70 protein-coding genes, 1 pseudogene and 1 riboswitch are annotated in these 83,746 nt (G+C 75.1%); of the genes and pseudogenes, 48 read left to right on the top strand and 23 right to left on the bottom strand.

Annotated features, from left to right (window positions below; all coding sequences use genetic code 11):
• A partial coding sequence (locus ACIBAI_RS26330; RefSeq protein ID WP_399038008.1) for a methionine adenosyltransferase domain-containing protein occupies positions 1-165 on the top strand: 165 nt, incomplete at its 5' end.
• Between the two features lie 142 nt (positions 166-307).
• A complete protein-coding gene (locus tag ACIBAI_RS26325) occupies positions 308-2,458 on the top strand; it encodes a primosomal protein N' (RefSeq protein WP_399038001.1) in 2,151 nt (716 codons plus the stop codon).
• An 89-nt stretch (positions 2,459-2,547) separates the two neighbouring features.
• On the opposite strand, the gene ACIBAI_RS26320 is transcribed toward ACIBAI_RS26325, so the two are convergent.
• Entirely contained in the window at positions 2,548-3,090 is a 543-nt protein-coding gene (locus ACIBAI_RS26320; RefSeq protein WP_399037998.1) for a hypothetical protein, read from the bottom strand.
• Between the two features lie 314 nt (positions 3,091-3,404).
• Here ACIBAI_RS26320 and fmt point away from each other — a divergent pair, with 314 nt between their 5' ends.
• The 10 genes from fmt to ACIBAI_RS26270 all read left to right on the top strand — a co-directional run bounded on the left by fmt (position 3,405) and on the right by ACIBAI_RS26270 (position 16,038).
• A complete protein-coding gene (fmt, locus tag ACIBAI_RS26315; RefSeq protein WP_399037996.1) occupies positions 3,405-4,337 on the top strand; it encodes a methionyl-tRNA formyltransferase in 933 nt (310 codons plus the stop codon).
• 69 nt (positions 4,338-4,406) lie between these two features.
• A complete protein-coding gene (locus ACIBAI_RS26310) occupies positions 4,407-5,825 on the top strand; it encodes an RsmB/NOP family class I SAM-dependent RNA methyltransferase (RefSeq protein WP_399037993.1) in 1,419 nt (472 codons plus the stop codon).
• Between the two features lie 159 nt (positions 5,826-5,984).
• Entirely contained in the window at positions 5,985-6,671 is a 687-nt protein-coding gene (rpe, locus tag ACIBAI_RS26305; protein WP_399037991.1) for a ribulose-phosphate 3-epimerase, read from the top strand.
• 78 nt (positions 6,672-6,749) lie between these two features.
• Entirely contained in the window at positions 6,750-7,793 is a 1,044-nt protein-coding gene (locus tag ACIBAI_RS26300; protein ID WP_344609839.1) for a sugar-binding domain-containing protein, read from the top strand.
• A gap of 248 nt (positions 7,794-8,041) precedes the next feature.
• Positions 8,042-9,484, top strand: a complete 1,443-nt coding sequence (locus ACIBAI_RS26295; protein ID WP_399038007.1) for a GuaB1 family IMP dehydrogenase-related protein — start codon at positions 8,042-8,044, stop codon at positions 9,482-9,484.
• Positions 9,485-9,837: 353 nt separating this feature from the next.
• Positions 9,838-11,304, top strand: coding sequence for an amino acid permease (locus tag ACIBAI_RS26290; RefSeq protein WP_399037989.1), 1,467 nt, complete (start codon positions 9,838-9,840; stop codon positions 11,302-11,304).
• A 10-nt stretch (positions 11,305-11,314) separates the two neighbouring features.
• Positions 11,315-11,767, top strand: coding sequence for an Lrp/AsnC family transcriptional regulator (locus tag ACIBAI_RS26285; RefSeq protein ID WP_399037987.1), 453 nt, complete (start codon positions 11,315-11,317; stop codon positions 11,765-11,767).
• Between the two features lie 135 nt (positions 11,768-11,902).
• Positions 11,903-13,099, top strand: a complete 1,197-nt coding sequence (locus tag ACIBAI_RS26280; RefSeq protein ID WP_399037985.1) for an MFS transporter — start codon at positions 11,903-11,905, stop codon at positions 13,097-13,099.
• Positions 13,100-13,467: 368 nt separating this feature from the next.
• Positions 13,468-14,256 (top strand): carbon-nitrogen hydrolase family protein, encoded by a 789-nt coding sequence (locus ACIBAI_RS26275; protein WP_399037983.1) that lies wholly within the window; start codon positions 13,468-13,470, stop codon positions 14,254-14,256.
• Between the two features lie 69 nt (positions 14,257-14,325).
• Positions 14,326-16,038: a flavin monoamine oxidase family protein gene (locus ACIBAI_RS26270; protein ID WP_399037982.1), complete on the top strand. Its 1,713-nt coding sequence runs from the start codon at positions 14,326-14,328 to the stop codon at positions 16,036-16,038.
• Here ACIBAI_RS26270 and ACIBAI_RS26265 read toward each other — a convergent pair.
• Positions 16,035-16,754 carry a DUF5995 family protein gene (locus ACIBAI_RS26265; protein WP_399037980.1) on the bottom strand — a complete coding sequence of 240 codons (720 nt, stop codon included), beginning with the start codon at positions 16,752-16,754 and terminating at the stop codon, positions 16,035-16,037. The genes ACIBAI_RS26270 and ACIBAI_RS26265 overlap by 4 nt on opposite strands.
• Here ACIBAI_RS26265 and ACIBAI_RS26260 point away from each other — a divergent pair.
• Positions 16,702-17,028: pseudogene (locus ACIBAI_RS26260) on the top strand (hypothetical protein); the annotation flags it as partial. The gene ACIBAI_RS26265 and the pseudogene ACIBAI_RS26260 overlap by 53 nt on opposite strands.
• Positions 17,029-17,136: 108 nt before the next feature.
• Here ACIBAI_RS26260 and ACIBAI_RS26255 read toward each other — a convergent pair.
• A complete protein-coding gene (locus ACIBAI_RS26255; protein WP_399037978.1) occupies positions 17,137-18,528 on the bottom strand; it encodes a uracil-xanthine permease family protein in 1,392 nt (463 codons plus the stop codon).
• A 266-nt stretch (positions 18,529-18,794) separates the two neighbouring features.
• Entirely contained in the window at positions 18,795-20,006 is a 1,212-nt protein-coding gene (locus ACIBAI_RS26250; protein ID WP_399037976.1) for an MFS transporter, read from the bottom strand.
• Positions 20,007-20,227: 221 nt separating this feature from the next.
• Between ACIBAI_RS26250 and ACIBAI_RS26245 the strand changes: the two genes are divergently transcribed.
• Positions 20,228-21,421, top strand: a complete 1,194-nt coding sequence (locus ACIBAI_RS26245) for an ROK family transcriptional regulator (protein ID WP_399037974.1) — start codon at positions 20,228-20,230, stop codon at positions 21,419-21,421.
• Between the two features lie 70 nt (positions 21,422-21,491).
• Here the strand turns inward: ACIBAI_RS26245 and ACIBAI_RS26240 are convergent, their stop codons facing one another.
• Positions 21,492-22,232, bottom strand: coding sequence for an SDR family oxidoreductase (locus tag ACIBAI_RS26240; protein WP_399037972.1), 741 nt, complete (start codon positions 22,230-22,232; stop codon positions 21,492-21,494).
• Positions 22,233-22,719: 487 nt separating this feature from the next.
• Positions 22,720-22,850: riboswitch (FMN riboswitch) on the top strand.
• Between the two features lie 146 nt (positions 22,851-22,996).
• Here ACIBAI_RS26240 and ACIBAI_RS26235 point away from each other — a divergent pair.
• The 9 genes from ACIBAI_RS26235 (at position 22,997) to ACIBAI_RS26195 (ending at position 30,434) form a co-directional block, all read left to right on the top strand.
• Positions 22,997-23,602: a riboflavin synthase gene (locus tag ACIBAI_RS26235; protein ID WP_399037971.1), complete on the top strand. Its 606-nt coding sequence runs from the start codon at positions 22,997-22,999 to the stop codon at positions 23,600-23,602.
• Entirely contained in the window at positions 23,599-24,240 is a 642-nt protein-coding gene (locus ACIBAI_RS26230) for a nicotinamide riboside transporter PnuC (RefSeq protein ID WP_399037969.1), read from the top strand. The genes ACIBAI_RS26235 and ACIBAI_RS26230 overlap by 4 nt, the downstream gene beginning before the upstream one ends.
• A complete protein-coding gene (locus ACIBAI_RS26225; RefSeq protein WP_399037967.1) occupies positions 24,237-25,526 on the top strand; it encodes a bifunctional 3,4-dihydroxy-2-butanone-4-phosphate synthase/GTP cyclohydrolase II in 1,290 nt (429 codons plus the stop codon). Before ACIBAI_RS26230 ends, ACIBAI_RS26225 begins: the two co-directional genes overlap by 4 nt.
• Positions 25,527-25,546: 20 nt before the next feature.
• Positions 25,547-26,032 (top strand): 6,7-dimethyl-8-ribityllumazine synthase, encoded by a 486-nt coding sequence (ribH, locus tag ACIBAI_RS26220; protein WP_344607275.1) that lies wholly within the window; start codon positions 25,547-25,549, stop codon positions 26,030-26,032.
• A 33-nt stretch (positions 26,033-26,065) separates the two neighbouring features.
• Positions 26,066-26,338: a phosphoribosyl-ATP diphosphatase gene (locus ACIBAI_RS26215; protein ID WP_190059787.1), complete on the top strand. Its 273-nt coding sequence runs from the start codon at positions 26,066-26,068 to the stop codon at positions 26,336-26,338.
• 47 nt (positions 26,339-26,385) lie between these two features.
• Positions 26,386-27,243 (top strand): ATP phosphoribosyltransferase, encoded by an 858-nt coding sequence (gene hisG / locus ACIBAI_RS26210; RefSeq protein ID WP_399037965.1) that lies wholly within the window; start codon positions 26,386-26,388, stop codon positions 27,241-27,243.
• A gap of 33 nt (positions 27,244-27,276) precedes the next feature.
• Complete coding sequence (locus tag ACIBAI_RS26205; protein ID WP_399037963.1) at positions 27,277-27,732, top strand: PH domain-containing protein; 456 nt, start codon at positions 27,277-27,279, stop codon at positions 27,730-27,732.
• Positions 27,733-27,999: 267 nt separating this feature from the next.
• The gene (locus tag ACIBAI_RS26200; RefSeq protein ID WP_399037961.1) at positions 28,000-29,352 is read left to right on the top strand and encodes a hemolysin family protein; all 1,353 of its coding nucleotides are present in this window, start codon (positions 28,000-28,002) and stop codon (positions 29,350-29,352) included.
• Positions 29,349-30,434 (top strand): hemolysin family protein, encoded by a 1,086-nt coding sequence (locus ACIBAI_RS26195; protein WP_344607266.1) that lies wholly within the window; start codon positions 29,349-29,351, stop codon positions 30,432-30,434. Before ACIBAI_RS26200 ends, ACIBAI_RS26195 begins: the two co-directional genes overlap by 4 nt.
• Before the next feature lie 24 nt (positions 30,435-30,458).
• On the opposite strand, the gene ACIBAI_RS26190 is transcribed toward ACIBAI_RS26195, so the two are convergent.
• Both ACIBAI_RS26190 and ACIBAI_RS26185 read right to left on the bottom strand, forming a co-directional pair.
• Positions 30,459-32,321 (bottom strand): AAA family ATPase, encoded by a 1,863-nt coding sequence (locus tag ACIBAI_RS26190; RefSeq protein WP_399037959.1) that lies wholly within the window; start codon positions 32,319-32,321, stop codon positions 30,459-30,461.
• 428 nt (positions 32,322-32,749) lie between these two features.
• Positions 32,750-33,412 carry a uridine kinase gene (locus ACIBAI_RS26185; RefSeq protein ID WP_399037957.1) on the bottom strand — a complete coding sequence of 221 codons (663 nt, stop codon included), beginning with the start codon at positions 33,410-33,412 and terminating at the stop codon, positions 32,750-32,752.
• 202 nt (positions 33,413-33,614) lie between these two features.
• Here ACIBAI_RS26185 and ACIBAI_RS26180 point away from each other — a divergent pair, with 202 nt between their 5' ends.
• The 3 genes from ACIBAI_RS26180 (at position 33,615) to ACIBAI_RS26170 (ending at position 36,998) form a co-directional block, all read left to right on the top strand.
• Positions 33,615-34,961, top strand: a complete 1,347-nt coding sequence (locus tag ACIBAI_RS26180; protein ID WP_399037955.1) for a peptidase C39 family protein — start codon at positions 33,615-33,617, stop codon at positions 34,959-34,961.
• A 136-nt stretch (positions 34,962-35,097) separates the two neighbouring features.
• A complete protein-coding gene (locus ACIBAI_RS26175) occupies positions 35,098-35,238 on the top strand; it encodes an SCO1431 family membrane protein (protein WP_399037953.1) in 141 nt (46 codons plus the stop codon).
• 587 nt (positions 35,239-35,825) lie between these two features.
• Complete coding sequence (locus ACIBAI_RS26170; protein WP_399037952.1) at positions 35,826-36,998, top strand: acyl-CoA dehydrogenase family protein; 1,173 nt, start codon at positions 35,826-35,828, stop codon at positions 36,996-36,998.
• 202 nt (positions 36,999-37,200) lie between these two features.
• On the opposite strand, the gene ACIBAI_RS26165 is transcribed toward ACIBAI_RS26170, so the two are convergent.
• Positions 37,201-37,647 carry a hypothetical protein gene (locus ACIBAI_RS26165; protein WP_399037950.1) on the bottom strand — a complete coding sequence of 149 codons (447 nt, stop codon included), beginning with the start codon at positions 37,645-37,647 and terminating at the stop codon, positions 37,201-37,203.
• Between the two features lie 270 nt (positions 37,648-37,917).
• Here ACIBAI_RS26165 and ACIBAI_RS26160 point away from each other — a divergent pair, with 270 nt between their 5' ends.
• The 4 genes from ACIBAI_RS26160 to fxsA all read left to right on the top strand — a co-directional run bounded on the left by ACIBAI_RS26160 (position 37,918) and on the right by fxsA (position 41,660).
• The gene (locus ACIBAI_RS26160) at positions 37,918-38,358 is read left to right on the top strand and encodes an Lrp/AsnC family transcriptional regulator (protein WP_076092236.1); all 441 of its coding nucleotides are present in this window, start codon (positions 37,918-37,920) and stop codon (positions 38,356-38,358) included.
• A gap of 90 nt (positions 38,359-38,448) precedes the next feature.
• Complete coding sequence (locus ACIBAI_RS26155) at positions 38,449-40,053, top strand: amidohydrolase (protein ID WP_399037947.1); 1,605 nt, start codon at positions 38,449-38,451, stop codon at positions 40,051-40,053.
• A 162-nt stretch (positions 40,054-40,215) separates the two neighbouring features.
• Positions 40,216-41,019: a polyprenol monophosphomannose synthase gene (locus tag ACIBAI_RS26150; RefSeq protein WP_344607250.1), complete on the top strand. Its 804-nt coding sequence runs from the start codon at positions 40,216-40,218 to the stop codon at positions 41,017-41,019.
• Between the two features lie 68 nt (positions 41,020-41,087).
• Positions 41,088-41,660: an FxsA family membrane protein gene (gene fxsA / locus ACIBAI_RS26145; RefSeq protein WP_399037942.1), complete on the top strand. Its 573-nt coding sequence runs from the start codon at positions 41,088-41,090 to the stop codon at positions 41,658-41,660.
• 234 nt (positions 41,661-41,894) lie between these two features.
• Here the strand turns inward: fxsA and ACIBAI_RS26140 are convergent, their stop codons facing one another.
• The 4 genes from ACIBAI_RS26140 to ACIBAI_RS26125 all read right to left on the bottom strand — a co-directional run bounded on the left by ACIBAI_RS26140 (position 41,895) and on the right by ACIBAI_RS26125 (position 45,372).
• The gene (locus tag ACIBAI_RS26140) at positions 41,895-42,269 is read right to left on the bottom strand and encodes an RNA polymerase-binding protein RbpA (protein WP_307134522.1); all 375 of its coding nucleotides are present in this window, start codon (positions 42,267-42,269) and stop codon (positions 41,895-41,897) included.
• 278 nt (positions 42,270-42,547) lie between these two features.
• Positions 42,548-43,894, bottom strand: coding sequence for an MFS transporter (locus ACIBAI_RS26135; protein ID WP_399037940.1), 1,347 nt, complete (start codon positions 43,892-43,894; stop codon positions 42,548-42,550).
• A gap of 60 nt (positions 43,895-43,954) precedes the next feature.
• Positions 43,955-44,722: a glycerophosphodiester phosphodiesterase gene (locus ACIBAI_RS26130; RefSeq protein ID WP_399037938.1), complete on the bottom strand. Its 768-nt coding sequence runs from the start codon at positions 44,720-44,722 to the stop codon at positions 43,955-43,957.
• Entirely contained in the window at positions 44,719-45,372 is a 654-nt protein-coding gene (locus ACIBAI_RS26125) for a YitT family protein (protein ID WP_399037937.1), read from the bottom strand. Before ACIBAI_RS26125 ends, ACIBAI_RS26130 begins: the two co-directional genes overlap by 4 nt.
• Positions 45,373-45,473: 101 nt before the next feature.
• On the opposite strand from ACIBAI_RS26125, the gene ACIBAI_RS26120 reads away from it, so the two are divergent.
• A complete protein-coding gene (locus tag ACIBAI_RS26120) occupies positions 45,474-46,979 on the top strand; it encodes a PLP-dependent aminotransferase family protein (protein ID WP_399037935.1) in 1,506 nt (501 codons plus the stop codon).
• Between the two features lie 60 nt (positions 46,980-47,039).
• Here the strand turns inward: ACIBAI_RS26120 and ACIBAI_RS26115 are convergent, their stop codons facing one another.
• Positions 47,040-48,704, bottom strand: a complete 1,665-nt coding sequence (locus ACIBAI_RS26115) for a hypothetical protein (protein WP_399037933.1) — start codon at positions 48,702-48,704, stop codon at positions 47,040-47,042.
• Between the two features lie 42 nt (positions 48,705-48,746).
• Positions 48,747-48,941 (bottom strand): hypothetical protein, encoded by a 195-nt coding sequence (locus tag ACIBAI_RS26110; RefSeq protein WP_344607233.1) that lies wholly within the window; start codon positions 48,939-48,941, stop codon positions 48,747-48,749.
• Positions 48,942-49,247: 306 nt separating this feature from the next.
• Here ACIBAI_RS26110 and ACIBAI_RS26105 point away from each other — a divergent pair, with 306 nt between their 5' ends.
• The 5 genes from ACIBAI_RS26105 to ACIBAI_RS26085 all read left to right on the top strand — a co-directional run bounded on the left by ACIBAI_RS26105 (position 49,248) and on the right by ACIBAI_RS26085 (position 54,695).
• Positions 49,248-49,640 (top strand): ankyrin repeat domain-containing protein, encoded by a 393-nt coding sequence (locus ACIBAI_RS26105; RefSeq protein WP_399037931.1) that lies wholly within the window; start codon positions 49,248-49,250, stop codon positions 49,638-49,640.
• Positions 49,641-49,949: 309 nt separating this feature from the next.
• Positions 49,950-51,368, top strand: coding sequence for a HEAT repeat domain-containing protein (locus ACIBAI_RS26100; RefSeq protein WP_399037929.1), 1,419 nt, complete (start codon positions 49,950-49,952; stop codon positions 51,366-51,368).
• 188 nt (positions 51,369-51,556) lie between these two features.
• Positions 51,557-52,684 (top strand): glycosyltransferase family 4 protein, encoded by a 1,128-nt coding sequence (locus ACIBAI_RS26095; protein WP_399037927.1) that lies wholly within the window; start codon positions 51,557-51,559, stop codon positions 52,682-52,684.
• Positions 52,681-53,841, top strand: a complete 1,161-nt coding sequence (locus tag ACIBAI_RS26090; protein WP_399037925.1) for a glycosyltransferase — start codon at positions 52,681-52,683, stop codon at positions 53,839-53,841. The genes ACIBAI_RS26095 and ACIBAI_RS26090 overlap by 4 nt, the downstream gene beginning before the upstream one ends.
• A complete protein-coding gene (locus tag ACIBAI_RS26085; protein ID WP_399037923.1) occupies positions 53,838-54,695 on the top strand; it encodes an SGNH/GDSL hydrolase family protein in 858 nt (285 codons plus the stop codon). The genes ACIBAI_RS26090 and ACIBAI_RS26085 overlap by 4 nt, the downstream gene beginning before the upstream one ends.
• 70 nt (positions 54,696-54,765) lie before the next feature.
• On the opposite strand, the gene ACIBAI_RS26080 is transcribed toward ACIBAI_RS26085, so the two are convergent.
• Genes ACIBAI_RS26080 through ACIBAI_RS26060 form a run of 5 tightly spaced genes read right to left on the bottom strand, consistent with a single transcriptional unit; the run spans position 54,766 to position 59,222 of the window.
• The gene (locus tag ACIBAI_RS26080) at positions 54,766-55,635 is read right to left on the bottom strand and encodes a biotin-dependent carboxyltransferase family protein (RefSeq protein ID WP_399037921.1); all 870 of its coding nucleotides are present in this window, start codon (positions 55,633-55,635) and stop codon (positions 54,766-54,768) included.
• Positions 55,632-56,321, bottom strand: coding sequence for an allophanate hydrolase subunit 1 (locus tag ACIBAI_RS26075; RefSeq protein ID WP_399037919.1), 690 nt, complete (start codon positions 56,319-56,321; stop codon positions 55,632-55,634). The genes ACIBAI_RS26080 and ACIBAI_RS26075 overlap by 4 nt, the downstream gene beginning before the upstream one ends.
• Entirely contained in the window at positions 56,318-57,076 is a 759-nt protein-coding gene (locus ACIBAI_RS26070; RefSeq protein ID WP_399037917.1) for a LamB/YcsF family protein, read from the bottom strand. The genes ACIBAI_RS26075 and ACIBAI_RS26070 overlap by 4 nt, the downstream gene beginning before the upstream one ends.
• A gap of 20 nt (positions 57,077-57,096) precedes the next feature.
• A complete protein-coding gene (locus ACIBAI_RS26065; RefSeq protein WP_399037915.1) occupies positions 57,097-57,924 on the bottom strand; it encodes a putative hydro-lyase in 828 nt (275 codons plus the stop codon).
• Complete coding sequence (locus tag ACIBAI_RS26060) at positions 57,921-59,222, bottom strand: MFS transporter (RefSeq protein ID WP_399037914.1); 1,302 nt, start codon at positions 59,220-59,222, stop codon at positions 57,921-57,923. The genes ACIBAI_RS26065 and ACIBAI_RS26060 overlap by 4 nt, the downstream gene beginning before the upstream one ends.
• A gap of 172 nt (positions 59,223-59,394) precedes the next feature.
• Between ACIBAI_RS26060 and ACIBAI_RS26055 the strand changes: the two genes are divergently transcribed.
• The 4 genes from ACIBAI_RS26055 (at position 59,395) to ACIBAI_RS26040 (ending at position 67,454) form a co-directional block, all read left to right on the top strand.
• Complete coding sequence (locus ACIBAI_RS26055) at positions 59,395-60,090, top strand: GntR family transcriptional regulator (RefSeq protein ID WP_399037912.1); 696 nt, start codon at positions 59,395-59,397, stop codon at positions 60,088-60,090.
• A 209-nt stretch (positions 60,091-60,299) separates the two neighbouring features.
• Positions 60,300-61,826: a hypothetical protein gene (locus tag ACIBAI_RS26050; RefSeq protein ID WP_399037911.1), complete on the top strand. Its 1,527-nt coding sequence runs from the start codon at positions 60,300-60,302 to the stop codon at positions 61,824-61,826.
• 46 nt (positions 61,827-61,872) lie between these two features.
• On the top strand, positions 61,873-62,754 hold the full coding sequence (locus tag ACIBAI_RS26045; protein ID WP_399037909.1) for a hypothetical protein: 882 nt from the start codon (positions 61,873-61,875) through the stop codon (positions 62,752-62,754).
• A gap of 50 nt (positions 62,755-62,804) precedes the next feature.
• On the top strand, positions 62,805-67,454 hold the full coding sequence (locus ACIBAI_RS26040) for a hypothetical protein (protein WP_399037907.1): 4,650 nt from the start codon (positions 62,805-62,807) through the stop codon (positions 67,452-67,454).
• Positions 67,455-67,683: 229 nt separating this feature from the next.
• Here the strand turns inward: ACIBAI_RS26040 and ACIBAI_RS26035 are convergent, their stop codons facing one another.
• Complete coding sequence (locus ACIBAI_RS26035; RefSeq protein ID WP_399038005.1) at positions 67,684-68,265, bottom strand: hypothetical protein; 582 nt, start codon at positions 68,263-68,265, stop codon at positions 67,684-67,686.
• A gap of 416 nt (positions 68,266-68,681) precedes the next feature.
• Here ACIBAI_RS26035 and ACIBAI_RS26030 point away from each other — a divergent pair, with 416 nt between their 5' ends.
• From ACIBAI_RS26030 to ACIBAI_RS26005, 6 genes are all read left to right on the top strand, one after another.
• Positions 68,682-71,573, top strand: coding sequence for a nitrate- and nitrite sensing domain-containing protein (locus ACIBAI_RS26030; protein ID WP_399038003.1), 2,892 nt, complete (start codon positions 68,682-68,684; stop codon positions 71,571-71,573).
• Positions 71,570-72,004 carry a roadblock/LC7 domain-containing protein gene (locus tag ACIBAI_RS26025; protein WP_399037904.1) on the top strand — a complete coding sequence of 145 codons (435 nt, stop codon included), beginning with the start codon at positions 71,570-71,572 and terminating at the stop codon, positions 72,002-72,004. Before ACIBAI_RS26030 ends, ACIBAI_RS26025 begins: the two co-directional genes overlap by 4 nt.
• Before the next feature lie 9 nt (positions 72,005-72,013).
• Entirely contained in the window at positions 72,014-72,409 is a 396-nt protein-coding gene (locus ACIBAI_RS26020; RefSeq protein WP_344607197.1) for a DUF742 domain-containing protein, read from the top strand.
• Between the two features lie 604 nt (positions 72,410-73,013).
• The gene (locus ACIBAI_RS26015; RefSeq protein WP_399037902.1) at positions 73,014-73,619 is read left to right on the top strand and encodes a GTP-binding protein; all 606 of its coding nucleotides are present in this window, start codon (positions 73,014-73,016) and stop codon (positions 73,617-73,619) included.
• Between the two features lie 278 nt (positions 73,620-73,897).
• Complete coding sequence (locus ACIBAI_RS26010) at positions 73,898-74,707, top strand: M15 family metallopeptidase (protein ID WP_399037900.1); 810 nt, start codon at positions 73,898-73,900, stop codon at positions 74,705-74,707.
• Positions 74,708-74,754: 47 nt separating this feature from the next.
• On the top strand, positions 74,755-75,291 hold the full coding sequence (locus tag ACIBAI_RS26005; RefSeq protein WP_399037898.1) for an NUDIX domain-containing protein: 537 nt from the start codon (positions 74,755-74,757) through the stop codon (positions 75,289-75,291).
• Positions 75,292-75,344: 53 nt separating this feature from the next.
• Here ACIBAI_RS26005 and ACIBAI_RS26000 read toward each other — a convergent pair whose 3' ends face one another.
• Positions 75,345-77,708: a glycoside hydrolase family 31 protein gene (locus ACIBAI_RS26000; protein ID WP_399037896.1), complete on the bottom strand. Its 2,364-nt coding sequence runs from the start codon at positions 77,706-77,708 to the stop codon at positions 75,345-75,347.
• A gap of 213 nt (positions 77,709-77,921) precedes the next feature.
• Between ACIBAI_RS26000 and ACIBAI_RS25995 the strand changes: the two genes are divergently transcribed.
• The gene (locus tag ACIBAI_RS25995) at positions 77,922-79,898 is read left to right on the top strand and encodes an acetoacetate--CoA ligase (RefSeq protein ID WP_399037893.1); all 1,977 of its coding nucleotides are present in this window, start codon (positions 77,922-77,924) and stop codon (positions 79,896-79,898) included.
• A 255-nt stretch (positions 79,899-80,153) separates the two neighbouring features.
• A complete protein-coding gene (locus ACIBAI_RS25990; RefSeq protein WP_399037892.1) occupies positions 80,154-81,047 on the top strand; it encodes a hypothetical protein in 894 nt (297 codons plus the stop codon).
• 91 nt (positions 81,048-81,138) lie between these two features.
• Here the strand turns inward: ACIBAI_RS25990 and ptsP are convergent, their stop codons facing one another.
• Positions 81,139-82,809, bottom strand: coding sequence for a phosphoenolpyruvate--protein phosphotransferase (gene ptsP / locus ACIBAI_RS25985; RefSeq protein ID WP_399037890.1), 1,671 nt, complete (start codon positions 82,807-82,809; stop codon positions 81,139-81,141).
• Between the two features lie 76 nt (positions 82,810-82,885).
• Positions 82,886-83,335, bottom strand: coding sequence for a PTS glucose transporter subunit IIA (locus ACIBAI_RS25980; RefSeq protein ID WP_399037888.1), 450 nt, complete (start codon positions 83,333-83,335; stop codon positions 82,886-82,888).
• Between the last annotated feature and the right edge of the window lie 411 nt (positions 83,336-83,746).

Below are 83,746 nucleotides of genomic sequence, written 5' to 3'. Positions count from 1 at the left end.
GAGGTCTTCGACCTCCGCCCGGCCGCCATCATCCGCGACCTGGACCTGCTCCGCCCGATCTACGCCCAGACCGCCGCCTACGGCCACTTCGGCCGTGAACTGCCCGACTTCACCTGGGAGCGCACCGACCGCGTGGACGCCCTGCGCGCCGCGGCGGGGCTGTAGGCCGCACACCCACCACACGGGACGCGCCGGGCCCGGTGTCCTCCGGGACGCCGGGCCCGGCGCGTCGTGGTCCCGGGGACCGGCCCCGGGCGGGGGACTCGGGCGCCGCCGACTGTCGGTGGCGTTTGGTAAGAATGCTGACGTGAACAGCGAGAACGAGCAGGCGGGCGGCGGCGCGGACAGCGCGCCGCCCGAGCAGCTCGCGCTGATCCGGGAGAGCGTGCGGAAGGCCAGGGCGCCGCGGGCCAAACCGCGGACCTGGCGGGGGGCCGCGCTCGCCAAGGAACTGCCCGTCGCCCGCGTGCTCGTCGACAAGGGTGTGCTCCACCTCGACCGGTACTTCGACTACGCCGTTCCCGAGGAGCTGGACGCCGACGCGCAGCCGGGCGTGCGCGTGCGCGTGCGGTTCGGGGCCGGGCGGCACCGGGTGCGGGAAGGCCGGCGCGAGGGCGGCGGGCTGATCGACGGATTCCTCGTCGAGCGGCGCGCCGAGTCCGACTACGCCGGGCCCCTTGCCGCGCTGGCCCAGGTGGTGTCACCGGAGCGGGTGCTCAGCGAGGAACTGCTGGGACTCGCACGGGCCGTCGCCGACCGCTACGCGGGCAGCCTCGCCGACGTGCTGCAGCTCGCCGTGCCGCCGCGCAGCGCCCGCGCCGAGCAGCGGCCCTCGCCCGCCCCGCTCCCCCCGCCGGCGGCCCCGGACGCCGGATCCTGGGAGCGGTACGAGCACGGGGCCGCCCTCCTCGAGGCGCTCGCCGCGGGAGGCGCCCCGCGGGCCGTGTGGAACGCGCTGCCCGGACCGCGGTGGAGCGAGGAACTGGCACGCGCGGTGGCGGCGACGCTGGCCTCCGGGCGCGGCGCTCTGGTGGTGGTGCCGGACGGGCGCGCGGTCGCCCGGGTCGACGCCGCGCTGACCGCGCTGCTGGGGCGGGGACGGCACGCGGTGCTCACCGCCGACGCCGGACCGGAGAAGCGGTACGCGCAGTGGCTGGCGGTGCGGCGGGGGTCCGTACGGGCCGTCGTCGGCACCCGGGCCGCCATGTTCGCCCCGGTGCGGGACCTCGGGCTGGTCGCCCTCTGGGACGACGGCGACGACAGCCACAGCGAGCAGCACGCCCCGCAGCCCCACGCGCGCGAGGTGCTGCTGCTGCGCGCCGCGCTGGACAAGTGCGCCTTCCTGCTGGGCGGCTGGAGCTGCACCGTGGAGGCCGCGCAGCTGGTGGAGAGCGGCTGGGCGCGGCCGCTGGTCGCCGGCAGGGACCGGGTGCGGGCCGCCGCGCCGCTGGTCCGGACCGTCGGGGACGGGGATCTCGCGCGGGACGAGGCCGCGCGCGCCGCGCGCCTGCCGACCCTGGCCTGGCAGGTCGCCAGGGAGGGGCTGCGGCACGGACCGGTGCTCGTGCAGGTGCCCCGGCGGGGATACGTGCCGCGGCTGGCGTGCGCCGTCTGCCGGACGCCCGCGCGCTGCCGGCTCTGCTCCGGGCCGTTGGAGGGGCAGGAGTCCGGCTTCACGCTGCGCTGCGGGTGGTGCGGGCATGAGGAGAGCGGCCGGCACTGCCCGGAGTGCGGTTCGTCCCGGCTGCGGGCCCAGGTCGTGGGCGCGCGGCGGACCGCCGAGGAGCTGGGACGCGCCTTCCCCGCCGTGCCGGTGCGGACCTCGGGGCGCGAGCAGGTGCTCGACACGGTGCCGGGAACGCCCGCGCTGGTCGTGAGCACCCCCGGGGCCGAGCCCGTCGCCGAGGGCGGGTACGCGGCGGCGCTGCTCCTGGACGGCTGGGCCATGCTGGGGCGGCCCGACCTGCGTGCCGGGGAGGACGCGCTGCGGCGCTGGATCGCCGCCGGTGCGCTGGTGCGGCCGCAGAGCGCGGGTGGCACGGTCGTCGTGGTCGCCGAGCCGACCCTGCGGCCCGTGCAGGCGCTGGTGCGCTGGGACCCCGTCGGCCACGCGGTGCGGGAACTCGCCGAGCGGGCCGAGCTGGGTTTTCCGCCGGTGTCGCGGATGGCGGAGGTGTCGGGACCGGCGGAGGCGGTCGCCGGTTTTCTCCGCACGGTCGCACTGCCGCCGGAGGCGGAGGTGCTGGGGCCCGTGCCGCTGCCGGTCACGGCGGCGGGGCGTCCGCGGCGGCCGGGGGCGCCGCCTGCCGGGGAGCACTGGGAGCGGGCGCTGGTCCGGGTGCCGCCGGGCAGCGGCGCCGCGCTGGCCGCCGCGCTGAAGGCCGCGCAGGCGGCACGGACGGCGCGGGGGACCGGGGATCCCGTACGGGTGCGGATCGATCCGCCCGACATCGGGTGAGACGCGCCGGCCCCGCCCGAGCCGCCGTGCGCGTCCCGGGCAGGGGTCTGCCCTCCCGGAGCGTGTCCGGAAGGGCAGGAGCGGAGGGGTCAGCCGTTGCGGGGGCCGGGGAACGCCGTGGGCCTGGCCTCGTCGCGGAGGGCCGGGCTGCCCGCCGTCGGCTGGGTCGGCATGGAGCGGGTCGTGGGGACCGCCGGCATCGCGGGGATGCCGGCGCCCACGTTGACCGTACGGGTGCCCGGGGGCTCCGTCGTCCGCTCGGCCGCGGCCGCCGCCTGGGCCGCGGCGCGGCGGGCGCCGTAACGGCGGTGCACCGCCTGCTTGGTGACACCCAGTGCGGAGCCCACCGCGTCCCACGAGAAGCCGAGTGAACGGTCGAAGTCCACGGCGGCCGTGACGAGGGTCTCGACGCTGTCCCGCAGTTCCTGGGCGAGACGGACCGTCGGGGCGGGAGCGCGTCCGTAGACGACGAAGCCCGTGGCGGGGCCGGAGCGGCGCGGACGGTAGACGTTGCCCAACTGGGCGGTGAGCGTGCGCAGTGCGTCCACCTGCCGGCGGACCCGCTCGATGTCCCGCACCAGCAAGTGCAGGCTGGCCCGGGCCTGGGCGTCGTGGGTTGCGTGGTCGGCCATGAACAAGCCTCTCGAACCGGCGTTGAAAGGAACCGGGCCGCGCGGGCGGCCCGTGTGGTCAACTCTTTCTTGACCAACGCGGATCGGCTCCGCGGGTCACGGTGCGGGGGCGTATGGGCATATGCGTACGCCCCTGGCCGGGGGTGCGCGCCATGGTCCGGGGCGGGGACACCGCCCCGGGGCGCGGCTGTCCCCCGCGGCCGGCGGGGGACAGCCTCCGGCCCGCCCCGCCCGGGAGTCCTCCGCGGGACGCGCGCCCATAGACTGGGACGTCGCCCGTGACCGTCCCCGCCCCGAGAGGCCCGCACCCACCCATGAAGCTCGTCTTCGCCGGTACCCCCGAGGTCGCCGTACCCGCCCTGGACGCCCTGATCTCCTCCGGGCGGCACGAGGTGGCCGCCGTCGTCACCCGGCCCGACGCGCCGGCCGGGCGCGGACGCAGGCTGGTCGCCTCCCCCGTGGCCGAGCGGGCCGAGGAGGCCGGGATCGAGGTGCTGAAACCGGCGAAGCCCGGGGACCCGGAGTTCCTGGAGCGGCTCAGGCGGATCGCCCCCGACTGCTGCCCCGTCGTCGCCTACGGGGCCCTGCTGCCGAAGGCGGCCCTGGACGTCCCCGCCCACGGCTGGGTCAACCTGCACTTCTCGCTGCTGCCCGCCTGGCGCGGGGCCGCGCCCGTGCAGCACGCCGTCATGGCCGGCGACGAGATCACCGGAGCGTCCACCTTCCTCATCGAGGAGGGGCTCGACTCCGGGCCCGTCTACGGGACGGTCACGGAGCGGATCCGGCCCACCGACACCAGCGGCGACCTGCTGACCCGGCTGGCCCTCGCCGGCGCCGGGCTGCTGGCCGCGACCATGGACGGCATCGAGGACGGCACCCTGGAGGCCGTACCGCAGCCCGCCGAGGGCGTCAGCCTGGCCCCCAAGATCACCGTGGAGGACGCCCGGGTCGACTGGTCCGCGCCCGCGCTGCGCGTCGACCGCGTCGTGCGCGGCTGCACGCCCGCGCCCGGCGCGTGGACCACCTTCCGCGGTGAGCGGCTGAAGCTCGTCCAGGTCGCGCCCGTGCCCGGGCGGACGGACCTGGCACCGGGGCAGCTCGCCGCGGGCAGGAACGACGTCCACGTCGGCACCGGTTCGTACGCGGTGGAGCTGCTGTGGGTGCAGGCCCAGGGCAAGAAGCCGATGCGGGCGGCGGACTGGGCGCGCGGCGTGCGCATCGCCGAGGGGGAGACCCTCGGGTCCTGACGCCGGCCGGCCGTCCCCGGCGACGTAGGCTGGACAGCGCATTTCACCCCAGATCCGGAGCACCTTTTCGTGAGCGACCAGCCCCGTCGGCCCCGCAGACCCGGCAAGCCCTACCGCCGACCCCGGAAGGACCCCGTCCGCATCCTCGCCTTCGAGGCGCTGCGGGCCGTGGACGAACGCGACGCCTACGCCAACCTCGTCCTGCCGCCGCTGCTCAGGAAGGCGCGGGAGAAGGGCGACCTCGACGCGCGGGACGCCGCGCTGGCCACCGAGCTGGTCTACGGGACACTGCGCCGGCAGGGCACGTACGACGCGATCGTCGCCGCCTGCGTGGACCGCCCGCTGCGCGAGGTCGACCCGCCGGTGCTCGACGTGCTGAACCTCGGGGCGCACCAGCTGCTCGGGACGCGGATCCCGTCCCACGCCGCCGTGTCGGCCACCGTCGAACTCGCCCGCGTGGTGCTCGGCGACGGGCGGGCCAAATTCGTCAACGCCGTGCTGCGGAAGGTGGCCCGGGACGACTTCGACGGCTGGCTCGCCAAGGTCGCGCCGCCCTACGACGACGATCCCGAGGACCACCTCGCCGTCGTGCACGCGCACCCGCGCTGGGTCGTCTCCGCGCTGTGGGACTCGCTCGGCGGCGGGCGCGCGGGGATCGAGGAACTGCTGCGGGCCGACAACGAGCGGCCCGAGGTGACGCTGGTCGCCCGGCCCGGGCGGGCCACCACCGAGGAACTGCTCGGCGTCCGGGCCGCCGTACCGGGGCGCTGGTCGCCGTACGCGGTGCGGCTGGCCGAGGGCGGCGAGCCGGGCGCCGTCCCGGCCGTGCAGGAGGGCCGTGCGGGCGTGCAGGACGAGGGCAGCCAGCTGGTCGCGCTCGCCCTCGCCCGCGCGCCCCTGGACGGGCCCGACCGGTTCTGGCTGGACGGGTGCGCCGGGCCCGGCGGCAAGGCCGCGCTGCTCGGGGCGCTGGCCGCCGAGCGGGGCGCGGTGCTGCTCGCCTCCGAGAAGCAGCCGCACCGGGCCGGTCTGGTCGCCCAGGCGCTGGCCGGCAACCCCGGGCCCTACCAGGTCGTCGCCGCCGACGGGACGCGGCCGGCGTGGCGGCCCGGCAGCTTCGACCGGGTGCTGGTGGACGTGCCGTGCACCGGCCTCGGCGCCCTGCGCCGGCGCCCCGAGGCGCGCTGGCGGCGCCGCCCGGAGGACCTGGACTCCTTCGCCCCGTTGCAGCGCGGCCTGCTGCGCACCGCGCTGGAGTCGGTGCGCGTCGGCGGTGTGGTCGGCTACGCGACCTGCTCGCCGCACCTCGCCGAGACCCGGGCCGTGGTCGCCGACGTGCTCAAGCAGCACCCGGAGGCCGACCTCCTCGACGCCCGCCCCCTGCTGCCGGGCGTACCGGATCTGGGCGAGGGCCCGGACGTCCAGCTGTGGCCGCATCTGCACGGGACGGACGCGATGTACCTGGCGCTCATCCGCCGGACCGGCTGACCGCGGCCCCGTCCGGGTCCGCGGGGCCGCCCCGCGGACCTTCGCCGCCCGGACGCCGTGGCCGCGCGGCCCGCTCCGGCCGGGCCGGGTCCCCGGGGCGGGCCGCCGCAGCCCGGAACCGATGCCCGCGACCCCCACGGGGCATGGCAGGCTTGGGGCATGGCCGTGCAGATCAACCCCAGCATCCTGTCCGCCGACTTCGCCCGGCTCGCCGACGAGGCGAAGGCGGTCGAGGGGGCCGACTGGCTCCACGTCGACGTCATGGACAACCATTTCGTCCCCAACCTCACGCTCGGCGTGCCGGTGGTGGAGTCCCTGGCCCGGGCGACGGACACCCCGCTGGACTGTCATCTGATGATCGAGGCTCCCGATCGGTGGGCCCCGCAGTACGTGGAGGCCGGGGCCGGCTCCGTCACCTTCCACGCCGAGGCGGCCGCCGCACCGGTCCGGCTCGCCCGGGAGATCCGGGCCAAGGGCGCCCGCGCCGCCATGGCGCTCAAGCCCGCGACGCCCGTCGAGCCGTACGAGGACCTGCTCCCCGAACTCGACATGCTGCTGATCATGACGGTCGAGCCGGGCTTCGGCGGGCAGGCGTTCCTCGACATCATGCTGCCGAAGATCCGCCGCACCCGCGAGCTGATCCGCAAGCACGGCCTGGAGCTCTGGCTCCAGGTCGACGGCGGAGTCTCGGACTCCACCATCGAGCGGTGCGCCGAGGCCGGCGCCGACGTCTTCGTGGCCGGATCGGCGGTCTACGGAGCCTCCGACCCGGCCGAAGCGGTACGTGCACTGCGCACCCGGGCCGAGGCGGCGACCGCCGGGGCGTCCTGGGCGTGCGACCACTGAGCCACCAGAACGTGAACGGCTCCCATCAGGGCTGATCGACCGCGCCGGATCTGCAAGGATGAACGGCGAATCCAGAGTGTGAACAGCAGTGAGGAGATCGCCGTGTCGGGTATGTCGGCGGGCCGGTCAGCCATGCGGATGGGACCCGCTGAGCTGGTGCAGGCGGCGGCCATGGCCCGCCGCTTCTACCTCGAGGGGAAGTCCAAGATCCAGATCGCCGAGGAGTTCGGCGTCAGCCGCTTCAAGGTGGCCCGGGTCCTGGAGACCGCCCTCGAACGGGACCTCGTACGAATCGAGATCCGGGTGCCCGCGGAGCTGGACGCCGAGCGCTCGGACGCGCTGCGCGCCCGCTACGGCCTGAGGCACGCCGTCGTGGTGGAGTCCCCGGCCGAGGCGGAGGAGACGCCCGACCCCGAGAACCTGGGGGAGGTCGCCGCCGACCTGCTCGGGGAGCTGGTGGACGAGGGCGACGTCCTCGGTCTGGCCTGGGGCCGGTCCACCATCCACATGGCGGCGGCGCTGGACCGGCTGCCGCCGTGCACGGTGGTGCAGCTGACGGGCGTGTACGACGCCGGGACCGCCGAGCGCGGCTCGGTGGAGGCCGTGCGCCGCGCCGCCCAGGTGTCCGGCGGTGACGCCCACCCCATCTACGCGCCGATGCTGCTGCCGGACGCGGCCACCGCGGCGGCGCTGCGCCACCAGACCGGGATCGCCCGGGCCTTCGAGTACTTCGACAAGGTCACGGTCGCCTGCGTCTCCATCGGCTCCTGGGAGCCGGGCATCTCGACCGTGCACGACATGCTCACCGACGAGGAGCGGGCGCACTACGCCTCCCTCGGTGTCGCCGCCGAGATGTCCGCGCACCTCTTCGACGCCGAGGGCCGCCGGGTCGGGCGGGACCTGGGGGAGCGGTGCATCACGGTCAAGGCCGACCAGCTGCGCCGGGTGCCCGAGGTCGTGGCGATCGCGGGCGGGCAGCGGAAGGCGGCCGCGATCGACGCGGTGCTGCGCTCCGGGCTCGTCACCAGCCTGGTGACGGACACCTCGGCCGCGGACTACCTGATGACGGCCGGGCCGGCGCCCAGGCCCGCCCTCGACCGGGCGGACCCGGACGGTCCCTGACGGCGGGCCGGGAGGGGACGGCCGCGGCCGTCCCCTCCCGGCCCGCGGCCGTCCCTCACGACTGCGCGGGCGGAGCCGGGACCGCGGATCGCGCCTGCTCTCGGAGATTTCTCCGAACAGGGCTCCGGCCGGCCTGGACGATCCGCCCGGGCATCGCGTTCCGGCCGGCATGGGACAATGAAGTACGTGCTCTTCCCCCTGGCTGACCGGTCCGGGGGCCACCTCTGATCGACTGGGATGTGCAGCACGTGCGTTTCCTCAACGACATCCAGCCCGCGTACGACCTGACCTACGACGACGTGTTCATGGTGCCGAACCGCAGCGCGGTCGGCTCGCGGCAGGACGTGGACCTCAGCTCCCCGGACGGCACGGGCACCACCATTCCGATCGTCGTCGCCAACATGACGGCCGTCGCCGGCCGCCGGATGGCCGAGACCGTGGCCCGGCGCGGCGGGCTCGTGGTCATTCCGCAGGACATCCCGATCGACGTGGTCACCGATGTCGTCTCCTGGGTGAAGAGCCGTCACCTCGTCCTCGACACCCCGATCGTGCTGTCCCCGCACCAGACCGTCGCCGACGCCCTCTCCCTGCTGCCGAAGCGCGCGCACAACGCCGGCGTGGTCGTGGACGAGGAGTTCCGGCCGGTCGGCGTGGTCACCGACGCCGACCTGTCCGGCGTGGACCGCTTCACCCAGCTCGAAGTGGTCATGTCCAAGGACCTGCTGCTGATCGACGCGGACATGGACCCGCGCGAGGCGTTCAACGCCCTCGACGCGGCCAACCGCCGGTACGCGCCCGCCGTCGGCCGGGACGGCAGGCTCGCCGGCATCCTCACCCGCAAGGGCGCCCTGCGCGCCACGCTGTACACGCCGGCCACCGACGCGCGGGGCCGGCTGCGCATCGCCGCCGCCGTCGGCATCAACGGCGATGTCGCGGGCAAGGCCCAGCAGTTGCTGGAGGCCGGCGTCGACACGCTCGTCATCGACACCGCGCACGGCCACCAGGAGTCGATGATCGGCGCCCTGAAGCTGGTGCGCGACCTCGACCCGCAGGTGCCCCTCGTCGCGGGCAACGTCGTCGCCGCCGCGGGCGTGCGCGACCTGATCGAGGCCGGCGCGGACATCGTCAAGGTCGGTGTCGGGCCCGGTGCGATGTGCACCACCCGCATGATGACCGGCGTCGGCCGGCCGCAGTTCTCCGCGGTCCTGGAGTGCGCGGCCGAGGCGCGGAAGCACGGCAAGCACATCTGGGCCGACGGCGGGGTCCGCCACCCCCGCGACGTGGCGATGGCGCTCGCGGCCGGCGCGTCCAACGTGATGATCGGCTCCTGGTTCGCGGGCACCCACGAGTCCCCGGGCGACCTCCAGCACGACGCGCAGGGACGCCCGTACAAGGAGTCCTTCGGCATGGCGTCCGCGCGCGCGGTGCGCAACCGGACGGCGGAGGAGTCGGCGTACGACCGTGCCCGCAAGGCGCTGTTCGAGGAGGGCATCTCCACCTCCCGCATGTTCCTCGACCCGGCCCGCCCCGGCGTCGAGGACCTGATCGACTCGATCATCGCGGGTGTCCGCTCCTCCTGCACCTACGCCGGTGCCGCGACCCTGGAGGAGTTCGCCGAGAAGGCCGTCGTCGGCGTCCAGAGCGCCGCCGGTTACGCCGAGGGCAAGCCGCTGCACGCCAGCTGGACCTGAACTCCGTGACGCCCGGACCCGTCGGCCAGGTCCCGGGCGGACCGGGAGCCGCCGCCGGGCCAGCGGGCCCGGCGGCCGTGCGCGGGCGTGTTCCCCCTCCCCGGCCCTCCCCGCCGGGGGCCGGGCCGTGCGCAACGGCCGCAAGCCCGCGCGCAACGAACGCGCGTCCCGCCCGGAGGAACGCAACGATCTTGCGGAGACGCGCAAGGTTGCTGCATTACGAGGGCAACTCCCCGCTCAATAGGGTTCTGCGCTGTACGTGGCGTGGCGGGGACTCCGCTCGACGGGTCCCCTGCGGGAAGGGGCACCGCCGGCCCCCGCCGCCCTGATCCGCAGCGACAAAGGAGCCGCGCGTGCTCGACCAAGGCGCACCCCCGCACAGCAGCAGTCGGACCGCATCGCCGTCCCCGGGCCCCGGTGCGCGCCTGATGCGCCGCAAGCCCGTGGAACGCCTGGTGGCGGAGGGCGGACAGGGCGAGGGCGGGTCCCTGCGGCGCTCCCTCGGGCTGTGGCAGCTCACCATGATCAGCATCGGTGCCACGCTCGGCACCGGCATCTTCGTGGTGCTCGGCGAGGCCGTCCCCAAGGCCGGTCCGGCGGTCACCCTCTCCTTCGTCGTCGCCGGCCTGACGGCGCTGTTCTCGGCGCTGTCCTACGCCGAGCTGGCGGGCACCATCCCGGTCTCCGGGTCCTCGTACTCGTACGCGTACGCAACGATGGGCGAACTGATCGCCTGGGTGTGCGGCTGGTGCCTGATCCTGGAGTACGGCGTGTCGGTGGCCGCCGTCGCCGTCGGCTGGGGCGAGTACCTCAACGAGCTGCTCGACGGGACGATCGGCGTCACCATCCCGGCCGCCCTGTCGGCCCCGCCCGGCGACGGCGGCGTCTTCAACCTGCCCGCGCTGATCGTGGTCCTGCTGGCCATGGCGTTCCTGCTGGGCGGCGCCCGCGAGTCCGCCCGCGCCAACACCGTCATGGTCGCCGTGAAGATCGGCGCGCTGGTGCTGTTCTGCGCCATCGGCGCGCAGGGCCTGCGCTCGGGCAACTACGAGAACTTCATGCCGCTGGGCATGGCGGGGGTGAGCGCGGCGGGGGCGACGCTGTTCTTCTCCTACATCGGCTTCGACGCCGCCTCCACCGCGGGCGAGGAGGCGAGGGACGCGCAGCGCGACCTGCCCCGCGCGATCATGCTCTCCCTCGTCGTCGTCACGGCGCTGTACGTCCTCGTCGCGGCCGTCGCCGTCGGCGCCAGGCCCTGGAGGGACTTCACCGGCTCCGAGGCCGCGCTCGCCCAGATCATGCGCGAGGTCACCGGGCAGACCTTCTGGGGCACCCTGCTCGCGTTCTGCGCCGTCGTCGCCATCGCCAGCGTCGTGCTGACCGTGCTCTACGGCCAGACCCGCATCCTGTTCGCGATGTCCCGCGACGGGCTCGTGCCCAAGGTGTTCGCCCGGGTCCATCCCAGGACCGGCACGCCCCGCGCCAACACCGTGATCGTCTCCCTGTTCTGCGGCGTCCTCGCCGCGGCGATCCCGCTCGGCCGGCTCGCCGACGCCACCAGCATCGGCACCCTGTTCGCCTTCGCGCTGGTCAACGTGGCCGTCGTGGTGCTGCGCCGGACCCGCCCGGAGATGCCCCGCACCTTCCGGGTGCCGCTGTCGCCCGTGCTGCCCGCGCTGGGCCTCGCCTTCTGCCTGTGGATGATGGGCAGCCTCTCGGCCGTCACCTGGGCGGTCTTCGGTGTCTGGATGGCCGTCGGGCTCGTGTTCTACTTCGTGTACGGCTACCGCCGTTCCCGACTCGCACCATCCGAGAAGTGATCAACTCACCGTGCTGAACGATCTCGACGAACGCATCGTGCACGCCCTCGCCGAGGACGCCCGACGCTCCTACGCGGACATCGGCCAGCTCGTCGGCCTGTCCGCGCCCGCCGTGAAACGCCGCGTGGACCGGCTGCGGGCCACCGGGGCCATCACCGGTTTCACGGTCCGGGTGGACCCGGCGGCCCTCGGCTGGGCCACCGAGGGGTTCGTCGAGATCTACTGCCGCAGCAACACCTCGCCGGAGACCATCCAGCGGGGCCTGGAGCGCTACCAGGAGGTCGTGGCCGCGTCCACCGTCACCGGGGACGCGGACGCGATCGCCCAGGTCTTCGCCTCCGACATGCGCCACTTCGAGCGGGTCCTGGAGCGGATCGCGGGGGAGCCGTTCGTGGAGCGCACCAAGTCCGTGCTGGTGCTGTCGCCGCTGCTGCGCCGGTACTCGTCGGGACCGCCCGCATAATCGGCGGACGGTTCCGCCCGGTCCGCCTACCATCGGTGTCATGACCTGGCGACATTGATCCACCGGCCGTGCCTCCCGAGGGCCGCCCCGGACGCCGTACCCCCGGCGTCCGGATCGTCCCTGCGGGAAGGCCTCATGACACTCTCATCCTCGCGTGTGCCCGCCGCCGGCGTGCGGCGGCTCACGGTCACGCTGTACGGCTACGCGTTCCTCCACGACCTGATCCCGCTCTACCCGGTGTACGCGCTGCTGTTCGGCGACGCCGGTCTGTCCCTGTGGCAGATCTCCTCCCTGTTCGCGGTGTGGTCGGTCACGAGCCTGGTGCTGGAGGTCCCCTCCGGCGCCTGGGCCGACGCCGGCTCCCGCCGGCGGCTGCTGTGGCTGGGCCCGTTGCTCACCGCCGCCGGCTTCGCCCTGTGGGTGCTCGTCCCGTCGTACCCGGCCTTCGCGCTCGGCTTCGTGCTGTGGGGCGCCGGGGAGGCGCTCGGCTCGGGCGCGCTGGAGGCGCTGGTCCACGACGAACTGGACCGGCTCGGCGCGGCCGGCCGGTACGCCCGCGTCATGGGCCGGGCCCGGGCGGCGGGCCTGCTGGCCGTGATGGCGGCGATGGGGCTCGCCGGGCCGGTGTTCGCGCTCGGCGGCCACCCGGCCGTGGCGGCGGCGAGCGTGCTGGCCTGCCTGCTGGCGGCGGCGACGGCGACCCGTCTCCCCGAGCACCGCGGGACCGGGACCGCCGGCGGGAGCCGGGCCGCGGTCCTGCGGACCGCGCTCGCCGAGGCCCGCGCCGACCGGTCCGTGCGCCGGGCTCTGCTGCTGGTCCCGGCCGTGACCGCGGTGTGGAGCGCGCTCGACGAGTTCTCACCGCTGCTGGTGCGGGACACCGGCGTGGCGGACACCACGGTTCCGTATCTGCTGCTGCTGATCTGGGCGGCGGCCACCGCCGGCGGCCTGATGGCCGGGCCGGGCGAGCGCCTGGGCACGGCCGGGCTCGCGGCCCTGCTCGCGGGCGCGGCCCTCGCCCTGGCCGCCGGCGCCGCGACGGGCGTCCCGGCCGGCGTCGTCCTCGTCGCCCTCGCCTTCGGCGGGTTCCAGCTGGCGAGCGTGCTGGCCGACGCCCGGCTCCAGCAGCGCATCGACACCGCCGGGCGGGCCACGCTGACCTCGGCCGCGGGCCTGGGCACCGGGCTGGCGACCGTCGCCGTGTACGGCGCGTACGCGGCGGTCGGCTCGGTGACCGCGCACCGCACCGTGTTCGCGTGGAGCGCGGTGCCGTACCTGGTGACGGCGCTGCTGCTGGCGGTCATGGCGCGGGCCGCCGCGAAGCGACCGTGACGCCGCCCGCGCCGCCCGCGCCGTGCGGGCGGCGCGGGGCACAGCGGTCCCGGTACGGCGGCCCGGGACGGTCCCCTCCGCGGGTACGGCGGGCGGACGGGCCGGCGCCCCCGGCCCGGCGGTCCGCCCGCGTCCGGCGCGCCGGGGCCGGTGTCCCCCGCCCCGCCCGGCGGGAGCACCGTCCCGGCCCGCGCCCCCGGCAGGACCGGCGGGACGGCCGGAGGGCGCGCAACGAATCGCCGCCGAACCCGCGGCGGACGCAATGATCCGCTCACGGACGCGCAACGGCTCCTCCTTGTCCGGCCGGGACGGCCGACCGTACCGTCTACCTGGCCCCCGAAACCCCCGCGTACCGGTGAGGAACACGCATGCGCACCGCCCTGCTCCAGAGCTCCGGCCGACCCGGCTCGACCGTCGAGAACCTCAAGGTCCTCGACGAGGCCGCGGGCCGGGCCGCCGCCGCGGGCGCCGCGCTGCTGGCCGCGCCGGAGATGTTCCTGACCGGGTACGCGATCGGCGACGACATCGCCCGGCTGGCCGAGCCGGCCGACGGCGACTGCGCCGACGCGATCGCCGAGATCGCCTCCCGGCACGGCCTCGCCGTCGCCTACGGCTATCCGGAGCGCGCCGGCGAGGCGGTGTACAACGCGGCGCAGCTGATCTCCGCGGACGGCGCCCGCCTCGCCAACTACCGCAAGACCCACCTCTTCGGCTGCTTCGAGCGCGACCACTTCACCCCGGGCGGGCAGCCGGTCGTCCAGGCCGAGCTGGACGGCCTGACCGTCGGCCTGATGATCTGCTACGACGTGGAGTTCCCGGAGAACGTCCGGGCCCACGCCCTGGCCGGCACCGACCTGCTGGTGGTGCCGACGGCGCAGATGCACCCGTTCCAGTTCGTCGCCGAGTCGCTCGTGCCGGTGCGGGCCTTCGAGAACCAGATGTACGTCGCGTACGTCAACCGGGTCGGACGGGAAGGCGAGTTCGAGTTCGTCGGGCTGTCCGCCCTCGCCGGGCCCGACGGCGTCGCCCGCACCCGCGCCGGCCGGGCCGAGGAACTCGTCCTCGCCGACGTCGACCCGGCGTTCCTCGCCGCCTCCCGCGAGGCCAACCCGTACCTGACGGACCGGCGTCCCGGCCTCTACGGGTCCCTCGTCTGAACCTCCCGGGCCCCTCGCCCGGATCCCCAGCTCTTCCCGCAGACGTTTCGCGCAAGGAGTCCGCACCCCATGACGTCCACGGTGCCCAACGCCGTCGAGCACGCAGACGAGCAGCAGCCGCCGATCACCATGTTCGGCCCGGACTTCCCGTACGCGTACGACGACTTCCTGGCCCACCCGGCGGGTCTGGGGCAGATACCCGCGACCGAGCACGGCACCGAGGTCGCGGTCATCGGCGGCGGCCTGTCCGGCATCGTCGCCGCGTACGAGCTGATGAAGATGGGCCTCAGGCCCGTCGTGTACGAGGCCGACCGGATCGGCGGCCGGCTGCGCACGGTCGGCTTCGAGGGCTGCGACCCGTCGCTGACCGCCGAGATGGGCGCGATGCGCTTCCCGCCGTCCTCCACGGCCCTGCAGCACTACATCGACCTGGTCGGCCTGGAGACCAGGCCCTTCCCCAACCCCCTCGCCGAGTGCACCCCCTCGACGGTCGTCGACCTCAAGGGCGAGACGCACTACGCCGAGACGCTCGACGACCTGCCGCAGGTCTACCGGGACGTGGCGGACGCCTGGAACCGGTGCCTGGAGGAGGGCGCCGACTTCTCCGACATGAACCGCGCCATACGGGAGCGGGACGTCAAGCGCATCCGTGAGATCTGGTCGAGGCTCGTCGAGAAGCTCGACAACCAGACCTTCTACGGCTTCCTGTGCGAGTCGGAGGCGTTCAGGTCCTTCCGGCACCGCGAGATCTTCGGCCAGGTCGGCTTCGGCACCGGCGGCTGGGACACCGACTTCCCCAACTCCATCCTGGAGATCCTGCGGGTCGTCTACACCGAGGCCGACGACCACCACCGCGGCATCGTCGGCGGCTCCCAGCAGCTGCCGCTGCGCCTGTGGGAGCGCGAGCCGGAGAAGATCGTGCACTGGCCGTACGGCACCTCGCTGAAGTCGCTGCACGTGGACGGCGAGCCCCGCCCGGCGGTGACCCGGCTGCACCGCACCGCGGGCAACCGGATCACCGTCACCGACGCGAACGGCGACATCCGCACCTACCGGGCGGCGATCTTCACCGCCCAGTCCTGGATGCTGCTGTCGAAGATCCAGTGCGACGACTCGCTCTTCCCGATCGACCACTGGACGGCGATCGAGCGCACCCACTACATGGAGTCCTCCAAGCTCTTCGTGCCCGTCGACCGCCCGTTCTGGCTGGACAAGGCCGTCGACGACGAGGGGAACCCGACCGGGCGGGACGTCATGTCGATGACGCTCACCGACCGCATGACCCGCGGCACCTACCTGCTGGACGACGGCCCCGACAAGCCCGCGGTCATCTGCCTGTCCTACACCTGGTGCGACGACAGCCTGAAGTGGCTGCCGCTGTCCGCGAACGAGCGGATGGAGGTCATGCTGAAGTCGCTCGGCGAGATCTACCCGAAGGTCGACATCCGCAAGCACATCATCGGCAACCCGGTGACGGTCTCCTGGGAGAACGAGCCCTACTTCATGGGCGCGTTCAAGGCCAACCTGCCCGGCCACTACCGCTACCAGCGGCGCCTGTTCACGCACTTCATGCAGGACCGGCTGCCCGCGGACAAGCGGGGCATCTTCCTCGCCGGCGACGACATCTCCTGGACGGCCGGCTGGGCCGAGGGCGCCGTGCAGACCGCGCTGAACGCGGTCTGGGGCGTCATGCACCACTTCGGCGGCGAGACCGACCCGGCCAATCCGGGCCCCGGCGACGTGTACGACGAGATCGCGCCCGTCGAACTGCCGGAGGACTAGACCCCGGCCCTCCCGCGCCCCCCGGCGGCGGACCGGGCCAGGGGCGTGAGCAGCATGCGCCCCGCGAAGCCCACCGCCGTGTCCAGCCGTTCGGTGAACTCCTGGGCGATGCCGGGCAGCCCGCGCAGCGCCCACAGCGTCCGGGCCGCCGTCCACGCGGCGTCCCGGGCCCGCTCCAGGCTCCACGCGCCGAGCAGATGCGTGAGCGGGTCGGCGATCTGCAGCAGGTCGGGGCCCGGCATCAGGTCCTCGCGGACGCGCTCCTCCAGCGCGACGAGGAGATCGCCCACCTCGTCGAACTCGTCCTCCAGGTCGGCGGGTCCGCAGCCGAGCGTGCGGCAGGCGTCCACGACGGCGAGCGCGAGGTCGTGCCCGATGTGCGCGTTGACGCCCGCCAGCGCGAACTGCAGCGGTTGCACGCCGGGATGGCGGCGGAGCTGGAACAGGGGCCGCCAGCAGGCCGGCGGGCGCCGCGCTCCGGCCGCCGCGTCCACGGCGGCCAGATAGCGCTCCGCGAACCGCACGTCCAGCGTGGCCGCGGCCCGCGGGTCCGGGAACCCCCCGGTGTCGATGCGCCGGTCGACCGCCTCGGTGACGGCCAGGTAGACACGGTTGAAGACCGCGACGCCGTCCCCGGCGGGCAGGGCCGCGTCGAGGGCGCGCATGCGCGAGAGGACCCCGTCGACGGCGGTGGTGACTTGTTCACAGTGCGCCATGGGGGCAGGGTGGCAGCTTCGGGCCGGCCCGCGCGGCGGCGGGCCGACGCTTCCCCGGAACGGGGGAACGCGCCCGCCGCGCAGGGGGAGGGGCGACGCGCGTGTCAGGCCGACGCGTCCGGCGGCCGGCCGCCCGCAGGCACGCCGCCATGGCCGCGGCGGCCTCGGCGGACCGGAGGGCCCGGGGGCCGTCATCGGCGCCGACCGCGACGGCAACGGCGCCCCGGCCGACGGCGCGTGGTGCGACCCGCCCGGCCGCGAGCTCGGCCGGGCGCCGACGCTCGACACCGGCGAGGCCCGGATCGACGCCTGCCTGTGGGTGAAGCTGCCGGGGGGCCGGACGGCCGCGGGGGGCGCCGGGCGCGTTCGCGCCGTCGTACGCCTACGGCTTGGCGCGCTGAGCGGTCTCGTCGTAGGAGCTGGTGCCCTCGTCCAGCAGCGGCTGCTGCGTCTTGAGGTGGGCGGGCGCGAAGGCGCGCAGCGCGTGGTAGCCGGTGATGACGACCAGGGTGCCCAGCGCGATGCCGCTCAGTTCGAAGGTGTCGGTGAACTTCATGCTGACGTTGCCGACGCCGATGATGATGCCCGCCGCGGCCGGGACCAGGTTGAGCGGATTGCGCAGGTCCACCTTGGCGTTGATCCAGATCTGCGCGCCGAGCAGGCCGATCATGCCGTACAGGATGACGGTGATGCCGCCGAGGACACCGCCCGGGATCGCCGCGACGACCGCGCCGAACTTCGGGCACAGGCCGAACAGCAGGGCGAAGGCGGCGGCGGCCCAGTAGGCGGCGGTCGAGTAGACCCGGGTCGCGGCCATCACGCCGATGTTCTCGGAGTACGTCGTGGTGGGCGGGCCGCCGACCGCGGTGGACAGCACCGAGCCGACGCCGTCGGCGGAGATCGCCGTGCCGAGCTTGTCGTCGAGGGGGTCGCCGGTCATCTCGCCGACCGCCTTGACGTGCCCGGCGTTCTCGGCGACCAGCGCGATCACGACCGGCAGCGCGACCAGGATCGCCGACCACTCGAAGGACGGGCCGTGCAGGTCCGGCAGGCCGATCCAGTCCGCCCGGCCGACGGCGGAGAAGTCCAGCCGCCAGTGGTCGGTGACCTTGCCGCTCGCGTCCACCGAGTGGATCCGGCCGAAGACCCGGTCGAAGGCCCAGGAGACGCCGTACCCGAAGACCAGCCCCAGGAAGATCGCGATGCGCGACCAGAAACCGCGCAGGCAGACCACGGCCAGACCGGTGAACAGCATCACCAGCAGGGCCGTCCACTGGTCCTGCGGCCAGTACGTGGAGGCGGTCACCGGGGCGAGGTTGAAGCCGATCAGCATGACGACCGCGCCGGTCACGATCGGCGGCATCGCCGCGTGGATGATCCGCGCCCCGAACCGCTGCACGGCCAGCCCGACCAGGAACAGGGCGACGCCGACGACGAGGACCGCGCCGGTCACCGTCGCGCTCGTCCCGCCCTGCGCGCGGATCACCGCGGCGACGCCGACGAAGGACAGCGAGCAGCCCAGGTAGCTGGGCACCCGCCCGCGGGTGGCGAGCAGGAAGACCGCGGTCGCGACGCCCGACATCATGATCGCGAGGTTGGGGTCCAGGCCCATCAGCACCGGGGCCACGAAGGACGCCCCGAACATGGCCACGACGTGCTGGGCGCCGAGGCCGAAGGTGCGGGGCCAGGAGAGCCGCTCGTCGGGGCGGACCACCGCGCCGGGTGCCGGAGTGCGTCCGTCACCGTGCAGTTTCCAGCGGACGCCGAGATCCATGTCAGGTGTCGCTTTCGTCGTGCGTACAGCTTGTCCACACCATTGTCGGGGGTGGCCGGACGTGCTTCGCACATCTGAGCGGATGCTTGGGGTGAGGCGTCCGTGCACCCGGTGTGCCTGGCATGCGTCCCGTGGGGACCGGGAGCGCGGCCCGTGACCGTCGAAGTCCCGCCCGCCGCCGTCCTGCGGCCGGCCGGTCCCCGGCGCCGTCCACGGCACCCGGGTCCTGGTCCTGCTGGACGCCCGGACGCCGTGGAGCGAGGGGTTCAGGGCCGCGGGCCGGGCACCGCCGCGTCCGGGCGACCGACCTTCGGCCGGTCGTGGTCGCTGCCGCGCAGCACGCCCGCGAAGACCGCCAGGCCGCACGCCAGGAACGTCACCAGGCCGAACGACACCACCAGGCTGGTCGCCTGCGCCAGCCCGCCGATCGCGCTCGGGGCGACCAGGCCGGAGGTGTACGTGATGGTCGCCACGCCCGCGATGGCCTGGCTGGGGTTGGGGCCGCTGCGGCCGGCCGCGGCGAAGCACAGCGGGACGACGACGGCGATGCCGAGCCCCATCAGCGCGAACCCGGCCATCGCCGCCGCCGGGTGGCCCGCGGCCACGACGAGCAGCCCGCCCAGGGCGGCCAGGACGCCGCTGACCCGGACCGTGCGCACCGAGCCGAAGCGGTCCACCACCTTGTCGCCCGCGATCCGGGCCACGGCCATGGTGAGGGTGAAGCCGGTCGTGCACGCCGCCGCCAGACCGGCGGAGGTCTCCAGGTGGTCCTCCAGGTAGACCGCCGACCAGTCCAGGCTCGCGCCCTCCGCGAACACCGCGCAGAACCCGACCGCGCCGATCAGCAGCGCCGACCGGGGCGGCAGCGCGAACCGGGGCGGCGGCTCCTCGTCCTCGGCGGGCTGGAGGTCGAGCACCCACGCGCAGGCCGTCAGGCCCAGCAGCGTCAGCACCGCGGCGGCCAGGAGGTGGTGCAGCCGGGCGTCCGCGCCCAGGTGGGCGGCGAGGGTGCCGGCCGCGGAGCCGACCAGGGCGCCCACGCTCCACATGCCGTGCAGGCCGGACATGATCGACCGGCCGATGCGGTTCTCGACCTCCACGCCGAGCGCGTTCATCGCCACGTCGGCCATGCCGGCCGTCGCCCCGTACGTGAACAGGGCCAGGCACAGGGTGAGCAGGTCGGGGGCGAGGGAGGGCAGGACCAGGGCGAGCGTCCACAGCGCCATCAGTCCGCGCAGGGCGGTCCGGGCGCCGAAGCGGTGGCTGATGCCCCCCGCGAGCGGCATCGCGACGGAGGCGCCGAGCGCCGGGAAGGCGAGGGCCAGGCCCAGCTGGCCCGCGCTGACGCCGGCGTGGTCCTGGATCCACGGCACGCGGGTCGCGAACGAGCCGGTGACGGCGCCGTGCACGGCGAAGACGGCGGCCACCGCGTACCGGGCCCGCCGCACCTCGCGTTGCCCGTAGACCACTGCACTCATTCTCGGGTCCCTCCCGGATCCACACTCCCATGTGCCCGGCGTAAACTATCAGGAACCCTGCCTGATAAATAGAGGGCGCCGGTCGCGGGACCGCCGACGGCGCGGGGCGCCGACGGACGCGGGGGCGCCGCCCCCGGGGCCCGCCGCGCGCCGGCGGCCCCGCCCTCCGGGGGCGTCGGCGCCCACCCCTCGCGGCCCCGTCCATCTGGGAGGATCCCGGCATGCCCGCATCCCCGAGCACCGCCCGGGCCATCAACGACCGGCTCGCCCTGCGTCTGCTCCAGCAGGAGGGCCCGTTGACGGCAGGACAGCTGAAGCAGCTGACCGGCCTGTCCCGGCCGACCGTCGCCGACCTCGTCGAACGCCTCACCGCCTCCGGTCTGATCGCGGTGGTGGGGGAGTCGGGCGAGCAGCGCCGCGGGCCCAACGCCAGGCTGTACGGGATCGTCGCCGACCGGGCCCATCTGGCCGCGCTGGACGTGCGGACCGAGAGCGTCTCCGTGATCGTGTCCGACCTGCTCGGCCGGGTGCTCGCGGAGGCGTCCGCGCCGATCGGCGGCGACGCGGGGACGGGACCCGCCGCGGAGCAGGCGGTGGCGCTGGTCGAACACACCGCCAAGGAGGCAGGCGCCGACCGGCTGCACACCGTCGGCATCGGGGCGCCCGGGCTGATCGACCCGGCCGGCGGCGAGCTGCGCGACTCCACGGGCCTGCCCGCGTGGCACCGGCGGCTGGTGGCCGCGCTGCAGGAGCGGTTCCCCGACGCCCGGGTCAGCGTCGAGAACGAGACCAACCTCGCCGCCCTCGCCGAACAGCGCGACGGGGCCGCCCGGGACCGGGACACCTTCGTGCTGCTGTGGCTGGGCCTCGGCGTCGGCGCCGCCGTCGTCCTCGACGGCGCCCTGCGGCGCGGGGCCTCCGGGGGCGCGGGCGAGATCGGCTTCCTGCCGGTACCGGGGACGGCGGGGCTGCCGTCGGCCACCGACTGCGACGGCGGCTTCCACTCGCTCGTCGGCGCGCGGGCGGTCGCCGGCCTCGCGGCCCGGCACGGGGTGGCGGCCCCCGTCCCCCCGCACGAACCGCACGCCGCGGCGCTGGTGCGGGCGGCGGTCGAGCGCTCCGGCACGGACGCCGCCGCCGCGCGTTTCCTGGACGCCCTCGCCGGCCGGGTCGCGCTCGGCGCCGCCGCCGCCGTCGCCGTGCTGGACCCCGGCTGCCTGGTGCTGGCCGGCGAGATCGGCCGCGCGGGCGGCGACGCGTTCGCCGCCCGCGTACAGGACCGCCTCGCCCGGATGTCGCCCCTGGGCACCGAGGTGCGGTCCAGCGCCCTGGGCGGGGGCGCGGTACTGCGCGGAGCGCTGCTGACGGCGCGGGACCGGGCGCAGGACGAGCTGTTCGCGCCGACGGGGCGGTAGCCGGCGGCGCGCCGCCGCGGCCCCGGGCGGCGGCGTCCCCGCGGGCGGATCCGGCCCCGCCCGCGCCTGCTCACCCCCGCCGCACCGCCAGGTACTCCTCGAACGTGGTCCTGCCGACGGCCTGCTCCGGCGCCAGGTGCCCGCCCGACCGGAACCCGCGGTACGCCCTCCCCGCCAGCGGCACGCCCACCACCGCCCGGCGCCGGCCCGTCGCCCGCAGGAACGCGCGGGCCAGCGAGTCGAGCGTGCGCACCTCGGGCCCGGCCAGGTCCCCGACCCGCCCCGCCGGCGCGCCCGCGGCCAGCTCGGCGAGCCGGTCCGCGACCTCGGCCGCCGCGACCGGCTGGTCGCTCACCCCGGCCGGCACCAGCATGAGCGGCGGTGCGGCCAGCGTCTGGAACAGCCGTGCCAGCAGCTCGTGGAACTGCGTCGCCCGCAGCACCGTCCAGCCCAGCCCCGACCGCTCGACCAGCCGCTCCACGGCCAGCTTGCTCCGGTAGTAGCCGAGCGGCACCCGGTCGACGCCGACGATCGAGACGTGGACCAGATGCCGCACCCCGGCCCGCCGCGCCGCCGCGATCAGCTGCCCGGCCGCCTGCTCGTCACCGCCGCGCGGCGAGCTCGCGCAGTGCACGACCGTGTCCACGCCCGCGACGGCCGCGTCCAGCCCGCTGCCGCCCTCGCGCAGATCGACGGCGTACGGCGGGGTGTGCCGGCTGAGCACCCGCACCTCGTGCCCGGCCGCCCGCAGCCGCTCGGTGACGAGCCGGCCGAGCGTTCCGGTGCCGCCGGTCACCAGGATCGTGGTCATCGCTGTCCGGTCCCTTCCGTATGCGGGCGCTCCCGGGCGGAGCACCCCTCGCCCACTGAGACCGAACAGACGCCGCGGGATGTGACGGATCTGCGCGCGGAGCGGCTGACGGCTCACGCACCGCAGCCTGTCCGGATCCCGCGCGGACCGCACCCCGGCGACCGGCCCGCCCCGCGGCGCCCGGAGGCGGGGAGCGCCCGGGGCGGCGCGGCAGGGCTGGAGGCCCGGCGGCGGGCAAGGGCCGTCGTCACCGCCGCCGGGCCGGTCCGTGTGCGGCCGGACCCCGGATGTCCGCGCCCAGCCGGACCCTAAAAGGACTAGACCATTACGTCAATAGGCGCGGCCCGCGCCGAGGCGGCCCCGCGGGCGGAGGCCGGGGCGGGCGCGGCCCCGGACGGAAGCCTTCCGGCCCGGCCTGTGAGGCACCCCACAGCCGTCACCCGTCTGGACCCCGACCGGGCGTGGCACACTGGCCCTGTACCTACAGCAGCGCACTCCGGGGTCGGTGAAAGTCCGAACCGGCGGTTACAGTCCGCGACCCGGCCGCCTCCAGCGGCCGGTTGACCAGGTGAAATTCCTGGACCGACGGTTAAAGTCCGGATGGGAGGCAGTGCGCGGCGGGCGGGCCTGCGTGCGCGCCGCCGAAGCGGTCCGCCCCAGGGGCGGACTCCCTCCGGCGTCGCCCCCGGTGCTTTCCGCCCGTGTCCTCTGCCGTCGTCGGCAGCCCCGGAGTCCGTGCCCGAAGAGGCAGGAGGACCCGGGAAGTGTTCACCGGAATCGTCGAAGAGCTGGGCGAGGTCACCGCCGTCGAGGACCTCGGCGACGCCTGTCGCTTCCGGCTGCGCGGCCCCGTCGTCACCCAGGGCGCGAAGCACGGCGACTCCATCGCCGTCAACGGCGTCTGCCTCACCGTCGTGGACCACGAGGGCGACGAGTTCACCGCCGACGTGATGGCCGAGACCCTGAACCGCTCCAGCCTGGGCGCCCTCGCCGTCGGCTCCCGCGTCAACCTCGAACGCCCCACCGCCGTGGGCGGGCGCCTCGGCGGGCACATCGTGCAGGGCCACGTCGACGGCACCGGCGAGATCCTGGAGCGCACGCCGTCCGAGCACTGGGAGATCGTGCGGATCTCCCTCCCCGCGGACCTCGCGCGCTACGTCGTCGAGAAGGGCTCCGTCACCGTCGACGGCATCAGCCTAACCGTCGTCGAGGCCGGACACGACCACTTCACCGTCAGCCTCATCCCCACCACCCTCGCCCTGACCACGCTCGGCCTGAAGCAGCCCGGCGACCCGGTCAACCTGGAGGTGGACGTCATCGCCAAGTACGTGGAGCGGCTGCTGACGACCGGTCAGGGGGCGGCCCGGTGAACTGGCTCAACCACGAGGCGTTCGCCCTCTTCGGCCAGCGCATCCTCTGGTCCGACATGGTCGGCAACGTCTTCGGCCTGCTCGCCCTCGCCCTCGGCTGGCGGCGCTCCCTGTGGACCTGGCCCGTGCAGTTCCTGGCCGGCCTCGTCCTCTTCGGCGCCTTCTTCGGCCACCTGACCGGCAGCGCCGGCAAGCAGGTCGTCGTCATGGCCGTCGCGCTGTACGGCTGGTGGCAGTGGAACCGCGGCAGGGGCCGGGCCGACGACGGCCACATCTCCGTGCGGTTCGCCACCTGGCGCGAGCGCGCGGCCATGGCCGCCGCCGCGGCGGCGGGCACGGTCGCCGTCGCCCTGCTCTTCACGGCCTACCCCGCCCTGTCCTGGGACCCCTGGCCCGACGCCTACATCTTCGTCGGCACCGTCGTCGCCATGTACGCCCAGGCCCGCGGCATGGTCGAGTTCTGGTTCGCCTGGCTGCTCGTCGACCTGGTCGGCGTGCCCCTCAACTTCGCCAACGGCTACGCCTTCTCCGGCTTCGTCTACGTCATCTACGGCGCGCTCGTCCTGTGGGGCCTGCGCGACTGGTGGCTGCGCTCCCGCAAGGCCGCGCGGCCCGTCCCGGAAGGAGCGCCCGCATGAGCACGGCCCCCGCCCTGTACGGCACCGACGGCATCGAGGACTTCGCGCTCGACCCCGTCGAACAGGCCGTCGCCGACATCGCCGCCGGCCGCCCCGTCGTGGTCGTCGACGACGAGAACCGGGAGAACGAGGGCGACCTCGTCATCGCCGCCGAGAAGGCGACCGAGGAGATCGTCGCCTTCATGATGAGCGAGTGCCGCGGCCTGATCTGCGCCCCCATGGAGGGCGGGGAACTCGACCGGCTGCGGCTGCCGCAGATGGTCGAGGACAACACCGAGTCCATGCGGACCGCGTTCACCGTCTCCGTGGACGCCTCCCCCGCCCACGGGGTGACCACCGGCATCTCCGCCGCCGACCGCGCCACCACCCTCCGGCTCCTGGCGAGCGGCGCCGCCGAGCCCTCCGACCTGGTCCGCCCCGGCCACGTCTTCCCGCTGCGCGCCAGGCCCGGCGGGGTGCTGGCGCGCAACGGCCACACCGAGGCCGCCGTCGACCTCGCCCGCCTCGCCGGACTGCGCCCGGCCGGCGCGATCGTGGAGATAGCCGGCGAGGACGGCCGGATGCTGCGCCTGCCCGAGCTGATCCCCTTCGCCCGCAAGCACGGTCTGACGATCATCTCCATCGAGGACCTGATCGCCTACCGCCGCAGCGCCGAGCCCACCGTCCGCCGCGAGGCCGAGGTGCACCTGCCCACCGCCCACGGCACCTTCACGGCGTACGGCTACCGCTCCACCGTCGACGGCGTCGAGCACGTCGCCCTCGTGCACGGCGAGCTCGGCGACGGCGAGGACGTCCTGGTCCGCGTCCACTCCGAGTGCCTCACCGGCGACGTCTTCGGCTCCCAGCGCTGCGACTGCGGACCCCAGCTGGACGCCTCCCTCGCCCGCATCCAGGCCGAGGGCCGGGGCGTGGTGGTCTACCTGCGCGGCCACGAGGGCCGCGGCATCGGCCTGGTGTCCAAGCTGCGGGCGTACGAGCTCCAGGAGCGCGGCCGGGACACCCTCGACGCCAACCTGGAACTCGGCCTGCCCGCGGACGCCCGCGACTACGGCGCCGGCGCGCAGATGCTCCGCGACCTCGGCGTGCGCAGCGTGCGCCTGATGACCAACAACCCCGACAAGTCCGAGGCGCTTCTCCGCCACGGCATCGAGGTCACCGGCCGCGAGCCGATGCCCGTACAGGCGGGCGAACACAACCTCCGGTACCTGCGCACCAAGCGGGACCGGATGGGCCACGACCTGCCCTGGCTGGACCCGTCCCCGGTGTCCACCTGCGGCAACCAGTAACAGCGACACCGAGGAGAGACGTGAGCGGCAAGGGTGCACCGGAACTGTCCGTCCGCAATGTGGGTGACCTCAGGGTCGCCGTCGTCGCGGCCCAGTGGCACGAGAAGGTGATGGACGGTCTGGTGGACGGCGCCCTGCGCGCCCTGCGCGAACTGGGCATCGACGAGCCGACCCTGCTGCGGGTCCCCGGCAGCTTCGAGCTGCCGGTGGTCGCCAAGGTCCTCGCCGGCCGCGGCTACGACGCGATCGTCGCCCTCGGCGTCGTCATCCGCGGCGGCACCCCCCACTTCGACTATGTGTGCCAGGGCGTGACGCAGGGCCTCGTCCAGGTCTGTGTCGACACCGGGGTCCCCGTCGGCTTCGGCGTGCTGACCTGCGACACCGAGGAACAGGCCCTCGACCGGGCGGGCCTGCCCGGCTCCAGCGAGGACAAGGGGCACGAGGCCGTGACGGCGGCGGTGGCGACCGCGGCGACCCTGCGCTCGGTATCCGAACCCTGGCGCTAGGGAGTGCCGCGCACCGCGTAGGGTGGGACCACCATGTCCAAGAAGACGTTCGAGGAGCTCTTCACCGAGCTCCAGCACAAGGCCGCCCACGGCGACCCCGCCACCTCCCGCACCGCCGAACTGGTGGGCAAGGGCGTCCATGCCATCGGCAAGAAGGTCGTCGAGGAGGCCGCCGAGGTCTGGATGGCCGCCGAGTACGAGGGCAAGGAGGCGGCCGCCGAGGAGATCTCGCAGCTGCTGTACCACGTCCAGGTGATGATGGTCGCCCGCGGCATCACCCTCGACGACGTCTACGCCCACCTGTAGAACCAGCTTTCGGAACCACACCCCTCCACGCAAAGGAAGCCGACCTCATGCTGCGCATCGCCGTCCCCAACAAGGGTTCACTGTCCGGCCCTGCGGCGGAGATGCTGCATGAGGCCGGCTACCAGCAGCGCCGCGAGTCCAAGGAACTGCGCATCGTCGACCCGGAGAACGAGGTGGAGTTCTTCTACCTCCGCCCCCGCGACATCGCGATCTACGTCTCCTCCGGCCGCCTCGACATCGGCATCACCGGCCGCGACCTGCTGATCGACTCCGGCGCCGACGCCGAGGAGATCCTCCCCCTCGGCTTCGCCCGCTCCACCTTCCGCTACGCCACCAAGCCGGGCACGGCGAACGGCGTCGAGGACCTGACCGGCATGACGGTCGCCACCTCCTACGAGGGCATCGTCGCCAAGCATCTCGCCGACCACGGCATCGACGCCTCCGTCGTCCACCTCGACGGCGCCGTCGAGACCGCCATCGAGCTCGGCGTCGCCGAGGTCATCGCCGACGTCGTCGAGACCGGCACCTCGCTGCGCAACGCGGGCCTGGAGGTCATCGGCGAGCCGATCATGAAGTCCGAGGCCGTCGTGATCCGCCGCACCGGCGCGGACGGCGAGGAGACCACCGAGTCGAAGGTGCAGCAGTTCCTGCGCCGCCTCCAGGGCGTCCTGGTGGCCCGGACGTACGTGATGATGGACTACGACTGCCGCGTCGAGCAGCTGGAGAAGGCCGTCGCCCTCACCCCGGGCCTGGAGTCCCCCACCGTCTCCCCGCTGCACAACGAGGGCTGGGTCGCCGTCCGGGCGATGGTCCCGGCCAAGGAGGCCCAGCGGATCATGGACGACCTGTACGAGATCGGCGCCCGGGCCATCCTGACCACGGCCATCCACGCCTGCCGTCTCTGAGGGACGCCCACAGCCACGGTCTGAGAGACACCGATGTCCGATCTGCCCACCCTGCCCGTCACCTTCCGGCCCGGCCGCACCCGCGCGGTCCTGCTCGGCGCCGCGATCGCCATATTCGTGGTCATCACGACGGTGGCGATGCTGCTGAAGGGACTCAGCCCGGCGGAGCGGCTCAGCTTCGTCGTCACGGCGCTCCTGCTGGACGGCGTGCTGCTCGTGCTGGCCCGGCCGAAGATCGTCGCCGACGACTCCGGCGTCACCGTCGTCAACCTCGCTTCCCGGCGCCGCCTGGAATGGGCCGAGATCGTCCGGGTGAATCTCCGGCCCGGCGACCCCTGGGTCTTCCTCGACCTCAGCGACGGCACCAGCCTGCCCGCGCTCGGCATCCAGCCGGGCATCGCCAAGCAGCGGGCCATCGCCGACGCCCGGGCCCTGCGCGCGCTCGCCGAGGCCCGCGCCACGGCGGACCCCGGGCCGCACCAGGGCTGACGGGGAAGCCGCGGCAGGCCCCGGGACCGTCCCGGGAGCCCTTTCGGGGCCGTCCGCCCTGCCACAGTCGGCCCTGTCTTGATTAATCTGTTGGCGGAGGCGCGGACGTCGCGCCTCCGCCCCTGTCGTTCCGCCCGGGACACAGGGGTTCCTGCTACCCGAGGAGTGACTCCCTCCGGCGATGGACGGATCGTCCTGTAGTACCTGCGCCGCCCCCTGCCGACATAGCGCGGACCGCGTCCGCGAGCGTGCTCGGGCGGCGGCATCATGACCACCCCCCTACTGCTCCTGACAGCCGCGTTCCTGCTGATCCTCGCCAACGGATTCTTCGTCGCGGCCGAGTTCGGCCTCGTGACCGTCGAGGCCACGGACGCCGAGAAGGCCGCCGCGGAGGGCGACCGACGCGCCCGCCGGGTCGTCGAGTCGCTCAAGGAGCTGTCCTTCCAGCTCTCCGGCACCCAGCTCGGCATCACCATCACCTCCCTGGTCGTCGGCATGCTCGCCGAACCGGCCCTCGCCGACCTGCTCGGCGGCCCGTTCACCGCCGTCGGCGTCCCCGAGGGCGCGGTGCACGGCGTGGCCGTGATCGTCGGCATGCTGCTGGCCTCGGCCGTGCAGATGGTGATCGGCGAACTCGTGCCGAAGAACTGGGCGGTGTCCCGGCCGATGCAGGTCGCGCGCTTCGTCGCCGGCCCGCAGCACCTCTTCGCCCGCCTGTTCCGCCCGGTGATCGCCGGGCTGAACGCGGTCGCCAACCGCCTCGTACGGGCTCTGGGCGTCGAACCCACCGAGGAGCTGGCCTCCGCCCGCACCCCCGGCGAACTCGTCTCCCTGGCCCGGCACTCCGCCCAGGCCGGCGCCCTGGAACAGGACACCGCGGACCTCTTCGTGCGGACCCTGTCGCTGGGCGAGCTCACCGCGCAGCACGTCATGACGCCGCGCGTGAAGGTGAGCGCGCTGCAGTCGTCCGCGACCGCCGAGGACGTGGTCAACCTGACCCGCGCCACCGGCCTGTCCCGCTTCCCGGTCTACCGGGAGAGGATCGACGAGGTCGTCGGCATGGTCCACCTCAAGGACGCCCTCGCGGTGCCCGCGCAGGACCGGCTGCGCACCCCCGTCGGCCGCATCGCCCGGCCCGCGCTGCTCGTCCCCGAGACCCTGCCGGTACGGCCGCTGCTCACCCGCCTGCGCAGCGAGCAGCCCATCGCCGTCGTCGTCGACGAGTACGGCGGCACGGCCGGCGTCGTCACCCTGGAGGACATCGTCGAGGAGATCGTCGGCGAGGTCCGCGACGAGCACGACGGCCAGGACCTGCCCGAACTCGCCCCCGCCCCGCCGGAGGACGGCCGTCCCGCCTGGGACGCCGACGGCGGCTGCCGCGTCGACATCCTGCGGCGCATCGGCCTCGACGTGCCCGAGGGGCCGTACGAGACCGTCGCCGGCCTGGTCGCCGACCTGCTCGGCCGGATCCCGGCCGTCGGCGACCGGGCGGAGCTGCCCGGCTGGCGGCTGTCCGTACGCCGGGTGGGGCACTACCGCGCCGAGCGGGTACGGCTGGTGCGGACGGCCCCGGCGGCGCCCGCCGAGGAGGCCGCGGACGACCTGGAGGCGGCCCGATGAGCGTGCTCCAACTGCTGTTCGCCGCGCTGCTCGTGCTCGCCAACGGCTTCTTCGTCGGCGCCGAGTTCGCGCTGGTCTCGGTGCGCCGCAGCCAGATCGAACCGCTCGGCACCGCCCGGGCCCGCCAGGTGCTGTACGGCCTGGAGCGGCTGCCCCAGATGATGGCCGCGGCCCAGTTCGGCATCACGGTCTGCTCGCTGACCCTGGGCGCGGTCGCCGAGCCGACGGTCGCCCGGCTGCTGGAGCCGGTCTTCGTGTGGATCCACCTGCCGCACGGCATGATCCACCCGCTCGGGTACGTCATCGCGCTGGCCGCCGTGGTCTTCTTCCACCTCGTGATCGGCGAGATGGTCCCGAAGAACCTGGCGATGGCCGCGCCGGAGAAGGCCGCGCTGTGGCTCAGCCCCGGCCTGGTCGCCTTCGCCCGGCTGTGCCGGCCGGTCACCGTGGCACTCGGCGCCGTCGCCCAGGGCGTCCTGCGGCTGTTCCGCGTCGAACCGAAGGACGAGGTCGAGGCGGTCTTCACCAGCGAGCAGCTCAACCGGTTGGTGGAGGACTCCGGCCAGGCCGGCCTCCTCGACCCGGAGGAGCAGGAGCGCCTGGAGGACGCCCTGGAGCTGGGCTCCCGCCCGGTCACCGACGTGCTGCTGAAGCGCGAGTCGCTGGTGACGGTCCCGCCGTCGGTCACCCCGGGGCAGATCGTCGACCTCACCGCCCGCACCGGGTACTCCCGCTTCCCGGTCGCCGCGGACAACGGCGCCTTCATGGGATACCTGCACGTGAAGGACGTGCTCGACCTGGAGGAGTCCGACCGGGCCGTGCCGCAGCGGCTGTGGCGGCCCATGACGACGCTGCGGCCGAAGCTGCCGCTGGACGACGCCCTGACGGTGATGCGGCGCGCGGCGACGCACCTGGCGCAGGTCGCCGACGCGTCCGGGCGGGTGCTCGGCCTGGTCGCGCTGGAGGACGTGCTGGAGCTGCTGGTGGGCGAGGTGCGGGACCCGGCGCACCGGGAGGTCCCGGAGGTGAGGGTGACCGAGCCGCGGGCGAGCGGTGAGCCGGAGCAGGCCCTGGCGGGCTGACGCCGGCCGCGGGGCCCGCCGGCGCTACAGCCCCGGCGGGTCCTGCGGCCCCCGCCCCGACAGGACCTCCCCGTAGGCCTGCATCAGGTCCGGCAGCCGCAGCGTCGCCAGGTCCTCCCGCGTCAGCGGCCCCGGGTACGACGACAGCCTGAGGTCCCGGTACGCGCAGCTCTTCTCGTACAGGGTCCGCAGGAACCGCCCGTTGCCCAGCTCGTCGATCCACCCCTGGTCGACCACGTGCCCGGCGATCGAGCGCAGTTCGTCGAGGGCCTCCTCGTCCCACGCGTCACCGTTCTCCGCGGCGAGGACCTTGCCGATCTCGGTGAGCTCCGGAGGCCGGTAGGAGGGGAAGTCGACGCGGGTCGTGAAGCGGGAGGACAGGCCCGGATTGGCGGCCAGCAGCCGGTCCATGCCCTCCGGGTAGCCGGCCAGGATCACCACGAGGTGGTCGCGGTTGTCCTCCGCCCGCTTCAGCAGCACCTGCAGCGCCTCGTCGCCGTAGGCGTCGCCCTTGCCGTAGCCGGAGTTGGACAGGGAGTAGGCCTCGTCGACGAAGAGGACCCCGCCGAGCGCGGAGTCGATCAGTTCGTTGGCCTTCACGGCCGTCTGGCCCAGGTACTCGCCGACCAGGTCGGCCCGCTGCGCCTCCACCAGGTGGTCGCCGCCGAGCAGGCCGAGGGCGTAGAAGACGCGGCCCAGGATGCGGGCCACCGTGGTCTTGCCGGTGCCGGACGGGCCGGAGAAGACGAAGTGGCGTTTCGGCGGCTGGACGGGCAGGCCCTGCCCGGCCCGCAGCCGGGCCATGTTCAGCTGCGCCGACAGCGCTTTGACCTGGCGCTTGACGGGCTCCAGGCCCACCATGCGCTCCAGTTCGGCGAGCGCCTCCTCCAGCAGGGCGGGGTCGGTGGGGCCGGCCGGCAGCGACGGGGCGGGGGCGGCCGTCTTCTCCCGCACCGCGGGACCCGGCACCGACGGCACAGGGCCGGCCGGCGGCTCGGGGTCGGACAGCTTCAGGTCGCGTTCCTCGGCGCCGAAGAGCGGGTCCAGCCCGTCGGGGCCGTCCACGGCGTCCGGGCCGGTACCGGTGAGCGTGAGCGACGCGAGGTCGGACCCGTCGTCGTACCCGTCGCCCTCGGCGATCGCCGCGAGCCGGGCCGAGGTGTCCATGAACGCCGGGTCGACGCGGTGCACGGCCCGGTACAGCGGCAGCGCGGCGGCACTGCGGCCCGTCCCCTCGTGGGCGCGGGCCAGCCAGTAGCGCAGCTCCTTGCGCTGCGGCTGCTCGCTGCGGCAGCGCATCAGCGCGGCGGACAGCAGCGGCTCGGCCTGCCCGTACATCTCCAGGCGGACCCGGGCCATGCCGCCGAACAGGCCCGCCTCGATGCCGAGCAGCGGGTCGTCCAGCAGCGGGTCGGTGTGCCGCACGAGCTGCTCCCAGTCCTTGACGAGGTAGGCGCGGCAGGCGTGCAGGAAGCGGACCTGGGGGTCGGTGTCCACGGGCGGCAGTCCGGCCAGGGCCTGGTCCAGCTCCGGGACGTGGCGGCCGTCCAGCCAGTGGGAGGCGTGCGCCAGCAGCAGGTCGCGCGGGGTCTCCAGCACGGGCTGCACCCACCAGCCCAGCCAGTACCAGGAATTGAGGGTGCGGCGGTGCCGGGCGCGCTGTTCGCCGAAGCGGTCCCGGTGGCGGAACATCTTCAGCAGCGCGGTCGTCGTGTCGACGCGCAGCGCGTGCAGCCCGAGCCAGCCGTCGGCCATTCCGGGGTCCATCCGCACGGCGGTCCGGAACTCCTCCTCCGCCTGTGGATAGGCGCCCATGGTGTAGGCGTCCACACCTCGCAGCCAGGCGAGGTCGGCCGGGGCCTGCGGGCCCTGCGTGCCGAAGTCCATCACGTCCCCCACAAACCGTGCCCCCGTCGGTATGCCGCCGGGCCGTCGCCCGCCGGCCGCCCTGGTCGAACCGCTGTGCCGCGGACCGGAGTTGCAAGGTGCGCGAAGCAGCCGTCCGTAGGTCGCACCGAGGGCATCGTACCTGCGGCGGTGCCGGCGCCGAAGGGTGCCGTCCCGGCCGTTCGGCGAGGTGGGAGCGGCCGGACGGGCCCGCGGCGGTGACCGAGGGTGAGCGGATCGCGCCGCTCGGCGCTCGGCGGGGTCGCGGAGGGCAGAACGAAGCCCCCGGTCACGGGGGAACAACCGGGGGCTTCGCGTATGGCGGCGGCTGCGAATGGCCGCACATTGAGAACGTAAGTCCTGTACGGCCCCTTGGTCAAGCCGAGTTGGGACACTCCGGGAAGTCGACCGCAAGGGTCTTCACAGGTTCAGCACATTGCGGACGAGTCGTCACCCTGTGTGAGGGAATGGTTCGGGTCAATGATCTTCCGGGGGCCCCGGACCAGTTCGTATCCCCGTTCGTCCCGCCGCACCAGGAGGTCGGCGAAGGGGCGTGAGGGATCACCGCGGAAGTGCCGGCGCTCCGCCGGAACCCACCCGGCCCAGAACTCCCGCTGCTCCTCGCCGTCGCGCGACCGCCCGCGCGCCCACGCCTCCTCGCACCCCACCTCCATCCACAGCAGCAGCGCCAGATGCGGGCGCAGCGCGCGGCGGCCCGCGCCGACCCCCTCCACGAGGACCACCGGGGCGGGCGGCAGCGGGACGGGCGGGCCGAAGCGCCGGGTGCGCCAGTCGTAGGGGGTGTAGTGGGCGGTCTCGCCGCGGCGGAGCGGCCCGATCACCTGGCTCAGCAGCCGCCCGGTCCAGTCGAAGAGCGCGTCGTGGCTGGCGATGTCGTCGAGGTGCAGCACCGGTGCCCCGCCGAGCGCCTCGGCCAGGTGCCCGGCGAACGTGGTCTTCCCGGAGCCGGCGTGCCCGTCGACGCCGATCAGGCGGACCGGGCCGCAGGACGGGGGCAGCCGGCGAAGCCGGGCGGCGAGATCGTGAATGGCTGGTCCCGGGGTGGAGGGCGGACGGCTGTCGCCGAGCACTCTAGTGCCCCGGCGGGCGGCGCCCGCCCGGTCGCGGCGCTGGCGGGCGGCGGCCTCCGGCGCACGCCGGTGGTGAGGACCGGCGCCGGTCGGCGCGGCGCGGGCCGGGGTCCTTCCGGGACCCGCCGTCCGCGTCCATAGTGGGCGCACAGCCGTGCAACGGACCCGACCCGACTTCGGACACCTGGGGGTCTTCCCGCCCATGAGCAGAGCCGAACAGCCGTCCCGCAGAACGGTCCTGGCCGCCGTCGCCGTCGCCGCAGCCACCGTGGGCAGCGTGGCCCCGGCGGCCGGCGCCGGGACCCGCCGGGCCCCGGCCCGCCCGGTCGACCACCACTCCTGGACGACGTACCGCGACTGGCGGGCCGGCGCCGCGCGCGGCACCCGTGCCGTCGCGGGCGCCCGGCCCGGCCTGGTGATCGCCGCCCCGGCGGGCACCCTCGACTACCCGGACCCGCACACCGGTACGACCTCCACCTGGGAGTACGCGACCTGGACCTCTCCCGTCCACCGGCTCGCCGTCCCCGCGACGGAGGCGATCGCCTCCTGGAACGCGCACACCCCGGACGGCACCTGGCTGCAGACCGAGCTCAAGGGCGCCTACTCCGACGGCACCGAGACACCCTGGTACGTGATGGGCCGCTGGGCGGCCGGCGACCGGGACATCAGGCGCACCTCGGTCGACGGCCAGAGCGACGGCAGGAGCACCGTCTGGACCGACACCCTCGCCGTCGACGACCCGGCGACCGGCCTGCGCCTGGTGTCGTACCGGCTGCGGCTGACGCTCCTGCGCCGGCCGGGCACCGGGCTCACCCCCACCGTGTGGCGGACCGACGTCATGGGCTCGGACGTCCCGGACCGCTTCGAGGTCCCCGCGTCCGTCCCCGGCCTCGCGAAGGAGCTGCCCGTCCCGCGCTACTCGCAGGAGGTCCACAAGGGCCGGTACCCCGAGTACGACAACGGCGGCGAGGCCTGGTGCAGCCCCACCTCCTCGCAGATGGTCGTCGAGTACTGGGGCGGCCGCCTCACCCCGGAACAGCTCGCCTGGGTCGACCCGTCGTACACCGACCCGCAGGTGTGCCACGCCGCCCGGCACACGTACGACCACCAGTACGCCGGCTGCGGCAACTGGCCGTTCAACGCCGCCTACGCGGCGACCTTCGACGGCCTCCGGGGCGTGGTGACCCGGCTCGGCTCCCTCACCGACGTGGAGAGGCTGATCGCGGCCGGCATCCCGGTCATCACGTCGCAGTCCTTCCTGAAGGAGGAGCTGACCGGGGCGGGGTACGGCACCGCCGGCCACCTGATGACCGTGATCGGCTTCACGGCCGGCGGCGACGTGATCGCCAACGATCCGGCCGCGCCGGACAACGGGGCCGTGCGGCGCGTCTACCGGCGGCGCGAGTTCGAGAACATCTGGCTGAGGACGAAGCGGTACAACGCCTCCGGCAAGGTCGTCTCCGGCACCGGAGGCGTCTGCTACCTGTACTTCCCGGCCCGTCCGAGTGCGCGCCGGCGGGCGGCGCTCGCCGCGGTGGGCGTGCGCTGACCGGCCCCGCGGCGGCCCCGGGCCGGTCCGGGGCCGCCGCCTGTGACCAACCTCTCCGCCGCACCGGCCGCCGGCGGTGGCAAGGTGGACGTCAGCCGGGGGGAGTCCACCGCACGTCCGAGACCAGCGAGAAGCCATGACCGCACACGCAGCCACCACCGCCCGCGTCCGCACCGGCGGCCCCGAGGGCGACGGCCCCGAACTCCTCGAGCACGTCATGGGCTGGGCCCTCGTGGTGGTGATCGCGATGTTCGTGACCCAGCTCGGCCTGCTGTGACCTGACCCGCGTCCGACCCGCCGTACCGTGGGCGCCCCGCCGGGCGCCGAAGGGCCGGTCCACTGCTGCTTCCGGTCCAGGCGCGACTGCTGCCCGGCCGTCGTCCAGGACTCCGTCGCCGTCCCGGTCGCGGTGGTCGCCGGGGTGTCGTCGCTCCGTCCGCGGCTGCCGCACGTGGCGCAGGCGGTGCCGCCCGCCGGGCTCCGTCCCGGGCGCCTCGTGGTCGTCGGCGCCCTGCTCGTACGCGCCCGCCGCGGCGCCGCCGGGCACCGACCGGGTGACGCCGTCCGGCCGCGGCCGTGGAGCCCGGCGACGGCCGCCTGGGTGCGCGGGCCGACCCGGTTCCGGACCTCCCTTTGGGGCCGTCCGGCCCGGTTTCCGGCGCCCGCCGGAATTCCTGAAGCAAGCGGTCGTTAACCGGTGACGCGGCGCGTCCGATCGGGCATACTCACAGCGCACAGCCGCTGGCCAGCAGCTTCCGTGACCCGGGAGTGCGAGCATCGGCAGGCACCGGAACGACCCGGCGGCGCCGCCTCCACCCAGGGCGCACGTCCGCCGATGTGCCCGACAGGGAGGAGAGCGTCGCCATGCCCGACCGCGCCCCGCAGCCGGTGGACCGACAACTGCCCACGGACGAGGCCCGGGACCTGATCTCGCTCGTCCGCGACATCGCGCAGCACGAGATCGTCCCGAAGGCGGCCGAGGAGGAGGACGCCGGGCGCTTCCCGCGCGAGGTCTTCTCCCTGCTCTCCGACTCCGGCCTGCTCGGCCTGCCGTACGACTCCGAGTACGGCGGCGGCGACCAGCCGTACGAGGTCTACCTCCAGGTCCTCGAGGAACTCGCCGCGGCCCGCCTCACCGTCGGGCTCGGCGCCAGCGTGCACACCCTGGCCTCCTACGCGCTCGCCGCTCACGGCACCAAGGAGCAGCGCGCCGAGCACCTGCCCGCGATGCTCGGCGGCGGCCTGCTCGGGGCGTACTGCCTCTCCGAGCCGTCCTCCGGGTCGGACGCCGCCTCCCTGCGCACCAGGGCCGTGCGCGACGGCGACGACTGGGTGATCACCGGCACCAAGGCGTGGATCACGCACGGCGGGGTCGCCGACTTCTACACCGTCATGGCCCGGACGGGACAGGAGGGACCGCGCGGCGTCACCGCCTTCCTGGTGCCCGGCGACGCCGAGGGTCTGAGCGCCGCCGCGCCGGAGAAGAAGATGGGGCTGAAGGGCTCGCCCACCGCCCAGGTCCACTTCGACGGGGTACGGGTCCCCGACGGCCGGCGCATCGGCGAGGAGGGCCAGGGCTTCGCCATCGCGCTGTCCGCGCTGGACTCCGGGCGGCTGGGCATCGCGGCCTGCGCGATCGGCCTGGCGCAGGCGGCGCTGAACGAGGCGGTGGCGTACGCGGCCGAGCGGCGGCAGTTCGGCAGGCCGATCGCCGACTTCCAGGGCCTGCGGTTCATGCTCGCCGACATGGCGACCCAGATCGAGGCGGGGCGCGCCCTGTACCTGGCGGCGGCGCGGCTGCGGGACGCGGGCCGGCCGTTCGCCGGGCGGGCGGCCATGGCCAAGCTGCACTGCACCGACACGGCGATGCGGGTCACCACCGACGCCGTACAGATCCTCGGCGGCTACGGCTACACCGCGGACTTCCCCGTCGAACGCTACATGCGCGAGGCCAAGGTCCTGCAGATCGTCGAGGGCACGAACCAGATCCAGCGGATGGTCATCGCCCGGCACCTCGCGGGCCCCGAGACGCGCTGAACCGGCCGGCCCGCGCCGGGACGGCGTGCGCCGCACCCGGTCGGGGCGTGACACCCGGCGGGGTGCGGCCCGGCCGGACGGATCCGCGTCAGGTCCTGGCGGACCGGCGGATCCCGGCGCGGTGGCGCGTACGCGCCGGGCCCGCGCCACGGCAGCGTGCGCCCCGTGGTGCGGGACGGCCGGCGGGGCCGGGCGACGGTGCTCAGGCGGCCTGGCGCCGCATGACGGGGAACCTGACGGGGCGCGAGCCGGGCCCGCCGACGTGGGAGAACGGCTGCGTCCGCCAGTCGAGCCCCTGAGGGAGCGTCAGCAGCAGGGCGGTGTCCTGCTCCTGGGGCCGGAAGGACTCGTCCGCGGGCCGGGCCTCGGAGGCGCCGCGGCCGGTGCCGGGACACACCGTGAGCCCGAACGGGTTCCACGGCGAGGCGCACAGCGCGTGCTCCGGCAGGACCTCCTCGTCCGCCAGCAGGGCGATGGGCTGCGCGCAGTCCGGGCAGATCACCCGGTACATCTCGAAGGTGTCGTACGCGTCGAACTCCTCGGCCTCCCCGTCGTCGAAGGCGTCGGGTTCGACGCCCTCCGGCTCGGACTCGACGACCGGCTGGCGGCGCTTGGGCGCGGTACGACCAGGGCGCTTAAGACTCTGCATGGGATTCTCCCCCTCGGGCTGGGCCGTGAAGGCGCTGCGGCCTCGACCACAGCAAGCACTTCCCGTCACCCCTCGGCGGTAATCACGAGAACATCACGGAGACCGTTCGAGCGATGTGGCGTTCATCACATGCCGGTCGCAGGTGCCTCGTGCGGCGCGTTCGTCCCCCCCCCGTCGGCCCGCGGCGGACCCCGGCCACATCACGAACCGGGCATGACCTGGGCTCCGCGGGTGTCCGAGGAGGTCAGACGCACTGTAGGTTCTAGCGCCATGGAGGAGCTGGACCGACAGATCGTGCAGCTGCTCGTCAAGGACGGGCGGATGAGCTACACCGACCTGGGCAAGGCCACGGGCCTGTCCACGTCGGCCGTGCATCAGCGGGTGCGCCGGCTGGAGCAGCGTGGCGTCATCCGCGGTTACGCCGCGGTCGTCGACCCCGAGGCCGTCGGGCTGCCCCTGACCGCGTTCATCTCGGTGAAGCCCTTCGACCCCAGCGCCCCGGACGACATCGCGGACCGGCTGGCCGACGTCCCCGAGATCGAGGCCTGCCACAGTGTCGCGGGCGACGAGAACTACATCCTCAAGGTGCGCGTGGCCACTCCGCACGAGCTGGAGGAGCTGCTGGCGCGGCTGCGGTCGCTGGCGGGGGTCTCGACCCGGACGACGGTGGTGCTGTCGACGCCGTACGAGGCGCGGCCGCCGCGGATCTGACGCGTCCGCCGTCCTCCGGACGCGTTCCGCCGTGCCCGGCGGCGTGCCCCCCGTGCGGCTCCCCCGACGCGGCGCGCGAAACTGTCCGTCATGAGCGAACGCACCGCCCCGCCGAAAACCGTCCTGCTCCGCCGCGGCGAAGTCCACAGCCCCGCCGACCCCTTCGCGACGGCGATGGTCGTCGAGCGGGGACAGATCGCCTGGGTCGGTTCCGAGGGCGCCGCCGACGCCTTCGCGGACGGGGTCGACGAAGTGATCGACCTGGCCGGGGCCCTGGTCACTCCGGCGTTCACGGACGCGCACGTGCACACCACGTCCACCGGTCTGGCGCTCACCGGCTTCGACCTGTCCGGCGCCCCCTCCCTGGAGGCCGCCCTCGCCCTCGTCCGGGACTTCGCCGCCGCCCGCCCCCACGACCGCGTCCTGCTCGGGCACGGCTGGGACGCCTCCCGGTGGCCCGGCGGCCGCCCCCCGACGCGCGCCGAGCTCGACGAGGCCGCCGGCGGCCGCCCCCTCTACCTGAGCCGCATCGACGTCCACTCGGCGGTCGTCAGCACGGCCCTGCTCGACCTGGTCCCGGGCGCCGCCGGCCGTGCGGACGGCCCGCTCACCGGCGACGCCCACCACGCGGTGCGCGCCGCCGCGCTGGGCGCGATCACCCCGGCCCAGCGCGCCGAGGCCCAGCGCGCCGCCCTCGCGCACGCCGCCTCCCTCGGCATCGGCACCGTCCACGAGTGCGCCGGCCCGGAGATCTCCTCCGAGGACGACCTCACCGGCCTGCTGCGGCTCGCCGCCGAGGAACCCGGCCCGCGGGTCGTCGGCTACTGGGCCGAGCAGGACGTGGCCAAGGCGCGCGAACTGGGCGCGATCGGCGCCGCCGGCGACCTCTTCGTCGACGGCGCCCTCGGCTCGCACACCGCCTGCCTGCACGAGCCCTACGCCGACGCCGGTCACACCGGCACTGCCCACCTGGACGCCGCCGCCGTCGCCGCGCACGTCGTCGCCTGCACCGAGGCGGGGCTCCAGGCGGGGTTCCACGCCATCGGCGACGCCGCCGTGAGCACCGTCGTCGACGGCATGCGCGCCGCCGCCGAGGAACTGGGCCTCACCCGGGTGCGCGCCGCCCGGCACCGCGTCGAGCACGCCGAGATGCTCACCCCCGAGACCGTCGCCGCCTTCGCCGAACTCGGCCTCACCGCCTCCGTGCAGCCCGCCTTCGACGCGCTGTGGGGCGGCGAGGACGGCATGTACGCCCAGCGCCTGGGCGCGGAGCGGGCCCGCACCCTCAACCCGTTCGCGGCCCTGCTGCGCGCCGGCGTGCCGCTCGCCTTCGGCTCCGACAGCCCCGTCACCCCCCTCGACCCGTGGGGAACGGTCCGCGCCGCCGCCTTCCACCGCACACCGGAGCACCGCGTCTCCGTGCGCGCCGCGTTCACCGCGCACACGCGGGGCGGCTGGCGGGCGATCGGGCGCGACGACGCGGGCGTCCTGGTGCCGGGCGCACCCGCGGACTACGCCGTGTGGCGCACCGGCGAACTGGTGGTCCAGGCCCCCGACGACCGGGTCGCCCGCTGGTCGACCGACCCCCGCTCCGGCACGCCCGGCCTGCCCGACCTGACGCCGGGCCGGGACCTGCCCGTCTGCCTGCGGACCGTGGTGGGCGGGCGGACGGTCTTCGTGCGGCCGGGCGAGTGATCCGCGCGGCCGGGGCGCCGGCGCGCCCCGGCCGCCGCCCGCCGGAACGCCCTTGTTGTCCGGGTCGGGCGGCAGCGACACCACCATATGAACGTGCTGTCACGTCACCGCAGGCCGGGAGCACTATGGTGGACCCCTGCGTACGGACACGAAGGGGCAGCAGTGAACGACGGCGACGGGACCCTCGCGGCAGCAGGCCAGGAGAGGAAGTTCGGCCCGCTCGGCACGGCCTTGGTGATCATCCCGACCTACAACGAGGCGGAGAACATCAAGAAGATCGTCGGCCGGGTGCGCGAGGCCGTTCCCGAGGCGCACGTTCTCGTGGCCGACGACAACAGTCCGGACGGCACCGGCAAGCTGGCCGACGAGCTGGCCGCCGGGGACGACCACGTCCACGTACTGCACCGCAAGGGCAAGGAGGGGCTGGGCGCCGCCTACCTCGCGGGTTTCCGCTGGGGCCTGGAGCACGGCTACGGCGTGCTCGTCGAGATGGACGCCGACGGCTCCCACCAGCCCGAGGAACTGCCCCGCCTGCTGACCGCCCTCAAGGGGGCCGACCTGGTGCTCGGCTCCCGCTGGGTGCCCGGCGGCCGGGTGGTGAACTGGCCCAGGTCCCGCGAGTTCATCTCGCGCGGCGGCAGCCTCTACTCCCGGCTCGCGCTCGATCTGCCGCTGCGCGACATCACCGGCGGTTACCGCGCCTTCCGCCGCGAGACCCTGGAGGGCCTCGGCCTCGACGACGTCGCCTCCCAGGGCTACTGCTTCCAGGTCGACCTCGCCCGCCGCGCGGTCAAGGCGGGCTACCACGTCGTCGAGGTCCCCATCACGTTCGTCGAGCGGGAACTCGGCGACTCCAAGATGAACCGCGACATCCTCGTGGAGGCGCTGTGGCGGGTCACGGCGTGGGGCGTCGGGGAGCGGGTCGGCAAGGCCCTCGGCCGCGGCGACAAGCCGGCGCAGCCGTAGGAGCGGGACGTCGCGGGGCGGGCCGGGCCCTTATCCCGTGCTGAGGCCGGGCCGGGCACACTGGGAACATGACGACCGGCACTCGGATCCCCAGCCATTCCACCCGGCCCCGGCGCTCCCGGACGCGCACGTTCCTGCCGCTGGGCCTCGCCGCGTGGCTCGTGCTGGAGATCTGGCTGCTGACGCTGGTCGCGGGCGCGTCGAACGGCTTCGTGCTCTTCCTGCTCCTGGTGGCGGGCTTCGTCCTCGGCTCCGTCGTCATCAAGCGGGCCGGACGCCGGGCCTTCCGGAGCCTCACGGAGACGCTGCAGCGACAGCAGGCCGGCGCGCCGCCCGCGGACCGGGCCGGCAGCGAGGGCAACGGCCTGATGATGCTGGGCGGCCTGCTGCTGATGATCCCCGGCCTGGTCTCGGACGCGGCCGGCCTGCTCCTTCTGATACCACCGGTCCAGAAGGCCGTGAGCCGGTACGCGGAGCGCGCCTTCGACCGCAGGCTCCGCGAGGCCGCCCAGGGCACCCTGGGCGACGCCTTCCGGCAGGCCCGCATCCACCGCCCGGACGGCAAGGTGGTCCCGGGCGAGGTCGTCAGGGACGAGCCGGAAGACGCCCCCCGGGAACCCCGTCCGCCGCTGACGCGCTGACCTCGCCGCGCCGGCCGGCTGTGCGCAACCCCCTGGAGGCATCCCTCGCCGCACACCGCTCGGGGATGCCGCAGGGGCCCGGGGATCCGGGACGGGGCCGCTCAGGACGACGGGACCGGTGAGGGGCCGCGTCCGCCCCCGGCAGCACGACGAAACCGCGGGCGCCGCACGTGAACCTCACGTGCGGCGCCCGCGGTGACCGACGCGCCGGGCCTCGCCCGAGCCGCGCGGGGACTAGGCCGACTTGCGGCTGTCCCGCGGATGAACCGCGATGTTCATCGCGCCCGACCGCAGAACGGCCAGCCGCTCCTCGAGGACCTCTTCGAGCTCCTCACGGGTGCGCCGCTCCATCAGCATGTCCCAATGCGTACGCGCGGGCTTGGCCTTCTTCTCTTCCGGGCCGTCGCCGTTCACCAGGAGTGCCTGGGCCCCGCAGACCTTGCACTCCCACTCCGGCGGGATCTCCGCCTCGACCGAGAAGGGCATCTCGAAGCGGTGCCCCTTCTCGCATGCGTACTCCACGGCCTGGCGCGGGGCCAGGTCGATGCCGCGGTCCGTCTCGTAGCTGGTCACCACGAGGCGCGTGCCGCGAAGAGCTCGCTCACTCATGAATCGTGCCTCCCGGGCTTGTCGCCCACAGGACAGGTGTCGCTGTCGTCGTCATCCGGTCAACGTCCGGTCGGCGGTAAAGATTCCCGTTCCGAGTCCCGTTCCGGGTCGTGCGTCGCCGTCGTAGCCGCAGCCTTGCTGACCAATGTCGTACCCACCGGCGCCCGGTTTGTCACATCTGCTAGCAGATATGACCCAGCGTTTCGGCATCTCTGACACGCAGTAACGGTACGCCTGGCAGGCCAAACGCGTACACTACAGCCCTTCGGCGCCGAGCGCTAAATCCTCTCCGGTACCGGATTCCCCGCCTCGGCGATCGCCCGCCGCACCGGCACCCGCGCCAGCAGCGCGAAGCCGAGCACGAAGAAGACCACCAGTGAGATGATCGCGTCCCGGTAGCTCCCGGTCAGCTGGTAGGTGACGCCGAACAGCAGCGGGCCGAGCCAGCTCATGCCCCGGTCGCTCACCTCGTACGCCGAGAAGTACTCGGCCTCCTTGCCCGGCGGGACCAGGTGGGAGAACAGGGAGCGGGACAGCGCCTGGCTGCCGCCGAGGACGAGGCCGATCCCGGCGGCCAGCGCGAAGAACCACCCGGGCGCCCCGGCGGGCAGGAAGTACCCGGCCCCGATCGTCACCGTCCACGCGACCAGCGAGCCGAGGATCGTGCGCTTCGCCCCGTACCTGCGGGCCAGCCGGCCCAGCCCCAGCGCGCCCGCCACCGCCAGCACCTGGACCAGCAGCACCGCCACGATCAGGGTGGACTGGCCGAGCCCCAGTTCCTCGGCGCCGTAGACCGACGCCTGGGAGATCACCGTCTGGATGCCGTCGTTGTAGACGAGGTACGCCAGCAGGAAGGCGAGCGTCAGCGGGTGGCGGCGCATGTCGCGGACGGTCGCCGCGAGCTGCCGCAGGCCCGGCAGGGCCGCCTCCCGCGCGGGGGAGCGGCGGTCGCGCAGCCGTCGCAGCGGCACCAGCGTGAAGGCGCCCCACCACAGGCCGGCCGAGGCCAGGCAGATGCGGACGGCCATGGACTCCGAGACGCCGAAGGAGTCGTGCGCCAGGTACAGCACCAGGTTCGCGACCAGCACCAGCGAGCCCGCCGCGTAGCCGAAGGCCCAGCCCCGGGAGGAGACCGCGTCGCGCTCCTCGGGCGGGGCGATCTGCGGCAGGTAGGAGTTGTAGAGCATCATCGCCACGGACTGCGCCGCGTTGGCGACGACCAGCAGCGCCCCGCCGAGCAGATAGCGGTCGCCGTCCAGGAGGAACATGCCGGCGGTCGCCGCGGCCCCCGTGTAGGCGGCGGCGCCCAGCAGCGGCTTCTTGCGGCCGGTGCGGTCGGCGGCGGCGCCCACCAGGGGCATCAGCAGCACCGCCACGATCACCGACAGGGACACGGCGTACGGGAAGAAGGACCCCGCGCGCACCGGGACGCCCAGGGGGTGGACGAACCCGTCCGCGTCCGCCGCGGACTCGGCGACCGACGTCAGATAAGGGCCCAGGAACACGGTGAGCACGCTCGTCGAGTAGACCGAGCAGGCCCAGTCGTAGAAGTACCAGCCGCGCTGCTCGCGCCGCCGCCCGGAGGCGTCTCCCGGCTGAGCCGCCCGCACGGTGTCGGTGTCCACCCGTGCCCTCGCTTCCCCGTGAACGCGCGACGGCCGGGGCCGCGGCCCCGGCCCGGGGTCTCAGACCCAGACGCCGCGGTCCTCCATGACCTCGCGCAACGTGTCGATGTGATCGGTCATGATGCCATCCACCCCCAGGTCCAGGAGCCGGTGCATGCGGTCGGCGTCGTTGACCGTCCACACGTGCACCTGCAGCCCGCGCGCGTGGGCGGTGCGCAGGAAGCGGCGGTCCACCACCGGGATGCCCGACTGGGACTCGGGGACCTGGGCGGCGACCGCCGAGGGGCGCGGTGCGGCCGGCAGGCCCCACGAGCGCAGCCGCAGGCCGAGCACGCCCCGGGTGCCGTACGACGTGGCCAGGCGCGGCCCCGCCAGCCGCTGGGCGCGCGCGACGCGCGCCTCCGAGAAGGAGCCGAGGCAGATCCGGTCCCAGGAGCCGGTGCGCCCGACGAGGTGCAGGAAGGGCAGCAGCGCGGCCTCCGCCTTGACGTCGACGTTCCAGCGCACCTCGGGGAACGTCTCCAGCAGCTCCTCGAACAGGGGCACGGGCTCCGTGCCCGCCACGCGCGCGTGGCGCACGTCCGACCACGGCAGGTCGGCGATCCGGCCGGCCCCGTCCGTCACCCGGTCCAGGGCCGGGTCGTGGAAGGCGACCAGCTTGCCGTCCCGCGTGGCGTGGACGTCGGTCTCGATGTACCGGTAACCCGCCTCCACCGCGCGCCGGAACTGCCGCACGGTGTTCTCCAGACCGTCCGCCGCCCCGCCCCGGTGGGCGAAGGCGATCGGGCCGGGATGGTCGAGGTAGGGATGGCGTGTCCGCGTGCTCACCGACGCAGTATCGCCCTTCGGGGTGGCCCGGCGGCGACGACCGTGCTGCCGCCGGGTGCCGGGGGGACGGCGAACACGCGCAGGAACAGCTGGGCGAGCGGACCGATCGACACCGCGTACAGGAGGGTGCCGACGCCGATGGTGCCGCCCAGGACGAAGCCGGTCACCACGACGGCCGCCTCGACGGCCGTCCGCATCAGACGGATCGAGCGGCCGGTGCGCCGGTGCAGCCCCGTCATCAGCCCGTCCCGGGGGCCCGGACCGAAGCGCGCGGCGATGTACAGGCCGGTGGCCGCACCGTTGAGGAGGACGCCGGCCAGCAGCAGCGGCACCCGCACCGCCAGGGTGCGCGCCTCGGGGAGCAGGGCGAGCGCGCCGTCCATGGCGACGCCGACGACGAAGACGTTGGAGACGGTGCCGAGGCCCGGGCGCTGGCGCAGCGGGATCCAGGCCAGCAGCACCGCCGCGCCCACGACGACGGACACGGCGCCGATCGTCAGGCCGGTCAGCCGGGCCAGCCCCTGGTGCAGCACGTTCCACGGCTCCAGGCCGAGGCCCGCCTCGACGAGCAGCGCCGAACTCGCCCCGTACAGAGCGAGGCCGGCGTACAGCTGGATCAACCGTCTCCCGACATGGTGCCGTGCGGACACAGTGCTGCCCCCCTGTGGTGGTAATGGACCGACGCATGACACCCTGTGGCTCGGGAAGCTACGTCTTCCATGGCCAATCCGGGGAAGGTGGACCGATTCACATGGCGCAGTGGACCTCGGCCGTGGGGGCGGCGCAGCTCGCGCGGCTGCTCACCTCCCAGCAGGACCGCCCGGCGGGCCCCGGCACCCGCCGCCCGCCCGCCTACCGGGCGCTCGCCGACGGCATCCGGCTGCTGGTGCTCGAAGGGCGCGTGCCGGTGGCCGCCCGGCTGCCCGCCGAGCGGGAACTGGCCCTGGCCCTGTCCGTCAGCCGCACCACGGTCGCCGCCGCCTACGAGGCGCTGCGCACGGAGGGGTTCCTGGCGTCGCGGCGCGGCGCCGGGAGCTGGACCGCCGTACCGGCGGGCAACCCGCTGCCCGCGCGGGGACTGGAGCCGCTGCCGCCCGAGGCCCTCGGCTCGATGATCGACCTCGGCACCGCGGCGCTGCCCGCGCCCGAGCCGTGGCTGACCCGGGCCGTGCAGGGCGCCCTGGAGGAGCTGCCGCCCTACGCGCACACGCACGGCGACTACCCGGCCGGGCTGCCCGTCCTGCGCGCGATGATCGCCGACCGCTACACCGCGCGCGGGATCCCGACCATGCCCGAGCAGATCATGGTGACCACGGGGGCGATGGGCGCCATCGACGCCATCTGCCACCTCTTCGCGGGCCGCGGCGAGCGCGTGGCGGTCGAGTCGCCGAGTTACGCCAACATCCTCCAGCTGATGCGGGAGGCGGGCGCCCGGCTCGTGCCCGTGGCGATGGCCGAGGGACTGGCCGGCTGGGATCTGGACCGCTGGCGGCAGGTGCTGCGGGACGCCGCGCCCCGGATCGCCTACGTCGTCGCCGACTTCCACAACCCGACCGGCGCGCTCGCCGACGAGGACCAGCGGCGGCGCCTGGTGGACGCGGCCCGGTCGGCGGGGACCGTGCTCGTCGCCGACGAGACGATGAGCGAACTGTGGCTGGACGAGGACCTGGCGGGCGCGCTGCCGCGGCCGGTGTGCGCCTTCGACCCGGCCGGGTCCACCGTCGTCACCGTCGGCTCGGCCAGCAAGGCCTTCTGGGCGGGGATGCGCATCGGCTGGGTGCGCGCGGCCCCCGACGTGATCCGCAGCCTGGTCGCCGCGCGCGCGTACGCCGACCTGGGCACGCCCGTGCTGGAGCAGCTGGCCGTGCACTGGCTGCTCGGCACCGGAGGCTGGGAGCGGGCCCTGGAGCTGCGGCGCGGGCAGGCCCGGGAGAACCGGGACGCGCTGGTCGCGGCGGTGCGCCGGGAGCTGCCCGACTGGGAGTTCGAGGTGCCGGGGGGCGGGCTCACGCTGTGGGTGCGCACCGGGGGCCTGTCCGGGTCGCGGCTCGCGGAGGCGGGGGAGCGGGTCGGGGTGCGGGTGCCGTCCGGGCCGCGTTTCGGGGTCGACGGGGCGTTCGAGGGCTATGTGCGGCTGCCGTTCACCGTGGGGGGCGCGGTGGCGGAGGAGGCGGCGGCGCGGCTGGCCGCGGCGGCGCGGCTGGTGCGGACGGGCGGGACGGCCGGGGCGGAGGCCCCGCGGACGTTCGTGGCGTGAACCGGCGGGACGCGGGCGGCGGGAGGCGCCCGCCCGCGCCGACGGGTGATCCGGTGCGGGCTACGGCTTGCTGAGGGTCGGGAGCGTCTTCGCCCGCTCGGGTTCGGCCAGCGCCGGGACGGGACCCGCCGGCTCCGGCCGGGCGCGGTCCGGGGGCGCCTCGGCCGGCTCCGGCTCCGGCCGCGCGGACTCCGGGACGGTCTCCCCGTCCGCCGGTGTGGTGCGCGGCGGGAGCAGGTCCAGCACCGCCTGCCGGTGGGCGTCGCTGGTCGCGTCGTCGTAGGGGTCCGGGGTGGCCGGGACCTGCAGGCGGTGGACCGGGCCCGTGCCCAGGCGGGCGTAACCGCGGCCGGGCGGGACGTGGGCGACCGGCGTCGTGTGCGGGGGCGCGCCCAGCACGGCCTGCAGCTGGTCCGCCGTCGCGGGGCCGAGCACGACCCGCGCGCGCGTGTGCTGCCGCACGGCCTCGCCGAGACCCTCCACGCCGTCCAGCTGGTCGGCCACGACCACCGTCACGTTCGCCGCGCGGCCGTGCCGCAACGGGATCTGGAGCAGGGACTGCGGGTCCTTGCGGCCGTCCGCGGCGGCCACGTGGGTGAACGCGGTGGGGCGGTCCAGCAGGAGCCACAGGGGCCGCTTGGCGTCGTCCGGCGGCGGATGGCCGGCCTGGCGGGCACGGTTGACCGCGACCAGCCGGCGTTCGGTCTCGGTGGCCGCCCACTCCAGGCTCGCCAGCACCCCCGCCAGCCCGCACTCGACGGCCAGGACGCCGTCACGGCCGGCCAGGCAGGCGTACTCACCGGTGCCGCCGCCGTCGACGACGACCACGTCGCCGTGGCGCAGGGCCTGCAGGGCGATCGAGCGCAGCAGGGTCGAGGTGCCGCTGCCCGGCTGGCCCAGGACCAGCAGGTGGGGCTCGGTGGAGCGCGGGCCCGTGCGCCAGACGACGGGCGGCGCGTCGCGCCGCTCCGCGCCGTGTGCGAGGGGCAGCGTGCGGTGGACCCCGGTGGGGTCGGTGAAGCCGAGGACCGTCTCGCCGGGCGCGGTGACGAAGCGCTGGGCGGCGATGTCGGTGGGCAGCGGCGCGAGGACGGTGAGGGTGAGCTGGTTGCCCTCCTCGTCCCAGGTGAAGTGGTACTCGCGGCCGCGGCCGGACTTCGCGGTGAGCAGGTGCTCGATCCGGGCGCGGGCCTCGGCCTCGCCGTCGGTGAAGTACGCGGGGTAGCGCACCACCAGACGGGTGACGCGGCCGCCGTCGTCGAACTCGTACTCGGGGAAGGCCTTCTCCCACGTCCCGCCGTGCGCGTACAGCGGCGCCGGGTCCTCGGCGGCCGAGAAGTACGGCACCAGGGCCTCGTACAGCGACCCCAGGCGCTCGGCCCGCGACGCGTCCGGACCGCCGGACGCGGACGGGGCGCGGTCCCGGCCCTGCCAGGCCGCCGCCGCCATCAGGGTGATGACGGCGAGCAGCGGGCCGTAGGGCACGAGCGCCACGAACAGGACCACCGAGGCCGCCAGGAACAGCAGCGTTCCGCGCCTGTCCCCGGGGATGCCGGCCCACCTGCGCCGTCCGGCGGACGCCAGCCGGCGCAGGCCGCGGGCGATGACGATGAGCGGCTGGAGGACGTCGGTGGCGCTGTCGGCCGCCGTCCGGGCCAGCTCCCGGCTCCGGGCGAGCTGCGCGCTGCCGTTGCTCAGAATGCGGGGGAGGGGGCGCCGGGCCACTGCTGTCTCCTGGGGTGCGTGCGGGGAGGGGGAGGGCGGCCGTCAGAACGTGATGCCGCCGATGAGGCTCGCCAGGCTCTCGCCGCCCGCCTTGATGCTCGGGGCGATGGCCGTGCTCGCCAGGTAGAAGCCGAACAGGGCGGAGATCAGCGCGTGTGACGCCTTCAGCCCGTCCTTGCGGAAGAAGATGAAGACGACGATGCCGAGCAGGACCACGCCTGAGATGGAGAGGATCATGCGAGTTCTCCTGGTTCGCGGGGACAGTCACCATGGGTGCTTCCAGGCTCACAGGATGTATCTGTACGACTAAAGGCGCAAACGGGGGAAACGCGGGCATATCACCTTGGGTGACGGAGCGGTCCCCGCTCCGTCCGGGCCGGACTTCCGCGCCTGGCCCGATCCGTGATGATCTTTGCTCCCGGCGCATCCGGGCATGTGCCGCGCGAGCCAGTACCCTGGCGATTCACCCGTACGGGCGCGCCGCTCGCGGCCGTACGCCCCTTCCGTCCCCGTTCGTGTGCGCAGTGAAAGGCGGTCCGGCCGATGAGCGAAGTCCCCGACCCCGAGGTCGTGGAGCTGGCGACCAAGATCTTCGATCTCGCCCGGCAGGGGCGGACCGAGGAACTCGTGGCCTACGTCGACGCGGGCGTTCCGGCCAACCTCACCAACGACCGCGGCGACTCCCTCGTCATGCTCGCCGCCTACCACGGCCACGCCGACGCGGTGCGCGCCCTGCTGGCCCGCGGCGCCGAGGCCGACCGCGTCAACGACCGGGGCCAGACCCCCCTGGCGGGGGCGGTCTTCAAGGGCGAGACGGAAGTGGTCGAGGCCCTCGTGGAGGGCGGCGCGGACCCGTCCGCGGGCACGCCGTCGGCCGTCGACACGGCCCGTATGTTCGGCCGGACGCACCTGCTCGAACTCTTCGGCGAGCAGTGACCCCACGGCGGTGACCGCGGTGACCGGCGAAGACGCGGAAGAGGGGGGAGGCGGTACCGGGCCGCCGGAATTTCGGTCGCGGCGGGTGTGACCACCGGGCCATCATGACCTCGTGGTTCACGGACGTGATGGCTGGGCAGGTGTTGCCGCACCGCGCGGACCGTGACGCGGTCCGCACGGGCCACCGACGAGAGGCAGAGGAAGATGGTCTACAGCGAGCAGGAAACGGCGGGCGCCCCGACGTGCTGTCACGCGGCCAGGTAAGGCACGTCCCCGGTTGCGTCGACGCTTGATGTGAGGCTGTTTCCCATGTTCGATCCGGTCATAGCGCCCAGCGGTACGCTGCTCGGCCTGCTCCAGCGGGGCCGCGGCGACGGCACGCTGCACGCGCTCACCGCCCCGCGCGCCGACGCGCTCGCGGCGCTGAACCACTGTGTGCTGCGCGACCCCCGCCACGACTGGCAGGTGGAGAACCGCTCCCTCTACTACGCCCGCCTCTACCTCGACCTGAACGGCGAACTGGACGCGATCGAGGCCCATCTCCTCGACCCCGAGGACGCCCTGGACACCGACGAGTCGCGCACCGGGCTCGCCCTCGCCGTCCTCGGCCACCTCGCCTCCTACGGCAGGCGGGACGCGCTCCACCTGCTGCGCAGGTACGCCGCCCACGGCTCCAACTGGGCCTGGGCCCTCGACGAACTCGCCCTCCGGGACGACGACGCGGGCCTGCGCGCCCTCGCCGTGCCGGTCCTGGCCCGCTTCGCCACCGACGCCGAGGGCGAGGCCGAGCTGGCCGCCGCCGTACGCGACGCCTTCGAACCGCGGCCCTGGCGGCTGTGGGCCGAGGATCCGCGCGCGTCCGTCGCCGCGCGCGTGCGCGCCGCCCAGGAAGCCGGCTGCTTCGACCGCTGGCAGCGGCAGCTGCGGCCCACCGGCCCACGGCCGGACTGGAGCGTGCGGGCCGTCCTCGAATGGGCCCGGCAGGGAGCCGAGCGCGGCGCCGCGCTGCACGTGCCGGCGGCCCGCTGCCTGACGGCCGTGGCGGGTCCCGAGGACCGGCCCGAGATCGTGGCCGCCGCCCGGGACGGCGCCGACGGGGCCCGCTGCGCCGCCCTGCGCTACCTCGCCGACAGCGACGATCCCGACGCCCTCGACCTGATCGAGGGCGCGGTGGTCACCGGCTCGGCGACGGTCGTGGAGGCCGCCGCCGACGCCTTCGAGCGCATGCGCGGTCCCGCCGCCGTCGACCGGGCGCGCGGCTGGGTGCACCGGCCCGACGCGCTGGGCGCCGCCGCCGGGCGGGTGCTCGCCTGCCGCGGCGGAAGCCGGGACCGGGACCTGGTCCTCGCCGCGCTGCGGGAGGCGGTACGGGGCGAGGGGCCCGACGCGCCGACCCTGTGGACCCTCGTCGACGGCGCCGGACGGCTCGGCATCGGCTGCGCCGCCCCCGTGCTGCGCCACGTCTACCGCGAGACCGCCTCCTCCCATCTGCGCGGCCGGGCCGCCCGCGCCCTCGCCGCCACCGACCCCTCCTTCCCCGCCGGCTTCGCCGTCGAGTGCCTCTGGGACTGCGAGGAGTCCACCCGCGAACTCGCCGCCCGGCACGCCGAGACCGGTGACGCCCGCGTCGTCGAGCGACTGCGCCGGCTCGCCGCCGACCCGGCCGAGGAGGCCGAGGTCCAGACGGCCGTGCGCAGCCGGATCGGACCGGACGCGCCCGCGGCCTGACCCCCCGGGTACGGACAAGGCCCCGGGCGGACGTGTGCCCGGCCGGTGAACGGGAGCCGACCCGCGGGTCAGGCGGACATGGACGCCGCCTGACCCGCCCGGGCACGGAGCGCAACGCTCATGGGACGTTCCTCGCCCGGAAAGATCCACGTTGACGCGGCCACGTCCAGCGCGGCGACAACACCCGTATGCGTGTCGTCATCGTGACCGAATCCTTTCCCCCCGATGTGAACGGCGTGGCCCACTGCGCGCTCCAGACCGCCCGGCACCTCGTCGATCGCGGTCACGCCCCCGTCGTCGTCGCCCCCGCCCCGGCCCCCGGGCACCGGCCCGCCGCCCTCGCGCCGTGCCCCGTGGTCCACGTCCCCTCCCTCCCGCTCCCCGGCTACCCCCAGGTCCGCGTCGCACTCCCCAGCCGGCGCCTGGCCGCCGCGCTCCTGGAGCACCGCCCCGACGTGGTCCACCTGGCCAGCCCCTTCGTCCTCGGCGTCCGCGGCATGGCGGCCGCCGCCCGGCTCGGCGTCCCCGCCGTGGCCGTCTACCAGACCGACCTGGCCGGCTACGCCCGCACCTACATGGGCGCGGGCGAGACGGCGGCCTGGCGGCGCATCCGGTCCGTGCACTCCGCCGCCGACCTCACCCTGGCGCCGTCCACCGCGGCCCTGCGCGACCTGGAGGCGCACGGGGTGCCCCGGGTCAGGCTCTGGCCGCGCGGCGTGGACACCGAACGGTTCCGGCCGGACCACCGCGACCAGGCGCTGCGCCGCGAACTCGCCCCGGACGGCGAGCTGATCGTCGGCTACGTCGGGCGGCTCGCCCCCGAGAAGCAGGTCGAGCTGCTGGCCGGCGCCTGCGGTCTGGAGGGCGTACGGGTCGTGGTCGTCGGCGACGGGCCCAGCCGACCGGGCCTGGAGCAGGCGCTGCCGGGCGCCGTCTTCCTGGGCCGCCGCACCGGCCACGACCTGGCCCGGATCTTCGCCTCCCTGGACGTCTTCGTGCACACCGGCCCCTTCGAGACCTTCTGCCAGACCGTGCAGGAGGCCATGGCCAGCGGCGTGCCGGTCGTCGCGCCCGCCGCGGGCGGCCCGCTGGACCTGGTCGCCCACGGGCGCACCGGCCTGCTGGTCCCGCCGCGCGACGCGGGAGCCGTACGGGACGCGGTGCGGTCCCTGGCCGCCGACGCCGGGCTGCGGACCGCGTTCGGGGCCGCCGCCCGCGCCGCCGTCGCCGCACGCACCTGGGCGGCCGTCGGCGACCGGCTGATCGGGCACTACGGCGACGTGCTCGCCGCGCGCCGGGCGGTGGTGGCGGCATGAGCGCCTCGCTGCGGATCGTACGGCTCGCCAACTTCGTCGCGCCCGCCTCCGGCGGCCTGCGCACCGCGCTGCGCGAACTGGGCAAGGGCTTCAGGGCGGCCGGACACGAGCCCGTCCTCGTCGTCCCCGGCGAGCGCGCGAGCGACCGGGAGACCGAACAGGGACGGGTGATCACCCTGCCGGGGCCGCTGCTGCCCGGCACCGGCGGCTACCGCGTCCTGACCGACCGGCGGCGCCTGGCCCGCCTCCTGGAGGAGCTGGAGCCCGACCGGCTGGAGGTGTCCGACCGCACGACGCTGCGCTGGACCGGCAAGTGGGCCCGGCGCGCCCGGGTGCCCGCCGTGATGGTCTCCCACGAGACCGCCGACGGCGTGCTGCGCACCTGGGGCCTGCCCGAGGCGGCGGCCCGGCGCGCCGCCGACGCGCTCAACACCCGCACCGCCCACACGTACGCGCGGGTGGTGTGCACCACGGAGTTCGCCGAGCGGGAGTTCGTGCGGATCGGGGCGCGCAACGTCGTGCGGGCCCCGCTCGGCGTCGACCTCGTCGAGCGGCACCCGGCGCTGCGGGACGAGGGGCTGCGGGCCCGGCACGCGCGCGGGGACGAGACGCTGCTGGTGATGTGCTCCCGGCTGTCCGTGGAGAAACGGCCCGGCACGGCGCTGGACGCGCTGGAGGCGCTGCGGCGGCGGGGCCGGCGGGCGGTGCTGGTGGTGGCCGGGGACGGGCCGCTGCGGCCGCGGCTGGAGCAGCGGGCCCGGGAGCGCGGCCTGCCGGTCACCTTCCTCGGGCACGTCTCCGGCCGCGGTGAGCTGGGCGCGCTGCAGGCGTCGGCCGACGTGGCCCTGGCGCCGGGGCCCGCCGAGACGTTCGGGCTGGCCGCGCTGGAGGCGATGGCGTGCGGCACGCCGGTCGTGGCCAGCGCCTCCTCCGCGCTGCCCGAGGTGATCGGCTCCGCCGGGGCCGTGGCGGCGGACCACGGGGAGGCCTTCGCGGACGCCGTGGACATGCTGCTGGAGGGCCCGGAGACCGACCGGCGGGAAGCCGCACGCGCGCGTGCGGAGTGCTTCGGCTGGGGGACGGCGGTCGCGGCCTTCCTCGCGGCGCACGACGCGACGGCCCCGGTCCGTCCTTTCGTGCCCGGGAGCACCGGATGAGAGCCCTGCGGTTCGCCGCCCTCGGCGACTCGCTGACCGAGGGCGTGGGCGACCCCGTCGGCGACGGGTGGCGCGGGTGGGCCGCGCTGCTCGCCCCGGCCCTCGCCGAGCGGCCCGTGGAGTTCACCAACCTGGCGGTCAGCGGGGCGCAGACGCGGGACGTGCGGGAGCGGCAGCTGCCCGCCGCGCTGGCGCTGCGGCCCGACGTCGCGTCCGTCCTCGTCGGCGTCAACGACACGCTGCGCCGCACCTTCGACATCCACGCGGTGGCCGCACGGCTGGACGAGGTGTACGCGGCCCTCGCCCGGCGGGACGCGGTGCTGCTCACGGCGTGCCTGCCCGACCCCGGCGCGATGCTCGGGCTGCCGGGGGCGCTGGCCGGTCCGCTGGCCCGGCGGCAACGGGCCGTCAACACCGTGGTGCACGCCCTGTCCGACCGGTACGGGGCCCTGCACCTGCACGCCTGCGCGGGCGACTGGATCACCGACCGCGCCCTGTGGAGCGCGGACCGGCTGCACCCCGGCGAGCGGGGACACCGGCTGCTGGCCGTGCGCTTCCACGCCCTGCTGGCCGAGCACGGCGTCGCGACCGGGGCCGCGCCCTCGTCCGAGCCGGAGTTCCCCCCGCCCACCCGCGCGGCGCGCCTGCGGTGGCTGGCCACCGCGGGCACCGGCTGGGTGGCCCGGCGCTGCACCGACCTGCTGCCGCAGCTGCTGAGGCTGGCCGCCGACGAACTCGGCCACCGCGCGCGGGGGACGAGCGCCCGGCTCGACCTGCGGGCGTCGGCCGCGGTGGCGGCGGCGCTCGCGGCGCTGCCGGCGGGGGAGCGGCAGGACGCGACCCGGGCCGCGTAGCCGGGGCCGCGGCCGCCGGGGGCGCCGGTGCCCCGGGGCGGGGGAGCGGAACGCGGCGCCGCGTGGCGCGTCAGCGGCGCCGTACGGCCACGAAGCGGACCGGGGTGCCCGGGGCGGCCTGGGCGGCGGCCGGGAGGTCGGCCGCGCGGACCACCGCGATCACCGGGTAGCCCCCGGTGGTCGGATGGTCGGCCAGGAAGACGACCGGCCTGCCGTCGGGCGGCACCTGGACCGCCCCCAGCACCATGCCCTCGCTGGGGAGCTCGCCCGGAACGGCACGCTCCAGGGCGGGCCCCTCCATGCGCAGCCCGATGCGGTTGCTCGCGGCGGACACCCGGTACGGGCGCGAGGTGAACGTCCGCACGGCCCGCGGCGTGAACCAGTCGTCGCGCGGGCCCGGCGTCACCCGCAGCACCAGCTCGGCCGGGGGCGCCGGCTGCGGGGCCACGTCCACGCGTCCGGGGACCCCGCGGGCCCTGCCCAGCGGCAGCACCGAGCCGTCCGTGAGCGGCGGCGGGCCGAGGCCGGACAGCAGGTCGGTGGAGCGGCTGCCGAGCACCGGCTCGACCGCGATGCCGCCGGAGACGGCCACGTAGCTGCGCACCCCGGACACGGCCGCCCCGACCTCCAGGAGTGCCCCGGCGGGCACGCGCACCGGCGCGCCCCACGGCACCGGGCGCCCGTCCACCGCCACCGGGCAGGGGGCGCCCGCGACCGCCGCGGTGACCGTCGAACGGGGCCGCAGGGCGCAGCCGTTCAGCGTGGTCTCCAGGACGGCCGCCCCGGGCGGGTTGCCGACCAGCCGGTTGACGAGCGCGGCGGCGGGGGCGTCGAGCGCGCCGGAGCGGGGGACGCCGAGGTGCGCGTGGCCGGGTCGCCCCCGGTCCTGCACGGTGGTCAGGGCCCCGGCCCGGACGACGGAGAGCGCGCGGTCCGTCATGCCGCACCCGCCGTCCCGGCCGGCCCGGCCGGTTCCGGGGACGCGGCCGGGCCGGCGGGTGCCGGGGACGCGGCCGGCCCCGTGGCGACGAAGCGCACGCGTGTGCCCGGCGACAGCAGCGCGGCCGGCACGCGCGCGTGGTCCCACAGCACGGCGTCCGTGGTGCCGATCAGCTGCCAGCCGCCGGGCGACGAGCGGGGGTACACGCCGGTGTACGGGCCCGCCAGCGCCACCGAACCGGCCGGGACGGCCGTGCGCGGGGTGGCCCGGCGCGGGACGTCGTAGCGCGGCGGCAGGCCGGTCAGGTAGCCGAAACCGGGCGCGAACCCGCAGAAGGCGACGCGGAACTCGGTGCCCGCGTGGATCCGGGCGACCTCCTCGGGGGGGACGCCCCAGTGCGCGGCCACCTCGGCCAGGTCGGGGCCGTCGTAGCGCACCGGGATCTCGACCGCCTCCCCCGCGCGCGGGGGCACGGGCGGGATCCGCCAGGCGGCCAGTTCGGCTGCCAGGCGGTCCGGGTCGTCGAGGCCGTCGAGCAGGACCGTACGGGCCGCGGGGACGATCTCACGGGCCGTCAGCGCGCCCTGCGCGCGGCGGCGCACCAGCTCCGCGTGGAGCGCCTGCGCCTCGTCGCCCGAGGCCACCTCCACCAGCAGGGCGGCGTCGCCGGCCGGCAGGGCCCTCATGCGAACGCCTCCACCCGCACACCGGCCGCCTCCAGCCGCTCGCGGACCCGGCGGGCCAGCTCCACCGCGCCGGGCGTGTCGCCGTGCACGCACAGCGAGCGCGCGCGGACCTCGATGCGGGCCCCCGACTGCGCGGTGACCGCACCGGAGCGGGCCAGCTCCACCGAGCGCTCCACGACGGCCTCCGGGTCGGTGATCACCGCGCCCTCCCGGCCGCGCGGCACGAGCGTGCCCTGGCCGGTGTACGCGCGGTCCGCGAACGCCTCCGTGACCGCCGGCAGACCGGCCTTCGCGGCCAGCTCCAGCAGGCGCGAGCCGGGCAGGCCGAGCACGGGCAGCGCGCCGCCGGCGAGGCGCACGCCGTCGACGACCGCGGCGGCCTGCTCCTCGTCGTGCACGACGCGGTTGTAGAGCGCGCCGTGCGGCTTGACGTACGCCACCCGGGTCCCGGCGGCGCGCGCGAACACCTCCAGGGCGCCGATCTGGTACGCGACCTCGGCCGCCAGCTCGGCGGGCGGCACGTCCATCGCGCGCCGCCCGAACCCGGCCAGGTCCCGGTAGGAGACCTGGGCGCCGATCGTCACGCCCCGCCCGGCCGCCAGCTCGCACACCCGCCGCATGATGGCCGGGTCCCCGGCGTGGAAGCCGCAGGCCACGTTGGCGCTGGTGACGACGGACAGCAGCCGCTCGTCGTCGGTGAGCCGCCAGCGGCCGAAGCCCTCGCCGAGGTCGGCGTTCAGATCGATGGAGGTCATGAGTCCTTGATAACTCCGGTTCAGGCCACGCGGTACTGCTCGTCGCGGGCGTCGGTGAGGAACATGTGCCCCGGCGCGTGGGTGATCGCGAAGGGCGGGCGGGAGGCCATGACGGCGGCCTGCGGGGTCACTCCGCAGGCCCAGAACACCGGGATGTCGTCCGGGCCGGCCGTCACGGGGTCGCCGAAGTCGGGGCGGCCGAGGTCGTCGATGCCGAGCACCGAGGGGTCGCCGCAGTGCACGGGGCCGCCGTGCACCGCCGGCAGCAGGCTGGTCTCCCGGATCGCCGCCGACAGGTGCTCCGGCGGCACCGGGCGCATGGAGACCACCATCGGCCCGTGCAGCCGCCCGGCCGGGCGGCACCGGCGGCTGGTGACGTACATCGGGACGTTGCGGCCCTGCTCGACGTGGCGGATCGGGACGCCCGCGCGGGTGAGCGCCCACTCGAAGGTGAAGCTGCAGCCGATCAGGAACGACACCAGGTCGTCCCGCCAGTGCGCGCGCACGTCCGTCGGCTCGGTCACCAGCTCGCCGTCCCGCCACACCCGGTAGCGCGGCAGATCGGTGCGCAGGTCCGCGCCGTCCGCGAGGACGGTGGTCCAGGACCCGGCGTCCGTCACGTCCAGCACCGGGCAGGGCTTGGGGTTGCGGGTGCAGAACAGCAGCATGTCGTAGGCCCAGTCGGCGGGCACCGAGATCAGGTTGGCCTGGGTGCGGCCCGCCGCGACCCCGGCCGTGGGGCCCGTGAGGCCCGCCCGGAAGCGGGCGCGCGCGGTCTGCGGGCTCCACGCGTGCGCCTGCTCGTCGACGGGGGCCGGCGGGCGGTCGAGGGGGTGCGGGGGGTTCACGCCAGCTCCTTCCCGCGCGTCTCCGGCAGTCCCAGCAGCGCCAGCGCCGCGAGGCCGTAGCCGATCGCGCCGAAGACCAGCGCGCCGCCCACGCCCCAGCTGTCCGCCAGGAAACCGACCGTCGTGGGGAACACCGCCCCCACCGCGCGCCCGGTGTTGTAGGTGAAGCCCTGCCCGGTGCCGCGCACCGCGGTCGGGTACAGCTCGCTCAGGTAGGAGCCGAAGCCGCTGAAGATGGCCGACATGCAGAACCCGAGGGGGAAACCGAGCACCAGGATCAGGGTGTTGGCGCCGCTCGGGATGCCGGCGTACGCCAGGATGCAGATCGCCGACAGCAGCGCGAACAGCCAGATGTTGCGCCGCCGGCCCAGCCGGTCGGTGAGGTAGCCGCCGGTCAGGTAGCCGGTGAAGGCGCCCGAGATCAGGAACGCCAGGTAGCCGCCGGTGCCGACGACCGACAGGTCCCGCTCGGTCTTCAGGTACGTCGGCACCCAGGTGGCCAGCGTGTAGTAGCCGCCCTGGACGCCGGTGGACAGCAGCATCGCGAAGACCGTGGTGCGCAGCAGGCCGGGCCGGAAGACCGCGGTGAACGAGCCCTTGCCGGCGCCCTGCTCCAGCGCGGCGACCGCCTTGGGCGCGTCGTGCACGCTGCGCCGCACCCAGACGACGAGCAGCGCGGGCAGCGCACCGGTCCAGAACATGATCCGCCAGGCCAGGTCGTCGTCGGCCACCGAGAACACCAGCGTGTACACGAGGACGGCGAGTCCCCAGCCCACGGCCCAGGAACTCTGGATCGCGCCCAGCGTGCGGCCCCGGTGCTTCGCGCTCGCGTACTCGGCGACCAGGATCGCGCCGACCGCCCACTCGCCGCCGAACCCGAGGCCCTGGAGGGCGCGGAAGACCAGCAGCGTCTCGTAGTCGGGCGCGAACCCGCAGGCCACCGTGAACACCGCGTACGTGATCACGGTGACCAGCAGCGCCTTCACCCGGCCGATCCGGTCGGCCAGCACGCCCGCGAGGGCGCCGCCGACCGCGGAGGCCACCAGCGTGACCGTGGTGAACAGCCCGGTCTGGCCGCTGTTCAGGCCGAAGTACGCGGACAGCGCGACCATGCTCAGCGGCAGCGTGAAGTAGTCGTACGAGTCCAGGGCGTAGCCGCCGAACGCGCCGGCGAAGGCGCGGCGGCCGCGCGGGCCGAGGGCGCGCAGCCAGCCCAGCGCCCCGTCGCCGGCGGCGTGTCCGGCCGCCGGGGGGTGCGCTTCGGCGGCCGGGGCCTGCGGGGGAGGAGTCGTGCTCATGGGCACCTCGCAGAAGGAGGACGGAGGGTGCGTGAGGAGTGAGCCGTGCGTGCGGAAGCCGTCGGCGCCGCGGTGCGGGAAGCGGCACCTTGCGGAGCACCGTAGAGGATCGTTCAACGATCCCTCAATACCTATGTTGTTTCGTTCTTGTTCCCTGCGATTGAATTCCGGCATGGCAGAGCAGCTGACGTCACTCGCCGGCGACCGGGCCCTCCTCGGGCGCACCAGCACCGCCGAACGGGTCTCCGACATCCTCAGGAGCCGGATCTCCGAGGGGTTCTTCCCGCCGGGGACACGGCTGTCGGAGGACGGCATCGGCGGGGCGCTCGGTGTCTCCCGCAACACGCTGCGCGAGGCGTTCCGGCTGCTCACGCACGAACGCCTGCTCGTCCACGAGCTGAACCGGGGCGTCTTCGTCCGGGTCCTGACCGTCGGGGACGTCGAGGACATCTACCGCACCCGCGCCCTCGTCGAGTGCGCGGTCGTCCGGGGGCTCGGCGCGCCCCCCTACGACCTCGCCGCGCTCCGCGAAGCCGTCGAGGAGGGGCGGCGGGCGGCCCGCGAAGGGGACTGGAAATCGGTGGGCACGGCCAACATCCACTTCCACCGGGAGCTGGTGGCCCTCGCCGGCAGCGAGCGCACGGACGAGCTGATGCGCAGCGTCTTCGCCGAACTGCGCCTCGCCTTCCACGTCGTGGACGAGCCGCGCCGCCTGCACGAGCCGTACATCGCCCGCAACCAGGAGATCCTCCAGGCCCTGCGGGCCGGGGACCGGGCCGGGGCCGAGCGGCTGCTCTCGGTCTACCTCGACGACTCCCTGAAGGAGATCGTGGAGGTCTACCGCAGGAGGGTCGGCGAGGAGGGCTAGGGGCCGGAGGCCGGAGGACCGGACGGGGCGGCCGCCGTGCCGGCGGGCGGACGCGGCCGCCGTGTCCGGGACGGACCCGCCGGACGGGGCGCGGCGGCCGTCGCGCGGGGCGGGCTCCGCGGCGCCGGGCAGGGGCGCGGCGGCCGTCGCGCCGGGGCGAGGAAGCGCCGTTTGGTTCGTTGTCGGACCCAGGACCTAGTCTGTGCACCGTGACTTCGCCTGCATCGACGGACAGTGTTCCGCCCCAGCTCAGCGCGGGGCCGCGGCCCGCGCAGGGCCCGGCCGCCGACGAAGGACTGGCGCGGCGGCTGCGCGCGCTCGCCTGCACCGCGCCGCTGCACGATCTCGACGCGCGGAAGGTCAATCTGGCCGGCGAGTACTCGGTGTACGGCATGGCGGAGACAGCCCTCGCCGCCATCGACCTGATCACGCTGAACATGGACTTCGACACGGGCGCGGACCACGAGCAGATCGTGGCCCGGCTCGTCCCGCGCGTCGCCGCCCAGGCCCCGCAGCGGCCCGCCGCCGAGCACGAGCGCGTGGCCCGCTGGGTGCTGGAGAACCTGATCAACGTCGGCAGCGCCGACCGCGGCTTCCGCGCCGTGTACGGCACGTTCGAGCCGGACGGCACCTATGTGCGCCGCGGCTACGACTTCAAGCTGATCGAGGAGGTCCCCGGCCCCGGCGGGACCGTCTACCTGCGCACGACGGACGAGGCGGTCAACGTCCTGGTCGGCGCCCTCGACACCGACGTCACCAGCGCGCAGATCGCCGCCGAGGTCAAGCTGGAGGTGCTGATCAGCCGCGGCCGGCTCGCCGACGCGCAGCTCGCCGCCGAGCAGGCCCGCTACCGGACCGTGCAGTACTCGGAGACGCTGCGCAAGGCACTGGAGGCCACCCGGCGCAACGTCCGCGCGGTGGACTGGCTCAACGCCGTGCCCGACATGATCGCCGAGGCCCTCGACCACGTCGCCGACCGGTACCGCCACGAGAACGCGATCCTCACCAACATCCGCAAGGCCCGCGACGAGTCCGAGGACCCCGAGCACAAGCGCCGCGCGGCCGAGCTGGTGGACATCGTCAAGGACTGCATCCGCCGCCACACCCAACTGCAGTCCCGGCTGCTGGAGGCCGGACCGCTCTTCCGCGCCGAGCAGGACCGCCAGGCCTTCGCCGCACCCGCGGCGGCCTCGGCGACGGACCTGTACGGCCACCTCCTCGCCCCCGTGCTGCCGCTGCCCCTGGAGCAGGCGATCCGCGTCACCGACGCCTTCTTCGCGCACGGCACCGGGCTGCGCACACCGGTGTCCGTCCGGGTCGGCGACCTCGTCGACATCCTCCTGACCCCGCCGGTGGAACGGGAGCACCTGGGCGCCGAGATGCCGGAGCCCGACCTGATCGCCACGCCGGACGACAGCCGCTTCAGCGAGGAGCAGCTGGCGGCCGCGACGGAACTCCTCGACCTGCCGGCCGACGCGCCCCGCCGGCTGTCCGGGCTGCTGGCCGAGGCGCGCGGACGGGATCCCGAGCTGCCGTACCTGGTGGCCCTGCTGGCGATCCACGCGGCCAGCCCGCCGGTCGGCACCGCCTATCGCCAGGGCGAGGAGAAACTGCTGTTCGCCGTGGACGACGGAACCGAGCTGGACGACCCCGAGTTCGGCGGCGCCGACCTCATCGTCGGCACGGCCCTGCTGGACGCGGCGGGCATGGCGGCGGACCGGACCGAGGCCGCATGAGCCGCACCAGCACGTACCAGCGACAGCGCAGCAAGGAGCACCGACCGTGACCGAGCACGCCGACCGGAGCGAACCGGAGACCGGCGCCGTACCGGCCCCCGCCGCCGTCACGCCCGCCGACGCCGCCGACGCCGCGCGGCTCGTCGCCTTCGGCCTCCAGCCCAAGCTGGCGCCCGCACGCGACCAGGAGTACGCGGACCTGCTGCGCCGCTACCGGGAGGACCCGGCGTTCGCGCGGCTCGCGGACGCCGTGGCCGCCGGGCTCGGGCTGGTCGTCCTGGAGGTGTCCCCGCGCGCCGGAATGGCCGTGACCGCCGCCGAGGACTCGGTGTTCGCCGTCCGCATGAGCGACTACGCGCGTCGCACCGCCGCCGACTCCGGCGACCGGTTCCTGCACGGGCTCGCCCACCTCGCCGTCGCCGCCCTGGCGTTCCCGCGCCCCGAGGACCTCGCCGACGACGGCTACATCGGCCGCGTCACGGTCAACGGCGTCGACGCCTTCGTCCGCCAGGTCTGCCGGCGGCTGGAGGAGCGGGCCGCCGAGCAGGGCGAGAACACCGACCCGGCCACCGACGCGCCCGGCCTGGAGGCCGCCTGGCGGATCTGGTCGAGGCGCAGCGCGACCGGCGCCACCAAGGACGCGCGCCGGCCGGCCTCCTCGACCACGGGCATCGTGGCCAAGGCGCTGGCCTTCCTCACCGACTCCGGGTTCCTGCAGCGCACCGGCGACGACAACGGCGGCACGTACCGCACCACGGCCCGCTACCAGCTCCAGGTGCGCGACATGGCGGGCAGCGCCGCCATGGCCGAGCTGCTGGAACTCGGCGTGGTCCCGGTGACCGACGGCACGCCGACCCTGCTGCCCCCCGACGACACCGACGACCTGGAGCTGGTGGCCGACGCCGGGCTGCCCTTCCACTCCTCCTGACCCTCCCGTTCCCCGCATCCCCGCCTGAAGAAGACTTACGAGAGTCCGCCATGTACGAGCTGTCCCGGGTCCGCCTCTACTCCATCGGGCCGGCCGGTGCGCGCTACGCCGACACCGTGCTCGACCTGCGCGGGGTGGGCGAGCCCGTGCCCGACCCCGCGCCCACCCAGGCGGAGTTCTTCGAGGAGGAGCCCGTCGGCCCGCCGCGCCGGCCCGCGCCCGCCGGGGTGCTCTTCCTGGAGAACGGCGGCGGCAAGTCCGTCCTGCTCAAGCTGATCTTCTCGGTGATGCTGCCGGGCCACCGCAACACCCTCGGCGGCGCCAGCTCCGGTGTGCTGCGCAAGTTCCTGCTCGCCGACGACTGCGGGCACGTCGCCCTGGAGTGGCAGCACGTGCAGACCGGCGAGTGCGTCGTCGTCGGCAAGGTCAGCGAGTGGCGCGGACGCCAGGTCTCCAGCGACCCGCGGAAGTTCGCCGAGGCCTGGTACTCCTTCCGGCCCGGCCCCGGACTGTCCCTGGACAACCTGCCCGTCGCCGAGTCCACCGCCGTACGCCCGCCCGTCGAGGGCGCCTCGGGCGCGCAGGGACGCCGGCGGACCATGAAGGGCTTCCGGGACGCCCTCATGGAGGCCGGGAAGGCCTACCCGCACCTGGAGGTGCACTGGGAGGAGATCCACGAGCGCTGGACCGAGCACCTCGGCGAACTCGGCCTCGACCCCGAACTCTTCCGCTACCAGCGCGAGATGAACGCCGACGAGGGCGAGGCCGCCGGCCTGTTCGCGGTGAAGAAGGACTCCGACTTCACCGACCTGCTGCTGCGCGCCGTCACCGACACCCGCGACACCGACGGGCTCGCCGACCTGGTCAGCGGCTTCGGCAACAAGCTGGGCCGCCGCGCCGAGCTGATCGCCGAACGCGACTTCACCGCGGGGTCCGTCGACCTGCTCGGCCGGATCGTCGAGGCCGCCGGGGCCCGCACCCGCGCGCGGGACGTCCACGCCGCCGCCGAGCGCCGGACCAGGACCCTGGCGCGCCGCCTGTCCGCGCGCGGCGCCCGGGAGCGGGCCCGGGCCGCCGACCTCGCGCAGCGCGTCACCGCAGCCGCGCACGCCGTCACGCACGCCGAGACGGCCCGGGAGCGCAGCGCGCTGATCGCCGCCGAACTCGCCTACCGGCACGCCTCGCTGGCGCTCACCGCCGCGGAGAAGGCCGCCGCCGCGCAGAAGCGGGAGCTCGCCGACGCGCGCACGCTGTACTCCGCCTGGCAGGCCGCCGAGGCCGTCCTGCGCCACCGCGCCGCCGCCGACCGCGTCGCCCGGGTGTCCGCCGCGATCCAGGAGGCCGAGCGGGACGCGGCCCCCGCGCTGGCCGCCCGCGCCAGGGCCGCCGTCGACCTCGTCCGCGCCCTGCACGCCGCCGCGCGGGACGCCGAGCACCTCGCCAACGAGGAGGAGGAGCGGTCGGCCGCGCTGCAGCAGGCCGGCGAGGCCGCGTACCGGGACTCCACCGCCGCCGCCACCGAGGCGCAGCGGGCCCGCAGCGAGGCCGGGCATCTGCGGCAGCGCCTCGCCGAGGTCGAGCAGGAGACCGCCGAGGCGGTGCGCGCCGGCTGGCTCGACGACAGCGCGCCCGACGCCGACCCGGCCCGCGCCGCCCTCGCCGCCAGCGACGCCGAGAAGACGGCGGTCGCGGCCTGGGACACCGCCCGCGAGACGGCCCGCCGCGCCACGGAGCACGCCCGCGAGGCGGCCGCCGCCGAGACCCGCGCGGAACTGACGGCGGCGCGTGCGGCGGACGCCGCGATCGCCGCCGAGCGCGCCTACGACGGGGAGCGGCGTACGGCCGAGGCGCTGGCGGCGGAGGAGCGGCTGGTGGAACTGCTGGGGCTGGCGGGCGCCACGGGCGCGCCGGACCCCCGGACGGACGGCGACGACGCCTCCGGCGCGCACCCCGGCGCCGATGCGCGAGGCGGCGCCCCGCGCTCCTCCGCCGAAGGCCCCCTCACCCCCGAGGAGCTCGACCGCTTCGCCGAAGACCTGCGCGAACTCCTCGACGACGCCGTGTCCGCCGCCGAACGGCAGCTGTTCGAGCTGCGCACGGCCGCCGCCGACGACGCCCGGATCCTCGGAGCGCTCGGCGACGGCGGGCTGCTGCCGCCCGGCCCGGACGTGCTGGCCACGGTCGAGTTCCTCGGCGAGCACGGCATCCCGGCGCTGCCCGGCTGGCGCTACCTCGCGCAGGCCGTCGACCCCGCCGACCACGCGCGGGTGCTGGCCGCCCGGCCCGAGCTGGTCGACGGCGTGATCATCACCGACCCGGACTCGCACGCGCGGGCCCGCGCGGCGCTGAGCGACGCCGCCCTGCTGCCGCGCTCCGCCGTCGCGGTCGGCACCGCCGCCGCCCTGCTCGCCCCGGCCCCGGCCCCGGACTCCGGCGCCGGCGACGTCTTCCTCGTACCGCCGAACCCCGCCATGCACGACGAGCACGCCGCCGACGAGGAGCGGCAGGCGCTGCGCGCGCGGGCGGCCGAGCGGGACGAGGAGATCCGCACCCTCGCCGCGCGGCTCGGCAAGGACCGGGAGCTGGCCGCGCGGCTCGCCTCCTGGCGCACCGGCTGCCCCGCGGGGCGGCTCGCCGAGCTGGCGCGGGCCGCGCGCGAGGCACGGGCCTTCGCGCAGGAGGCCGAGGCCGAGCTGGCCGAGGCGCGGACCGAGCGGGCCGAGGCCGAGGAGGCCGCCGCCGAGGCCGTACGGGTGCGGGACGAGCGGCAGGAGACCGCGCAGAAGGCCCGGCGCGCCGCCGACGCCCTCGCCGGGCTCGCCTTCCGGCTGCGCGAACGGGCCGGCTGGCAGGCCAGGCTGCGGGAGCTGGCCGACGAGGCGACCGAGGCGGAGGCCCGCGCCCAGGCCTGCCTGGAGCGCGCCCGCGCCGCCGACGAGGACCGGCGTGCCGCCCAGCGCGCCGCCGACGACGCCCGCCGCACCGCGCGTGCGCTGCGCGCCGAGCGCTCCGAGATCGCGGGCGCCCCCGACGACGTGCCGCAGGACGGGACGGACGCCCCGAAGGCGTCCCTGCCCGCGCTCCGCGAGGCCTACCGGGCGGCCTCCCAGGTCTACGAGAAGGTCGGCGTCGGCGCCGACCTGCGGGCCGAGCAGGCCCGGGCGGAGAGCGACGAGAGCGCGGCGCGCGCGGAGCTGGACCGGCTCAGCAACAAGGTCCGCACCCGGGCGGAGCAGCTGCTGGAGTCCCCCGACGGGGCGGACGGGCCCTCCCGGCAGGCCGCCGCCGCGCGCGCGGAGGAGCTGGTGCAGCTCCTGGAGACCCGGATGTCCAGCGCGAGCGAGCAGCTCGGCCGGCTGCGCGGCGAGGCGGAGCGGCTCGCGCCCGAGGACGGTGAGGCGCACACCGAGCTGCCCGAGGAGCTGGTGCCGCGCGACGCCGAGCACGCGCAGGCGCTGCTGCGCACGGCGACGGCCGAACTGGCCTCCCGCACCGAGGAGCTGGCCCGGGCCCGGGAGGCGCACGCCGAACTCCTCGAGGCCCACCGCGCCGCCGAGGACGCGGCCGGCGGCTTCGACGAGATCGCCGCGATGCTCCGCGACCTGCTGCGCGAGCAGGCCCCGGAGGAGGAGCAGGCGGAGCCCGAGCCCTACCCCGGCACCCTGGAGGAGGCCCGGCGGTCCGCCGCCGAGGCCCGCCGGTCGCTGCGCGGCTGCGCCGCCGACCTGTCCGCCGCGGAGGCCGCCGTACGGGAGGCCGGCGACGTGCTCGTGCGGCACGCCAACTCCACGCGCTACGAACAGGTCCGCACCCCCGCGCGGCAGCAGATCCGCGAACTGCCCGCGGCCGCGCTGCCCGAGCACGCCCAGAAGTGGGCGGACGCCTTCGCGCCCCGGCTGCGGGTCCTGACGGACGAGCTGGCGCAGCTGGAGCGCAACCGCGACTCGATCGTGGACCGGCTGCGGGGGCTGGTCGAGTCGGCCCTCGCCACCCTGCGGTCGGCCCAGCGGCTGTCCCGGCTGCCCGAGGGGCTCGGCGAGTGGTCCGGGCAGGAGTTCCTGCGGATCCGCTTCGAGGAGCCCGACCAGGCCACGCTCACCGAGCGGCTCGGCGAGGTCATCGACGAGGCGACCCGCGCCGCCGTCAAGAAGAACTCCGACCTGCGGCGCGACGGCATGTCCCTGCTGCTGCGGGGGGTCGCCGCCGCCCTCCAGCCCAAGGGCGTCGCCGTGGAGATCCTCAAGCCGGACGCCGTGCTGCGCGCCGAGCGGGTGCCGGTCGGGCAGATGGGCGACGTGTTCTCCGGCGGGCAGCTGCTCACCGCGGCCATCGCCCTGTACTGCACGATGGCCGCGCTGCGCAGCAACGACCGGGGCCGCGACAGGCACCGGCACGCCGGCACGCTGTTCCTCGACAACCCGATCGGCCGCGCCAACGCCACGTACCTGCTGGAGCTCCAGCGGGCCGTCGCCGACGCGCTGGGCGTGCAGCTGCTGTACACGACCGGCCTGTTCGACACCACCGCGCTCGCCGAGTTCCCCCTCGTCATCCGGTTGCGCAACGACGCGGACCTCAGGGCCGGGCTGAAGTACATCAGCGTGGAGGAGCACCTCCGGCCGGGACTGCCGCGGGAGATCCCGGCCGGGGAGGCGGTGCACAGCGAGATCACGGCGACCCGGATGTTCAAACGGCCCGCGTAGCCGTCAGGCGTCCTCCCGCGGCGGATCCGCGCACGGCACGCCGGTCGTCGTCGTGACGGCCGGGCGGCGCAGCCGTCGGCGAACTCCGGGAGCACCTCGGCCGGTCGGGAAGCGGGCGCTCCCGGCGGGTCCGTGCCGCCGGGATCCGCGACCGGCGCCGGCCGCCGGTCCCCGGGAGCGCGGCCGCCGGGCGCCGGCTCCCAGGGGACACGGCGCCCGGCGCCGGTCTTCACGAGTGCGACAGCTGCCCGGTGCCGCCCCGCCGCCGTATGCGCTCCTGGGCGCGTTCGGCGGCCCGGGCCCGGCGCCGGGCCCGGCGGCGTTCGCGCCGAAGGGCGCGCGCGGTGCTGCTCGGTGTCGAGACCACGCCGTTGCGCTGGTTCCACACCTGGCGTGTCACCCAGACGTCGAGCACGCCCCAGGTGGCCACCACCGTGCTGACCACACTGCTGATCACCATCGGGAACGCCAGCCAGGATCCGGCCATCGTGCACAGGAAGGCCACCATGGCCTGGATCAGCGTCACCGCCACGACGAGCACGGCCCGCACCGCGGCCGTACGCACCGGATCGGGCAGCCGGCGCCGCCGCGCCGGCTCCTCCGTCCACAACGGCCGGCCGGGCGGCTGCTCCCCGCCGTCCCCGCCGGGTGCCGTCCCCGCCTCGGACGCCGCCCCGCCGGCCGCGTCCGCCGGGAGCTCACGCGCGCCCACCGCCCCGCGTCCGGCCGCCGGGACGCCGGGCCCCCGCTGCGCCGCCGGCCGGGCCGTCCCGCCGTCCCCGGACGCCTCGCGCCGCTCCGCCGTGCCCATCACCGTGTCACTCCCCACCGCCGGCAGACCCCTCGCCCGCGTCCGAAGACCCGGCTCCCCAGTGGCTGCCCGGCTTGCGCTGTTTTACGCCGCCGGGACGCGGAATGCGGCTCCTGACGCCGGTTCCGCCCCCGTTTCCCGTGGAGAAGGACGAACGGCGCGGCCCCAGGATTCCCGGGGAGCGAAAGAATCCGGCCAACTGCCCGAGCCCGCCGGACCCATCCGTTCCCGCGGCCCTCGCCGGATCCCGGGGGCAATCTCCCGCAATGGGCGGACAACTCCGCATCCCCCGCCGCTGTGCGAAAGTGCATTCCCCGGATCTGCCTTCGAGCCGACCGGACTTCAGTAGTAGGCTCACGCCGTTTGTTGACGCACATGTGTACCCCCTGTCAGTGGGGGTCGAGCTGGGGGAGGCCATGCGCTTTCGCGGGAAGTCGATCCGCCGGAAGATCGTGGCGCTGCTTCTCGTGCCGCTGATGTCCCTGGCCGCGATCTGGGCGTTCACCACGGCGCTGACGGGGCGTGAGGTGGCCCAGCTCTGGCACGTGACGTCCCTGGTGGAGAAGATCGGCTATCCCGCCGAGGACGTCGTCCGCGCGTTGCAGCAGGAACGCCGCCAGACGCTCGTGTACCTCGCCGACCCCCGCGCGTCGGACGCGCTGTCCGCGCTGCGCGCCACCCGGACCGCCACCGACGAGGCGGTCGCCGGGATCCGGCGGAACGGGCAGGACCCCGACATCCGCGGGGGAGTGGACGAGGACGACGAGGAGCACCTCACCGCGGTCCTGGACACCCTGCAGGGCATCGACGAAGTGCGGCGCAGCGTCGAGGACGGCTCCGTCACCCGGGCCCAGGCCCTCGACCTGTACAACCGCCTCGTCGACCCGTGCTACGTCCTGCTCGCCTCCCTCGACGGCATCGACAGCGTCGAGATGGACAAGCAGAACCGCGCCCTCGTCAACCTGGCCCGCGCCCGCGAACTGCTCGCCCGCGAGGACGCCCTGCTCGGTTCCGCCCTGGTGGTCGGCGAGCTCTCCCACGACGAGGTCCTGGACGTCTCCCACCTCGTCGCCCAGCGCAACCTGCTGTACGACGTCAGCCTGCCGGTCCTGCCGTCGGCCGAGCGCGAGCGCTACACCCGTTTCTGGAAGGGCGCCACCACCGCCTCCCTGCGCTCGGAGGAACAGGCCGTCATCTCCTCCGTCGGCTCCGAGCCCCCGCGCACGGTGACCGCCCGGAGCTGGGACGCCGCCGCCGAGAGCGTGCTCGGCGACCTGGCCGCGCTCAACGACCAGGCGAACGACCGCTACCAGGACCGGGTCCGCCCGGCCGCGATGTCCGTCATCACCAAGGCCGTCGTCGTCGGCGTCCTCGGCCTGCTCGCCCTGCTGTTCTCGCTCTTCCTGTCGGTGCGCGTCGGCCGCGGCCTCATCCGGGACCTGCGGCAGCTGCGCCTGGAGGCCCACGAGGCGTCCGGCGTCCGGCTGCCCAGTGTCATGCGCCGCCTCTCGGCCGGCGAGCAGGTCGACGTGGAGGCCGAGGTCCCGCGCCTGGAGTACGACAAGAACGAGATCGGCGAGGTCGGCCAGGCCCTCAACACCCTGCAGCGCGCCGCCGTCGAGGCCGCCGTCAAGCAGGCCGAACTGCGCGCCGGCGTCTCGGAGGTCTTCGTCAACCTCGCCCGGCGCAGCCAGGTCCTGCTGCACAAGCAGCTCACGCTGCTCGACGCCATGGAGCGCAGGACCGAGGACACCGCGGAACTCGCCGACCTGTTCCGCCTGGACCACCTGACCACCCGCATGCGCCGGCACGCCGAGGGCCTGGTGATCCTCTCCGGCGCCGCCCCCTCCCGGCAGTGGCGCAAGCCCGTCCAGCTGATGGACGTGGTGCGCGCCGCCGTCGCCGAGGTCGAGGACTACGAGCGCATCGAGGTCCGCCGTCTGCCGCGGATCGCCGTCACCGGCCCGGCGGTCGCGGACCTCACCCACCTCGTCGCCGAACTCCTGGAGAACGCCACGGTGTTCTCCCCGCCGCACACCGCCGTCCAGGTCGTGGGCGAGCGGGTCGCCAACGGCTTCACCCTGGAGATCCACGACCGGGGCCTCGGCATGGCGGCCGACGCCCTGCTGGACGCCAACCTCCGCCTCGCCGAGACACCCGAGTTCGAGCTGTCCGACACCGACCGGCTCGGCCTGTTCGTGGTCAGCCGGCTCGCCCAGCGGCAGAACGTCCGGGTCTCCCTGCAGCCCTCCCCGTACGGCGGCACCACCGCCGTCGTCTTCATCCCCGACACGCTGCTGACGGACGACGTCCCCGACACCAACGGCATCGGCTTCCGCCTCGACCGCCCCCAGCGCTCCACGGCGGGCGAACCGGACGACGGGCGCCGCGCCGGGCTCTCCCGGGTGCCCGGGCGGCTGCCGGGCCGGCTGCCGGCCGCGCCGCTGGACGGGCCCGTCGAACTGGAGGCCCCCGTCGACCTGGACGCCCTGGACGACTTCGCCGGCGACCTCGGCGGCGGCCCGTTGCGTCCGCACCGCTCCCTCGCCCGCGCGGAGGACGAGCCGGCGGCCCGCGACGGCGAACAGCGCCACCAGGCGCCCGGGACCCGCGGCGGGGCCGGAACGGGGGACCGCCCGGTCCCGCTGCCCCGCCGCCGCACCCCCAAGCTGGTCAGTTCGCACGGGCGCCCGGTCACCGAGCGCACCCGGCGGGAGCGGACCGGCGAGGAGCCCGCGGCCGCCGGCCGCCCGGAGCCGACGGCACTGCCTTCGCTCCCGGCCCGCCGCCGCGGCCAGGACGCCCCGGCCGGCCCGGACACGGCCCGGCCCGAGCAGGCCGCCACGCCGCTTCCCGGCGGGCGCCGCGACGCGGCGCCCGCGCGCCGGGCCCCCGGCCGGACCGACGGAGCCGACGAGCGGGGCGCGCCCGGCAGGGACCCGGCGGAGGCGCCCGGGCCGTCGGCCCTGCCCCGGCGCACCCGCTGGAACGAGCTCCCGCCGGACGGCGCGGACGGCCCCGCCCGGCCCGCCGGCCCCGATCCGCGGGACGCCGAACCGGACGGTTCGGGCGCGCGCTCGCTGCCCCGGCGCGTGCGGCAGGCCAGCCTGGCCCCCCAGCTGAGGCAGGGCCCCCGGCGGCGCACCGAGGAGCGGGCCGGACCCGCCGAACGGGACGCCGACGAGGTACGCAGCCGTATGGCCTCGCTCCAGCGCGGCTGGCAGCGCGGCCGTGCAGAGAACGCCGCGGGCGACGACGCCCACAGCGGCACAGCACCACAAGGAACGACCAAGGGAGACGGTCGATGACCGCACCGAAGGCGACCGGCCAGACCGCGACCAAGTCCGGGGAGCTGAACTGGCTCCTCGACGATCTGGTGGACCGCGTCGCGAGCATCCGCAAGGCCGTCGTGCTCTCCGGAGACGGCCTGCCGACGGGCGCCTCGAAGGATCTGACCCAGGAGGACAGCGAGCACCTGGCCGCCGTCGCCTCCGGCTTCCACAGCCTCGCCAAGGGGGTGGGCCGCCACTTCGAGGCGGGCGACGTCCGGCAGACCGTCGTCGAGCTCGACGAGGCCTTCCTGTTCGTCACCGCCGCGGGCGACGGCAGCTGCCTCGCGGTCCTGGCCGACGCCGACGCGGACGTCGGCCAGGTCGCCTACGAGATGACCCTCCTCGTGAAGCGGGTCGGCGTGCACCTGGGCACCGCTCCGCGCACCGACCTGCCCTCGGGCGGGTAGTGGGATGACATGAGCGCTGACGGTCAGGGAAGAAGCCACTGGTTCGACGACGAGGCCGGACCGGTCGTCCGCCCGTACGCCATGACACGCGGCCGCACCACCAGCGCGGTCCAGCACCGCCTCGACCTGATCGCGGTGGTCGTCACGGAACCCCACGCGGACGACCCGGAAGCCGACTCGACGCTGTCCCCGGAACACGTGGACATCGTCGAACTGTGCCGTCACACTCCGCAGTCGGTCGCCGAACTCGCGGCCGAACTCGACCTGCCGATCGGAGTGGTGCGGGTCCTCGTCGGAGACCTCGTGGACGCCGGACTCGTCCACGTCAACCGGCCCGTGCCCCCGGCGGAACTGCCGGACGAGAGTATTCTGCGCGACGTGATCAACGGCCTCCGGGCGCTGTGAGCAGCGCGGAAGCGGGATATTGACGTGACAGGCTGGCAGTTCCGGGCCGACCGGGGCGGCACCTCCGCCGGCATCGCCGCGCGCCGCCCGCCGGCGCGCGACCCCCTGCCGGGCGACCCGGCGCGGTGCTCCGGCACGGCGGCCGCGGGCGTCCGCGCCCGGTGCGCCGCCCCGCCCGAGCCGCTCCACGAACGGCCCGCCGGTGACGGCGGAGGCGTCACCGGCGGGCCCGGCGTCCGGATCCACCGGAGCGGCTCACGGCCCACCGGCCCCGAAGTCCCGGGGCGGCGACCGCCCGTCCGCCGCGCGGGGTCCGCGGTCCGGCCCGGCGGGGACGGCGCGGCGCACCGCGTCCGGCTCCCGGCGCCCGGGACCGCCCGCGTGCCGTTCCGGCGCCGCCCGGCGCCCCCGCACGGCACGGCGGGCCGCGCACCCGGAGCGCCGGGCGCCGTCCGGGTGGAGCGCGCGGACGGCGCGGTCGTCGAGCCGGACGGCGGCGCTCCGGCGGGCGCAGGCCCCGGCGACGTGCCCGTCATCGAGACCCCGGCGGCGGAGGCTGCGGTTCCCCCGTCGTCCCACCCCCATCGAGCAGGAGAAGAGATCGATGATCTTCGGGCGTTCTGAGCGCGGCAAGCCCCCGGTCGAGCCCGTCACGCTCAAGATCCTGGTGGCCGGCGGCTTCGGCGTGGGCAAGACCACCCTCGTCGGCGCGGTCAGCGAGATCAGGCCGCTGCGCACCGAGGAACTGCTCACGGAGGCCGGGCGCCCGGTCGACGACCTCCGCGGCGTGGAGGGCAAGCACACCACCACCGTGGCCATGGACTTCGGCCGCATCACGATCCGCGAGGGCCTGGTGCTGTACCTCTTCGGCACGCCCGGCCAGGAGCGGTTCTGGTTCATGTGGGACGAGCTCTCCGCGGGAGCGCTCGGCGCCGTCGTCCTCGCCGACACGCGGCGCCTGGAGGGCTGCTTCGCCGCCATCGACTACTTCGAACGGCGCTCCATACCCTTCCTCGTCGGCGTCAACTGCTTCGACGGAGCCCCCCGTTACCCCGCGGAGGACGTGCGCCGGGCCCTCGACCTCGATGCCGGCGTCCCGCTGGTGATGTGCGACGCGCGCGACCGCGAGTCCGTCAAGGAGGTCCTGATCGGCGTCGTGGAACACGCGATGGCGTACACCGCCGGCCGCCGCCAGGCCGTCGCCACCTGACGCACGCGCCCGGCCCGCACCCCGGCCGGCCGCGGCCCGGGACCGCGCGCCGGGCCGGCGGCACGGCCGGCCCGGCGGGACAGGCCGATGCCGGCGGCGGACGGCGGACGGCCGGCACGAGGCCCGTCCGGCCCCGCCGGTCCGCCGGGCGGCCGGCCCGGTCACCCGGTCCGCCACCGCGCGCCCCGCCGCCCCAGGGGACCGGCCCCGCCCGGCGGGGCGCGGACCGCGCGCGATCGCTTCCCCGGCGGACCCCGCGCCTGATAGATGCACTGGGCATGACACGAATCTCCCGCGCGGTACGCGGACTGGTCACCGCGCTCGCCGTCCTGCTCGCCATGACCGCAGCCACCGCCCCCGCCCACGCGAGGACCGGCCCCGGGGCGCCGGAGGACTTCGTGGCCCTCAGGAGCGTGGACGCGACGATCCTTCAGGAGATGCGCTACTTCACCCGGCACAACTTCGTGGGCGAGCGCATCGACGGCTACCGGCAGCCCCTGTGCCTCCTCACCCGCCCGGCCGCCGAAGCGCTGCACAGGGCCCAGGCCAGGCTCCTGCGCCGGGGCTACACGCTCAAGGTGTACGACTGCTACCGGCCGCAGCGCGCCGTCGACCACTTCGTCCGCTGGGCACGGGACCTCGACGACCAGACGATGAAGGCCGAGTTCTACCCGGACGTCGACAAGACCCGGCTGTTCGCGGACGGTTACATCGCGGAGAAGTCCGGTCACAGCCGCGGCTCGACGGTGGACCTCACGATCGTGCGGCTCCCGGCGGAACCGACCCGGCCGTACCGCCCCGGGGAACCCCTCGTGCCCTGCTTCGCCGCCCAGGGGGAACGCTTCCCCGACAACTCCGTCGACATGGGCACGGGCTTCGACTGCTTCGACCCCCTGTCGCACACCCTCGACCCGCGCGTCCAGGGCGAACAGCGCGCCAACCGGCTGCTGCTCAAGGACACCTTGGAGGACCTCGGCTTCGTGAACCTGGCCGAGGAGTGGTGGCACTACACCTACCGGCCCGAGCCCTACCCCGACACCTACTTCGACTTCCCGGTGTCCTCGGGATCCCTCGCCGGCGGCCGCTGACCCGCCCGCCGCGCACGCCGCTTCCGCGGTCGGATACAGTCCGCCGCGTGTCCGGGACTCAGCACCCCGCCCCCGACGCGGCGCCGGGTTCGCACTGCTCCAGCTGCGGAGCGCCCTACGGCGAGGGCGTCTCCGGCTGGCCCCGCGCCTGCCCGGCCTGCGGCGCCGTCGCCTACCGCAACCCGCTGCCGGTCGCGGTGGCCCTCCAGCCGGTGTACGACACCGGGGGGACCGCCCTGGTCGTCGTCACCCGCACCGTGGCCCCCGCACGCGGGGGGACGGCCCTGCCCGGCGGCTACGTGGACGACCGGGAGGACTGGCGGCGGGCCGTCGTACGCGAGCTGAAGGAGGAGACGGGCATCGACGCGGCGAGCCGCGACGTCCGGCTCGCCGACGCGATGAGCTCGCCGGACGGGCACCTGCTGCTGTTCGGGCTGCTGCCGGAACGCCCGGCCGAGGGCCTGCCGCCGTCCGCCGCCACGGACGAGACGGACGGCTGGCACCTCCTGCGCCGGCCGGAGGAACTCGCCTTCCCCCTGCACACCCTGGCCGTGCGGGCCTGGTTCGAGGGCCGCTACACCTGACCCGGCGCCCGCCGGAGCCGCGCACGGGGGCCGCCTGCGAGCCGGGAACGGGCTCAGCGCCCCCCGAGCCCGCGGACGCGCACCGGGTGAGGCGGTTCGCTCCCGCCCTCGCCCTCCCGCTCGACGACCACCCGCCGGCCCTGCCCGCGGGTGACGTAGCGCTCGATCCGCGGCCTGCCCCAGCCGTCACCCGCGTCGAGGACCACCACCCCGCCGCCGGTCCGCCCCGGGGAGGGCGCCCACACCTCCAGTTCGAGCCCGCCGTCCCGCCCGCGCACGGGAAGGACGGCCCCCGCACGCGCGAACACCGGGATCCGCGCCGGGGGAGCGTCGACGACCACCTGCCCCGGCCCCTCGTACGCCCGCTCCGTCGCCGTGTCGTACCAGCGTCCCCGCGGCAGCCGCACCGCACGCCGGGCCGTGCCCGGATCGAGCACCGGCGCCACCAGGAGGCAGTCGCCCAGCAGGAAGGCGTCCTCGCAGTCGCGCAGCGCCCGGTCCTCGGGCGCCGACCACCACAGGGGCCGCACATAGGGCGCCCCCGTGCGCCGGGCCAGATGCGCCAGCGTGACGAAGTACGGCAGCAGCCGCCGCCGCTCGACGAGCGCCGCGCGCGCGTGCTCCAGCACCTCCTCCCCGAACTCCCAGGGCTCCCCGCGGCCCGCCCGCAGGCTCGCGTGCGTGCGGAACAGCGGCAGATAGGCCCCCAGCTGGAACCACCGCAGGTACAGCTCCGGCGACGGGCTCCCGTCGAAACCGCCCACGTCCGGTCCCGAGTACGGCACGCCGCACAGCCCCAGCCCCAGCACCAGCGACAGCGACGCGCGCAGCCCGGGCCAGCCCGTGGCCACGCCACCGGACCACGCCCCGCCGTAGCGCTGCAGGCCGGCCCACCCGGAGCGGGAGAAGACGAAGGGCCGCTCCTGCGGGGCCAGCTTCCGCAGCCCCTCGTACCCCGCCCTGGCCATGCACAGCGCGTACACGTTGTGCGCCTCCCGGTGGTCGCCGCCCCGCCCCTCCAGGGCGTGCCGGGCGGAGCGCGGGAGCGTCGACTCCCCGAAGGCGGCGAACGAGGTGGGTTCGTTCATGTCGTGCCAGAACCCCGAGAACCCCTGCGCGAGCCGCTCCGCGTACAGCCCGCCCCACCACTCGCGCACCCCCGCGTGCGTGAAGTCCGGGAACACCGCGTCCCCGGGCCGCACGACCCCCTGAACGACCCGTCCCCCGGCGTCCCGCACGAACGCGTCCTCGGCGCTGCCGCTGTCGTACACGGCGTCGCCGGGCACGGCCCCGACCGCCGGGTCGACGACCGAGACCAGGCGGATCCCGTCCCGCCGCAGCTCCTCGGCGAGCACGGGCAGCTTGGGGAACCGGTCCTGGTCCACGGTGAACACCCGGTGGGCGTCGTAGTGGTCGATGTCCAGGTGGACGGCGTCGAGCGGCAGGTCGCGCTCCTGGTACCCGGCGACGATCCGCCGCAGCTCCTCCTCGCTGCCGAAGCCCCACCGCGCGTGGTGGTGCCCGAGCGCCCACGCCGGCGGCAGCGCGGGCGCCCCCGTCAGCGAGGCCCAGGTGCGCAGCACGCGCGCGGGGGTGCCCACCATCACCCAGCAGCGCAGCGGGCCGCCGTCCATCCGCAGCACGCTCGTACCGGGCCGGTCGTGCCCGGAACCGGCGCCCTCCTCGCCCTCCCGCAGCGTCACCGCACCGTCCCACGGGTTGTCGTGGAACAGCAGGTGCGTGCCCGCGTCGGCCACCACCAGCTGCACCGGCATCGTGATGTACAGCGGGTCGTCGCCGGGGCCGAAGGCGCGGCCCGGGTCGGTGTTCCACAGCCGGTAGGTGCCGTCCCGCAGCCGGGGCCCCGAGGCGCGCCCGCCCAGCCCGAAGAACCGCGCGTCCGCGGCCACCTCCGACCGCTGCATCCAGCGCGCCGGACCGCCGCCGACCGGCTCCCACCACCGGGGCGGCCGGTCCCGCCGCAGCACCACACCGCCGGGCGTGCGCACCTCGATCCCGCCGTCCCGCGAGACGACGACCGTCACACGTTCGGCCACGACCCGCCAGCCGCCGTTCTTGTCCGGCTCCAGCACCACGCGGCGGTCCGGTTCGGGACAGCGGCCCGCCAGCGCGTACGACGGTTCCGGGCCGGCCCCGTCCCACCCCCAGAAGACCGCCCCGTTCGCGGCGACGACGATCCGCAGCTCCGAGCGGTCGAACCGGACGGTGCCGCCGCCCACCCCGGACTCGACCTCCCGTATGGACCCGGGCACCCGCGCGCGCTCGGCGCCCCGACGCGGCAGCCCCGCCGCGTCGGCACGCCTCCTGCGCCACGCGGCCCGTACGGTGCGCAACCCCTGGGCCGCCCCCGCCGAACCGACCGTTTTCACCGAACGCACCAGGTCACGACCGTCCATGCTGCTCAGCCTGCCATTGACCGCCCCGTACGAGGGCGGCGTTCAACTCCCGTTCACCCATGTCCGGACCACATCTTCACGACACGGACCATGTGGGGCGAACCCTGGTGCAGGAGTCGATCACATGGCATCGTCCGTGTCAGCCGCGTCACGCGCACACCCCAGCCCGTGCGCGGAGGACGCACACGACGCGCACAGTCCGGGAGCCGCCCCATGCCGACCGTGAACCCGCAGCCGCTGTGGCAGCCAGATCCGCAGCGTATCGCCCAGGCACGGATCACCAAGTTCCAGTCCTGGGCCGCCGAGCACCACGGGGCCCCCGCCGAAGGCGGCTACGCGGCCCTGCACCGCTGGTCCGTCGATCGGCTGGACACCTTCTGGGAAGCCGTCACGCAGTGGTTCGACGTACGGTTCGCCACCCCCGGCGCGCGCGTGCTGGGCGACCGCTCGATGCCCGGCGCCCAGTGGTTCCCCGGAGCCACCCTGAACTACGCCGAGCACGCCCTGCGCGCCGCCGCCACCCGCGCGGACGAACCGGCCCTGCTGTGCGTCGACGAGACCCACGAGCCGCGCCCCGTCACCTGGGCCGAGCTGCGCCGCCGGGTCGGCTCCCTCGCCGCCGAGCTGCGCGCCCTCGGCGTACGCCCCGGGGACCGCGTCAGCGGCTACCTGCCGAACATCCCCGAGGCCGTGGTCGCCCTGCTCGCCACGGCCGCCGTCGGCGGCGTCTGGACGTCCTGCGCCCCCGACTTCGGCGCCCGCAGCGTCCTGGACCGCTTCCAGCAGGTGGAACCGGTCGTCCTGATCACCGTCGACGGCTACCGCTACGGCGGCAGGGAGCACGACCGCCGGGAGACCGTCGCCGAGCTGCGCCGCGCACTGCCCACCCTGCGCGCCGTCGTGCACGTCCCCCTCCTGGGCACCGAGGCCCCCGAGGGCGCCCTGGAGTGGTCGTCCCTGACCTCCTCGGACACCGATCCCGTCTTCGAGCAGGTGCCCTTCGACCACCCCCTGTGGGTGCTGTACTCCTCCGGCACGACCGGCCTGCCCAAGGCCATCGTGCAGTCCCAGGGCGGCATCCTGGTCGAGCACCTCAAGCAACTGGGCCTGCACTGCGACCTCGGCCCCGGGGACCGCTTCTTCTGGTACACGTCGACCGGCTGGATGATGTGGAACTTCCTCGTCTCCGGCCTGCTCACCGGCACCACGGTCGTCCTGTACGACGGCAGCCCCGGCCACCCGGACACGGGCGCCCAGTGGCGCGTCGCCGAACGTACCGGCGCCACCTTCTTCGGCACCTCGGCCGCCTACGTCATGGCCTGCCGCAAGGCGGGCGTGCACCCCGGCCGCGACCACGACCTCTCCGCCGTGCGGTGCGTCGCCACCACGGGCTCGCCCCTGCCGCCCGACGGCTTCCGCTGGCTGCACGACGAGTTCGCGAGGAGCGGGACGGGCCTGTGGATCGCCTCCGTCAGCGGCGGCACGGACGTGTGCTCCTGCTTCGCGGGAGCCGTGCCGACCCTCCCCGTGTACACCGGCGAGCTCCAGGCGCCCTGTCTGGGCACCGACCTGCAGTCCTGGGACCCGAGCGGCCGGCCGCTGGTGGACGAGGTCGGCGAGCTCGTCGTCACCAACCCCATGCCGTCGATGCCGATCCGCTTCTGGAACGACCCCGACGGCAGCCGCTACCGCGACAGCTACTTCGCCACCTACCCCGGCGTGTGGCGGCACGGCGACTGGATCACCGTCACCTCCCGCGGCTCCGTCGTCATCCACGGCCGCTCCGACTCCACGCTCAACCGACAGGGCGTCCGCATGGGATCGGCCGACATCTACGAGGCGGTCGAACGCCTCCCCGAGATCAGGGAATCGCTCGTCGTCGGCGTCGAGCAGCCGGACGGCGGCTACTGGATGCCCCTGTTCGTGCACCTGGCCCCCGGAGCGACCCTCGACGACGCCCTCCTGGACCGCATCAAGCGGACCATCCGCGAACAGCTCTCCCCGCGCCACGTCCCCGACGAGGTCATCGAGGTGCCGGGTGTCCCGCACACCCTCACCGGCAAGCGCATCGAGGTCCCGGTCAAGCGCCTCCTCCAGGGCACCCCGGTGGAGAAGGCGGTCAACCCGGGCTCCATCGACGACCTCGACCTGCTGCGCTTCTACGCGGAGCTGGCCCGCAAGCGCGGCTGAGCCGGGCTCGGCCGACGGAACCGGCCGGCCCCGGACCCCGCCGGACACGACGGCGAGGTCCGGGGCCCGCCGGTCCTCCCCGCACCCGCATCCACCGCGTCGGCGGTCCCGCCGCCCGGACCGCCTTCGCCACCATCACCGCCCTGACCTGCGTCGTTCAATGCCGCCTGGTACGTGATCGCCTCGCGCGACCCCCGTTGTCAGTGCCGCCGGTTACTGTGAGTGAGCATCGATCGACCGTGTACAGGGGGAAACATGGCGCACACCGACCACCAGACCATGCGGCGCGCCCTGCGCCGCGAAGTCGCCGGCACCATCGGCGTGCTGACCGACGAGCACGACTTCCGCGCCATGCGGCGCTACCGCAGCTTCGCCTTCGACGACCACACGACCTACCTCGAACAGGTCGAGGCCCTGCTCAGGTCCCGCGCCTCCCGGGGCGACCACACCACGGTGGCCCTCTTCGACCCGGAGGAGTACGCCGAGTTCTGCGCGGAGACCGGCCTCGACCCCGACCTCCCGTCGAGCCGCGCCCGGTTCACGGCCGAACTCGCCGCCACGGGCGCCACCCTTCCCTACGACGGCCGGCCCCTCGCCGATCTCCTCCCCACCCTCGTCGAGGAGGCCGTCCGGCACGCGACCTGGGAATACGCGGCCACCCTCCTCGCCCGCCTCGGCCCCTGCGCCTCCTGCGGCGAGGACATCGGCCACGCCGCCTTCACCCGGGCCTCCGACCTCCTCGCCCGCATCCTCGACACCGCCCCACCGGGCCACCGGCACCTGGTCTGCAGCGTCTCGGGAACTCCGGAAGCCCTCGTCGCCGTCCTCCACGCCGACGACGATCCCGACGGCGCCACGCAACTGGACGAGGCCGAGGCCCTGGAGTTCACCACCGTCCTCGCCCTCGGCCTCGCCGCGCACAGCCCCGGCGGACTCGTCATGCGGACCACCGCCCCCGGCATCCCCGACCGGGTCTACGGCTGGCGCCTGCGCGGATACGGCCTCGAACCCCTCACCGCCGGGGAGGTCTTCGACGCCTACTGCACCGACGCCGAGTCCGGGGACCTGATCTCCCCGGAGTCGAACGTCGACTACTGCGAGCCACCGGACCTCGGAGAGGGGGATCAGCGGTCGGGCCACCGGCACTGAACCCCGGCGGAGGAACACGAGGAGGGGCGCCCCACCCACGGGTGAAGCGCCCCTCCTCGCACGAAGGCGACCGTCCGGCGGCACCAGGGGACTACTCCCCGGACAGCACCGCCCGGGCCGCGTTGCGCGCCTCCTCGGCACTGTCCGCCGCCCGCGCGGCCGCAGCGGCCCGCTCGCACTGCGCCAGCGTGTACTTCGCCAGCGCCGCCCGGACGTAGGGGATCGACGCCGCGCCCATGGACAGGGAGGTGACCCCGAGCCCGGTCAGCACACACGCGAGCAACGGGTCCGACGCGGCCTCACCGCAGACCCCGCAGCTCCTGCCCTCGGCCCTGGCCGCCTCGGCGGACAGCGCCACCAGGTCGAGCAGCGCCGGCTGCCACGGATCCTGCAGGCGGGACACCGCACCCACCTGGCGGTCGGCGGCGAAGGTGTACTGGGCGAGGTCGTTCGTCCCCAGCGACAGGAACTCGACCTCCTGCAGGATCGAGCGAGCCCGCAGCGCCGCCGAGGGGATCTCGACCATGGCGCCGAACTTCGCCTGCAGCCCCGCCGCCCGGCACGCGTCCGCGAAGGCCTTGGCGTCGGCACGGTCCGCCACCATCGGAGCCATGACCTCCAGGTGGACCGGCAGCCCCTCCGCGGCCCTCGCCAGCGCCGTCAGCTGGGTGCGCAGCACCTCGGGGTGGTCCAGCAGCGTCCGCAGACCGCGCACGCCCAGCGCCGGGTTCGGCTCGTCGGCCGGCGTCAGGAAGTCCAGCGGCTTGTCCGCGCCCGCGTCCAGGACACGCACGACCACCCGGCCCTCGGGGAACGCCTCGAGAACCTGCCGGTAGGCCGCGACCTGCTTCTCCTCGGACGGAGCGTTCTTGTTGTCGTCGAGGAAGAGGAACTCGGTACGGAAGAGACCGACGCCCTCCGCCCCGGCCTCGACCGCGGCTGCCACATCCGCGGGGCCACCGATGTTCGCGAGCAGCGGCACCTTGTGCCCGTCGGCGGTGGCACCCGGCCCGGTCGAGGCGGCCAGCGCCGCCTTGCGCTCGGCCGCCGCGGCCTCGAGCTGCGCCTTCTTCTCCTCGCTCGGGTTCACGAAGATCTCTCCGGTGCTGCCGTCGACGGCGATGACCGTTCCCTCGGCAAGCTCACCGGCGCCCGGCAGCGCCACGACGGCCGGCACACCGAGCGCCCGCGCCAGGATCGCACTGTGGCTGGTCGGACCGCCCTCCTCGGTGACGAAGCCGAGAACCAGAGCCGGGTCCAGCAGCGCCGTGTCGGCAGGCGCGAGGTCACGCGCCACAAGCACGTACGGCTCGTCGCTGTCCGGGACACCCGGCATGGGCACTCCCAGGAGACGGGCGACGATGCGGTTCCGTACGTCGTCGAGGTCGGCCACGCGACCGGCCAGGTACTCCCCGGCCGAGGCCAGCAGCTCGCGGTAGGCGGCGAACGCGTCGTACACCGCGCGCTCGGCCGTACTGCCGACGGCGATGCGCCGCTCCACGTCCGTCATCAGCTCGGGATCCTGGGCCATCATGGCCTGCGCCTCGAGCACCGCCTGGGCCTCGCCCCCCGCCAGATTGCCGCGCGCGATCAGGTCGGCCGCCACGGCTTCCACGGCCTTGCGGGCGCGGCCCTGCTCACGCTCCGCCTCCTGCGCCGGGATCTGCTTGGCAGGCGGTTCCAGCACCGCCGTCCCCATGTGCCGAACCTCGCCGATCGCCACACCGTGGCTGACCCCGACGCCTCGCAGCGTTGTCTCCATCTCACCCGTCTCCGATAGTGCGGCGGGTCCCGCCGCGGTGGTCCATCTACTCGCCGTCCTGACGACGGCACCGACGTCACTGCCAGAGGAAGAGGCTGTCGCCGGCCTTCACATCGCCGCTGTCGCGGAGATCGGAAAGGGCGTCGGCCGTGGCCTCGAGCGCCACGACCGGGCAGATCGGGGACTTGCCGGCGGCCTCCACGGCGGCCGGGTGCCAGCGCACGACGCCCTGCCCCCGCGTGACCGTGTCGCCCTTGCTCACCAGCAGCTCGAAGCCTTCGCCGTTGAGCTGCACCGTGTCGATGCCGAGGTGGGTGAGCACGCCGTGACCCTGCTCGTCGACGACGACGAAAGCGTGCGGGTGGAGAGAGACGACAACTCCGTCCACGGGCGCCACCGCCTCGGAGGGCTCCCGTACGGGATCGATCGCCATGCCCGGGCCGACCATGGCCCCGGAGAAGACCGGGTCCGGCACCGCTGCCAGCCCGATGGCGCGTCCTGCGAGCGGGGACGTCACGGTGGTCATGGGAAGCCTCCCAGAGATGGAGATCTACAAGGGCCGTCACCGCCTGTCCCGGACGGCGCGCTGGCCAGCAGCGTATGTCATACGAAGTACCGGTTCCGTGCGAGTGATCCCGATTCGTGGTCTAGACCACATCCCGCATCGATTTGCACCCACTCGGCGGTCCCGTGTACAGTCGTACTCCCGCTAGGGGCTGAGCGACGCAACCAGGCGTCCTTGCCTCGCGGCGCTCAACTCGTCAGATCCTATCTCCGGGTCACCTCCTGCATGCCCGCAGGACGGTGGTCAGAGCACCGGGGAAACGCTGGTAGAGTTGAGAACACCGAAGGGAAGCGCCCGGAGGAAAGCCCGAGAGGGTGAGTACGAAGGAAGCGTCCGTTCCTTGAGAACTCAACAGCGTGCCAAAAGTCAACG

Origin of the sequence: Streptomyces sp. NPDC051041 (assembly GCF_044456065.1) — a bacterium.
In the GTDB taxonomy this organism is placed as follows: domain Bacteria; phylum Actinomycetota; class Actinomycetes; order Streptomycetales; family Streptomycetaceae; genus Streptomyces; species Streptomyces glaucus.
The sequence above is the reverse complement of the archived record's forward strand: the minus strand, read 5'-3'. Positions and strand labels throughout refer to the sequence as shown.

Excerpts from the sequence above, each read along its gene's own strand:
- ACIBAI_RS26060 (WP_399037914.1), bottom strand. The coding sequence starts at position 59,222 with ATGAGCACGACTCCTCCCCCGCAGGCCCCGGCCGCCGAAGCGCACCCC.
- ACIBAI_RS25990 (WP_399037892.1), top strand. The coding sequence starts at position 80,154 with ATGGCGCACACCGACCACCAGACCATGCGGCGCGCCCTGCGCCGCGAA.
- ACIBAI_RS26095 (WP_399037927.1), top strand. The coding sequence starts at position 51,557 with ATGCGTGTCGTCATCGTGACCGAATCCTTTCCCCCCGATGTGAACGGC.
- ACIBAI_RS26280 (WP_399037985.1), top strand. The coding sequence starts at position 11,903 with ATGACACTCTCATCCTCGCGTGTGCCCGCCGCCGGCGTGCGGCGGCTC.
- ACIBAI_RS26075 (WP_399037919.1), bottom strand. The coding sequence starts at position 56,321 with ATGAGGGCCCTGCCGGCCGGCGACGCCGCCCTGCTGGTGGAGGTGGCC.
- ACIBAI_RS26020 (WP_344607197.1), top strand. The coding sequence starts at position 72,014 with ATGAGCGCTGACGGTCAGGGAAGAAGCCACTGGTTCGACGACGAGGCC.
- ACIBAI_RS26035 (WP_399038005.1), bottom strand. The coding sequence starts at position 68,265 with ATGGGCACGGCGGAGCGGCGCGAGGCGTCCGGGGACGGCGGGACGGCC.
- ACIBAI_RS26105 (WP_399037931.1), top strand. The coding sequence starts at position 49,248 with ATGAGCGAAGTCCCCGACCCCGAGGTCGTGGAGCTGGCGACCAAGATC.
- ACIBAI_RS26080 (WP_399037921.1), bottom strand. The coding sequence starts at position 55,635 with ATGACGGACCGCGCGCTCTCCGTCGTCCGGGCCGGGGCCCTGACCACC.
- fxsA (WP_399037942.1), top strand. The coding sequence starts at position 41,088 with ATGACGACCGGCACTCGGATCCCCAGCCATTCCACCCGGCCCCGGCGC.
- ptsP (WP_399037890.1), bottom strand. The coding sequence starts at position 82,809 with ATGGAGACAACGCTGCGAGGCGTCGGGGTCAGCCACGGTGTGGCGATC.
- ACIBAI_RS26265 (WP_399037980.1), bottom strand. The coding sequence starts at position 16,754 with ATGGCGCACTGTGAACAAGTCACCACCGCCGTCGACGGGGTCCTCTCG.
- fmt (WP_399037996.1), top strand. The coding sequence starts at position 3,405 with ATGAAGCTCGTCTTCGCCGGTACCCCCGAGGTCGCCGTACCCGCCCTG.
- ACIBAI_RS26275 (WP_399037983.1), top strand. The coding sequence starts at position 13,468 with ATGCGCACCGCCCTGCTCCAGAGCTCCGGCCGACCCGGCTCGACCGTC.
- ACIBAI_RS26215 (WP_190059787.1), top strand. The coding sequence starts at position 26,066 with ATGTCCAAGAAGACGTTCGAGGAGCTCTTCACCGAGCTCCAGCACAAG.
- ACIBAI_RS26120 (WP_399037935.1), top strand. The coding sequence starts at position 45,474 with ATGGCGCAGTGGACCTCGGCCGTGGGGGCGGCGCAGCTCGCGCGGCTG.
- ACIBAI_RS26160 (WP_076092236.1), top strand. The coding sequence starts at position 37,918 with ATGGAGGAGCTGGACCGACAGATCGTGCAGCTGCTCGTCAAGGACGGG.
- ACIBAI_RS26100 (WP_399037929.1), top strand. The coding sequence starts at position 49,950 with ATGTTCGATCCGGTCATAGCGCCCAGCGGTACGCTGCTCGGCCTGCTC.
- ACIBAI_RS26010 (WP_399037900.1), top strand. The coding sequence starts at position 73,898 with ATGACACGAATCTCCCGCGCGGTACGCGGACTGGTCACCGCGCTCGCC.
- ACIBAI_RS26190 (WP_399037959.1), bottom strand. The coding sequence starts at position 32,321 with ATGGACTTCGGCACGCAGGGCCCGCAGGCCCCGGCCGACCTCGCCTGG.
- ACIBAI_RS26270 (WP_399037982.1), top strand. The coding sequence starts at position 14,326 with ATGACGTCCACGGTGCCCAACGCCGTCGAGCACGCAGACGAGCAGCAG.
- ACIBAI_RS26255 (WP_399037978.1), bottom strand. The coding sequence starts at position 18,528 with ATGGATCTCGGCGTCCGCTGGAAACTGCACGGTGACGGACGCACTCCG.
- ACIBAI_RS26195 (WP_344607266.1), top strand. The coding sequence starts at position 29,349 with ATGAGCGTGCTCCAACTGCTGTTCGCCGCGCTGCTCGTGCTCGCCAAC.
- ACIBAI_RS26055 (WP_399037912.1), top strand. The coding sequence starts at position 59,395 with ATGGCAGAGCAGCTGACGTCACTCGCCGGCGACCGGGCCCTCCTCGGG.
- ACIBAI_RS26090 (WP_399037925.1), top strand. The coding sequence starts at position 52,681 with ATGAGCGCCTCGCTGCGGATCGTACGGCTCGCCAACTTCGTCGCGCCC.
- hisG (WP_399037965.1), top strand. The coding sequence starts at position 26,386 with ATGCTGCGCATCGCCGTCCCCAACAAGGGTTCACTGTCCGGCCCTGCG.
- ACIBAI_RS26240 (WP_399037972.1), bottom strand. The coding sequence starts at position 22,232 with ATGACCACGATCCTGGTGACCGGCGGCACCGGAACGCTCGGCCGGCTC.
- ACIBAI_RS26155 (WP_399037947.1), top strand. The coding sequence starts at position 38,449 with ATGAGCGAACGCACCGCCCCGCCGAAAACCGTCCTGCTCCGCCGCGGC.
- ACIBAI_RS26180 (WP_399037955.1), top strand. The coding sequence starts at position 33,615 with ATGAGCAGAGCCGAACAGCCGTCCCGCAGAACGGTCCTGGCCGCCGTC.
- ACIBAI_RS26140 (WP_307134522.1), bottom strand. The coding sequence starts at position 42,269 with ATGAGTGAGCGAGCTCTTCGCGGCACGCGCCTCGTGGTGACCAGCTAC.
- ACIBAI_RS26040 (WP_399037907.1), top strand. The coding sequence starts at position 62,805 with ATGTACGAGCTGTCCCGGGTCCGCCTCTACTCCATCGGGCCGGCCGGT.
- ACIBAI_RS26200 (WP_399037961.1), top strand. The coding sequence starts at position 28,000 with ATGACCACCCCCCTACTGCTCCTGACAGCCGCGTTCCTGCTGATCCTC.
- ACIBAI_RS26165 (WP_399037950.1), bottom strand. The coding sequence starts at position 37,647 with ATGCAGAGTCTTAAGCGCCCTGGTCGTACCGCGCCCAAGCGCCGCCAG.
- ACIBAI_RS26000 (WP_399037896.1), bottom strand. The coding sequence starts at position 77,708 with ATGGACGGTCGTGACCTGGTGCGTTCGGTGAAAACGGTCGGTTCGGCG.
- rpe (WP_399037991.1), top strand. The coding sequence starts at position 5,985 with ATGGCCGTGCAGATCAACCCCAGCATCCTGTCCGCCGACTTCGCCCGG.
- ACIBAI_RS26245 (WP_399037974.1), top strand. The coding sequence starts at position 20,228 with ATGCCCGCATCCCCGAGCACCGCCCGGGCCATCAACGACCGGCTCGCC.
- ACIBAI_RS26070 (WP_399037917.1), bottom strand. The coding sequence starts at position 57,076 with ATGACCTCCATCGATCTGAACGCCGACCTCGGCGAGGGCTTCGGCCGC.
- ACIBAI_RS26030 (WP_399038003.1), top strand. The coding sequence starts at position 68,682 with ATGCGCTTTCGCGGGAAGTCGATCCGCCGGAAGATCGTGGCGCTGCTT.
- ACIBAI_RS26015 (WP_399037902.1), top strand. The coding sequence starts at position 73,014 with ATGATCTTCGGGCGTTCTGAGCGCGGCAAGCCCCCGGTCGAGCCCGTC.
- ACIBAI_RS26170 (WP_399037952.1), top strand. The coding sequence starts at position 35,826 with ATGCCCGACCGCGCCCCGCAGCCGGTGGACCGACAACTGCCCACGGAC.
- ACIBAI_RS26225 (WP_399037967.1), top strand. The coding sequence starts at position 24,237 with ATGAGCACGGCCCCCGCCCTGTACGGCACCGACGGCATCGAGGACTTC.
- ACIBAI_RS26025 (WP_399037904.1), top strand. The coding sequence starts at position 71,570 with ATGACCGCACCGAAGGCGACCGGCCAGACCGCGACCAAGTCCGGGGAG.
- ACIBAI_RS26110 (WP_344607233.1), bottom strand. The coding sequence starts at position 48,941 with ATGATCCTCTCCATCTCAGGCGTGGTCCTGCTCGGCATCGTCGTCTTC.
- ACIBAI_RS26320 (WP_399037998.1), bottom strand. The coding sequence starts at position 3,090 with ATGGCCGACCACGCAACCCACGACGCCCAGGCCCGGGCCAGCCTGCAC.
- ACIBAI_RS26175 (WP_399037953.1), top strand. The coding sequence starts at position 35,098 with ATGACCGCACACGCAGCCACCACCGCCCGCGTCCGCACCGGCGGCCCC.
- ACIBAI_RS26085 (WP_399037923.1), top strand. The coding sequence starts at position 53,838 with ATGAGAGCCCTGCGGTTCGCCGCCCTCGGCGACTCGCTGACCGAGGGC.
- ACIBAI_RS26205 (WP_399037963.1), top strand. The coding sequence starts at position 27,277 with ATGTCCGATCTGCCCACCCTGCCCGTCACCTTCCGGCCCGGCCGCACC.
- ACIBAI_RS25980 (WP_399037888.1), bottom strand. The coding sequence starts at position 83,335 with ATGACCACCGTGACGTCCCCGCTCGCAGGACGCGCCATCGGGCTGGCA.
- ACIBAI_RS25995 (WP_399037893.1), top strand. The coding sequence starts at position 77,922 with ATGCCGACCGTGAACCCGCAGCCGCTGTGGCAGCCAGATCCGCAGCGT.
- ACIBAI_RS26250 (WP_399037976.1), bottom strand. The coding sequence starts at position 20,006 with ATGAGTGCAGTGGTCTACGGGCAACGCGAGGTGCGGCGGGCCCGGTAC.